A 115,343-nucleotide genomic window follows, 5' to 3' on the forward strand; every position below is an offset into this window, starting at 1 on the left:
CTGGAGCGGGAGACGAGGCTCGAACTCGCGACCTCAACCTTGGCAAGGTTGCGCTCTACCAACTGAGCTACTCCCGCGTTGCCTGGCTCCCCGACCTGGGCTCGAACCAGGGACCTACGGATTAACAGTCCGGCGCTCTACCGACTGAGCTATCGGGGATCATGCGTTGTGAAGCGGACGGGATTGTACAACATCGCTCAGCAAAAATGTCATGCCCCGCGACAGCGATTCACACAGCGCTCGCACACTCAGCGCTGAAACACCTCGTCGGCGACCCACCCTTCCGAAGTCAGGTGCACTCCCTCCCTCAACTGCATGGACCCCGCCCCATCGATCACCCGCTTCACCATAGGAAACACCCGCTGCGCGTCGGCGTTCGTCGCCCACGCAGCCGGCTCGATCCTGTACGTATAAACAACGGACGTCACCGTCTTCCCATCCATCTGCATCGGCCGCTCCCACCCGACAACCTTGTCGAGCTTGAGCGTCGCCGCGCAAAAATCCGCCGGGTGCGTAACCCGCGAAGTCGCCGTAGCGACAACTTCAGGAATCTGCAGGTAGTACTTTTTCCCTTCATCGGTCAACTGATACTGCCGCGCGGCAGCGGTAATCTTCTTGCCGTCGCCATCGACCCGCTCGACCATCATGTCCTTACCCGTCACCAACCCGAGCTTCTCGAGCACCGGCATCTGAATCGCGTCGCGCGTGCGCTTGGCCTGATCTTCAGTCGTCGTATAGATCGGCCAATCGTATTTGGCGAGACACAGATGCCCGCGCTTACCCAGATAGTCGTTGATCGTGGCAGTGAAGTTTTCCTGATTAGCGTCCTGGCTCTTATCGTGGCAGCCAGCTGCAAGCGTCAGTGCAAGCAGGGAAAGCGCGCCGCCTGCAAGGCGAATGGCGGTGGAACGTCGAATCATGATGTTATTGCTCGATTGAATAATTAGGTTTTCAAAATATCTCGTATCACGCACGGCACGCGGTCAGTTCACGCAAGCGCCACTAGTGGGCTGCGTCGCCGGCACCTGATAACCATCGGTCAGCGTGTTCAGAAAGCACACCAGATCCGCGATGTTCTGCTGCGTGAGCTGCGGTGTCGAATGGAACGCACGCGGCTTCGCGCCATCGGCCGCGGTCGTGCCGCCAGCATCGGTCTGCCCTTGCCCCATCGGCAATTCTTCGTCGATATTGCCCTGATACGCGGCCGGCAGATCGTTGAAGCTCGTCACCGTCGCGCCCGATGCATACGTCGGGAACAGCGCATACGACGGATTCTGCGTGGTCTGGCTGCTATCGCCGCCGCTGCTCGGATACCAGTACTCCGGATTGGTATCGCGGGTGTTGTAGAAATTCAGCACCTGGGTGAGCGAATGGAACACGCCATTGTGGAAGAGCGCGGTACGTGTAGCCACGTTACGCAGCGTCGGCACCTTGAAGCGGCCGCAATACGGGTCGGGCACGTTCACGCCGGTGAACGAATCCGGACCGCTGCCGCTATTCGCGGTGCCCGGCGGATGCAGCGTGTTGAACGGTCCGCACAGACCCATGTCGTAGTACGCGCTATTCGTATTGCTCGGAATCGGGTCGGGGTTGTCCGGAATCGACGCGTCGTTACGCGGTGCGCCGATCGCCTGGTACGTGAAGTCGGTCATCAGGCCGACGGAGCCGTTGAAGTTCGCGCCCGCGTAATGGCAGGCCACGCAGCCGGCGCCCTTGTCGGTGTCGTTGAACAGTTGCAGACCGCGCAACTCCGCCGCCGTCAGCGTGCCGCCCACCTTGTTCGATTCGTACAGATCGAACTTGCTCGAATACGGCGCGAAGCTCGGCTCTTCGGTCTGGTACGCCTGCAACGCGAGACCGATGTCGGTGAACGCGGCATCGGCGTTCGAGAACACATCCGCGCCGAACGCCTGCTTGAACAACGCCGCATACGAGCCGTTCTTCACCGCGTCGACAACGGCCGCCTGCGACGGGCTGTTCATCTCGACCGGATTGAGCAGCGGCAGCGCGGCCTGGGTCGCGAGCGTGGTCGCGCGGCCATCCCACATGAAGCCGCCGCCCGGTGCGTTCTGGGTGATGCCGTCGGGGTTGTCGGCGATGTCGTTGTAGGCCGGCGTCATCGATTTGTAGCGCAGCGACGGCACCGCGCGCTGCCCCGCCACCGACGGATCCGAGCCGAGCTGCACCGACAGGCTGTTCGGCGGCCCATACGCGTATTGCGGGTTGTGGCAGGTCGCGCACGCCATGTTCTTGTTGCCCGACAGATTCTGGTCGAAGAACAGCTGTTTGCCGACCTGCGCGGCGGCGCTCAGCGTGACCGTCGCGGGCGGCGCGACGCTGCTGGTCCCGCCGCCGCCCGACGCGGTCTGGCTCGAACCGCTGGCGCCGTCGCTGCCACCGCCGCCGCACGCGGTCAAGATCACGGAGAGCGCGCACAGCACGCCGAGGGAAAGTTTTCGCATGTCGATCTGTATTGCTGAATCCGATTGCCGGGCGGTCCTGGCTGAGCCCTTCGACAACGAGGGCCTGGCTAACCGCGGGTACCGCTAAGGCCGCGCGGCAATCGGACGAATGGAATGGAAAACTGCCAGACCGCACGAAAAGCGGTCCGGCAGAAAGCACTCAAATAGCAGTGAAATAGTGGTTCAGCACCTGTTAGCACCTGGCTGCGGACAACGCGGCGCACCGCGTTGTCCGCCTGCATGCCGGCCTCGTTACTTCTTCGCCGACTTCAGCGCCCAGACGTTGGTCTGGGTCGCGTCCGGGCCAGGGCCACGCGAAGCCAGCGACGTGGTCGTCACGTCGACCGCGTTGAGCTTCTGCGTGTAGGCCGCCGGCGTGACGTACGCGTGGTTCATCGGACGCACCGAGTCGAAGTGCGTATCCGCGCTGCCCAGCATTTCCGGCAGGTTCGCGATGTTGCCCGCGATGAACGATTCGCTGTACTTCGCACGAGCGAGGTACGTGTACGGCTGCGCCGGGTCGGCCACCTGGAACATGTCCTGCAGCGTGCGCACGAACGAGAAGTGGCTGTACTCGTCGCTATCCACCACGTTCGGGTTCGCCTGGTTGGTCGCGACACCGAACACCGAGTTGCCGTGACCATGGTTGCCCTGGTTGTACAGCGTCGTCGTGACCGGCGAGTACTTGCCGTTCGTGTACGTCAGCGGTGCCTGGTTCACGTTCGACGTCGACGGATTCCAGCCGCAGCACGAGGTCGAGCTGCCTTCGCCTTCGTCGAACATCACGACGATCGCGACCTTGCGGTTCGGGTTGGTCCAGATTGGCGATGCCTGGATCTTCGCCACCACCTGACGCACGTAGTCGTCGCCGCGTTGGACGATCGCGGTGCTGCCGCCCGCGCACGACGGATCGGAGCCGGTGCCGTGCATGTCGTCGCACTGGTCGGGCATGATGAAGTTCAGGTTGCCGACGTCGCCGGTTGCGAGGTCGGTGCTGAACTGGTCATAGTTGTAGCCCGCCGGGATCGGGTAATCCTTCGAGTTCGCGAGCACCGATGCCGGGTATTGCGTACCGAAGATCGTGCGGTTGTTCGCGTAGAACTCCGGCAGATTACGCGCGCTCTGATACGGGATCGCCGGGCTGTGCTTGGTCTTGTACAGCGCGCCGGGCAGCGCGTAGGCCGTGCCGTTCGAACCCGGACCCGTGTAGGTCGCCGAGATCGTGGTTTCCGCGATGCTGTCCGCACGCGGATCCTGACCCGGGTTCATCGACTCGCTGTAGGTACGCCACGTCATACCGGCTTGCGACAGCAGCGTGAACAGATTCGGTGCCTGGATGTTGTGGTTCGCGATCGTGCCGGTCGACGAGCACGCTGCGCTCGTGTAGCTGGTCAGGTGCGCGGTGTCCGTCGGCGGCAGTGCGCCGGTCGCGACGAGCGGCTGGCCGTCCGAAGCGGTACCGCCTGCAAATGCCTTGTCGGTCGGTGCGTTCGCGCCGGTCGTGCCCGCGCCGCAGCCCCACCAGTTGTCGTCGACGATACCCCAGTCGTCCGCGCCGCCGAGTGCCGTGTAGTTCGGCTCGCTCGGGTTGCCGGTCGAGTAGTAGGTCGTGAACTGGTTGTTGGCCGTCAGGAACTGGTTGATGTACGGCGCGTTGCTCGAGTCGAGAATGCCCGGCACGCCCGGCACCGGACCCACGCTGTGGTTCTCGAGCATGATCACGAACACGTTGTCGTAACGCGGAATGCCTTCCACGTTGAACGCGGCCTGCTGCGCCTGTGCGAACGTGATCGGTGCCTGCGTCTGGGCCGGCGTCACGGCCGTCACAGCGCTGACGCCCGATGCGGCCACGAGTGCCGGAAGCGCCGGATCGCCGCCGCTTACCGCGAGGTTATCCGGGTACATGTCGCCGCGATCGAGCTTGGTCGTCGCGTACGTGTAGCGGTTCGTCAGCTGGTTGTCTTCGAACAGCATCGTTTGCTGTTCGGCGCCCGACAGCTTGTTCACGTCGGCGAGCACATCGCTCGCGCTGACCGTGACCGCCGACGCGCCCAGCGCCGCGACGCTCATGCGCGACGCGAGGTTGGCTTTTTCGGTTGCGTAGTCGGTGCCGTTGGCTTCGACGAGGCGCTGCACTTCGCTCGACATCGGGCTGATCACGACGTTCGTCGCGCCCTGGTCGGCCACTTGCGCGGCCGAAGCGCGCAGGATCATGTGGCTCGCAACCGCCGCGCCGCTCGCGGTGTTGGTCGCCTTGGTGCTGACGTCGGCGATCAGTTGACCCGTCACCTTCGATTGCAGCGAGAAGTGACCCTTGCTGTCGGTCGTCGCGCTCGGCTCGCCCGAATCGCACACGCCGTTGCCGTTCGCGTCGACGCATACCGTCGCGCCGGAGTAGTAGCCGGCCGTGATCGTCGGGTTACCCGACGTGTTGCCCGCCGCGAACGACGATGCGCTCACCACGCCCGAGTACGTGGTGGCCGCGGCCGTCGGGCTCGTCGGGTTGGACGAATGATCGTCGTTGCCGCCGCACGCTGCGAGGACGCAGGCAGCGGCGATCGATGTAAGAAGTAGAGTGCTACGTGGAGCGAGACTGACCGACATTGTGGGACCCCTGTTGGTTTGGAGATGCGACTTTTTTCCGCCCTAACGGAACTAATCAGTGTTTTTTAAGCAGCGGGATTATCGAAGGGGCATGTTTGTTTTTTATGACATACAACTTTGACCGGACATTTTTCTCACTTTTGTTTACGGCGTTTTACCGAATGCGTGCGGGCCCACTCTGATTTATTGATTTATTCGGCCCTGTCACGGAATTGAAATATTCGCTCGATATTCGCGCGTGAGCCTTGCCAGTCAAGCCACAGCGGCGATACCTTCTCGTTTATTTACGGCTTCTTGACAGTCAATTTCAATTGAAAGTTATTGGAAAGCTTCCGGCCTTGATGATGACTTTCTTTAATTACAATAACGAAAGGCAATCGTTATTAATCAGAAAGAATTAAATGGGGAACCCGATGCTGCGCATCTATCGTGGAAGCTGCCATTGCCAACTCGTGAGATTCGAAGCCCAAATCGACTTCAGCAACGGCACGTCGAAATGCAATTGCAGTTTTTGGAGCCGCTTGAGGTTGTGGAACGTGAAGGTGCGACGACTGGGATAATCCGCCCGCGCAGACCCGCCACCTCCAAGGCCGCCGCTCAGGGGACTCGCCCGGGATGGTGCGCGATGTCCGCGTCGTCCCTGCCCCAATCTCATCAGACAACGTTTAACTTTCCCGCGAATGGGCCAGTCCCCTGCGTGGACGATTTTGGCATTTTCACGGGTAAACACCGTATGTACAGCGTCAGTCGCGCTTTATAAAATTGTAAGTCATCGTACAACTAGATGTGTCTGTGCGAGAGAGCTTGCCGCGCTCCGCGGATGATCCTATTTGAAAGACCTGATGATGAAAACGAAATTTGCTTCCGCACGTCTCCCGGCGCTTATCGCTGCCTCCCTGCTCGCGTTCGGCGCCGGCTCGGCACAAGCGCGCGTGTTCCGCTGCGCCGACGTGCACGGCGACACGTACCCGACCAACATGGCCGTGAAGTTCATGGGCGAGCAGATCAACAAGGCGACCGGCGGCAAGGACTCCGTGAAGGTGTTCGGCAACAGCGCGCTTGGTTCGGAGAACGACACGATCGACCAGGTGCGGATCGGCGCGCTCGACATGACCCGTGCGAACGGCGCGGCATTCAACGAGATCGTGCCGGAATCGATGATCCCGTCGCTGCCGTTCCTGTTCCGCGACATCGACCATTTCCGCAAGGTGATGTACGGTCCGGAAGGCCAGAAGATCCTCGACGCGTTTAACGCGAAGGGCATGGTCGCGCTGACGTTCTATGAGAGCGGCGCGCGTTCGATGTACGCGAAGAAGGCGATCAAGTCGCCGGCCGACATGAAGGGCCTGAAAGTGCGCGTGCAGCCGTCGGACCTGATGGTCGACGAAATCCGCGCGATGGGCGGCGTGCCGACCCCGATGCCGACCGCCGAGGTCTACACGGGCCTGAAGACCGGCATCGTCGACGGCGCGGAAAACAACCTGCCGACCTATGACGAAGGCAAGCACTTCGAAGTGGCTCAGGTGTACTCGGAAACCCAGCATTCGATGACGCCGGAAGTGCTGGTGTTCTCGAAGAAGATCTGGGACAAGCTGTCGCCTGAGGAACAGCAGATCATCAAGAAGGCCGCGGCCGACTCGGTGCCGTACTACCAGAAGCTGTGGACCGCGCGCGAAGCCGACGCGAAGAAGGTGGTCACCACGGGTGGCGCGACGATCGTCAGCGCTTCGCAGATCGATCGTCCGGCGTTCGTGAAGGCGATGCAGCCGGTGTGGGTGAAGTACGAAAAGACCCCGGCGATGAAGCAGCTTGCCGACGAGATCCAGGCAGTCAAGTAAAAGTCATTCGTGAAGTAATGCGGTGACGAAGCGCGGGACCGGGTGACCGGCCCGCGCTTTGTCATTGCGCCGATCTCGACGAGTATCACCGCGCTTGCCATCGCGCTTCTCGCCTCAATAAGCGGCGCCCGGCCAACACGCGCCGACGCACCGCTCACTACACCCTCTCGCGCAACGCGCGTCCGCGACAAATAAAAACGGCCTCGCCCAACATGCGCCGGGGCTGCACCCACCCGGAATTCGCACGTCGGCCGAGGCCGCTTTCATTCTTTACCGCTGTCGGTTACCGCTGTTCGGTTACTGCTTTCGTTTTCGTTAGCCGTACTCAGAACTGCTCGATCCAGGTCGCGAGACGATCGGCGGCGAAATCGGCCTTCGGCTGCGTGGCGCGGAATGCGATCGCGTCACCCACACGCGCCGGCTCCAGTGCAACACCGTTACCGTCGAGCCACAGCAAGCCTGCCAGCCACACCGCGTGCTCGCTCGGCACCGCTTTGTCGCCCGCTTGCGCGAGGAACTCGGCCAATGACGCCGGCTCGTTCCACACGAAACCCTCGCCTTCGGCACGCACGTCGAGGCCCGCTTCCGCGAGCGTCGCGGCCAGTGTAGCGACCGCGTTGCTGCCCGCCGGATTCGGGTGCCGGTTGCGCAGCCCCGCCAGCTGGCTGGCGACCTGATGACCGAACGCTCCGCTGCGCGCGCTCTCGGCGCCGACCAGATCGGAGTAGTCCTGCAGCAGCCAGTCCGGCTCGGCGTTCTGCGCGTCGGCGAGCACCGCCGCGGCGAGATAGGTTTCCACCGGCTGGAAGCGCTCGGTGCCGAGCAGCGTCGCGGCCAGCGAGCGCACCAGACCGATCCGCGTCGCGACCGTCTGCTTCTGCAGCACGCCGAGCTTCTCGCGCAGCAACTGGTCGCGCTCCTTGCGCAGATCGGCCAGTTCCAGCGCCTGCTTCAGCTCCATGCGCAGCGCGGTGATGTCCCACGGCTTCTTGATGTAGCGGTGGATATGACCCAGGTTGACAGCCGCCACGGTCTGATCGATTTCCGAGTAGGCGGTGGTCAGAATCCGCACGATGTGCGGATAGCGCTCGCTCGCATAGCGGAGCAATTCGTTGCCGAATTCGCCCGGCATGCGCTGGTCGGAGACGAGGACCCCGACCCGGTCGCCATGCGCGTCCAGCAGAGCCTTGCCTTCTTCCACCGAGCCGCCAGTCAGGACCGGCGCCAGGCTTCCGATGGCACGCTGGAAGTACTTCACGGCCGTGGCCTCGTCATCGACGAAAATGATCGCCGGCATCGAGTCCTGGTTGGCATTTGCTTCGTTCATCAACAACTCCTGTGCGTTTGACCTTTGATATGGGGGAAATCCAGCACTACGGTGGTGCCTCCCCCCGGCGTGGACTCGATCTCGAGTCCGCCGCCACAGGACTGCATGACCCGGTTGCATAAAATCAGGCCCAAGCCATTACCCCCGGATTTAGCGTGTGTCGTAATCGGGTCCGTGAGCAGACGGGCTTTGATTTCCGGCGGAATGCCCGGACCGTTGTCGCAAATGGCGATGCTCGGTGCCGGCTCCGCCGTCACAGTAAAGCGCACCGCCGGCGCGTCGACGCCCGCGAGCGCGCGCAGCGCGTTCGACAGCAGCGACGACAGCACCAGCGCCACGCAATTCGGTTGCGTCACCACCGGGAAGTCGCCAGCCACATCGACCTGAATCCACGAGCGCTGCGCGGCGGTCAGCGGATAGGTATCGAGCAGCGCCGAAATCAGTCCGTGCGCGGTGACCTCGCTGCGCGCTTCGTCGCCCTCCGGCTGCCGGCGTCCGTTGTGCACCGAGCGCCAGAACGACGACACCACCGCCATGCAGTACTGCGCGCTTTCGCGCATCGACTTCGCGGCGCCGAGAATTTCCCCTTCCGCATCGAGCTGCACGGTGGTGCGGCCTTCGATGCTATGTGCGTTCAATGCAATCGCCGCGAGCGGCGTATTCAGTTCGTGCGCGATGAACGCGAGCGTTTCGTCGATCGCAATCAGCCGCTGGTTCTGCATCGCGCGCTCGTGATGCCGCTCGAACGCCAGTTGCAGCGTCTCGCGCACCGCGTCCGGCCTGAGCGGCTTTTCGAGGATGCGGAACACCTCGCCGGTATTGACCGTCTGCAGCAGCATCTCGACGTCCGCGTACGCGGTCACCAGAATCCGCACGATATGCGGATATTCGTGCGCGACCTGGCGCAACAGCTGACCGCCGTCACGGCCGGGCATGCGGAAATCGGTGACCAGCACCGCGATGCGCGCGTTCTCCTGGCGCAGGACCGCGACCGCTTCATCCGCGCTCTTCGCGAGCAGCACGTCGTAATCCGCGCCGACGCTGCGCGCGAAATATTTGCACGCCAACTCTTCGTCATCGACGTAGAGAAGCGTGGGCTGGGTCTGTCGGATATCGTTCATCGTGTTCTCAGGGCGCCGGCGACAGATCGAAACTGAACGACGCCCAATTGCCCAATTCGCTCTCGGCGAACAGCAGGCCGCCGTGGCGCTCGATCACCGCGTAGCTGATCGACAGCCCCAGGCCGAGACCCTGGCCGACTTCGCGAGTCGTGAAGAACGGCTCGAACACTCGCGCCAGGTTCTCCGGCTTGATGCCGGGTCCGTTGTCCTTGACCGTCACATGCAGGCGCTCTTCGGTCCACCTCACGTTGATGTGAATCGACGGCCCCGGCGTGCCCGCCTTGCGCATCGCCAGCACCGCGTTCGACAACAGGTTGATCAGCACGCCGATGATCGCCGCTTCGTCGCCCTGCACCAGCGTATCGGCCGGCAGATCGCGAGTCACGGTAACGCCGCGCAATTCGTGGCCGACCAGCCGGATGGCCGAATCCAGCGCCTTCTCGAACAGGAACGGCGTGCCCAGTTCGGCCTCGGCGCCCGGCTTGCGATACGCGAAAGTCTTCAGGTCCGACACGATGTGCTGAATCCGCTGCATCCCCTGACGCGCGTCGACGAGACACTCGTTCAGAGTCGGCTCCGTTTTGGAAATCGGCTCTTCCAGCGCGACCTCGATCGCCATCAGGCAGAAATTGACCGGATTGTTGACCTCGTGCAGCAAGCCCGCGGCCAGCGTACCGATCGCTGCCATTTTTTCCTGCTGCAGCAATTGTCCTTTGATATCGAGCAGTTGGCGATTGATCACCTCCAGCTCGGCATTCTTTGCCGATACCTCGGCGTTTTTTTCTGACACTTCCGCCTTCAGGCGAAACAGCATGAAGCGCACCCGCTCGTTGAAGAACGTGTACACCGCACTCGCCGCGGCGGCGAACAATAACAGCAGCACGTTCACGGTCATCGTGCCGAGCGGCGCGCCGTTGTGCGGCGGCATCAGACAGGCGAGCAGATACAGCACGCACGACAGCACGCCGAACACGAGGTTTTGCCACAGGCCGAACGGCAGCGCGATGCCGGACGCGAAGATCGCGAGATTGAGCCCCATGTAGTACGGCGACAACACGCCGTCGGTACGCCAGATCATCCACGAGATCATGATCTGCGGCAGCAGCAGCCACGACAGCGTCAACCACGGCGTCAGGCGCCGCCCCATGCCGGTGTCCAGCAACGCGACGATGCCGCCGATCAGCAACGACACGACCAGCCGCGCGACCGCGAACGACATCTGATACTGCGGATACTGCGCGAAATCCAGGCCCACGCCGAGCAGCACCAGCGCGATCGCGGTGAGCGCGCCGCCGCGGCTGAAATTGACGCGAAAGTCGGCCAGCTCGGATTGATAACCTGCGTGCAGTGGACTGGTAGTCATCGATGGAGTGTCTGCTGACGTTTCAGAGAATCGTGGCTTCCGCGAACACATTCACCCCGGTCTCGTCGACATAGAGTTTGTGGTCGCTGGAATTCGGCGGCAGCAGCGAGCTCATACCGGGTTCGTTCCGATAGATCAGATACCACTCCAGCAGGTGCTCCATCCCGTACTTCTCGGGATTCGCCGAATGCACGTTGGTGACCAGCAACTGGCCGCCGGGCCGCGTGCGGGCCGCGAAATAGCTGAGCAGACGCGCGCAGACCTTGTCCGACAGATAGTCGAACAGACCGGCGCAGTACACCGCGTCGAATTCGCGCGCGGCCGGGTCCGACGAGATCTTGCGTTTGAGCAGGTCGTGCACCGATTGATGGACCATTTCCACCGAGGTCTTGTGGCCGGCCCCGCGCGCCGAGCTTTCGATCGCGTCTTTCGTGAATGCCAGCGTTTCCTCGCTGAAGTCGACCAGCTGGAACGACAGCAGTTCGGGATGAGGATATTCGCGCACGAAGCGCTGGATCTCGAATGCCGGTCCGCAGCCTACATTGAGAATCCGGAACGGCCGGCCGGCCGCGCGCGCCGCTTCGGCCTGACGCGTGAGGAAGTCGATCAGCAGCGTGATGCGGTTGCGGTGCGCGGTTGCCACCGCCGCCTGCAGGAACGCGGTATTGACGATCTGGAAGTAAGTGGTCGGCCCTTGCTGCGGATCGCTGAGGATCTGGTTGACCATCTCGTAGTCGCCCGCATACCCGAGCGGCTTGGTGAACGTGCGATAGACGAACGGCGCGCGCAGCAGCAACGGATGCAGTGCCGATTGCGCATAGGTGCGATGCACCGGCGCGATCTCGACATCGACGCGTTGCGCTTCTTCCTCGAGCCGGTCGAGATAGAACTTCATCTTCAGCATGATCGGCGTGGCGAGCTCGTAGAACAGATCCTCGCGCAGCCGGCCTTCGTTCTTCGGCAGACTTTCGGTCAGATCGACCTGCTCGACCCAGCGCGACACTTCCGAAAGAAATGCGCGCATTTCATTGACGACGATCTGATAGTCGCGGCGGATATTGAAGCGCGCATCCCAATCGGTAATGAACAGTTCGGCTTCGCGTCCGACCGACTTTGCCTCGTTGGGCAGCACACTCAGTTCGCGCCACTCGTCGATCAGCGCAAGCGACACCACCGCGGTGAGGCCGGTATTCACGAGACTGACGACGACCGCCTTGCCGAGATAGGCATTCTTGCTGCCCATCCGCACACTGAGTTCGCTCAACACCTCACTGACCTGGACGATCGAGTAAGGGTTATAGACCTCCATCACCAGCGACTTTCTCTGGAGGTTAATGATTGTCCCTCGCACATGCTCGCGCTGCGAGTTGCGGAAGCTGACCACCGGGTCGATTTGCGTCTGAGAGTACACGGTATAAGTACCTGAGGAATCCGGGAAACGCAGCGGAGTGTGGGATGAAAGACAGTGAATGGCTGCCGCACGAACAACTTCGAATACGAGTCGTGTACGCGAGGTTCAAACCAGTGTTGCACTGGAAACACCCAAACCCTTTTGCCGGAAGATTCCGGCGGGTTGCAGTGTAACACCAAGACTGAAGATTCTGCGTTATAACGAATTGCGACTTTGCGCCTAAGCAATCTTGAAAAGCGATTTGAGATTGTTCGCATGTGCCGGCCGGCGACGCTTATGCCGCGAGCCCGCCGCGCCTATGCCAGTTGGATATAAGCGCCGCACACCCTGCGCGCGGCGTTGCTGTCGGATTGCTTGCCGTGTCTGTCCCGCATTACGGATGTGCACCGGGCCGGCACGCTATCGGCAAACGATTGCGAAATTCGCTGTAAGCAAATCCGCGCGCAATTCTTTCTCATAGAGTACTTAGACAGTTCTCTCTATTTCCGAATCCGTTGCGTCAATCGAACGATCCGCGTTGTCCAATTAGCGAGAGATCTTCTGGAAATACAACGTGCTAATGAAGTACTACACATCCGACAAATAGCAATTCTTTGGTCAATTGACGGACAGTGCGATAGTGGTTCTTTCCGGAAAAAATTAAAGTTTTTTCTCAAGCGGTCGTTATTAGCGGAGTACCCGGTCTCCGATAGATCTCGATGGATAAGCTCGTTCTCAGTCTTTTGTTGTCTTTGCTCGCAGGTTTTTTGACCGCGGTAGGCACGTTCGTCAAACTCGTCAACGACAAGGAAAGCAAGGTCACCGAATTCCGCCAGCAATGGACCGATACCGCGCGGCAATCCCTTGCGGATCTGCTGTCGCAGCTGCGGTACTACTGCAATCTCACGGCTGAATTGACTGCGCTCGAAAGCGAGGCCAGCTCCATCGTTAGACGGCCGAGCGACCCGGAAAAGCTCAATGAATTCGATTCCGCATTGCTCCAGAACGTTCTCGAATCGCAATCAAAGAATCGCGAAGCACTCAAGCAGGCGTTGCGAAACAATCGCGAAGCAATTCATAACGCATATGCGTTTGCCAAGCTCCATTTCAAACCTAACGACCCGGATTTTCTTCACGTCGAAACCAAGGTCGATCAGGCATTGCAGTTGATCGACGGCAACCTGCCGGGAGGAAATAGCGGACAGACTTTGCGCGCGGAGCTAATGCTGTTGATCAACGACCTGACGACACTGAGTCGCGGTCTTTTGAAAAAAGAATGGGAGAACATCAAAGGCGGTGAACGCGCGTACCGACTGACACGCATCTGGGCAAAACGCGGCGGACTCGCCGGCGCCGGCGCGCTAACTGTTCTGCTTGGATGCTTCGGCGTGGCCGCGCTGTTGAACTGGAAAGAAACCAGCGACATTGCGATGCTCGCCAAGCTCGGAACATCGAAGTCGGGCGAGCCGGCAGCACACTCTGCGCAGAACTATTCGGTGCCGGTCGCCGCGCCGCAAGTCACAAACGCCTGCGCGGAGATTCCGCCGCCGGGTGTCACCGTCGTTCAGCAGATCGCCACCAATGGCGAAGGCCGGATGGAATCCAGCACGACACCGACGACACCCACAACAGCACCGGTGACCAGCCGCCCCAAAACGCGCGTAAAAGCACCGGCCTGCGAGATTGCCGGGACGACGCAATAACTCACCGCACTGGGCTGCCCCGACGAGCCGGTAGATTCGACCGGCTCCCCCGGCCCTCGCCTCTGCCAACGCAGCACAATTGCGCGACAATCAGGCTACCCACGGGCGTCTGCACCGCAGGTGTGAAGGCCCGCGTCACTCGCCAGCGTAGGGTCGGAAGATCGCCCGACACAGTGATGCGGACATAGCAGCCGGCGTAACGTCCGGTCGCCCGTGGCATCCGGTTCGGCACGCGCGCCGCCCGGCCGCGTCCCCAGACATTACAGTTGCATTGAGATATAATTTCGCGCGGCCTTCAGCTAATTAACGCTAGTTGATTGTTTGGAAATCCTCTCTTTTCAATTCGCGAGTTCGCGAATTCCGTCAATACGAGACATGCCGAATCGGTAATTGCCGAATGCCTGAACGGCAATACCAACACCCGGCCAGCCACGAAAATAAAGCAATAAAACGCGCTACTGCCGTGGTCGATCCACACGGCGCGCAACGACAAACTCACCCGAAACATGACAGCCTCCGCCACCTCGACCGGCTCGCGCGATTCCACGCGGCTTTTCACCCAACCCAAAGTACTCGTGATGCTGGCAACACTATGCTGCCTGCTGTGGGGCAGCTCCTATCCGGCCATCAAGATCGGCTATGCGCTGCTCGGCATTACGCAGAAAGATATTCCTTCGAAACTGGTTTTCGCCGGCTACCGCTTCGTGCTCGCCGGGCTGATCGTGCTGGTTTTCGCGGCCTTGTCGAACAAGCCGCTTTTCAAACTGAGCCGCGGCGATGCCGGACGGGTGATGCTATTGGGCTTCACGCAAACGGCGATTCAATACGTGTTCTTTTATATCGGTCTCGCGTACACCACCGGCGTGCGCGGCTCGATTCTCAATTCGACCACGACCTTCTTCAGCGTATTGCTCGCCCATTTTCTTTATCGCAACGACAAACTGACGCCGCGTAAAGCATTCGGCTGTCTGCTGGGATTCGTCGGCGTGATGGTCGTCAATTTCGGCGACGGCACGCTCGAATTCGCGTTCACGCTGCTCGGCGAAGGCTTTATCGTGATTGCCGCGTTCGTGCTGTCCGCCGCGTCGATTTACGGCAAGCGCATTTCGCAGCGCATCGACCCGATGGTGATGACCGGTTACCAACTCGCGTTCGGCGGCCTCGTGCTGGTCGTGGCGGGCTACGCGAGCGGCGGTACGCTGCAAGCGTTCACGCCGACCTCGCTCGCGCTGCTCGGTTATCTGGCGCTGCTGTCGTCGGTCGCTTTTACGCTGTGGAGTCTTCTGCTCAAGTACAACCCGGTCGGCAAGGTCACGGTCTTCAATTTTCTCGTGCCGGTTTTCGGCACCGTGCTGTCCGCGATCTGCCTGAGCGAAAACATCATGGAAGTGAAGAACCTGTTCGCGCTCGTGCTGGTGTGCTGCGGCATCTGGCTGGTCACGCGCGCACCGCAACTGCGTGCCGCTGCCGCAAAGCCGGAAGTCGCAATCGGTAACACTCGCGGGTGCGGCCAGAGCCAAGGCTGAACGCGCGAACAGATCGAGTGGGCCGCTGCCGGCCGCTCGCCGCGAGTCGACAGCGGCCGCCGGATTGGTGAAAATCTGGCGAACCGCGGGGCCGACCGCGGCGCTCCGGCAGACCCCACCATGATCATTTCCTCGCAATTCGTCTCGCGTATCGATCTGAAACCGGATGCGAACGCGGACCCTTCGCAGTACCCGTTCAGCCTGCCGGCGATCCGTTCGCTGGAGACGCTGACGCTGCATCCGAAAGTCACCTACTTCGTCGGCGAAAACGGCTCCGGCAAGTCGACGCTGCTGGAAGCGCTGGCGGTGTCGATCGGCTACAACGCCGAGGGCGGCAGTCGCGATCTGCGCTTCCAGACCCGCAATACTCACTCCGACCTGCATGCCCGGCTACGGGTCTCGAAAGGCTTCCGGCGCCCGCGCACCGGCTATTTTCTGCGTGCCGAAAGCTTCTACAACGTCGCCAGTTCGCTCGACGAGATCGAGGAAGACCCGCTCACGGCGGGCGTGCTGGCCTCGTATGGCGGCCGCTCGCTGCACGCGCAATCGCACGGCGAATCGTTTCTGGCGCTAGTGATGAATCGCTTCGGTCCCGACGGGCTCTATCTGCTCGACGAACCCGAGGCGGCGTTATCGCCGCAACGGCAACTGACGCTGCTAGCGCGCATGCATCAACTGATCGAGCAGAATTCCCAGTTCGTGATCGCGACCCATTCGCCGATCCTGATGGCCTATCCGGACGCGACGATCTACCAGTTCGGCGCCGACGGCATCGAGCCGATCGCTTACGAAGACACCGAGCACTACCGGATCACCCGCGACTTCCTCGCCAATCCCGAGCGCATGCTGAAGGTGCTGCTGGCCGATTCAGACGACAGCGACAACGGCAACCACGCCGACTAGCGAGCAGGGCGCTCGCCTCGACTCAGGCGGACGCTGTTCAGAGCGCGTCCAGCGCGACCGGCAAGCCCTCGGTGCGCCAGCGCAGCATCCCGCCGGCCAGATTCGCGACCTTGCCGAAGCCCGCTTTTGTCAGCAGCACGCTCGCTTGCGCGGAGCGCACGCCGGAGCGGCACACGGCCACCACCGGCCGCTCGCGATCCAGCTCGTCGAGCCGTCCGGTCAGTTGCGACAGCGGCACCAGTTGCGCGCCCGGCAAATGCCCGAGACGGTCGATGAATTCCGGCGCCTCGCGCACGTCGACGATCTGGAACGTCGCGCCATGCTCGAGCAGTGCCATCGGTTCGATTTCCCACACACCGCTGAAGCGCAGCGTGAGCGGCGCCCAGTCGGGCGTCTCCGTGGCCTGCGCCGCGTCGGCCTCCGGCTGCCCGCAGCGCAGGTTGGCGGGCACCGCGACCGCCATCAGCTTCGGATGCGGCAAATTCAGATTATTCATATGGCCGGCGAAGTCGCCGACATCGACGTCGCCGCCCAGGCGCGGATTGAAGCGCCGCTCCTCGGCCACGCTCGTCACCGTGATGCCGCGATAGTCGTGCGCCGGATACAGCAGACAGTGGGCGGGCAGCGTCAGGATCTGTTCATGTACCGACGCGAACAGCGCCTGCGGACTGCCGCCCTGGAAATCGGTGCGGCCGCAGCCGCGGATCAGCAGACTGTCGCCGGTGAAGGCCATGCTCTCGTCGTCGAGCACGTAGGTCAGGCAGCCGCCGGTGTGGCCTGGAGTCGCCCGCACGGTCAGATGGCGCTTGCCGAAGTCGATCCGGTCGCCGTGCCGCAACGGCCGCGTGACGCCTTGCGCGTCGACCGCCGCGGCCAGCGCGATCTGGCTGCCGCAGCGCTGGCGCAGCCGCCACGCGCCGGTCACGTGATCGGCGTGCACGTGGGTGTCGAGCGTGGTCAGCAGCCACAGACCCAGTTCCTGCAGCAGCGCCTGGTCGCGCGGCACCTGCTCGTAGACCGGGTCGATCAGCAGCGCTTCGCCGCCGTCGCCCAGCAGGTACGTGTAAGTGGACGAAACGGGGTCGAATAGCTGGCGAAAAATCATGGTGAGTCTCTGGAAAAACAGCCGGGATGACGGACGGTGCGCGGCGCGCGCCGCGCACCGCCGTCAGGTCCCGCTGGGTCAGCCCGGTTGCTTGGTGGTACGCAGATACGGCTTGATGGTCTTGAAGCCGGGGAACAGCGTCGCCGCCTCGTCGTTGCTGACCGCGCCGGTGATGATCACGTCGTCGCCCTGCTTCCAGTTCACCGGCGTGGCGACCTTGTGCTTCGCGGTGAGCTGCATCGAGTCGAGCACGCGCAGGATTTCGTCGAAGTTGCGGCCGGTGGTCATCGGGTAGGTCAGCATCAGCTTGATCTGCTTGTCCGGGCCGATGATGAACACCGAACGCACGGTCGCGTTGGTCGCGGCGGTGCGCCCTTCGCTGCTGTCGCCCGCTTCGGCCGGCAGCATGTTGTAGAGCTTGGCGACCGCCAGATCGGTGTCGCCGATCATCGGATATTTAACGGCGGCGCCCTGGGTTTCCTCGATGTCGGCCGCCCATTTGTCGTGCTGTTCGACCGGATCGACCGACAGGCCGATCAGCTTCGCATTGCGCTTCGTGAACTCCGGCTCGATCTTCGCCATGTAGCCCAGTTCGGTCGTGCAAACCGGCGTGAAATCTTTCGGGTGAGAAAACAGGATCGCCCATTGGTCGCCGATCCAGTCGTGGAAATCGATGGTGCCCTGCGTGGTGCGCGCGGTGAAATTGGGTGCGACGTCATTGATACGAAGTGACATATAGCCGTCCTGCGATGTAGTGGTTGAACGAAAGACCCGGGCGAAGCGCGTTCGATGCCGCGCCGCGTGCGGCGCGTTGCTCAGAGTTCACTGCCGTACGGAAGTTTCTGTCCTCATGTACCGGGCGGCAGCAAGCTTGCGCGGCCGGCGGTGAGACTTCAAATATAGCGCGTAACGGCCAAGCGTATGTCGATGCTCGTCTAGCCAGGCCGGAAGTGACAGGTGCGGTATCGCTTACCGGCGGTGGGTAGCGATCAGTAAATGATGGACGCCCGCTGGCGCAGCGTGTGTGTGTTAACGCACGAAGCGACGGGGCCGGGATGGCGCCGCGGCGTTGCCGGCCGGCGCGAAAGAGATGGGCAGGGAGTTTCGGGGTGCGTGGCCGCACCCCGAACTACGTCCTCAGCGGATGGAGGACGTATCGAACCGATGTAACCGGCGTTTTATTCGATCGGATCGTACGGCAAACCGACGTAGTTTTCCGCGATCGTTTTGAGGCCGGCTTCCGAGTTCGTGTAGTAGTCGTAGTCGGTACGCTGCATGCGCTTGTCGAATGCGTCGCGCTCCGAGAACTCGTGCAGCAGGTTGGTCATGAACCACGAGAAACGTTCCGCCTTCCACACGCGGCGCAGCGCGATCTGCGAATACTTTTCGACCAGATCGGTACGGCCCTCGCGGTACACGCGGGTCAGAATCCGGTACAGCGTGCTGACGTCGCTCGCGGCCAGATTCAGGCCCTTCGCGCCGGTCGGCGGCACGATGTGCGCGGCGTCGCCGACGAGGAACAGCTTGCCGTACTGCATCGGCTCGACCACGTAGCTGCGCAGCGGCGCGATGCTCTTTTCGAGCGCCGGACCCGTGACGACCTTGTCAGCGACGTCCTTCGGCAGACGCGTCTTCAGCTCTTCCCAGAAGCGCTCGTCGGACCAGTCCTCGACCTTTTCGGTCAACGGCACCTGCAGGTAGTAGCGGCTGCGGGTGTTGGAACGCTGGCTGCACAGCACGAAACCGCGTTCGTGGTGCGCATAGATCAGTTCGTGATTGACCGGCGGCGTATCGGACAGCATGCCGAGCCAGCCGAACGGGTAGACGCGCTCGTAGTGAGTGAGCACTTCTTCGGGGATGGTCTTGCGCGACACGCCGTGAAAGCCGTCGCAGCCGGCGATGTAGTCGCAATCCAGACGGTGCGTTTCGCCGTCCTTTTCGTACGTGACGTACGGCGCTTCGCCCTTCACGTCGTGCAGCTGGACGTTGGACGCTTCGTACACCGTGGTCGCGCCGCTTGCCGCGCGCGCGGCCATCAGATCGCGGGTCACTTCGGTCTGGCCGTACACCAGCACCGACGAGCCGCCTGTCAGCTTCTTCAGATCGATGCGGTCACGCCGGCCGCCGAACACCAGTTCGATACCGTCGTGAACCAGGCCTTCCGCGTCCATGCGCTCGCTGACGCCCGCTTCGCGCATCAGGTCGACCGTGCCCTGTTCGAGCACGCCCGCGCGGATGCGGCCGAGCACGTATTCGCCGCTCTGGCGCTCGACGATGACGTTGTCGATACCCGCCTTGTGCAGCAACTGCCCCAGCAGCAGCCCGGACGGTCCGGCTCCGATGATCGCGATGGTGGTTTTCATGATCGATGTCTCCTGTGTTCATTTACACCGTGAACTGCCGGCCTGCGGTGCGGGCTCCGATATCTGCCGCCACGGTCGAATTGCATTTTTCTAGAAACACGCGGCGCTGATAAGGCATTTTTTCGGATTAAAATTGGACTTTTAGAAAGTCCCGGGCGGATTTAGTTGCCGCCGACGAACCCATGAAGCAGCCGGCACAGCACGACATCCCCGTCTTCAATTTATACGGTGAAGGGCCCGATTGGAGCACGCTCGATTTGCTGCACTGCGAGTCGATCCCCGAGCGCAGCAGCCTGTACGACTGGGAAATCCGCCGCCATCGACATGCGGACCTCGCGCAGATTCTTTACGTGCAGAAGGGCACCGCGGAACTCGAAATCGAGGGCGAGACAACCCGCATCGATATGCCATCGGTGCAGATCGTCCCGCCGATGTGCGTGCACGGCTTCCAGTTCTCGCCGGAGGTGGACGGCTACGTGATCACGATCGCCGCGCCGCTGATGAACTGGCTGCAGCAGCAGATGGATGCGCCGCGGCGGGTGTTCGAGCATCCGGGTTGCTATGCGGTCGGCGACGATCGCGCTTATCTGGACACGCTGTGCGGCAAGCTCAATGACGAGTATGGGTTGCCGGCGCCGTCGCGCGATCTGTTGTTGCGCTCGCTGGTCAGCACGCTCGTGGTGTGGGTCAGCCGGCAGGCGCAGCAAGGCGCGGAGCGCAGCGAGCGGCAGGATCGCGGGCACGTTCATCTGAAGGCGTTTTATAGCTTGGTCGAAAAGCACTACCGCGAGCATCTGGCGATCAGCCGTTATGCCGAGCAGTTGGGCGTGACGGCGGTCTATCTGAATATGGTTTGTCAGCGGCTCGCGGGGAAAAGCGCGCTCGCGCTCGTGCATCAGCGGTTGATGCTCGAGGCGAAACGCAGCCTGACTTACACCGCGTTGAGCATCGCGCAGATTTCGGATTTTCTTGGTTTTACCGAACCGGCGTATTTCACGCGGTTTTTTAAGCGGTTTACTGGGGTGACGCCGAATGCGTTTCGGAAGCCGGAGTGAGATCGGCTTGAGCCGCTTTTCCGTGAGTTAAACAGGAGCCCCGGGCAAACCCTGGCTCCGTCCATACGCTCATTTACTTGACATCTAAACTATCTAAACCTAAATTAATCTGACACCAGCGTCCTTTTGGGGAACAGCATGCGCATTGTCTGTATCGGTGGCGGCCCGGCCGGCCTGTACTTCAGTCTGTTGATGAAGCAACGCAACCCCAGCTACGACGTCACGGTGGTCGAGCGCAACCGCCCGTACGACACCTTCGGCTGGGGCGTCGTGTTCTCCGATCAGACGCTCGGCAATCTGCGCGCCGCCGACGCCCCGAGCGCCGACGCAATCCTCGACGCGTTCAACCACTGGGACGACATCGAAATCCATTTCCGCGGCCGCAGCGTCCGCTCGTCGGGTCACGGCTTCTGCGGAATCGGCCGCAAACGTCTGCTGAATATCCTGCAGGCGCGCTGCGAAGAACTCGGCGTGAAGCTCGTATTCGAAACCCAGGTGGTGGACGACAGCGCTTACGAAGCAGACCTGATCATTGCCAGCGACGGCCTCAATAGCATGGTCCGGCAAAAGTACGCGGACACCTATCAGCCGGACATCGACGTGCGCGACTGCCGCTTCGTGTGGCTCGGCACGAAAAAACTGTTCGACGCGTTCACATTCGCGTTCGAGGAAACCGAATTCGGCTGGTTCCAGGCGCACGCATACCGCTTCGACGATCAGACCTCGACTTTCATCGTCGAAACGCCGGAGCGCGTGTGGCGAGCCGCCGGGCTCGACGAAATGAGCAAGGAAGACAGCATCGCGTTCTGCGAGAAGCTGTTCGCGAAGTACCTCGACGGCAATCCGCTGATGTCGAACGCTTCGCATCTGCGCGGCTCGTCGCAATGGATCCGCTTTCCGCGCGTGGTCAACAAGGAATGGGTGCACTGGCGCGGCAACCCGAATGGCACCCGCACGCCGATCGTGCTGATGGGCGACGCCGCGCACACCGCGCACTTTTCGATCGGCTCGGGCACCAAGCTCGCACTCGAAGACGCGATCGAACTCGCGAACAGCATGAGCGCGCATCCGGGCGAAGACGCCGGCAACCTCGCCGCCGCACTCCAGCACTACACCGAAGTGCGCAGCGTCGACGTGCTGCGGATCCAGAACGCCGCGCGCAATTCGACCGAATGGTTCGAGCACGTCGACCGCTACACGTCGTTCGAGCCGGAACAGTTCGCGTATTCGCTGCTCACGCGTTCGCAGCGCATCTCGCACGAGAACCTGCGCGAGCGCGACGCGCAGTATCTGTCCGGCTTCGAAGACTGGCTCGCGCAACGCGCGGGTGTCGAACGCGCGCCCAACAAGCATTCGATTCCGCCGATGTTTACGCCCTTCACCGTGCGCGGCGTCACGCTGAAAAACCGCGTGATGGTGTCGCCGATGGCGCAATACTCGGCCGTCGACGGCATCCCCGGCGACTATCACCTGATGCACCTCGGCGCCCGCGCGATGGGCGGCGCCGCGCTGGTGATGACCGAGATGACCTGCGTGTCGCCCGAAGCGCGCATCACGCCGGGATGCCCGGGCATGTACACGGCCGAGCAACTGGCCGCGTGGAAACGCATCGTCGATCTGGTGCATCTGCAGTCGGACGCGAAAATCGGCATCCAGCTCGGCCACTCCGGCGCGAAAGGCTCGACGCGGGTCGCGTGGGAAGGCATCGATCAGCCGCTCGAAGAAGGCAACTGGCCGCTGCTTTCCGCGTCGCCGCAGCAGTATCTGCCCGGCATCAGCCAGCATTCGCGCGAAGCCACGCATGAAGAAATGCGCGAGGTCGAGCAGCAATTCGTCGACGCGACCCGCATGTCGATCGAAGCCGGTTTCGACTGGCTCGAACTGCACTGCGCGCACGGCTATTTCCTGTCGAGCTTCCTGTCGCCGCTGACCAATCAACGTACCGACGAATACGGCGGCTCGCTCGAAAACCGGCTGCGCTATCCGTTGCAGGTGTTCAACGCGATCCGCGCGGTATGGCCGCAGGACAAGCCGATTTCGGTGCGGATTTCCGCGCACGACTGGGTCGAAGGCGGCAACACGCCGGACGACGCGGTGAAGATCGCGCAGGCGTTCAAGGCGGCCGGCGCGGACCTGATCGACGTGTCGTCGGGTCAGGTCAGCAAGGCGGAAAAGCCCGTGTTCGGCCGCATGTTCCAGACCCCGTTCGCCGACCGCGTGCGCAACGAAGCCGGTATCGCGACGATCGCGGTCGGCGCGATTTCGGAAGCGGACCACGTGAACAGCATCATCGCGGCCGGCCGCGCGGACCTGTGCGCAATCGCTCGTCCACATCTCGCGAATCCGTCGTGGACGCTGAACGAAGCAGCGAAGATCGGCTATCTCGATGTCGCGTGGCCGAAGCCCTACACCGCCGCGAAGATGCAGCTCGAACGCAATCTGGAGCGCGAACGCGCACAGGCGCTCGCCAATGCCGGCCTGACGGCGCAACAACGCGCGCAACGCGCCGAAGGAACCGTGTGAATACTTCGGATACCTCTCTTTCCGCCCGGCACGCGGTCGTCACCGGCGGCGGCAGCGGCATCGGCGCGGCGATCGCGGAGGCGCTGCTGCGCGCCGGCGCGCGCGTCACGCTGATGGGTCGCAACGCTCAGCGTCTCGAAGCGCAGCGCGAACAATTCGCGGCGCTCGGTGAAGTCGCATGTATCAGCGTGGACGTCACGCAAGAAGACTCGGTTACGCAGGCGTTCGCAGCCGCGGGCGCGGTCGATATCCTCGTCAACAATGCGGGCCAGGCGCAGGCCGCGCCGTTCACGCACACCGACACCGCGTTGTGGCAACGGATGCTCGACGTGAACCTGACCGGCGTGTTCCTCGGCACGCGCGCGGTATTGCCCGGCATGCTGGAACGCGGTCATGGCCGCATCGTCAACGTCGCGAGCACGGCCGGGCAGATCGGCTATGCGTACGTCGCCGCGTATTGCGCGGCCAAGCACGGCGTGATCGGTCTGACCCGCTCGCTCGCACTCGAAACCGCGACGCGCGGCATCACGGTCAACTCGGTGTGCCCCGGCTACACCGAAACGGAACTGCTGCACGCGTCGCTCGAACAGATCACCAGCAAGACCTCGCGCACCGAACAACAGGCGCGCGAAACGCTATTGCGCTCGAATCCGCAACGCCGCTTCGTCAGTCCCGAGCAGGTCGCGAATACGGTGCTGTGGCTGTGCAGTCCCGGCGCCGAAGCGATCACCGGGCAATCCATTTCCATCTCGGGCGGAGAAGTGATGTGAGCAAATCGAACCCCATCCGTCAAAGCGCGGAGAACGTCGTGGACCTCGAAATGAGCACCGGCGCGGACAGCCACATGGGCCTGCGTTTATGGCTGCGCATGCTGACCACCACCAACCTCGTGCAGGCCGAGTTGCGCAAGCGGCTGCGCACCGAATTCGACACCACGCTGCCGCGTTTCGATCTGATGGCGCAGCTCGAACGGCATCCGGAAGGGCTGAAGATGACCGAGCTGTCGCGCCGCATGATGGTGACCGGCGGCAACGTGACCGGCATCACCGATCAACTGGAAAAAGAAGGGCTGGTTGCGCGCGACACCGATCCGAACGACCGCCGTTCGATCAGCGTGTGCCTGACCCCGGCCGGCCGCAGCGCATTCGACCGGATGGCGGTCGCGCATGAACAATGGGTCGTCGAAATGTTCGGCGGCCTGAGCCTCGACGAAAAAATGCACGCCCACCAGGACCTCGGCAAGCTCAAGCAGCATCTGCTCGACAGTCTGAAGGGCTGAATTCGTACTGCTACCCAGTTGCCTGGGACCGGAGGAATACATGACACGATCCAACGCCGACGCGCTGCTGGCCGGCAACCGCCTGACACTCGCCGGATACGACGCGAAACACTTCGGCTGGTCGGTGACCGGCAAGGTCGCGACGATCACGCTGAACCGCCCCGAGCGCAAGAACCCGCTGACTTTCGAATCGTATGCGGAGCTGCGCGACCTGTTTCGCGACCTCGCGTATGCGACCGACGTGAAAGCGGTGGTGCTGCACGGCGCGGGCGAGAACTTCTGTTCCGGCGGCGACGTGCACGACATCATCGCGCCGCTGATCGATCTGCTGATGCCCGAACTGCTGCTGTTCACGCGCATGACCGGCGACCTCGTGAAGGCGATGCGCCACTGCCCGCAGCCGATCATCGCGGCGGTCGACGGCATTTGCGCGGGCGCCGGCGCGATTCTCGCGATGTCATCCGATCTGCGTCTGGCCACCGCGCGCAGCAAGCTCGCGTTCCTGTTCACGCGCGTCGGCCTCGCCGGTTGCGACATGGGCGCGTGCGCGATGCTGCCGCGCATCATCGGCCAGGGTCGCGCGGCGGAACTGCTGTACACCGGCCGTTCGGCGAGCGGCGACGAAGGCCACGCGTGGGGCTTCTACAACCGTCTGTGCGAACCGGCCGCGCTGCTCGAAGAAGCGCAGAAGCTGGCCGCCGATCTCGCGTCCGGCCCGACCTTCGCGCACGGCATCACGAAGAAGATGCTGCACCAGGAATGGAGCATGAGCATCGACGAAGCGATCGAATCCGAAGCGCAGGCGCAGGCGATCTGCATGGGCACGCGCGATTTCGAGCGCGCGTACAACGCATTCGCGGCGAAGACCCGTCCGGTGTTCGAAGGAGACTGAGTTGAGCGCCGACCATCAGAACTCCCAACTGGATCCGCACAGCCCGCTCGCGTGGCCGTTTTTCGAGCCGCGTCATCGCGAGCTGGCCGCCGGCATCGACCAATGGTGCCGCGCGCATCTGAACCATGAAGACCATGCCGATACCGATGCGACCTGCCGCCGGCTGGTGCGCGAACTCGGCGCGGCGGGCTGGCTGAAATACGGCGTCGGCGGCGTCGCGTACGGCGGTCACGGCGACACGATCGACACCCGCGCGGTCTGTCTGCTGCGCGAAACACTCGCGCGCTACTCGGGCCTCGCCGATTTCGCGCTCGCGATGCAGGGGCTCGGCTCCGGCGCAATCTCGCTGGCCGGCACGCATGAACAGAAATCGCGCTATCTGCCGCACGTCGCGAGCGGGACGGCGATTGCCGCGTTCGCGCTGTCGGAGCCGCAGGCCGGTTCGGACGTCGCGGCGATGGCGCTCACGGCCCGCGAAGACGGCGACCACTATGTGCTCGACGGCGAGAAGACGTGGATTTCGAACGGCGGCATTGCCGACTTCTACGTGGTGTTCGCGCGCACCGGCGAGGCGCCGGGCGCGCGCGGGATCAGCGCGTTTATCGTCGATGCGGAGACGCCCGGCTTCGAAATAGCCGAGCGGATCGACGTGATCGCGCCGCATCCGCTCGCACGCTTGCGCTTCGCCGGCGCGCGCGTGCCGCGCAGCCAGCTGCTCGGCGCGCGCGGCGAAGGCTTCAAGATCGCAATGCGCACGCTCGATATTTTCCGCACGTCGGTCGCGGCAGCATCGCTCGGCTTTGCGCGTCATGCGATGGCCGAGGGGCTCGACCGCGCGGCGTCACGCAAGATGTTCGGCCAGACGCTCGGCGACTTTCAGTTGACCCAGGCAAAACTCGCGCAGATGGCGCTGACGATCGACAGCAGCGCGCTGCTCGTCTATCGCGCCGCGTGGCTGCGCGACCAGGGCGAAAACGTCACACGCGAAGCGGCGATGGCGAAGTGGCATGCGAGCGAAGGCGCGCAGCAGGTGATCGACGCGGCCGTGCAGCTCTACGGCGGAATGGGCGTGCAAAGCGGCAACGCGGTCGAAATGCTGTACCGCGAGATTCGCGCGCTGCGTATCTACGAAGGCGCGACCGAGGTGCAGCAGTTGATTATCGGCCGCGATCTGCTGAAGGCGCACGCCGCCGCGAACGGGGCCGCGCAATGAGCAAGACGTTCGAACGGCCGGTACGAATCCGCTTCTCGCACTGCGATCCGGCCGGCATCGTCTACTTCCCGCAGTACCTCGTGATGACCAATGTGCTCGTCGAAGACTGGTTCTACGAAGGACTGCGCATCGACTACGCGCGGATGATCGGCGAGCGCCGCACCGGCCTGCCGATCGTCAAGCTCGACTGCGACTTCTCGCGGCCGAGCCGGCTCGGCGAAACGATTGTGCTGACGCTCAGCGTGACGCGCATCGGCCGCAGTTCGATCGGCATTGAAATTCACGGCCATTGCGCCGGCGAAACGCGTTTTCGCGCGAAGCAGGTGCTGGTGTTCATGTCGTTCGAGACCGGCGAATCGATCGATATTCCCGGCGACATCGCGAGCGCGCTCGCGGCGTTCGCCCCGTCGTCCCCCTCCATCGAGGCGCATCGCTCATGAAAAAAGCTCTCCTTCCGGCCGGCTGGGTCAAACCGCGCGGCTATGCGAACGGCGTCGCGGCATCCGGCACGCAGGTGTTCATCGCCGGTCAGATCGGCTGGGACGAACAGGCGCAGTTCCATACCGACGACTTCGCCGCGCAGGCCACGCAAGCGCTGCAGAACCTGCTCGCGGTGCTGCGCGAAGCGGGCGGCAAGCCCGAGCATCTGGTGCGGCTCACGTGGTACGTGACCGACAAGCGCGAGTACCTCGCTGCGCTGAAGGATATCGGCCGCGCGTTTCGCGAACTGATCGGCGATTACGACATCGCGATGAGCGCGGTGCAGGTCGTCGCGCTGATGGAGGACCGCGCGAAGGTCGAGATCGAGGCGACCGCCGTGATTCCGGACTGAAAAGAAGCACTGAAGCTTGCACCGCAGTCGCGTTGAACGTTGTACTGAACATTTCAAGCATCGCATCGAGACACGACCCAAACCCATTCCAACCAACCCAGCGCTTTGCCGGCTCAACGCCCCGGGAGACCATGATGGAACCGTCAGCCCATGTCGATACCTTCGCGCGAGATAACCTTCCGCCGCAGGATCAATGGCCCGTCTTTCTGCTCGACAACCCGGATGTCGCGTACCCGCCGCGGCTGAACTGCGCGACCGAACTGCTGGAGCGGACCATCGACGCGGGCCATCGCGACCGGCCGGCGATCTGGTCCGACGTGGACGGCAAGCCGCAAGCAACCACGTACGGCGAACTGCTGGCGCTGGTCAATCGCAGCGCGCATGTGCTGGTCGACGAGATGGGGCTGCGGCCCGGTAACCGGGTGCTGCTGCGCGGACCGAACACGCTGCAGATGGCCGTCACGATGCTCGCGGCGCTGAAAGCCGGGTTGGTCGTCGTGCCGACGATGCCGCTGCTGCGCGCGAAGGAACTGAAGCAGATCATCGAGAAAGCGCAGATCGCCGCCGCGCTGTGCGACGCGCGTCTGTTGGGAGAACTCGAACGCTGCACGAATCCACAGGACGAGTTCTACTGCGCGCGGCTCACGCAAACGCGGCGCTTTCACGACGACTCCGCCGACTCTCTCGACACGCTCGCGGTCAACAAACCCGACCAGTTCGCCGCGTGCGATACCGCCGCCGACGACGTCTGCCTGATCGCGTTCACGAGCGGCACGACCGGCGCGCCGAAAGGCTGCATGCATTTCCATCGCGACGTGATCGCGATGTGCGATCTGTTTCCGCGTCATACGCTGAAGCCGTCGTCGAGCGATATTTTTTGCGGCACGCCGCCGCTCGCGTTTACGTTCGGGCTCGGCGGACTGTTGTGTTTTCCGCTGCGGGTCGGCGCGTCGACAGTGCTGATCGAAAAGCTTTCGCCGAAAACGCTGCTCGAAACGATCGCGCGTTTTCATGCGACGGTCGTGTTCACCGCGCCGACGTTTTATCGGCAGATGGCGCCGCTGGTCGCGCAGCACGACGTGAGCTCGCTGCACAAAAGCGTATCGGCCGGCGAGGCGCTGCCCGATTCGACCCGGCGACTATGGCGCGATGCGACCGGCATCGACATGATCGACGGGATCGGCGGCACCGAGCTGATCCACATTTTTATTTCATCGCAGGGCGCGGAGATTCGGCCGAACGCGATCGGCCGCGCGGTGCCCGGCTATGTGGTGCAAGCGGTCGACGACGACATGCGGCCGGTGCCGCCCGGCACGATCGGCAAGCTCGCGGTGCGCGGCCCGACCGGCTGCCGCTATCTGGCCGACGATAGGCAACAGCGCTTCGTGCGCGACGGCTGGAATCTGCCGGGGGATTCGGTCTATCTCGACGCAGACGGCTACGTGTTCTATCAGGCGCGCGCCGACGACATGATCGTCTCGGCCGGCTACAACATCTCGGGCCCCGAAGTGGAGAGCGTGCTGCTGCAACACGAGGCGGTCGCGGAATGCGGGGTGATCGGCGTGGCCGACGAAACCCGCGGCCAGATCGTGCGGGCCTTCGTGGTGGTCAATCCCGGCTATACCGCCGACGATAAACTGGTCGCGCAACTTCAGGATTTCGTTAAGAATAACGTCGCGCCTTATAAATATCCGCGCGTCATCACCTTCGTCGGGGCGCTGCCGCGCACCGAGACCGGCAAGCTGAAACGGTTCGAGTTGCGGATGATGGCGTGAGCGTAAGCGCCAATGCGCTTACCCGGATCGACCGCAATCCGTATATGGGAGACAACTGCATGGCCGGCTCTTTCATCGAAATCACCGCCGAGGACGGCGGCCATTTCAACGCTTACGTCGCGCGCCCCGAGCAAGGCTCCGGCCCCGGGATCGTGCTGCTGCAGGAAATCTTCGGCGTCAACGAGTCCATGAAGGCGACCGCCGACCGCTATGCCGAAGAAGGCTACGTGGTGCTGGTGCCCGACCTGTTCTGGCGCATCAAGCCGGGGATCGATCTCGGCTACGGCGACGCCGACATGCAGCAGGCGCTCGGCTATCTGAACCAGTTCGACGCCGATCTCGCGGTCAACGACATCGCCTCAACCATCGCAACGCTGCGCGCGCTGCCCGAACACGCGGGCAAGGTCGGCACGGTCGGCTTTTGCCTCGGCGGCAAGCTCGCGTTTCTGGCCGCCGCGCGCACCGACGTCGATTGCGCGGTCAGCTACTACGGCGTCGGCCTCGAAGACCTGCTCGACGACGTGCGCTCGATCTGCTGCCCGATGGTGTTCCACTTCGCCGCAAACGATGCGCACTGCCCGCCCGAAACGCGCGAGCGGATCAGCGCCGCGTTGCGCACGCGCCCGCAGATCGAGCAGTACGTGTACCCCGATTGCGATCACGCGTTCGCCGCGCCGCAGCGCCCGCAATACAACAAGCCCGCCGCGATGATGGCGTACTCGCGCACGCTCGCGCTGCTGCGCAAGGTACTCGGCCCGGTCTACGATCTGAACGAGCTGTGGGAAGCGCACTGCTATCACGAGTTCGCGACGCGCGACGTCGAAGCGGTCATGCCGACGATGGTCGCCGAGCCCTACGTGAACCACGTGCCGACGATGACGGGCGGCGTCGGCCACGACCGCCTCAAGCGCTTCTACACGCATCACTTCGTCAACTCGAATCCACCCGATACGAAGCTGATTCCGATCTCGCGCACGATCGGCTCGGATCGCGTGGTCGACGAATTCATTTTCAGCTGCACGCATAGCTGCGCGATCGACTGGCTGCTGCCGGGTGTCGCGCCGACCGGCAAGTACTTCGAAGTACCGATGCTCGCGGTGGTGTGCTTCCGCGGCGACAAGCTCTATAACGAGCACATCTATTGGGATCAGGCGTCGGTGCTGGTGCAGGTCGGGCTGCTCGATCCGAAGGGGCTGCCGGTCGCCGGCATCGAAAGCGCGCGCAAGCTGCTCGACGAAACCTTGCCGTCGAATACGCTGATGGGTAGTCAATCGAAGGTCTGAGCACGAGGGCGGCGAGCTCAAGCGAGCGTCAAAGACTAGAGCCCCGCCTCGGCGCAAGCTCACTATGATGTGAGGCTTCATCCGCCAACCACCGCCGCCCTATGCTCACTGTCCATCATCTGAACAACTCCCGCTCGCAGCGCGTGCTGTGGCTGCTCGAAGAACTTGGCATCCCTTACGAGATCAAGCGCTACGAGCGCGACCCGAAAACGATGCTCGCACCGCCCGAGTTGCGCGCGGTGCATCCGCTCGGCAAGTCGCCCGTCATTACCGACGATGGGCAAACGATCGCCGAGTCCGGTGCGATCGTCGAATACCTGATCGATAAATACGGCGCCGGACGGTTCGCGCCGCCGCCGGGCACGCCGGAGCGGCTGCGTTACACATACTGGCTGCATTACGCGGAAGGCTCGGCGATGCCGCCGCTGCTGCTGAAGCTGGTCGCGCAGCGCATCGCCGGCGCGCCGATGCCGTTCTTCGCGAAGCCGATCGCGCGCAAGATCGCCGCGACGCTGCAAGCGAGTTTCGTCGATCCGCAATTGCGGCTGCATCTCGGCTATATCGACAAGGAACTCGGCAAGACCGGCTGGTTCGCCGGCAACGACTTCAGCGCGGCCGACGTGCAGATGAGCTTTCCGCTCGAAGCCGCGAGCGCGCGCGGCGGCGTGGCCGAAAAATTGCCCGCGATTGCCGCGTTTTTGCAGCGCATTCACGCGCGGCCCGCGTATCAGCGCGCGCTGGAGCGCGGCGGCAAGTACGAGATTCTTGGCGGCGATTGAGCGGGTTCGAGTCGGCCTCATTTGGCAAAGGCACGCGCTGCATCGCGGCGCGCGCCGCCGGACCGGATTTCGTGGTTGGCCGACCCATAGCCCGGTGCTAGACTCGAAAACCGATCGTCGTCGGCCCGGCCCCGAATCCGTCCATTTCACCTCGTTCCTTCGATTCCGGCCGCTTCCGCCCGACGCGTCGCGGCACAGGAGCGCCCCGCATGACTCATTCCCTGCATGGCAAACAACGCTGGCTCGCACTGATCGTGCTGTGCCTGGGTGTGCTGATGATCGTGCTCGACACGACGATCGTCAACGTCGCATTGCCGTCGATCGCCGCCGATCTGCACTTCAGCGAAACCTCGCTCGTGTGGGTCGTCAATGCGTACATGCTGACGTTCGGCGGCTGCCTGCTGCTCGGCGGACGCCTCGGCGATCTGTATGGGCACCGGCGGCTGTTTCTCGGCGGCATCACGCTGTTTACGCTCGCGTCGCTCGCCTGCGGGCTCGCGAACTCGCAGCTTCTGCTGATCGCCGCGCGCGCGGTGCAGGGGCTCGGCGGCGCGATCGTGTCAGCGGTGTCGCTGTCGCTGATCATGAATCTGTTCACCGAATCCGGCGAGCGCGCGAAAGCGATGGGCGTGTACGGCTTCGTCTGCGCGGGCGGCGGCAGTATCGGCGTGCTGCTCGGCGGACTGCTGACCAACCTGCTCAGCTGGCATTGGATCTTCCTCGTCAATCTGCCGATCGGCATCGCGGTCTACGCGCTGTGCGTCGCGCTGCTGCCGGCCGCGCGCGGACACGCGCACGGCGAACGGCTCGACGTGGCCGGCGCGGTCAGCATCACCGCGTCGCTGATGCTCGCGGTCTATGCGGTCGTCAACGGCAACGAGGTGGGCTGGACCTCGCTGCAGACACTGGGGCTGCTCGGCGTCGCACTGCTATTGCTCGCGGTATTCCTGTTGCTCGAAGCACGCGTCGAACATCCGTTGATGCCGTTGGGCTTGCTGCGGCTGCGCAACGTCGCGACCGCGAACGTGGTCGGCGTGCTGTGGGCGGCCGCGATGTTCGCGTGGTTTTTCATCTCGGCGCTGTATCTGCAACGCGTGCTCGGTTATCGGCCGTTGCAGGTCGGCCTCGCGTTTTTGCCCGCGAATCTGATCATGGCGTTCTTTTCGTTGGGCCTGTCGGCGCGTGTGGTGATGCGCTTCGGGCTGCGCCGGCCGCTCTCGGCCGGCTTGCTGCTCGCGGCGGCCGGGCTCGCGCTGTTCGCGCGGGCGCCGGTGGACGGCAGCTTCGTCGTGGATGTGTTGCCCGGCATGGTGCTGCTCGGCATCGGCGCGGGTGTCGCGTTCAACCCACTGCTACTCGCCGCGATGAGCGACGTCGATCCGGCCGATTCGGGGCTCGCGTCGGGGATCGTGAATACGTCGTTCATGATGGGCGGCGCGCTCGGGCTGGCGGTGCTCGCAAGTCTCGCGGCCGCGCGCAGCGAAGCGATGACTGCTTCGGCGGACGCGACCGTCGCGCTCAATAGCGGCTATCACGTCGCGTTTCTGGTCGGGGCGATCTTTGCGGCGGTGGCGGGCGTGTTCGGTGGATTGATGTTGCGGCCCGGGTTGGCGAGCGGTCCGCCAGCGCAAGCCGGCGATGGTATCGATGCGCCGGCGGCCGAATCGTCGCGCGATACCCAGGCGGCAGCGGAAAACGGCTGAGCCCGGGTTGCGCGGCAATGGACCGCCGCGCAGACACGCCTCGCGAAACCGGCATGCAATCGCGGCCATTGCCCGCCGGTTTATTTCCTTCCGTTAAGGCCGCCCCTCGTCCGGAATATCCGCCGCCTTGCTGAGTTCCGCCATCAGAATCCGCGCGATCTCGTTCGCGGGCGAGCGGCCATCCGGCGCCGCGGCCGTCGCGGCCCATGTAACGATCGTCGTTTTGGTCGCCGGATCGTAGCCCATGAACGTATTGAAGCCGGGTATTTCGCCCGTGTGTCCGTAGAACGTGCCGAATCGGGCAAGGCCCAGGCAGTAACTCGCGGCATTCGGATTCGACGGATCCACCGACTGGCAACTCGCGAGCCGTTGCGCCTGTAAATCAGCGTTCAGATAGCCGCCGCCCACCATCCGCTGCACGTAGGCCGCCAGTTCTTTCGCGGTCGAAATGCCCGAGCCGGCGGTCCACGCCCACGACGTATTCGCGGACGTCACATCGGCCGGTTGCAGCGTGCCGTTCTTCGCGGCGGCCTGACGCGCGGGAGACAGCTCGTCGCTATCGATCGTCTCGACATTGGTGCCCCACTGGTAGCCGTGCGGCGCCGGCGCGGGCAGCGACGTATCGTTCTGCGGCGGCAGGAACGTTTCGGTCAAACCGAGCGGCGTGAAAAGACGCGCTTTGATCGCGTCGGCCGCACTCATCCCGGTTAGCTGTTCGATGATCAGCCCGAGCAATACCGTGTTCGTGTTCGAGTAGCGGAAATCGGCGCCAGGCGCGAAATACACCGGTTGACTGAAGCCGATGTCGAGCAATTCGTTCGTGGTCCACACTTTGTTCGGCTGCGCGTCGAGCGTCTGATTGAACGCGAGGTTGGTCGAATAGTTGTAGAGACCGCTGCGCATTTCCAGCAACTGCGCGATCGTGATCTGGTCGCCATTCGGTACGTTCGCCACGTATTTGCTGACCGGGTCGGTCAGCGCCAGCTTGCCTTCCTGCACCAGTTGCAGGATTACCGTGCCGGTCCAGGTTTTCGTCACACTGCCGACACGGAAATGCGCGTTGACCGGAATCGGCGTATTCGTGCCTCTCTGCGCGGTTCCGAACGATTCGAGCCACTCGCCTTGCGGCGATTGCACGTACACGACTGCGCCGGAAGTCAAAGTATCGGCGAGCATCGCGTTGATCTGCGGGCGCGCCTCCGTCGCATAGGCCGGCTCGTTCGACGTGAGGTTGTCGCCCCCGCAAGCGGCAACCGTTACGGCGATTCCCGCGGCCAACGCGAGCCCATACGTTCGAGCGGAGATACCACGTGCTATGAACAGAACAAAGCGGGAAGTTGCCATTGCGTTGCGCTCCCTGATCGTGGGATTAACGTCTTGATGACATGTGCCGGTGCTCCGAACCGCATCGAACAACTATAGGACGGGAATCGCGCATCTGGGGTGCGCTTCACCTCAATAGGTCACGGCTTGATCGCACTTTGGCATGTTCCGATGCCGAAATCCACAACTCGCTGAAGGGGCGCCCCGTCACCGGCTAGTAACAGGATTGCCTGCGTCCTGACCCGAGGTTTTTGTATTCCGTGGATATCCGCTGAATGAAACGGATAGCCCGCATTGTTTTGTCGCCGAACACTGGAGCCACTCAAGCACAACGAAACAGAGAGGCTCTCATGAAAGGACGATACATAGAAATTCCGGCACCGGACGGCCGCGCGTTCCGTGCCTACCTGGCGACGCCGGCGAGCGGCACCGGCCCCGGCATCGTGTTGTGCCAGGAAATCTTCGGCGTCAACCAGACCATTCGGGACGTCGCCGACTATTACGCGGAGGAAGGCTATACGGTACTGGCGCCCGACCTGTACTGGCGCGTCGAAACGGGTATCGAACTCGGTTATACGGAAGCCGATTTCGCGCGTGCGTTCGAACTGTATCGTCAGTACGACGAAAACAAAGGCGTCGCCGATATCGCCTCGACACTCGACGTGCTGCGCGAATTGCCCGAGTGCGACGGCGAGACCGGCGTGCTGGGCTTCTGCCTCGGCGGCAAACTCGCTTATCTGGCGGCCTGCCGTCTGCCCGTTGCTTGCGCGGTCAGCTACTACGGCGTGGGCATCGAGCGGGCGCTCGACGAAGCCGCTGGAATCAAAGGGCGGCTGGTGCTGAACCTCGCCGCGCTCGATCGCTTCTGCCCGCCCGAAGCGCAGCAGCAGATCGCGACCGCGCTCGCGGGCAACGACCACATCGAGGTCCACGTCTACCCAGGCGTCGATCACGCGTTCGCTCGCAGCGGCGGCGAGCATTACGACAAACCCGCGGCGATGATCGCGCATGAGCGCGCGGTCGCCGCCTTTCGCCGGTCGATGGGCCCGCACTACGACCTGTCGGCGCTATGGGACCAGCACCTCGCCCACGAATTCGCGACCCGCGACGTCGACGCGACGATGGCCACGATGGTGGCCGAGCCCTACGTGAACCACATCCCGACATTGACGGGCGGTGTCGGCTATACGGAGTTAAAGCGCTTCTACCGCCACCATTTCGTGCACGCGAATCCGCCCGATACCGCCATTACGCCGATTTCCCGCACGATCGGCGCGACGCAGATCGTCGACGAAATGCTGTTCTGCTTCACCCATAGCACCGAGATCGACTGGATGCTGCCCGGCGTCGCGCCGACCGGCAAGCGCGTCGAAATTCCGCTGCTCGCAGTCGTGAAGTTCCGCGGCAACAAGCTCTATCACGAGCACATCTACTGGGACCAGGCCAGCGTGCTGGTGCAGATCGGCCTGCTCGATCCGCGCGGGCTGCCGACCACCGGTGTCGATACAGCACGCAAGCTGCTCGACGAAACCGTGCCGTCGAACACGCTGATGACGCGCTGGCGGGACAGCGTCGCCGTCAACGACGCGCGCTGACCTCAACCACACACCCCACACCAACTAACAAACGGAGACGCAATCATGACCTCACTCGCAGGCAAGACCGCGCTCGTGACCGGCGGCGCCACGCTGATCGGCGCGGCGGTCGCCAAAGATCTGGCCGCCGCCGGCGCCCGTGTCGCCGTACTCGATATCGACGCGCGCAACGGCGCCCAGGTGGCCGAAGCACTCGGCCCCAACGGTCTCTTCATCGAAACCGACATCACCAGCGACAGCGCGCTGGAGCAGGCGGTCGCCAACGTCGCCGCCACGTTCGGCGGCATCGACATCCTCGTCAACCTGGCGTGCAGCTACGTGGACAACGGCATCCAGGCGAGCCGCAACGACTGGCTCGCGGCGATGAACGTGAACGTGATCTCGGCGGTGGTGCTCGCGAAGCTCGTGCATCCGTACATGGTCGAACGCGGCGGCGGTTCGATCGTGAACTTCAGCTCGATCTCGGCCGGCTGCGCGCAGACCGGACGCTGGCTTTACCCGACGTCGAAAGCCGCGCTCAAGGCCCTCACCCGCAGCATGGCAATGGACCTCGCGCCGGACGGCATCCGCGTGAATTCGGTCTCGCCCGGCTGGACGTGGTCGCGCGTGATGGACGAACTCACGCATGGCGATCGCGCGAAAACCGATCGCGTGGCCGCGCCGTTTCATCTGCTTGGACGCGTCGGCAATCCGGAGGAAGTCGCGCACGTCGTCACGTTCCTGTGCAGCGCTGCCGCGAGCTTCGTGACGGGCGCCGATTACGCGGTGGACGGCGGCTATTCGGCCATGGGCCCCGAGCAGGCGAGCCCGGCCATTCCGCGGCTGGCCGAATAAATCCAACGCGCGGCTTTTGCGACCGCGCTTTCAACCGTTATTCACATCGAGGTATCCATCATGAGAAAAGTCGCCATCGTCGGCGCAGGCCAGTCGGGCCTGCAACTCGCTCTCGCACTGCTCGAACGCGATTACGAGGTCACGCTCGCCACCAATCGCGATGCGCAGCAAATCCGCACCGGCAAGGTCATGTCGAGTCAGTGCATGTTCAATACGTCGCTGCAGATCGAGCGCGACCTCGGGCTGAACTGGTGGGACGATCAGTGCCCGCCGGTCGAAGGCATCGGTCTCGCGATTCCGCACCCGGAGGTGCCCGGTACGAAGCTGATCGACTGGTCTGCACCCCTGACTAACCATGCGCAGTCGGTCGACCAGCGCGTCAAGATGTCGGCCTGGCTCGAAGCCGTGGAACAGCGCGGCGCCCACGTACGGATCTGCGATGTCGGCGTGCCCGAAATGGAAGAACTCGCCCGAACTCATGATCTCGTGCTGCTGGCCGCGGGCAAAGGCGAGATCGTCAATCTGCTGGGCCGCAATCCGCAACGCAGCCCGTTCGACAAGCCGCAGCGTGCGCTGGCGCTGACCTACGTGAAGGGCATGGCGCCTTCCGCGCCGTACTCGCGTGTGCGCTTCAATCTGATTCCGGGCGTCGGCGAATATTTCGTGTTTCCCGCGCTGACCACGACCGGCCCGTGCGAAATCATGGTGTTCGAAGGCATTCCCGGCGGCCCGTTCGATTGCTGGGGCGACGTGAAGACGCCGGAACAGCATCTCGCGACGAGCCTCGCATTGCTTCGCAAGTATCTTCCCTGGGAAGCGGAACGCTGCGCGAACGTCGAGCTGACCGATCCGAACGGCGTGCTGTCCGGCCGTTTCGCGCCCACCGTACGCAATCCTTACTTCCGGCTGCCGTCCGGCAAGACCGTGTTCGGGATGGCCGATGCGATCGTCGTCAACGATCCGATCACGGGCCAGGGGTCGAACAATGCCGCGAAGTGCACGAAGGTCTATCTCGACGCGATTCTCGAACGCAGCGGCGCCGCGTTCAGCGAAGACTGGATGCAGCAGACCTTCGAGCGCTACTGGTCGTATGCGCAAGCGGTCGTCATGTGGACCAACTCGCTGCTCACGCCGCCCCCGCCGCACATTCTCGAACTGCTCGGCGCGGCCGGCCAGTTTCCGTCGCTGGCCTCGCTGATTGCCAACGGTTTCGACGACCCGCGCACGTTCTCGCCCTGGTGGTTCGATCCCGCCGCGTGCGCGGCCGTGATCGGCGAACACGCGGCGCGCGCCGCGCAGGCCGCCTGACGCATCCACAACGACCAAGGAGAAAGCTCATGTCCCAAGCCCTGGAAGCCCCGACCGCGACCCCGCCCGCCGCCGCCAATCCGGATGATCTGGCCAATGCGCTGCGACAGCTGCGCAACGCATTCGGCCAGTATCCGACCGGCGTGACCGTCATCACCGCCGCCGCGCGCGACGGCCGCAAGATCGGACTGACCGCGAACTCGTTTGCATCGCTGTCGCTCGATCCGCCTCTCGTGCTGTGGAGTATCGGCAAGAACTCGCCCAGTTGCGTGGACTTCGTCGATGCCGGGCATTTCGCGATCAACGTGCTGGCCGAACATCAGATCGAACTGTCGCGCCGCTTTGCGAAGCCGTCGCCGGACAAATATGCCGGCGTCGCCTGCCGCGAAAGCCTCGGCGGCGCGATGGTGCTCGACGGCTGCAGCGCGCACTTCGTGTGCCGCAATCTCGCGCAGCACGAAGGCGGCGATCACCTGATCTTCGTCGGCCAGATCGAGCATTTCGAAGCGGGCGGACACGCGCCGCTGGTTTTCCATCTCGGGCAGTACGGCGCGGTGGCCGATCATCCGGCCCTTGCCTGAAGCCGATACTTCGCAGCCCTTATAACAACACAGGAGACCCTATGAAACGACGCGCTTCCCGCGTGCTGCTCGCCTGTCTCGCGGCGTTCGGATTGACCTGCCATACCGCGGCGTCGGCCAGCGATCTGCCGAACCTGAACCTCGGCTTCACGAGCTTTCTCGACGGCGCGCCGCCCGCCGGTCCGGGCTGGTATGGCACGCAGTATCTCGAGTACTACACGGCCGGGCGCATCAACGACAATGCCGGTAACAAGGTCGCGTTGCCGAAGCAGAACATCGATGTTTTCGCGGGCCTGACGCAACTGGTTTATCAATCGCCGTTCAAGATCGGGGGCGCGCATCCGAGACTCGACGTGATTCTGCCGTGGGTCGCGTCGGCGCATACCGACGACGGCCTCGGCAATGTCGCGCTGAACTCGCGCACCGGCTTCGGCGATATCCTGATCGGACCGTTCATCCAGTTCGATCCGGTGATGGGCCCGGACGGTCCCCGTTTCGTGCATCGTTTCGAATTCCAGATCATTGCGCCGACCGGCGCGTATGACCCCAGCAAAGCGATCAATCCGGGCAGCGGTTTCTGGTCGATCGATCCGTACTGGGCCGCAACACTGTGGATCAATTCGAAATGGACGGTGTCCTGGCGGCTCCACTATCTGTGGAACGCCAGCAACAATCGCCCGTATCAGGGGCTCGGCGCGGACGCGAGTTCATCGCAGGCCGGCCAGGCGCTGCACGCGAATCTCGCGACCGAATACGAGGTGATGCCGGGCTTGCGGATCGGTTTGAATGGCTACTGGCTGCGTCAGATTTCGGATCTGAAGGTCAATGGACAAAGCGTGCCCGGCCAGCGCGAAGCAGTCTGGGCGATCGGGCCGGGCGCGATGTACAGCTTCTCCCAGCACGATCACCTGATGTTCAACGCGTATTTCGAGGCGGATGCGCGCAACCGGCCGGAAGGTACGCGGGTGATTCTGCGCTACGTGCACCATTTCAACTGACCGGCCCCGCTCGGTACCCGCCCACGCCAGCGGCTATCCGGGAACTACGGTCGCTGTCCGATAACTCCAGATACTTGCTGCCACGCCGCGATCAAGCCGGGTATATGCCGATGCGAACCGGATAGCGCTTTTTTAGGATGTGGTGAAATGGTCGAGATCCGGTTGTTCCCGTCGCCTGCCCGGATACGGCGACACCGGCATCGAAGCGTTGCATGTCATGCGCGGTGAAACCCGCGCGTAAGCCTGGACCTGGAGAATCATCTTGGTGGAGCATCGGTCGAACAGCGGTGGGGACGCGAACAGGCTCGCAACAGCGCCCTGCTTCAACCGCGACAACCTGTTGATGCAGTCGACCGACCTGGAAGAAGTGCGGGCAATCGTCGGGAGAATCTTCAGGCCGCACGGACTTTCGGTGGTGACGGGCCACCACGGTCTGCTCGGACGCATGCATCACGCGCGGCTCGGCGACGTGTCGTTGAATCTGCTCGATTACGGCAGCGAAGTCGTGATCGATCCGGGGAGGCTGGAAAACTTTTTTCTGCTGCAGGTCCCGCTTCAGGGCAGCGCGGAAATCGAATGCGGCAACCGGCGCTTCGTTTCCAGTCCGCAGACAGCTTCGCTGGTTTCGCCATCTTTGCCGCTACGGATGCGCTGGGGCGACGCGTGCCCGCAGGTGATTCTGCGGGTCGAGCGCGGCGCGCTGGAGCAACATTGCGAACGGCATCTCGGCGACGCTTTTAGCCGCCCGGTGGAGTTCGAACCGGAGTTGCAACTGGCCTCGCCCGGCGGTGCTTACCTGATGCAACTGCTGCCGCTATTGGCGGACGCGATGAGCATGCGCGATCACCCGTTGACGAATCCGCTCGCCTTCAGTCAGTTCGAATCGACGTTGATCAATGCGCTGATCTACGGCCAGCCCAATACCGCCCGCGACGGCATACGCCGTCCGGCCGGCACGCTCGCACCGTTTTTCGTGCGCCGGGTCGAGGAGTTCATACGCGCGAACGTGCATGAACCGCTGACGATCGAACAGATCGCGGAACATGCGGGCGTGAGCGCGAGCAGCTTGTTCGCGGGCTTTAAAAACTACTACGGGATGAGCCCGATGAACTACGTACGCCAATTGCGACTCGAGCGCGTACGGGAAGAGTTGCTCGACCTGCAAGGGTCCGGCAATGCGTCGATCACGGAAATCGCAACGCGGTGGGGCTTCGCTCATCTCGGGCGCTTTTCGATCGAGTATAAAAAGCACTTCGGGGAATCGCCGTCGGATTGTTTGCGGCGGCGGAAAGGGTCGGTCTGAATTTTCTTCAGCGTATTTCCGCATCACCTCTTCGCACAGCGTCCGGCTCGATCCGAAGCGCGGGGAGAACTTCCTGCTGCGGACCGGCAAGCGGCGCCGCCGCGCTCAAAGACGGCATACCCGCGCAGTTTCCAGGCGCCGCTAAGCCAGCCCGCCGCCGGGTACGATTGAGCTTCGCGATCCCGATGCAACTCCACACGAGCCACAACACCTGACTGATTGCGGCGGCCAGATTGAAGTGAATGATCAGCGAATAGAGCAAGCAACAAGGGCCCAGCAGGTTGAGGATCAGATATCCCCGGTCCTCGCGTTGCAGGAAACCGAGTTGCATGCCGGCGTAGGCAATCTGATAGCAGATGACACCGAAAATCCCAATCAAATCGGCGGTATTCATTTTTGTTGTCGAGCGGGGGTGAAAGGGACGATCGCGTATCGAGCCGGCAATCAAACCGACAGTAGCCGGTCTTCGAACGGGTAACGGGTCAGCACTTCGTGTCCGGTCTGCGTGATCAACACCTGCTCCTCGAGCTTCACGCCGGGACCGCCTTCGGTTCGACCGACGTAACTCTCGACGCACAACACCATGCCCGGTTCGATCACACCGTCATAGCCCCACGTCTGCCACGATTCCGGAAAGTAGATATAAGGCGCCTCGTCGCACAGTCCCACGCCGTGATAAAGGCACGAGTAGTGACGAAACTGCTCCGGCGCATAGCGCATCGCCTGGTGCGCGAGGTCGTAATGCGTGAGCCCCGGACGCAGCAGCGCGATATTGTGCTGAACCTGTGCGTATGCGCGCTGGTAGATGTCCCGCTGCGCCGGCGCCGGCGCGTCGCCGCCACATAGCCAGGTACGCGATGTATCGACACAGATCCCATAGCTGCCGACCAGATCGGTATCGAACGCGACCAGATCGCCGTTTTCGATCACCCGGCTGCTGCACTCCTGGTACCACGGATTGCAGCGCGGACCGGACGCGAGCAGCCGCGTTTCGATCCACTCGCCGCCGCGCGCAATGTTCTCCGCATGCAGATAACTCCACAGACGCTGTTCGGTGACGCCCGGTTGCAGATGACGATGCATCACCTCCATACCCCGTTCGCACGCATGAATCGCGCAGCGCATCGCACGAATTTCGTCTTCGCATTTAATGCGCCGCGCCTCTTCCATCAGCGCTTCGCCGTTGTGAATGCCGATGCCGAGCCGCTCCAGCGCTACCACGCCTTCCGGGTTGCAGTGGTCGATCGCGAGGCGCCGGTTGCCGCCCCCGTGTTCGCTCACGACGGCTGCGATCTCAGCGGCCCAGCGCTGCACGTGTTCGGCCACGCGATCGCCCGCGCAGAAATGAAACCACGGCACACACGGACGGATTTCGTCGACGGATTCGGTGTGATCGCTGAGGAAATCGCAATGGTCGAACTCCCAGAGAATCACCGGGCCGTCAGCCGGCACGAACGCGTAGCGGCATGCGTTGTGAAGGGCCCAGACCTGCATGTTGCTGCTGTCGGTCGCATAGCGGATGTTCACCGGGTCGTACAGGAGTACGCCCGCGTAGTCGTTCCTCACCAGTTGTTCGCGCACTCGAGCAAGCCGATAGCGCCGCAGCGCCGGCAGGTCGGGGGTCGTCAGTCCGGCCGCCGCCCATTCGTCGAGCGTCTGCCGGTCCGGGCCGAGCGCCAGCATATTCAGCGCGCCGGCCTGCCCGGCGCTCACGCGTTCATGACCGGGCGCCGGCCCGATCTTGCGGGCAGGACCGGTCGCACCGGACGGCACGGCGACCGGCGAAGAGAGGCTGCTCATTGATCTGTGATCCTGATTAAATTAGATCGGGATGGGAGTCGAATCCATGAAGCGGGCTTTACCGCCAATGCGGCGCCGCGCAGGAAAGCGCGCGGCACCGCCCGCGCGCAGTCAGCGCGCGGATTTCAACTCGCCGGACGGGACCAGCGATTCGCTTTTGCGGTGCGGCGCCGACGCCTCGCTCAGCAGCTTGCCGCGCGTTTCCGGCGCCAGTGCGTAAGACACGATCCCGCCGAACAGACTGATGCCGGCCGCGATCAGCATCGCGGTACTCACGCCGAAGGAACCGATCACGACCGGCAGCAGGAAAGTACCCGCGGCCGCGCCGACCCGCGAGAACGCGGTCGCGAAACCGACACCCATACCGCGAATTTCAGTCGGGAACACCTCGCCCGGGTAGACGCCGCACAGCGTCGTCGACATTGCATTGACCAGCGAGAACGTGAAGAAGCACACGAGGATGATGGTCGGCGACGCATGGGCGAAGAGCGCGACGCACATCAGCGCGAGCGCCGAGATGAAGAACGGCGGAATGCCCAGCTTGCGGCGGCCGACCCGTTCGATCAGCACGACCGCCAGCACCGTGCCGAGTACCGCGACGCCATTGAGCGCCAGCCCACCCGTCAGCCCCTCCTTGAGCCCGAGTTTTTGCAGCACGACCGGAGCGAACGCGCCGATCGCGAAGTACGGCGTCACGTTGCAGACCCAGAACACCGACACGAAGATGGTGTTGCGGATGTACTCGGGCGAGAACAGCCGCGCGAATCCCTGCTTGCCCGCCACACCTTGCGCATGCAGGTCGAGCTGTTCGTCGTGCGACATATGCTCGGCGGCCAGTGCCTTCGCTTCGTCGCGGCGGCCTTTGCTCATCAGCCAGCGCGGCGACTCCGGCGTACCGAGGCGCATCAGGAACACGATCACCGTCGGGACCGTGCTCAGGCCCAGAATCACGTGCCATCCGGCGCTGGACGATTCCGTCAGCGCCCAGCCGATCGCGTAGGAAATCAGGTAGCCGACGTACCAGGCCACTTCGAGAACCGCGAGCAATTTGCCGCGCAGCCGTGCCGGTGCAAATTCCGCGAGCAGCGGCCAACCGATCGAGTAGTCGGCGCCGATCGCGATCCCCATCAGAATCCGGACCACGAACAACTGCCACGCTTCGGTCACGAAGAACTGCGCGATCGACCCGACCAGGAAGATCGCCAGGTCGACCGTGAACATCGGCTTGCGGCCGACCTTGTCGGCGAGCCAGCCGCCGAGCGGACCGCCGATAAAAATGCCCACCAACGCGGAAGCGCCGATCAAGCCCTGCCACGCGAGCGACAGTTGCAGGTCGTGAGTGATCGCCGGCATCACGATGCCGATGCTGCCGAGGATAAAGCCGTCGATAAACATGCCGCCGGAAATCAGAACCGTCAGCTTCGCGAGGAACCCGCGCTGTTTGCGCGAAAGCGCTCCGGCGGGAGCGCCGGATAGGGACGCGGAATGGGGAAATGCCTTGGGCACGATGATGTCTCCTTGTGTATTTAGTGGGACGAAAGGCCGCCCGTTACCGGGTTGTCGAAGCCTTGACCTGCATCAACCACAAGGACAGTTTGTGGAAATCAATAAGCGCGGACAAACGATATTTCGTGCGCGCATTCATCAATTTTTATCATAGACAAAGCAGACGAACGCACGAGGTCCCGGCATCCGCGACGATACCTATGAAGATGGGCGGCAAGTAAGCGGGCCGCCGCGAACCTTGCAGAAGCGCTTATTTGAGCGAGAGAAGCCAGTCCCTGAAGCTGCCGACGCTCTTGCGCCGCTCATGAGGACCGGACGGTTCGAGCACCAGAAACTGTCCCTCGGTTTGCAGCGTTTCCGGCACCGGACGAACCAGCGTACCGTTCTTCAGATATGGATCGATCAGATTGCTCCAGCCGAGCGCGACGCCTTGCCCACTCAGCGCGGCCTGAATAACCATCGAATAGTTATTGAGGTTGATCTTGTTGCGCGGCGTGACCGGCGCGACGCCGATGCGGCGGAACCATTCGCTCCACGTGACCCAGTCGCGCTCCGAATCGTCGAGCCACAGCCACGTGCAGCAGGCGAGATCTTCCGCGCGGCTCAGCCCGTTATGGCGCGCGAGATACGCGGGGCTGCAAACCGGAAAGATCTCCTCGTTGCAGATCGGCGTGTACTTGATGTGCTCGGGCGGACTTTTGCAGTAGTACACCGCGAGGTCGCATTCGAGTTTGCGGTAGTCCTTCACGTGATCGTACGCGACGATTCGCAGGTCGATCCCTTCGTGACTTTCGTTGAATTCGGGGATTCGCGGCAGCAGCCACAGCGACGCGAGCGCGGTGCTGGTGGCCACTGTCACCTGCTGATCGCCGTGCCAGCGCTTGATCAGTTGCGTTGCGTCGGCGAGCGCGAGCAGTGCTTCCCTGCAGGACTGAAAGTATTGTTCGCCGGTCGGCGTGAGACGCACCGAGCGCGTCGTGCGATCGAGCAGATGGGCTCCGAGCATGTCTTCGAGCAGACCGATTTGCCGGCTGATCGCGCCTTGCGTCACGTTGAGTTCGTCGGCGGCACGCGTGAAGCTGCCAAGGCGCGCGGTCGCTTCGAAAGCGACCAGCGCCTTGAACGGCGGCAATGGCTGGATCCTCATGGGAAGGCTGTCTCCGGGGACTTCTTTTATATGCGATCTCTCGCGCCGCGCGACGAGCGCTCCACTCTCGCCGGCATTTTCTGGCGGAAATCGTCAGGCCTGAGATTGTGCCTTAACGCCCGGCGGCGTCAAGCGGGCGCAAGCTCGAGCGCTTGCGCCCGGCTCGAGCACGCTCAACGGCGCCGCGCGCGTGTGACGATGCCGTCGCCGCACGCTTCGTCGAGCGTCTGTTTCCAGTTGCCCGGATAGACGACGTAACCGAACAATGCGAAGCCGGCATACACCAGCGAAGTCGACTTCGGAATCCACAGTACCTGACCGGGTTTCACGTGATGCGTGTGTCCGTCGGCCTCCACCTCCAGAGAACCTTCGATCGTGAAGATCACCTCTTCGTACAGCGTGGTCCAGCTGACTCGCGCGCCTTGCCAGCGCGCGAAACCGATGCCGAGATTCGGCGACACTTCGTCGGCGATCGCGCGCGCGACATAGGCCGCGCCCGGCGGTCCGCCGCGAACATGGAAACCGAGTTCCGCGTGATCGACCAGTTGCACGCCACCGGTCACATGAGTGCGCGCCGCGCTCATAGTTCGGCCCGGCTTTGCCACGCCGCGAGCCGGATCCGCGTGCGCACGCCGAGGCCGAGGAACGGCTCCGGCGGATTCAGCGACGGCATGCCGGTAACCGCGTGAATGTCGTCGAGCAACGACGACTGCGCGCCGACCGCGTGATCGGCGAGCAGCGTGCCGGAGATCGTGCCCCACGCCGCGCCGACGCCGTTATCGCAGGCCGCCGCGAATACGCCGTCTTCGAGCTGGCCGAAGAAATTCGTGAAATTGCGCGAGATCGCGTAGACGCCGCCCCATGTATGCGTGAAGGGCACGTCGGCGAGTTCCGGAAAGCGCGCGAGAAAAGCCTTGCGATGCTCGACGCGAATGTCGTCGCGTGTCGCGTCGCCGATGCTGCGGCCGTATTTCGGCACGTGCTTGTAAGTATTACGAATGATCAGGCGGCGATCCTGCGTCATTCGCACAGTCGTGCCGGCGTGATCGGCAGGCGTCAGGCCCCAGTCGAAGGTGCCGCCATAACGCTTGCTCTGCTCGGCGGTCAATGGCGCGGTCCAGCTCGCGAACGTCATCACCGGCAGCAGGCGGTTCTCCAGATAGCCGAATTCGCGCGTGAAAATACTCGTGCCGAGCAGCAGCTTGCGCGTGCGGATTTCGCCGTTCGCACCATGCAGCACGTAGCCGCCGGTGCCGTCGCGCTCGACCCGGGTGATCGGCGAGTTCTCCAGCAACTCGACGTTTTCCGGCAGCGACGCGCCGAGTCCGCGTACCAGCGCGGCGGGTTGCATCAGATAGCAACCTGGCGTGTAGACCGCGCGGCTGTAGTGCGAGGTGCCGAGTACTTTCGCGAGTTCCGCTCCCTCGACCGCGTGAAACGGCTCGCCGAGCGCGCTCATCAGTTTCTCGAAGTGCGCGAGATACGCGAGTCCGCGTTCGCCGACCGCGCCCTGGTACTTGCCGGCATGCGACCACTGGCACGCAATGCCGTGTTCGTCGACCAGCGACTGCAATTGCCCGATCGCCGCGCGGTTCAGGCGCAGCAGACGCTGCTTGAATACCGGATCCGGATTCTCGAGCGCGAACTTGTGCGGCAGATCGATCACGAAACCGGAGTTCCGGCCCGACGCACCTTCGCCGACACGCTGCGCGTCGACCAGCACAATGCGCGCATCCGGCTCGTGCGCAGCGAGACGGCGCGCGGCGGCAAGGCCGGCGAAGCCGGCGCCGATCACCGCATAGTCGGCGATCTGGCGGCCGACGAGACGGCGCTCCGCAGCCGGCGACGGCAACGCGGCGTACCAGCCGCAGGTGTTGTCATCATGGGGCAGATTCATTTCATTTGCCTGCTTGGTTGGTCTGCTTATTCAGGAAATCTGATTGATTGGGCGCGGCTTGCATTGCTCGACCCAACTGCCGCGCAGTGCCTGCGCCTGATGGCCGATCAGCGCGAAGCCGCGCATCTGGCCGCTGCTGTCGAAATGTCCGCAACTGAAGCCGTCGCCGGTCTGGTCGATACGCCATTCGTCACACGCGTGCGCGGCTGACGAAGGCAACAGGATCAGCGGCGCGGCGGGCGTTTTGACCTGCACCGGCATAGGCGGATACAGCACGTCGCTCGGCTGGCCGGTCAGCGTGCGCGCCAACGCGTCGACGCCGTGATTGATCGGTGCGAGGTACGGCGCCGGCCGCCCGTCGATCTCGACGCAGTCGCCGAGCGCGAAGATATCCGCGACGCTGGTGCGCAGTTGCGCGTCCGTGCGAATCCCCCGACCTACCTCGATCCCGCAAGCCGCGGCGAGCGCAACGTTCGGCGCGAGGCCCACTGCTGAAATCACCACGTCCGCGTCGAGCCGCGTGCCGTTTGCCAGCAGGAGCGTCCACGCGCCGGGCTCGCCGAGAATTTCGCTGACCGAATTTTCCAGATGCCATGTGACGCCGAGCGTGGTCAACGCGCGTTGCAAGTGAGTGCCGGCCTGCTGCGGCAACAGCCGTTCGAGCGGCCATTTGCCGATGCCGATCACGTTCACGTCGAAGCCGCCGGCAGCGAGATCGTTCGCGAATTCGCAGCCGATCAGGCCATCGCCGATGATCGCCACCCGCGACGCGCCGTCGAGCCGGTCGCGCAACAGCCGGTAGTCGTCGAGGTTGTTCACGCTCAGCAGCGCATCCGTGCGTCCGGTGACATCGAGCCGGACCGGGCTCGCGCCCAGCGCGAGGACCAGTTGCGAGTAATGCAGCGTGCCGTGGCTGGTGCGCAATTGATGCGCGTCGGCATCGATCGACTGTACTTCGCAATGCGAATAAACGCGGATCTTCAGGCGCTGTTCGATCTGCAACGGCGCTTCGGCGATCAGCGCGTCGGGGCTGCGCTGCTGCGAGGTCGCGATCGACAGAGCAGGCTTCGAATACAGATGCCCGGATTCACGCGTGAGGACCACGATTTCGGCATTCGGATCCTGGCGCCGGACAGCCTGCGCGAGGCTATAGCCGGCGTGACCGGAGCCGATGATGACCAGCGGTCCTTCGCGACGTGATGCGGCGACAGCGGGCATTGCAACCGCCTCGACCGGCTCACGGATTTCGATCATCTCGAAGTCCGCTTTGCCGACGCCGCAGTCCGGGCACTTCCATTCTTCGGGCACGTCTTCCCAACGAGTGCCGGCCGCGATCCCGTCCTTCGGCCAACCCTCGGCCTCGTCGTAGATCAGCCCGCAAATCACACAGAGCCACTTTTTCATTGCCGACTCCTCAAACCTCTGAACCCTGGGCGACCCGGATCGCGACGTTCTTCGTTTGCACGTAGCTGTAGATCGCTTCCTGACCCTTCTCGCGGCCGAAGCCGGACAGGCCCACACCGCCGAACGGCGTTTCGATACCGCCCGCGTACCACTCGTTGACGAACACCTGGCCGGCGCGCAGACGTCGTGAGAAGCGCAGCGCGCGATTGATGTCGCGCGTGAATACCCCTGCCACCAGTCCGTACGGCGTGCCGTTGGCAATCGCAACCGCTTCGTCTTCAGTGTCGAACGGGATGACCGCGAGCACCGGGCCGAACACTTCATCGCAGGCGATGTTCATGGTTGGGCTCACGCCCGCGAGCACGGTCGGCTGCATATAGAAGCCCGCGCGATTGGCCACGCGCTCGCCGCCGGCGACCGCTTGCGCGCCTTCGGCAATCGCGTCCTTGCACATCGCGACGACCCGCTCCAACTGATTCGCGCTGATCAGAGGCGTGTGATCGGGGTCCTGCTCACCCGCGCCGATCGTCAGCCCGCCGGCGAGCTTCGCGACCTCGGCGACCACCTCGTCGTAGATGTCGCGATGGACGATCAGACGCGACATCGCCGAACACACCTGCCCCGCGTTGAAGAAGATCCCGCTCTTCACGCTGGCGAGCAATTGCGCGCGATCCGAGTCGGGGAACACCACCGCGGCGGACTTGCCACCCAGTTCCATTACGCTCGGGGTCGCCCATTGCGCGGCCGCGGCGAGAATCGCGCGGCCGGTTGCGACCGAGCCCGTAAACACGATCTGTTTGGTCTGCTCACTAGCGGCCAGATGCGCGCCGACATCGCGACCGAGGCCGCACAGCAACTGCGCGGCGCCGCGCGGGAGCCCGGCGCGCTCAATCGCCTCGAACAGCACGCACATGCCGAGCGGCGACAGTTCCGGCGACTTCACGACCACCGCGTTGCCGGCGGCGAGTGCGGGTGCGAGCGAGCGGGCGCAAATCGATACCGGAAAATTCCACGGCACGATCTGCACCGATATGCCCATCGGCTCGTAGCGGGTGAAATCCACGTAGTCGTCGCCGAGCGGCACCGAGATGCCTTCGAGTTTGTCCGCGAGGCCTGCGTAGTACTCGAAGTAGCGGGCCGCTTCGACAAACTCGTCACGGGCGTCACACAGGCGCTTGCCGTTTTCCAGGCACAGAATGCGGGCGCCTTCTTCGGTGACCGCGCGAATTTCTTCAGCGATCCGAAGCAACCAGCGCACCCGTTCGGCCGGGCGTTGGCGCGTCAGCTCACCGCTGGCCGCGCAGCGCGTGGCGGCGTCGAGCGCGCGCTGGGCGTCCTCGATCGTCGCGAGAGCGACGCTGGCGATCGGCTCGCCGTTTGCCGGGTTGGCGACGTCGAGCCGGCTCGGGCTGTCGACCCACGCGCCGTCGATAAAGTTGAGCCAGTGATGGCCTTGCGTGCGTTTCATGCTTTACTCCGCGTGCGGTTGGCCATTCGCAAGAACGCGGCGCGCCATCCATTGATGGAAGTAGTGAGTCGGAACATCCATTTCCGGCGAGAACACGCCGCCCTTGAAGCCCGGCGACTGGCGTCCGGCCTGCATCCCTTCGACCGCCGAGATGTCCTCCGAAAACACCACACGCCACGCGTTCAGCACCGCTTGACGGCTCGCGGCGTAGGCGGGGGCGTCGGCAGCGTCCTTGCCGACGAACAGCAGCCGCAGATGTTCGACCGTGCGATTCGCGGCCAACGGCTGCAACATCATTGCGAACGCGTGATCGGCCTGGATGCCGAGCAGCACGTTCGGGAACAGCGCGACGTATTCGGCGTTGCGCATGCGATCGGCCGGCCAGGCCGGGAACGTCGGCAACGAGGTCCCTTCGACATCGGCGAGGTTGTACGCGTAGCTGCCCTGACCGGCGAACTGTTCGCCGAACATGATGTTGTAGTGATCTTCGAGGCGCGAATACGAGTTCAGCGACGGATGGACCCACGGCAGATGGTAGGCCTCGCAGTAGTTCTCGACCGCGAGCTTCCAGTTGCAGCCCACCTCGACCGACCACGCGCCGCCATCACGCGGCACGTTCATCAGCGAGTAGCCATCCGGGCCGAGGAATTCGGCCCAACGCGCCGTCAGCGGACGAATCACTTCTTCGAATTCCGGCGCGGTCCCCGACAGATTGACGAACACCATGCCCATCCACACATGGCTGCGCAGTGCTTTCAGCCCGTGCTTTTCGCAGGGGACGCGCTCGTCCTTGTGGTGGTTGATGCCGCCGACGTGCGGCGTGCCTTTCAGCGTGCCATTCAGGTCGTAGGTCCACGAGTGATACGGGCAACGGATCACGCCCTGGATTTCACCGGCCTCCTGCACCAGCTTCATCCCGCGATGGCTGCAGACGTTGTGAAAGACCTGCAGCGTGCCTTCGCGGTTGCGGGTGATCAGCAGCGGCAGGCCCATGAAGTCGACCGGCTGGACGCTGGAGTTCTGCTTGAGATCGTCCGCGAAACCGATACAGACCCAGTCCCGGCCCAGCACGCTGTCGCGTTCGATCGTGAAGTACTGCTCGTCCGTGTAGAACGTGTTGCCGAGGCCGCTAGCCTGCTCGATCGGCTTGAGCACCGTCTGCAGTTGGGTCAGAGGAAAGTATTTGACTTCGGTGGGGGCGTTCATCGTGTCGTCTCCTATGCATGCTCGCATCAGTTGTTTCCCCTAGGCCCCTGAAGGGCCGGGATTGGAGAAAATTATCGAAGCGGCACACGGCGACAACAAACGATTCTTTGGCTACGGATTGATCAGGAAAAGTAATGGATAGGGCAGGCCATCTGTTTGCGTTGATCCCCGAACTTAAACCCATTGAGTGCCGCTCCGCTATAGCCTTCGGATGATTCCAGGGTGACGAATCGGCTAATCCGCCATACAGCGAATCACCAGGCACACCCGCGGGCGGCCATTTTTCCGCCTCCATCGCTGAGCGCGCTCATCCCCCTCAAACACTGAACCCCCTCCCCCAACGCAAACACCGCCTGCCGCCCATCCCGCGACCGAACGCTGATCGTACGATCGCGTTGATCCCGCGAACCCACGACGACCAGCACCGGCATCCGCTTCTCCCGCGCATCGACGATCTTCTTCTCCAGCCGTTCCGGTCTGCCATCGAGCGATGCACGCACACCAACCTCCTCAAGCGCCCGCACGACCTCATCCGCGTAAGCCTGATTCGCATCGCTAATCGTCGCGACCACGACCTGTTCCGGCGCGAGCCACATCGGCAGCCAGCCTTCATCATGTTCGAGCAGCATCGCGATGAAACGCTCGATGCTGCCGAGCACCGCGTGATGAATCATCACCGGCCGCTCGCGTTCGTTGCGCTCGTTCACGTATTCGGCGTCGAGCCGCTCAGGCAGCACGAAATCGAGCTGGATCGCGCCGCACTGCCAACTGCGCGCGCGACTGTCCTGCAAATGGAATTCGAGTTTCGGCCCATAAAAAGCGCCCTCTCCTTCGAGTACCTCGAACGCGAGCCCGGCCGCGCGCGCCGCGTTGGCCAACGCTGCTTCCGCGCGATCCCACGTGGCGTCGCTGCCGGCGCGCAGTTCAGGACGCGTCGCGAGCGCGACCTTGAAAGCCGGAAAGCCGAGGTCCGCGTACATCGCACGCAGCAACGCGCAGAAGCGGCCGACTTCCCCCTCGATATGCGCGGGCGCGCAGAACACATGCGCGTCGTCCTGCACGAACGCGCGCGTGCGTTTCAGCCCTTCGAGCGACCCGGACGGCTCGTCGCGATGACACGCACCGAATTCGCTGTAACGAACCGGCAGTTCGCGATAGGAGCGCACTCGCTGGCTGAACACCTGCACGTGACACGGACAACTCATCGGTTTCAGACAAAGCGCGCGACCGGCTTCGGCGTCGTCGAGCGAATACATCGACGCACCGAATTTCTCCCAATGGCCGCTCTTTTCCCACAGCGAGCGCGCGAGCAATTGCGGCGTGCGTATCTCGCGAAAGCCCGCGCGCCGCATGCGCTCGCGCACGTAGTCTTCGAGCACGCGATAAAGCATCCAGCCGCGCGGATGCCAGAAAACCATACCGGCGCCTTCTTCCTGCTGATGGAAAAGATCGAGTTTATTGCCGAGTACGCGATGGTCGATGTCGTTCATGGTTCTACTCCGCTGGGTCGATTACACGATGAATGCCGCAAACGGAGAGACCGGAAACGACAAAGGCCCCGTCCGTTGCCGGCGGGGCCTTTGAGTGTTTGTCGCTGCCTGTGCTGGGTTCCAGCTTTTAGCGCGCGCAACCTCCGGACGACCCGCCTGTGAAGGTGGTCGTGGTGGTGGTCGCGGCGAAGGGGATCGGCTGGTAGTTCATGGAACGACAGTAAACGAAGTTGCTGGTAGGCGTCAATCGTTACCTGCGGTCAGAATACGTCGGAGTTCTTCGAGAAAGGATGCGGTGGTATAGCCCCACAGTTCAGGGCCGAACTGGGAACCGTATGCCTGTTCGAATGCGTCGTTCAGATCATGGGCGTGCGCTTTCCAAAGCTGATTCAGTTCGCGATACAGCGGGTTTTCGTTCATGACGACCTGGTCTCGCGGCTTCTGCGGCACAGTCGGATGTAATATGACGTTTCGTTGTATAGACCCACTGAAATACCGTACCCGAAGCCAGTACAGCCAGTACTTTCCGGTACGTCACGCCCCAACCCACCGAGCCCTCCCTTGACCACCCAAATCCGCCCCGCCCCCACCTCCGACGCCGCCCTGATCCTGCGCTTCATCACCGAACTCGCGGTCTATGAAAAAGCCGAGCACGAAGTAATCGCCACTGTCGCGGATATCGAAAAGAGCCTGTTTTCAGAAGGCGCGCCCGCTAAAGCACTGATCTGCGAAATGAACGGCGAGCCCGTCGGCTTTTGCGTTTATTTCTTCTCGTATTCGACGTGGCTCGGCAAACAGGGACTTTATCTGGAAGATCTGTACGTATCGCCCGCATCGCGCGGCAGCGGCGCCGGCAAACAGATGCTGCGCCATCTCGCGCAGATCGCCTGCGAAACCGGCTGTGGCCGTTTCGAATGGAGCGTGCTCGACTGGAACGAGCCGGCCATCGGTTTCTATAAAGCGATTGGCGCGAACCCGCAAAGCGAATGGGTGCGCTACCGGCTTGCCGGCGATGCACTGACGGCATTCGCCGAAGGCAAGAACTGAAAGCAAAACCCACCAACCGCTTTCCGCCAGACACCGCACGTCACTGCGCCGCTGCGTTCGCCGCCTCCACCTCGAACGCATCGCCGGTTGCGAAGAACGTACCGCCCGCCACGTAATGGCAGGTGCGCAGGTCCGGATCATCGCCGAAATGCCAGCGGTTGTGCGAATACACGCGGCTATCCGCATACGCGGCGACCACTTCGCCGATGATCAGATCGTGCCGCTGGCTATCGTCCGGAATTACCTTGCATTCGAGCCACACGATGCAGCCGGCCAGCATCGGCACGTCGATCTTTTGCGCGGCGAAAGTTTCGAGTTCGAACGCGGAGAACTTGTCGAGTTCGGCGCCCGCATGCGTGCCGACCGCGAGCGTTTGCGCGGCGAAACCGCGACTCGGCAATTGCAGTCCGAACACACCGCTCGCCTCGATCAGCTGGCGCGTCAGCGTGCGGCTATCGACGACGACCACCACCTTCGGCGGATTGAAATCGAGCGGCATCGCCCACGATGCGGCCATCACGTTCGAGCGCCCCTCGTGCGCGCTGGTGATGATCGTGACCGGTCCATGATTGAGCAGTTGCGTCGCGCGCGACAATTCCACGGGTTCTCGAGTGGCGTTCATAGCTTGGGAGTCTGGCGTCGGAAAGGATGACGCCGATTGTAGCGGGGGAGAGAAAAACGCAATTGGACACCCGGGCGGCCACCACGAACCGCCGCTCGGGCCAAACCTCAATCAACCATCAAGCAACCCTCAATGCGGCGCCTTGCCGTTCGGCAGCGCATCGAGCGGTTTGTGCTGCTCTTCGCCCAGACCCGGGAAGAACGCGTTCCAGGCGGCGCGCACGCCTTCGGCCGCGGTCGCTTCGGCGGCGATCGATTCGGCCGCGCCGTCTTCGGCTTGCGACGGATCGGCCGACAGGCCGCGCCAGTGCGTGAATACGAGCAACGGTTTTTCAGTCCACACGCCGTCGCCAAACTTCGCGAACGCCGTGTCCCCGCTCGCCAGCTGCACCTCGTACCAGCCTTCGCGGACGGGCGTATCGGTGGCAAGCTCAAACCACGGGGTCGGTTCGATTTCCTTCATGTCGTCTCCGGTCGGATTAGATCGTTATCAATAACCAATGCATGGTTCGTGCCGGTGTCGGCACCGCGCCCGCGACGCGGCGGTCCACCACAGCGGCACATGCGGGCGACGCCAGGCGGTCAGCCCTGCAATCGCCGTGCATAGACGACACGATAGCGCGACACGAGCCGCGCGCACAGTCGTAAAAATTACACGCGATTCGTACCGCGCGAGCGGGCCTGCCGGCCGGGCTTAGCGCCCGATTTAGCGGCCCGCTTGTCCAACTCCCGCACCAGTTCCGCCAGCACCTCGACCGCCGGACCCAACCGCTCCGCCGTGGTATTTCCATAGCCGATCACCAGGCCATTGACGTGCGCCGACGCCGCCGTCGCAAAGCCCGACAGCGCCCGTGGACTGAGCCCGCGCGTCTGCGCGAGGGCCGCCAGCTCGCGATCGTCGATCGATGCCGGCAAGCGCAGCGTCAGGTGCATCCCGCAGTCGCCGCCGAGAATCAGCTCGGGCGCGAAGTGCCGCGCGAGCGCTTCGCGCAGCGCCTGCTGCCGCTCGCGATACAGGCGCCGCATCCGCCCCAGATGCCGCCCAAACTCGCCGCTTTCGATGAAATGCGCAAGCGCCAGCTGCTCCAGCCGATGTCCGCCGCGCAGCAGTTCCCGCAGTGCAACAGCGACCTGCGCGGCAAGCGTGCGCGGCAGCACGACGAAGCCGATCCGCAACGCCGGGAACATCGTCTTGCTGAACGAGCCGACGTAGAGCACCGGCGCGTCGTCGACGAGCCCCTGCATGCTCGCGATCGGCTCGCCGGTATGGCGGACCTCGCCGTCGTAATCGTCCTCGATCAGCCACGCGCCGCAGCGCCGCGCGTGCGCGATCAGCGCGAGCCGGCGCGCGACCGACAGCACCGCGCCACTCGGATACTGATGCGCGGGCGACGTGTAGATCAGCTTCGGCGGATGCGTGGCCCACGCGTCGTCCGGCGCGGCCATCCCTTCGGCGTCGACCGGAATCGGCAGCGTGCGCAAGTCGCCCGCGGTGAACGCGGCCTTTGCGCCGCGATAGCCGGGATCCTCGACCCACGCGATCTCGCCGGGGTTCGTGAACAGACGCACGCACAGGTTCAGCGCTTCCTGCGCGCCCTCGGTGATCACGACCTGCGAGCCGTCGCAGCGCACCCCGCGCGCCATCCGCAGATGCGCGGCGATCGCGTCGCGCAATGCCGGCTCGCCGGCGGCCGGGCCGTAGCCGAGCGCCTGCGGCAGCGCAGGTTCCATCGCCCGTTCCAGCGCGCGGCGCCACGCGGCGAGCGGGAAGCGATCGAGCGCGGGCGTGCCGGGGGTCAGCGCAGAGGCGTTGTCCGCGTGCTGGTGCGCGGCGGCGAACTGGTCGACGCGCGCCGCGTACGTCACTTCCGGCAGGGCCGGCGCCGCCGCCGGCTCGCCGCGCGCGGCCGGACTCGACAGCGGGCTCACGCGGGTCCCTTTGCGGTCGGCAATCACGTAGCCGACCGCGGCCAGATGCTCGTACGCGATCACGACCGTGTTGCGCGACACTCCCATTTCCGCGGCCAGCAGCCGCGACGACGGCAGCGGCGAGCCGGCCGGCAGGCGGCCGGTGAGAATCGCCTGCTGCAGACGTTCGATCAGTTGCTTCTGCAGCGGCGCGGGCCGCGCGGCAGACACAGCGGCACTGGCATCGGCAGTTGCAGTGGCTTTGGCACTCGCCGTGCCGGCAAAACCGGGACGCGGGTCCGCATGAACGAGCGGGCCGATGATTTCGAGCATGAGTGGCTGGACCTATCGATTGGGCGTGGCGTGGATCTTTTGAACATACCACGCTTGCCGTATCGTTCTCCATCGACAACCATCCTCATTGCCCGCCTCGACCGACAGGAGAACAGACATGGAACCGAGACAAAACCCCTACGGTCAGCCGATCGGCGCGCCGGTGCCCGGCTGGCACGGCGCGCAGGCGCCGGGCCGCGCGCCGCTACAGGGCCGCTATTGCCGGCTCGAACCGGTCGACGTCGAACGCGACGCCGAAGCGCTGTTCGACGCCTACCGCTCGGCCGCCGACGGCCGCGACTGGACCTATCTGACCGTCGGCCCGTTCGACAGCCTCGCCGCGTATCGCGAGCATCTGACGCGGATGGCGGCGTCGAAGGATCCGCTGCATCACACGGTGATCGACGTCGCGACCGGCAAGCCTGTCGGCACGCTCGCGCTGATGCGGATCGATCCGGCGAACGGCGTGATCGAAGTCGGCCACGTCACCTATTCGCCGCGGCTCAAGCGCACGCGCATCGCGACCGAAGCGATGTTCCTGCTGATGAACGAGGTGTTCGACAAGCTCGGCTACCGACGCTTCGAGTGGAAATGCGATTCGCTGAACGAACCATCGCGCAAGGCCGCGTTGCGTTACGGGTTCACGTTCGAGGGGATCTTCCGGCAGGCGATCGTGTATCGCGAGCGCAATCGCGATACCGCGTGGTTTTCGATCATCGATAGCGAATGGCCGGCGCTGCGCGAGTGCTACGCGCGCTGGCTCGAGGCGGGCAATTTCGATGCGCAGGGGCAGCAGGTGGAGAAGCTGGCTGACTTGATCGCGGTGCGGCGGGCGGCGGATCAGGGTCGCTAAATAGCGGCTTTTTGCTCGATACGGCGCGCCGCCGTTGCATCGCGGCGTGCCTACCTCGGCGACGAGGCGAGGCGAGGCGAGGCAGGTCGTGGCGTTTGACACGGTCGGTTCGACACAGTCGGTTTCATCCGCGAACTGCCGCACGCGTCCGCACGCGGCACGCGGCACGCTTGCGCCGGCGCCTCCTCGAAGGATATTACGGGCTCCGTACGATCGGACCGCTGCCCGGCAAGTGCGCTTCGGCCAGCGCCTCGCCGCGCGCCGCCATCGACGGCCGGCGCGGCAACTTCGCCCTACACTGCCCGAATCAGTTCGCGCTAGCTCGCTGGCACGCTGGCAAGCCCCAAAGCACCGGCCCGACCCGCGCGCAACGGCTACCGCCTTTGACACCCGCTTTCATCCCGCCGATGAAATCCCGCCTGCGTTATCTGAGCGCGTTGCTCGTCAACGTCGCGCTGCCCTGGCTCACGTACCGGTTCGCGCTGCCGCACTGGGGGCCCACCGGCGCGCTCGCCGCATCGGCGCTGCCGTTGCTCGCGTGGATGGCGCTGGACCTGTTGCGCTACCGCCATTTCGACGCGCTCAGCGCGCTGGTGCTCGCGGGGGTGCTGCCGTCGCTGGCGGTGCAATTGATTGTCGGCGATACGCATCTGCAAGCGCTCGAAGATCCGATGGTGTCGGGCTTTATCGGCGTAGTGTTCGTCGCGTCGCTCGCGCTGCGCAAACCGATGGTGTTCTATCTGGCGCGCTCGACGATGTCGCGCGAAGACCATCGCGGCGCCGACCTGTTCGAGCGCCATTGGCGCGAGCGTCCGACGCTCGCCGCCTCCATCCGTCTGATGACGCTCGTCTGGGGCATCGGCATGATCGGCGAGAACCTGCTGCGCAGCGCGATCGTGCTGCACTGGCCGGACGATCCGCGCGCGGTGCTCGCGTCGAACCTGCTGCGCTATGGTGTGTACGGGCTGCTGACGGGATGGACGTTCGTGATGCGCCGGCGCATCAAGCAGGACGCGCAGCGCTATCCGGCCGACGAAGCGGCGCCGGCGAGTCCGGCGGCGAGCGTCTGAGCGGCGCCGAATGGCTGCCGACCACGAATTCGATCATCGTGGATTTATGCGAATAATTTATCTTCTAAATAGTACAAAGCGCAATATTTCAAGAAACCCCTCCGATATAAAAAATGTTCATTCATTAAGCATTATTCGATGTTTTTGAATATTCATACCACCAAGACGATGTTATCTTGACGAGTAGATTTTTCAGCTTATCGCAACACTTCCCACAACAATTCAATCCGACCAGAGCTCGATAACTGCGCATCACACACCGCATGGCAACCGCACGCTGGCCTGCGGCGCTCCTGTCAGAAGACCAATATCAAAATGATTACCGAAGATCGCTCTATTTATATTCTCGATCGCTATGTCGACGTCGCGCCCTTCATTGCAACAGTTAGCCAAGCTGCGGACAGCGACAAACACGCTCTGGGGTTTGTTCCGGCAGGCATGCTCAATGATTTCGCTCGAAAAGACCAACTTCTGGTCGCCGTCGATCGCAACAATGACGGTCTCGCTTACGCAGGCCATCTGCTGTTCGAAGCGAGACATCCGAAGGGTCACGTGCTGCAGGTATTCGTCGATCCGGCCTTCAGAAAGCGGCGCGTTGCGACGTTATTATTGAATCACCTAAAGCAATATCTGACGGAACACGCCTTCATCTCAATCTATGCGAGAGTCGCGGAAGATCTGGCCGCTGCAAATCATTTCTGGGAGGAACAAGGGTTTTATATCCAACGAATTGCCCGGGGAGGCAACACTAAAAACCGGACGATCTTTGTCCGCAGTCATGAGCTCGATACGCCGCAACTATTCGCACCAAGCGGATTGAACACTACCGACCCGCTCGGCTTGAATTCAGATTACGCGCCTGAAATTCCGCTGTTCTTGCTCGATCTTAACGTACTGTTCGATCTCGGCCCGCGCAGGCAGCGAAACGAGGAAATCCTGGATCTGTTCAGAATGGAAAGAGCCGGCTCCTGTCGGCTCGCACTCAGCACCGAAATAATGGCTGAGCTCTCCCGCACAGCAAGCGTCGGCGTCACCGATCCGATGCAAAGCTACGCGCGTATTTTCCCTTCCTTCCCGACGATTGAAAAAGAATGGGATGTACTGGCGCCCGCACTTGCGTCGATCGTGTTTCCGGAACGACATCGAACCGGCACACTGAGAGATAACGACGTGTCCGACTTGCGGCATCTGGCCACCGCCATTCAGCATCGGCTGACCGGCCTGATTACGAACGACACATCAATCCTCGATGCCGCGATCAAGCTCTATGAACAATATGGGATCCATGTTATCTCGCCTCGCGCATTCAAAGACCTGAATGCGCAAGCGGCTCGCGAAGAGATTTTCGAAGCCGGCGCTAACGATCTGCTTTCGATCATGCCCATCGGTCGCGAAGAGGAAATGGAAGTTCGCAACCTTCTGTCGGGACTTGGCATTCCAAACGCCGCCCTGGTGACTGAGTGGGCGGGGATCGATTCGAACGAGCACGTTTGCAACCGGTTTGGCGTCTGGTCAGCAAACGGCTTGACCGGCTACATGACATGGCCGAAAACCATGAAGCCGAATGATGTTGCGGTTCATCTGGCCGTCGATGAAAAGCAGCCAGGCTCAGGCAATGCGGTACGCCTGATGCTTGGCTATCTGATCGAACAGGTTACGGCGGGACGCACCTCTCAGATCAGATTAATTTTTCCGCCCGAGCAAGCTCTCGTACGTGAAATTGCGGCAACGCTCGGTTTTGGCGGACTTGAAGGTCAGAGTTCATTAACCAAGCTGGCGTTGGGCGGCATCGTCACGGTATCTAACTGGGCTAGACGCATGGACGAAGTTTTTCTGGTTAGCCGGACACGTCTCCCCGACACGCCGCCTACGTATCGAAGCGTCGATCAACAGCTTCGTTTCGTCCGACCCGATGGAAACGTAGGACATATTTCGTTGATGACGCTGGAAACCTCTCTTTCGCCTGCACTCTTCTGTTTGCCCGGGAGACCCGCGGTCGTTACGCCAATACAACGCGGTTATGCCGAACACCTTTTAGCGCATTCGGCACAAAAAAGTCTTTTGCCTCACGCGCGAGCCAGACTGTACGAAGAGCGTCACTATTTCAGCAGTCCAAATACGCTCAAACGATTCGAGCGTGGTAACCTCATCCTGTTTTACGAATCCGGGAAAAATCAAGGTCAAGGTGCAATTGTCGCCATCGCACGAGTGCAGCACGCCTACCTTAAATCTCAGGAAGCGATGGAAAATGCTGATCTCGATCCATCGGTTTTAGACCCTGCTGGACTCGAAGCTATCGGTCAATCGCTGGTGAAGACGGTGACGGCATTTGACAACATTGTTCACTTTGAACGCCCAGTGCCCCGCTCGACTCTCCAACGACTAGGCTGCGGCCGCCCGACTGACCTTCTCACCACCCGTGCAATTAATGACACACAGCTTCAAGGCATTCTCTCCGAAGGATTTGCCCATGGAACACCCTGAGCACGTGCTGATCTCGCTTGAAGAGCGGCACGCGGAAAACATCCTTACGGGCACCAAACATGTGGAGTTGCGGCGGCGAGCCATGCACGTGAAGAAGGGAACCGTCGTCTGGATCTATGTGAAGCTTCCAGTCGGCCGGGTGGTTGGCTATGCCAAGGTCAGTGAAGCGCATTCGCTTGCGCCAGCCACTTTGTGGCGGCGGTTCGCAAACGTCTGCGGTATCACCCGGAAAGAGTTTTTTCAGTACTTCGATGGCGTCAGCAAAGGATTTGCGCTGGGTCTGCATGAACCGCAGCGGCTAGCTGGATCAATTTCGCTAACGGAATTGCGACAAGTATCCGAAGGCTTTCAGCCGCCGCAGTTTTTTACCAGAATCGCGCCCGGCAGCCCGTTGCTCCAGGCGATCGAACGCAAGTGCGCGTGAGCGCACAATACGACATCCCCTCACGCCAACTCCAAAAACCGCTCCAAACAAGGATTCCGATTCGCCGGCGACCACGCCAGCACCTGCTCGATCAGCGGCGCATCCGCGAGCGGCCGGAACACCACGCCGGCCAGTTGCGCCTTGCGCATCGACGACGGCACCAGCGCAACCCCCACACCCTCATCGACCAGACTCAGCACCGTCTGCTGCAACTGCACCTCGAAGCGGATATCGGGCTCGAAACCGCCCGAGCGGCAATGTTCGAGGATCGTCGCACGCAGGCTCGGCGCGACTTCCTCCAACGCCAGCACGAACGGCTCGCCGGCCAGTTGCGCGATCTTCAAACGCCGCGCCCGCGCGCGAGGATGGCTGCGCGACAGCGCCACGCATAGCGGCTCGCTCAACACCGTGCGGGTCGCGAGCCCCTTGTCGGGCACGTTCGGGAACATGATCGCCGCATCGATATGGCCGGCCAGCACCTGCGCGGCCAGATCGTTCGACACCACCTCGCGCAGCTTCAACTCGACCTCCGGATATGCGGCGCCGAACGCGCGCGCATAGCCGGGCACGACGCTGTACGCGGAGCACATCGTAAAGCCGATTTCGAGCTTGCCGGCCGCGCCGTGCGCGGCGGCCCGCGCGTTGCTAACCGCCTGCTCCAGCGACGCAAGAATCGCCTTCGCATCGGCATAAAAACGCTCGCCCGCCGCGGTCAGCGTCACGCTGCGCGGACTGCGCTCCAGCAGCGTCACGCCGAGACTCGCTTCGAGTGCCGCAAGCTGCCGGCTCAGCGGCGGCTGCGACAGATTCAGCCGCGCCGCCGCGCGGCCGAAATGGCGCGTTTCGGCGAGCGTCACGAAGTAGCGCAGCGGTTTCACATCGATCACGATAGCCCCGGAATTTAACGATGCAGAAAAGGTATTGTTGAAGCCCTCAGTCGGTATTGGATTGTATCAACGCAATTCGCTACGCTGGCGGGTCTTCCGTTCCGCACTTCTCCACCCCCCGCTCGCCAGGCCCTTTTCCGCACCGATGTTAGCCACCCTCGAAATCCTGCTTCCCGTTTTCGGCCTTATTTTTGCGGGCTTCGCGTGCCGCCGGCGCGGCGTGCTCGGCCCGAACGCCGCGTCCGAACTGAACCGTTTCGTCGTCTGGCTCGCGCTGCCCGCGCTGCTGTTCGACACGATGGCGCACGCAACCTGGCATCAGCTGTATCAACCGGCTTTCGTCGCGACCTTTTCGATTGCGTGCGTGGCGGTGTTCGCGCTGATCCTCGCGTTGCGTCTATTCAACGGCCGGCATCTCGCCGATGCGAGCGTCGACGCAATCGCGGCGTCGTATCCGAACACCGGCTACATCGGCTTTCCGCTCGGCGTGATCGCGTTCGGTCAGGCGAGCCTCACGCCGACCACGATCGCGACGATCCTCGTCGCCTGCGTGCTGTTCGCGGTCGCGATCGTGCTGATCGAAATCGGCTTGCAGACCGAGCGCACGCCGCACAAGCTCGGCCTCAAAGTGCTGCGCTCGCTCGCGCGCAATCCGCTGATCGTGTCGCCGCTCGCCGGCGTCGCATTCGCGAGCCTGAACGTGACGCTGCCGGCCAGCGCGGAGACCTTTCTGAAGCTGCTCGCCGGCGCGGCGAGTCCGTGCGCGCTGGTGAGCCTCGGCCTGTTTCTCGCGGAGAAGCGCCCGCGCGAAACCGGCGCGGGCGGCATCTCGCTGCTCCTGACCGGCGTCAAGCTGATCGTGCAGCCGGCACTGACCTGGTGGCTCGCCGCGCGCGTGTTCGGACTCGCGCCGACGCTGGTCGAAATGGCCGTGGTGCTCGCCGCGCTGCCGACCGGCACCGGCCCGTTCATGCTCGCGGAGTTCTACCAGCGCGAGGCGCACATCACGTCGCGCACGATTCTGCTGTCGACGGTCGGCTCGATCGTCACGCTGTCGTTGCTGCTGATGCTGATGGGACATCGCAGCTAAGAGCCGTAACGCGGGCGGCGCCAGCGCAGTCCGCGCCGTGCGTGGTAAATTCCACCGTCGGTTAGCAAATTCCAGAAACGTTCGGGTGACCTGAACATCTTCTCCGGTCCACCCGCCACTGGCGAGACAGGTGGATCGATGAGCGACGGAAGTCTGCGGATGGTCCGGCGGCGCCTCTACGCCGCGCTTGGCGGCTGCGTCGCGCTGGCCGGCTGCATGGTCGGCCCGGATTACCACGCGCCGCCCGCCCCCGCCACCGATACCTTCACCACCACACCCCTGCCCGAGCAGACCGCGTCCGCGCCCGGCGCCGCCGGCCTGCCGCAGCGTTTCGCGCCCGGCGAGGACATTCCGGCCGCGTGGTGGACGCTGTTTCACTGCGAACCGCTCGACGCGCTGATCCGCGAAGGCATCGCCAATAGTCCGAACATGACCGCCGCGCAGGCGGCGCTGCGCCAGGCCCGCGAAAACTTCAAGGCGCAAGTGGGCGGCACGCTGCTGCCGAGCGTCGACGCGCAACTGGGCGCGACGCGCGAAAAGATCAACGGCATCGCGTTCGGCGAGCCCGGCCTCGTCGAGGAATTCAATCTTTACAACGCGTCGGTCAGCGTGTCGTACAAGCTCGACCTGTTCGGCGGCGCGCGGCGCGGACTGGAAGCGCTGCACGCGCAGGTCGACTACCAGCAGTACCAGTTGCAGGCCGCGTGGCTGACGATCTCGGCCAACCTCGTGACCGCCGCGGTCAAGCAGGCTTCAGTGCGCGCGCAGATCGACGCGACCGAGCGGATCGCGGTCGAGGAACAGGAGCAGCTGAAGGTGCTCGACCAGCAGTTCACGCTGGGCGGCGTCAGCCGGGCGGCCGTGCTCGCGCAGCAAACGCTGCTCGCGCAGACCCGCGCGACGCTGCCGCCGCTCTACCAGCAACTCGATCAGACCCGTCATCAACTCGCGGTGCTCGCCGGCAAGCTGCCGGGCGACCCCGGCGTGCCCGAGTTCACGCTCGACATGTTCTCGTTGCCCGCTACGCTGCCGGTGAGCCTGCCGTCGTCGCTGGTGCGCCAGCGGCCCGACATCCTGGCCGCCGACGCGACGCTGCATCAGGCGAGCGCGCAGATCGGCGTGGCGACCGCGGCGATGTATCCGCAGATCACGCTGTCCGCGAGCTACGGCGCCGAAGCGCTGACCCCGGCCCAGGTGCTCCGGGCCGGCAGCACGATCTGGAGCCTCGGCGCGGGCCTGCTGCAACCGGTGTTTCACGGCGGTCAGCTGAGCGCGCAGAAGCGCGCGGCCGAGGCCGCTTACGAGCAGGCCGATGCGCAGTATCGCGAGACGGTTTTGTTAGCGTTCCAGAACGTCGCCGACACGCTGCGCGCGCTCGAACACGACGCGACCGGCCTCGCCGCGCAGACCGACGCATCGCGCGCCGCCGGCGATGCGCTCGAATTGACGCGCGGGCAGTACCGGGTCGGCGGCGTCAGCTATCTGGCCCTGCTCGATGCGCAGCGGCAGTATCAGCAAACGGTGGTGAGTCTCGCGCAGGCGCAGGCCGCGCGCTATGCCGATACCGCCGCGCTGTTCCAGGCGCTAGGCGGAGGCTGGTGGAATGACGCCGCGCCGGAAGCGGGGACACGGGCCACGCCTGATTCAGCCGCGTCCGCCCCCCCGGCAGGCGCGGTGTCCGCAACAACGCCGCCCGCCATCGCAACAGCAACTGCAACCACAGCTACACCCGCAGCCGTTGCCGCAAACACAGCATCACCCGCCGTCACGCGCACCACCGCGACCGCGGCCACACCCGCAGCCACACGTAAAACGGCAACGCCCCCTTAATAGCGTTGCCCCCGAACACCCAGCCCTCGCCCGCCCCGAGCAAGGACACCACGATGACCACAAGAAAACCGATGGCAAAGCGGATGGTGATCATGTTGATCTGCGTCGGCCTGCTGCTCGCCGCGCTGGTCGGCTTCAACATGTTCCGCGCGCATATGTTCGCGAAGTTCATGGCGGCCAACACCTCGCCGCCGGCGACGGTATCGGCGGTGGTGGTCCACTACCAGTCGTGGCAGCCGCAGCTCGCGGCGGTCGGCAGCCTGCGCGCGGTGCGCGGCGTCGACGTGACGACCGAAGTCGCGGGCCTCGTGCGCGAGGTCGCGTTCGTATCCGGGCAGGAAGCAAAGGCCGGCCAGATCCTCGTGCGACTGAACGCCGACAGCGACGTCGCGCTGCTGCAATCGCTGCAAGCCGCCGCCGAACTCGCACGGACCGTCTACGAGCGCGACCGCGCGCAGTACGACATCAAGGCGATCGCGAAGGCTCAACTCGACGCGGACACGGCCGACCTGAAAGCCAAGAAGGCCCAGGTCGCGCAACAGCTGGCGCTCGTCGACAAGAAGACTATTCGCGCGCCGTTCGCGGGGCGCCTGGGCATCACGACGATCAACCCCGGCCAATACCTGAACCCCGGCGACGCGATCGTCACGCTGCAAGCGATCGATCCGATCTACGCCGACTTCTCGGTGCCGCAGCAGCAACTCGGCCTGCTCGCGATCGGCGCGCCGGTCAGCGTCGATACCAACGCATACAGCGGCCAGAGCTTCGCCGGCAAGATCCGCTCGGTGAGCCCGAAAGTGGACAGCGCGACGCGCAACGTGCAGATCGAGGCGAGCGTCGACAATCGCGAGCGCAAGCTGCTGCCCGGCATGTACGCGAACGTGAAGATCGACTCGGGCACCGCCGAGCGCCACCTGACGCTGCCGCAAACCGCGATCACCTACAACCCGTACGGCGCGACCGTCTTTGTCGTGAAGCCGGGCACGCAGCCGAACGCGCAGGGCAAGACACTGCCGGTCGCGCAGCAGGTGTTCGTGACGCCGGGGCCGACGCGCGGCGATCAGGTCGCGATTCTGAAGGGCGTCGACGAAGGCGCGCAGGTTGTGACCAGCGGCCAGATCAAGCTGAAGAACGGCACGCCGCTGATCGTCGATAACCGCGTGCAGCCGGCCGACAGTCCGAACCCCGCGCCGCAGGAACAATAAGCGAGGCCGCCGATCATGTTCACGGACATCTTCATCCGCCGGCCGGTGCTCGCTTCGGTCGTGAGCCTGCTGATCCTCGTGCTCGGCCTGCGCGCGCTCGCGGTGCTCAAGGTCAGCCAGTATCCGCAGACCGAAAACGCAGTGGTCACGATCACCACCGCGTACTACGGCGCGAACTCCGACACCATCGCCGGTTTCATCACGCAGCCGCTCGAAGCGGCGATCGCGCAGGCGCAGGGGATCGACTACATGTCGTCGACCAGCATCACCGGCGTGTCGACGATCATCGCAACGCTGCGCCTGAACTACGACGCGAACCGCGCGCTGACCGAGATCAACACGCAGATCGGCTCGGTGCGCAACCAGTTGCCGCCGCAGGCGCAGCAGCCGGTGCTGACGGTGCAGACCGGGCAGACCACCGACGCGATGTACATGGGCTTCTACAGCAGCGTGCTGCCGAGCAACAACGTCACCGACTACCTGCTGCGCGTGGTCAAACCGAAACTCGATTCGATCCAGGGCGTGCAGACCGCCGAAGTGCTCGGCGGCCGCCAGTTCGCGATGCGCGCGTGGCTCGATTCGGCGAAGCTGGCCGCGCACGGCGTGAGCGCGAGCGACGTCTATAGCGCGCTCGGCAACAACAACTATCTGGCGACGCTCGGCTCGACCAAAGGGCAAATGGTCAGCGTCGATCTGGAAGCGGGCACCGATCTGCACACCGTCGAAGACTTCAAGCAGCTGGTGGTCAAACAGAAGAACGGCTCGATCGTGCGCCTCGAAGATGTCGCGAACGTCGTGCTCGGCGCCGACAGCTACGACTTCAACGTCGCGTTCAGCGGCAAGCGTTCGGTGTTCATCGGCATCAAGGTCGCGCCGGACGCGAACATTCTCGACGTCGCGAAACGCGTGAAGGTCGTGTTCCCCGAGTTGCAGAAGCAGTTTCCGACCGGCATGACGGGCGACATCGTTTATGACGCGACCGACTTCGTGAACACCGCGATCGACGAAGTGATCAAGACGCTGGTCGAAGCGCTGCTGATCGTGACCGTCGTGATCTTCCTGTTTCTCGGCAGCTTCCGCGCGGTGATCGTGCCGCTGATCGCGATGCCGCTATCGCTGATCGGCACGTTCTTCGTGATGCAGGTGCTCGGCTATTCGATCAACCTGCTGACGCTGCTCGCGCTGGTGCTCGCGATCGGGCTGGTGGTCGACGACGCGATCATCGTCGTGGAAAACGTCGACCGGCATATGAAGCACGAGGGCAAGACGCCGTTCGATGCCGCGCTGATCGCCGCGCGCGAACTCGGCGGCCCGATCGTCGCGATGACCGTGGTGCTGATCGCGGTGTACGCGCCGATCGGTTTCCAGGGCGGGCTGACCGGCGCGCTCTTCACCGAATTCGCGTTCACGCTGGCGGGCGCGGTCACCGTATCGGGCGTGATCGCGCTCACGTTGTCGCCGATGATGTGCTCGCGTTTCTTCCGCGCCGAACAGGAGTCGGGGCGTTTCGCGCGTTTTGTCGACCGTCAGTTCGAGCGCGTGCATCGCGGCTACGGCCGGCTGTTACATGCGACGCTCGATACCTGGCCGGTGTTCGTGCTGATGGGCGTGCTGCTGCTGTGCGGCACCGTCTACCTGTTCATGACTTCGCAGTCCGAACTCGCGCCGCAGGAGGACCAGGGCGTGGTGCTGTCGCAGATCGTCGGGCCGCCGAACGCGACGATCCAGCAGATGCAGACCTACGCGGACCAGGTGTTCGATGCATCGAAAGCGCTGCCCGAATACGCGCAGATGTTCCAGCTGACGGGATCGCCGACCATCAACCAGGGGATCGGCGGCGTGCTGTTCAAGACCTGGGATCAGCGCGGCAAGAACGCGACCGAACTGCAGCAGGAGTTGCAGCAGAAGTGGAATCAGATCGCCGGCGCGCGCGTCGCCGCGTTCCAGTTTCCGCCGCTGCCGGGCTCGCAGGGCTTGCCGGTGCAGTTCGTGATCAGCACGACCGAGCCGTTCGAGAACCTCAACGAGGTGTCGCAAGCGGTGCTGGAAAAAGCCCGTCAGAGTGGGATGTTCTTTTTCGTCGATACCGATCTGAAGATCGACAAGCCGGAAGTCGCGCTGGTGGTCGATCGCGACAAGGTCGCCTCGCTCGGGATGTCGCAAAGCGATGTCGGTCAGGCGCTCGGTTCGGCGCTCGGCGGCGGCTACGTGAACTACTTTTCGATTGCGGGGCGCTCGTACAAGGTGATTCCGCAGGTGTTGCAGACCGACCGGCTGAACCCGTCGCAAGTGCTCGACTACTATCTGCGCACGCCGGACGGCAGCGTGATTCCGGCCTCGACGGTCGCGCATCTGCGCCACACCGTCGTGCCCGAATCGATCAACCACTTCCAGCAGCTCAATTCGGCGACGATCTCCGGCGTGATCGTACCGGGCGTGTCGCAAGGCCAGGTGCTCGACTTTCTGCGCAACGCGACCACCCAGGTCGCGCCCGCCGGCTATGCGGCCGATTACTCGGGCGAGTCGCGCCAGTTCGTGCAGGAGTCGGGCGGCTTCGTGATCACGCTGCTGCTCGCGACGATCATCGTGTTCCTCGCGCTCGCCGCGCAATTCGAGAGCTTTCGCGATCCGATCGTGATCCTGATCTCGGTGCCGATGGCGCTGTTCGGCGCGCTGATCTTCATCAACATCGGGCTGACGACGCTGAACATCTACACCCAGGTCGGCCTCGTCACGCTAATGGGGCTCGTCAGCAAGCACGGCATCCTGATCGTGCAGTTCGCCAACGAATTGCAGCGCGCCGGCCGCTCGAAGCGCGACGCGATCGAAGAAGCCGCCGGCGTGCGGCTGCGGCCGATCCTGATGACGACCGCCGCGATGGTGCTCGGCGTGCTGCCGCTCGTGATCGCATCGGGCGCGGGCGCGGCGGGCCGCAACGCGATGGGCCTCGTGATCTTCACCGGGATGTCGATCGGTACGCTGTTCACGTTGTTCGTGGTGCCGGCGATGTACATGTGCCTGGCGGCCGATCATCAGCGGCATGCGCGGGCGCCGGAATCGGTCGCCTGAGCCCGCGCGCGACGCGCTAAGATTGAGCCCCGCCGGGCCACCCGCTGCCCGGCGTCGAAAAGAAAAGCAGCGCCCCGGAGAATCAGATGTCTGAAGAATATGAAGTGCATGGTCCGCACGACCATGCGGTCGAGCACGCCGGTCACGGCGGCCATCGCGACGCCGATCCGTTCGCGAGCCGGATGGCGGTGATGACCGCGATCCTCGCGACGATCGGCGCGCTGTGCGCGTACCAGAGCGGCAATAGCGAGAACCTCGCGCTGTTCTACAAGAACGAAGCCGCGATCAAGAAGACCGAAGCGTCGAACCAGTGGTCCTACTATCAGGCGAAAGGCGAGAAGGAGAACCTCGCCGAACTCGGCGCGGCGCTCGCGGCGCCGAACAGCGACGCGCATGCGAAATTCGCCGCCGATGTCGAGAAATACAAGCAGCAGAAAGAGCCGATCCGCGCGAACGCCGAAGCGATCGAAAAGCAGGTGGTCGCCGCCGATACCCGCAGCGAAGCGCTGCTGCACGGTCATCACCGCTGGGCACAGGCCACGCTGCTGATTCAGGTGGCGATCGCGCTGTGTGCGATCACGCTGCTCACGCGTAAGAAGTGGTTGCGCAATCTGTCGTTCGTCGTCGCCGCGGGAGGGGTTCTGACTGCCGGCGCGGCGTTTTTCGGGTTGTAGCAGCGGCGCCCCGTAGTGCTAATCAAATCAGGGAGTCTGTCGTGGTCGATGGTGGCGCCGTGCTCGGCGTGTTTTCCGTATATATCGCCGGGGTCGTGAGCCCCGGCCCGAACTTCGTCGCGGTCGCGCACAAGGCCGCGTCGGCGACCCGCATCGAGGCGCTCGCGATGGTCGCCGGCATCGTGCTCGTCAATCTGTTCTGGGCGAGTTGCGCGATTCTCGGCGTCGGCATCGTGTTCGCCGCGTTTCCGTGGCTCGCGCTGGTGGTGCGGGTGGCCGGCGCGTGTTATCTGCTGTGGTTCGGCGGGCGGCTGATCTTCAACGCGTCGGCGGCGAGGCAAGCGACGCTCGGCAACGCGCCGTCGGGCGGTTTTCGCCAGGCGTTCGCGCAGGGCTTCGCGACCAACATCGCGAATCCGAAATCGATGGCGTTCTTTGCGGCGGTGTTTTCGTCGGCGGCGCCCGCGCATGTGAGCACCGGCACGTTCGCGGCGATGCTCGGGATGGTGCTGGTGGTCGCGAGCAGCTGGTATGGCTTCGTCGCGCTGGCGTTATCGCATGCGCGGATCGCGGCCGCGTACCGGCGCGGCAAGATGTGGGTCGATCGCGTATGCGGCGGGTTGATCGTCGCGTTGGGCGTGCGGCAGTTGCTTCGTTGAGCGATCCAATGCGCGATCTGATGCGCGATCCAATGCGCGATTCAATGCGCGATTCAATGCGCGAGTCCGCGCGCCCGCTCCAGCAATAACTCCCGCTCGCGCGCATTGCGCGTCATCGCCGCGGCGCGCTCGAACTCCGCGCGCGCTTCGTCGATGCGCGCGAGCTTGACCAGCAGATCGCCGCGCACGCTCGGCAGCCAGTGATAATTGGCGAGCGCCGGATCGGCCGCGAGCCGATCGACTATTTCGAGCCCCGCCGCCGGCCCGGACGCCATCCCCACCGCCACCGCGCGATTCAACTCGACCACCGGCGACGGCGCGACCTGCGCCAGCGCATCGTAAAGCGCGACGATACGCGCCCAGTCGGTATCCTCGGCGCGCCGCGCGCGTGCGTGGCACGCAGCCAGCGCGGCCTGCAACGCATACGGCCCGCTGCCGCCGCCGAGCGCCTGCGCGCGCTGCAACGCGGCGAGCCCGCGGCGAATCAACAGCGGATCCCAGCGGCTGCGATCCTGATCGAGCAGCAGCACCGGCCGCCCCTGTGCATCGACGCGCGCATGCGTGCGCGACGCCTGAATCTCCATCAACGCGACGAGGCCGAGCACTTCGCTTTCGTCCGGCACGAGTCCGCCGAGCACGCGGCCGAGCCGCAGCGCTTCCTCGCACAGCGCCGGGCGCATCCAGTCGTCGCCGGCGGTCGCCGAATAGCCTTCGTTGAAAATCAGGTAGATCACCTGCAATACCGACGCGAGCCGCGGCGCGCGCGCATCCGCTTGCGGCACCTCGAACGGCACGCGCGCCGCCGTGAGCGTGCGCTTCGCGCGCACGATCCGCTGCGCGATGGTCGGCTCGGGCACGAGGAACGCGCGGGCGATTTCGTCGGTGGTCAGGCCGCCGAGCAAACGCAGCGTCAGCGCGACGCGCGCGTCGGTCGACAGCACCGGATGGCACGCGGTGAAGATCAGCCGCAGCAGATCGTCGCCGATGTCGTCGGCGCGCGCGGCATCGAGCGCATCGACGAAATCCGGCACCACGTGCGCTTCGATCGCGTCGAGATCGTGGCCGAGTTCCTCGCGTTTGCGCGCGTGCAGCGCTTCCTGGCGCAGACGGTCGAGCGCGCGGTTTTTCGCGGTCGTCATCAGCCACGCTCCCGGATTGTCGGGCACGCCGGCCGCCGGCCAGTGTTCGAGCGCGGCCACCAGCGCGTCCTGCGCGAGTTCCTCGGCAAGCCCCACGTCGCGCACGATCCGCGCGACGTGGGCGATGACCTTGGCGGCTTCGATCCGCCAGACAGCCTCGATCGCACGATGCGTCGCCTGGGTCGTCACGGCCTTAACCCGCGGCGGCCGGATAAGCGTTCGGTTCCATGTAGGCAAGCTCCCAGATATGCCCGTCGAGGTCCTCGAAGCCGTGTCCGTACATGAAGCCGTGGTCCTGCGGCTCGCGCGGCGCGCGGCCGCCGGCGGCGAGCGCCTTCGCGACCAGCGCGTCCACTTCCGCGCGGCTCTCGCACGACAGGCACACGAGCACTTCAGTGCTCTCCTTCGCGTTCGCGACCGGCTTCGGCGTGAAGGACTGGAACATCGGCTTTTCCAGCAGCATCGCGTAGATGTTGTCGCCGACGATCAGACTCACCGCGTGCTCGTTGCTGAAGCGCGGCTCGATGCCGAAGCCGAGCGCGCTGAAGAAGGCCTTCGAGCGCTCGACGTTGTCCACCGGCAAATTCACGTAGATCTGTTTGTGCATGATGCGGGGTCCTGACTGTCTGGTCTGTTGATCCGGTTACGCTACCTGCTCTTTTTGCGCTGCCTGCTCAGCGGCGGCTTTCTTCGAGCTTGCGAAACTGCTCGATTTCCGGGCCCGGTTCGAAGTCTTCGAGTTCGAACAGCTGGCGCACTTCGATTTCGCCGTCGGCCTGTTCGCCGAACGGCGCCGGAACGCGGCGCGCCCATTCCATCGCTTCGTCGCGCGAACGCACCTGGATCAGCGTATAGCCGGCGATCAGTTCCTTGGTGTCCGTGAACGGTCCGTCGATCACCGTCCGCTTGCCGCCGCTGTACTTCACGCGCCAGCCTTTCGAGCTTGGCTGCAGGCCGGTCGCGTCGAGCAGCACGCCCGCTTTCGCGAGTTCTTCGTGATACGCGCCCATCGCGGCGAGCAGCGACGCTTCCGGCATCTGGCCGGCTTCGCTGGCGGCGGTGGCCTTGACGATGATCATGAATCGCATGGTGCTGGCTCCTTTGTGCGTTGTCTTTTGTCAGAGATGGCGAACGGGCCGCCGCCGGAACGCGAGACCACTGCGCGCTCGTTATTGACACGACGAACGATAGGCATGGAGATCGACACGCGCGATGAGCGCGCGGCATCAGGGAAAACACTGAGCCAGGCAGGTGGACCGTACGTGGGGTATCGGCAAGTGGAGCGACGCAGCAGGTCGTGCGTGATCGCGCGGCTACATAAAACACGGCCCCAGCTTACGCACCTCGACCGTGCACCAGCCCGCCGCCGGACAGGCCTGCGCGATTTCGAGCGCTTCCTCGCGGCTGTCGCAGTTCAGCAGATAGAAGCCGCCGATCATTTCCTTCGCCTCGGCGAACGGGCCGTCGATCAGTTTCGGCTGGTCGTTGCGGACCTGCACGCGCACCGCTTCGTTCTGCGAAGTCAGCGATTCGGCCGCGCGCAGCTTGCCGCGCGCCTTCAGGTCGTCGGCGAAACGCAGCATCTGCGCATAGAGATCGCGGCCCGCGGCTTCGCCGCGCTCGCTGCGTTGTTCGACGGGTTCGACGATGAGCAGCATGTAGGACATGATGTCTCCGCTAAGGCTCGGGTGGGATGCGCTGGCAACGGCGTCAGCTTCGGCGCAGGACAGGCCAGCCAGTCTAGCAAGCAGCAATCGCAGCGGCAAACGCGCCGCCGCAGGCGGGCGGCGAACTCCCGCACCTCACTACGGAAACCCGTAAGCCCACACTCACCTTCGCGTCACAACCTCCGCCCGCCACACAACCGCCGCTTTGAAGTATTCTCCGAACTCCATTCGAAACCACGCTAAAACAGCGGTTTTAGCGGCCTGACCGGCACCGCCGCTTCAAGCGGCCCGGCAGTCATTCAAACAATCCGAGCAGCGGGGAAATTCATGCATCGATCGATCGTGCGTAGCGGCATCGCAGCCGCCGTCGCCAGCGTCCTTTTACAACTCGGCGGTTGCGGCAACGGCGGCGATTCCGGCACCGGTTCGTCGAGCACGGCGCCCGCGACCACGACCTCGATCGGCGGCACCGTCGCGGCGGGCAGCGCACTGGTCGGCGCGAAGCTCACGCTGATCGACGCGAGCGGCACCCAGACCACCGCGACCACCGACACGCAGGGCGCGTACAGCCTTTCGGTAAAAGGCATGACGCTGCCGTTCTTCATCGTCGCGAAGGACGCGAGCGGGCTCAGCGCGCCGCTCGTGTCGGTGGTCGCGAAACTGCCGACCGGCAGCGCGCCGGCCGTCGTCAACGTGACCACGCTGACCACCGCGCTCGCCGCGATGCTGACCAGTTCGGGCAATCCGCTCGAACTCGCATCGACCGGCACGCTCGCGAAAGTGACGCTGCAAGCGGTGCAACTCGCGACCATCACGCTCGACACGATCCTCGCGAACCTGCTCCAGCAGAACGGCATCGCGCCGGCCGGCTTCGATCCGATCGGCATCGCGTTCACGCCGAACCATAGCGGCGCCGACGCGGTGATCGATTCGGTCTCGGTCGTCACGAGCGCCAACGGCGGCCGCACGCTGGTGTCGAACGCGGCGCCCGGCGCGGGCGTCGCGCTGAACAGCAAGACCGCGATGGGCGCGGTGCTCGCCGCGCCGTCCGCCGCCGCGAACTATCTGGAACCGCTCGCCGCGCTGCTGACCGCGTGCGCGGCGAACGGCACGTTGAACGCCGCGTCGTGCACGCCGGCGCTCGACGCGTCGTTCAAGGACAACGGCTCGACCGATCTCGCCAGCGCGCACGGCCTGACCGATGCCCAGATGACCGGCGCGGTGTTCGGCTCGCCGAAGACGCTCGCGTTTTTCACGCGCAACGGCAAGCAGCTCGCGCTCGTGCAGTTGCCGTTCACGCTCGCGAGCGGCCAGCCGGGTCTGCTGTACAGCGTCGCGCAGGCGCTGGCGACGCCGGTCACGCTCGCCGGCGGCGCGCAGCTCGGCTGGGATCTGCTCGGCGATCAGTCGTCGTTCGCGGTCGCGCTCACGTCGCAACTGCAGCGCCGCACGTTCGTCGATACGCGCCTGAACGACGTGAATCGCTACGAAGCCGGGCTCGACATCACGATTCCGACCGCGGCGAATCCGAACGTGTATTCCGCTTCGGTGACGGGGCCGGGTCTTGCCGCGCCGGTGTGGCTGATGCCGCGCGCCGCGTCCGGCAACAGCACGCTCGCTCTCGCCGACAGCGCGTTGAGCGCGCCGCCGGTCGCGCCCGCGACGACCAGCAGCAATACGTCGCTGTATCGCTGGTCGTGGCAGTCGTTGTCGTCGACGGCGAGCTTCAGCGCGCCCGCGTCGAGCGGCTACTACGCGGCGCAAGCGGTCGACGCGGGCACCGTGCCGCTCTACTCGACCTACACGGTCACGTTCTACGACAGCACCGGCGCGCAGCTCGGGCAGTCGTCGGTGATCAATCCGGGCAGTCCGCTCAATGCATCGGCGGCCGGCGCGGCCGCGTGGCCGACGCTGATGATGAACGACGCGACCACCCAGTTCCTCACGCCCGGCACCGAACTCGCCGCCGCGCAGTACGCGCTGAGCGTCACGTGGTCGACGCCGGTGGACGGGCTCGATCTGACGGTGCCGATCAACTCGGTGCAGATTCAGGCGAGCGCGCTGTCGGGTTCGAGCTTGCAGCAGGTGAACGGCTTCTCCGCCGGTCAGCCGAACAACACGACGGTCGGCCAGTATCAGACGACGGTGAGTGCCGGTGTCGATTCGAGCGGTACACAAACCTGCACAAATTGCCCGTTCCCGGCACTGACGACCGACGGTTCGCGGCTGATCCAGTTGCGCGGCGGACAGAGCGGAATCGCGTATTACGACGTGACGCAGTACAACGATTGAGGTGGTTGGCGGTCGCGGGCTTGCGAGGCGAGGCTTCGCAACTCGCGCCGCCGTTGCTGAAAAGCACCCGATTATTTAAAGGCGCGCCGGAATGAATTACGCCCCAAAGTCTGGACACCGGTCCAGGCTTTGGGGCGTTTTTCGTCGGACCCGCACTGCGCTATGCGCGGCGGTTGATCGTTCAAACCACCGCGTCCGCCAGCGCGCGCAACCGCGCCGAGCGCATCAAACCTTCGATCATCCGCGCTTCCGCGCTCGCCAGTTCGCTCAGCGACGCGGCCGCCAGTTGTCCGTCGAAAATCGCCAGCGCTGCGCACAGACGCGCGTACTCGTCGTCTTCGAGCGTCCATTTGCCGGTTTCGCGCTCGCGCAGATCCAGCCGCACCAGCGCCGCATGCGCGCGCTCGATCTCCGTCAGCGCGTCTTCGGCGAGCCCGATGCACGCGAGTTCCTGCGACACCAGCAGATGCCGGCTCAGCGTCGTGTGCAAAGTGCGCGCGCCGTGGCCGCCGCGCAGCGCGTCGAGCGCCGCGTAGGCTTGCAGCAGCATCGTCTGCGTGACCGGCTGGTGGGCGGTACGGCTCGTGGTCAGCGCGCGTAACAACGGGGACATGGCCGGTTGGCCGTGCTTGCGGACTCGCGATTTGCTCGACATATCGATTCAACCTCCTCTCTTTGTTGCGCGCCCCAACCGCGGCACGCGACAACGGCAGACGCCGCGCTCAATCATCCGACGCATTGCGCGTCCGACAAGTTCACGAATTTCTATTTGCGACCTATTAAGCCGCTTTCAACAGACCGTAGCGTAGAACGCAATGCGCGCATATCGGTTCGAACCCCGCAGATACAAGAGCGGTTTCGGCCACGGCGAAAAAAAACCCTGTCCCGCGAGGGACAGGGTTTGACAGGATGGAACAGTCGAACATGCGCGTGGATGCCTGCCGACCTATAACCACCAAACTTACAAGGCTGTTGCTACGAAACTACCGAACTACGAAATTACAAAATTACAAAATTACGAAACGCACCTGCGATTACCGCACCTGCAATTTCTACCGCCTGACAGCAAACTTCAAACTGCCGATTCAAACTTCTACTTCACATTCGCTTCGACGACTACTGCAATTACTGCTGCAATTTCTACCGCCTCGACCTGATCACCGAAACGGATCACTGCATGATGTCACTGCATGATGCTATTGCATGCGGTCCGGTCCCTCGTTATCGAACTCACCTGGCCGCTACCCCCTTGCTTCTTCGCGTTTGCCCTTTGAGTGGGTTGCACGCTGGTATTGCTATCTTGCACATTGCCTGTACTGCGGACTGCAAACTACCGACTGCTCACTGCGTGCTACGAACTGCGTGCTACGAACTGCGTGCTACGAACTGCGTGTTGCGAACTGCGTGTCGCGAACTGCCACTGCCACTGCCACTGCCACTGCCACTGCCACTGCCACTGCCACTGCCACTGCCACTGCCACTGCCAATTACTGACTGCGATCAACGGTACGGTTCAGAACACGACGCGGGGGAATCGCGTCGATGGGCTTGTCATGCGTCGCTCCATGGAAATCAGTGTAGGCGAGCACGCGCGAATGCAATTGCGCGAAGCGAGGGGCAATGGCGGGTTAATTTAGCGAATGGATGTAACAGCGCTTTTGTCGGACGTGACGCGGCGGACGCGCGACTGCGAGCACGACCACGGCAGCGCGCGCGTCACCGCAAACGTGCCGCGCATATCAACCGCGCGACGAAAAATCGGCGATCGTCAGCAGCACTCTCTCGCCGGGACGCGCGAGCATTTTCCGTTCGGCCACCGCGGTAATGCGTTTGCGGCCATCGGCAAAGGTCTTCAGAATGCGTGCCTCGCCGGCGCCGCGTTGCAGCCAGAAGAACTGTTCGAGCGCCTCGCGCGTGACCGCGCATTCGAGATCGCGACCGCGCGACGACAACTGGAAAATCACCGCGCGCCCATCCGCGGAGACGCTGGGTACCGCCTCGATCATCGACATAGCCCACCTCCCAACGTTGATCTGGACATTCGCATCATCACTGCGAACGTCACCGGGAAACTTCTGTATCACCCGCGGCGTCACTCGCGCATGCATCGCTAGCGACGGCACCCGTTGCTGTTCCGAACAACGCATCGAGCGCGACATCCGCCGACACGCGCGCCGGTCCATTGAGCCAGCGCGGCCGCTTCAGACAGAACTCGTGCAGCAGCACGTTCAACGCATCGGCGAGTGCCTGGGTGCCGCGCCTCACGCCGCGCGACGCGGCCGCGATCGCCAGCCACGAATGCGGCGGCCGCAGTTCGTGGCAAACGCCATGCGGATCGGCGAAACGCAAACAGCCGGTGTCGGGATAGAACACGAGCGAGACGGCCTGGCCGGCGGCGTCGCGCGTGACGGTGTGGGGTTCCGCGTTCAGCATCGTTCGTATGATTAGAGTGGTTCGCTTCGTTATCGCGCCAACGCCGCGCCGTTTGGCCGGCAGCGTGGTTGCGCGTGTGCCGCGGATCGATATGCATCGCGCGAACGACGCGCCGAAACGGCCCGCGCTCGCGACAAGCGAACGATGCCTGAGCAAGTCGTATGCCCATGCGCGAACCCCGGCTCGCCGCAGCGAGCGCTCGCACTGCATCGCAAAGTGGAAAGGCCGCAACATAACCGCGTGGTAAAAAAGCGCAGCGGGCGCGACAATCGAAGACAATTGTTACTCGTGCTCCCCCACACCATCGAGCACCGCAACCCTGCCGCCATGTCCCAACCGCCTGTCCAACAACCCGACCTGATCCTGCGCCGCGCGCATGCCGGCGACGAGGCGTTCCTGCTCGAACTGCGTCGCGCGACGATGACCGAACACCTGGTGCGCGCCGGCGAACCGACCGACGAAGCGACTCATCGCGCGCGTCTGCTCGACCGTTACGATGCCGCGCAGGTCATCTGCGTCGACGGCGCGCCCGCCGGTCTGCTGAAGGCATTCCGCGACAACGCCGGATGGTTCGTCGAACAGTTGCAGATCGCGCCGGCGTTCCAACGGCGCGGCATCGGTGAACAGGTGTTGCGCACGATCCTGCGCGCCGCCGCGGCCGAGTCGGTGCCGGTCGCGTTGCACGTGTTCAAGGACAATCCCGCCAAACGGCTGTACGATCGACTCGGCTTCGAGATCGTCGGCGCGGATGACAGACAGTTTCACATGCGCGTTGCAATGCGCGCGCCGGCGGACACCGAAGCAGAACGAATGTCGGATAAAGACTGATACGCAATGAACTCTGATATGACTTTTCGTGAACCGTCAGCCATCGAGAGCTGGCATGCGCACATCTATTTCGATGCGGCGAGCCGCGACGCCGCCTGGGCGTTTCGCGAACAGATCGCCGCGCATTGGGGCGAGCAATTGCAGATCGGCCGCTTTCATGAACGCCCGGTCGGCCCGCATCCTATGTGGTCGTATCAGCTCGCGTTCACGCAGGCGCAATTCGCCGACGTGGTCGGCTGGCTGACACTCAATCACGGCGCGCTCGATGTATTTCTGCATCCGAATACCGGCGACGCGCTACGCGATCATCGCGACGCCGCCGTGTGGATCGGCCATTCGTATGAGCTGGTGTTGAAGGCGTTGCTGTAGAGATAGTTATTGCGCGAGGCGGCGGCTTGCGCCGCCGGCTTTTGCTTCGCCGTCTGCTTTGTCCACGCTCACATATTCGAATAAGCGCTGCACCAGCCGCGCGCCGCGACCTGCTTGTCGCCGAACAGCGTGCAACCGCCATACGGATCCGACGCGCTGCCCTGAAACAGCGAGCAATTCGCGCACGACTGCCCCGCCGCGAAGTTCGGGAATTTCGCCTTGTCGACTTTCGACGCATCTTCTACGTAGCCGACCGCCTGCGCCTGCGGATCGCTGACGCTGAGCGTGGCGGGCGCGCCCGCGGCGAACGCGGCGCGCGAGAACACGAGCGACGAACCGACGCCCGCGCCCAGTAATAGAAAGTGGCGGCGCGATGTTTTCATTGTCATTGGTTCCGGTGGGGACTGACGAATACGCTCAATCGAGAAAGCGCGCGAACTGCCCGACCGGTTCGCGTTCGGTGCGCAGCGCATTGACCGGCGCGCTTTCGTCGGCGAAACCGAGCGACATCCCGCAGACGAACTGCTCGTTGTCCGGCAAGCCGAGATGCGCGGCAATCAGCCGATGAAACTGAATGAACGCGGCCTGCGGGCAGGTATCGAGTCCGCGGCCGCGCGCGGCCGTCATGATCGCTTGCAGGAACATGCCGTAGTCGAGCCAGCTGCCGCGCTCGAGACTGCGATCGATCGTAAACAGCAGACCGACCGGCGCGCCGAAGAAGCGGAAGTTGCGCGCGTGCTGTTCGTGCATGCGAGCTTTGTCGCCCTTCTCGATGCCGAGCAGTCCATACATGTCCCAGCCGATCTTGCGACGCCGGTCGATGAACGGCGACAGCCACTGCTGCGGATAGTACGGATATTCCTCGCGATAGAGCGAGTCGCGCTGCGGGTCGTCGTACGCGGCGAGCAGCTCGCGCGACAAACCCGCGAGCGATTCGCCGGTTAGTACGTAGACCTTCCACGGCTGGGTGTTGGTGCCGGACGGGGAGCGGCTGGCGGCTTCGAGAATCGCTTCGAGGTCGGCGCGCGGCACCGGCGTGGGCAGAAACGCGCGGACCGAGCGGCGCGTCGTCAGCGCGGCATCGACGATATCTGCGCTGCTGGCAGCATTGGCGGCATTGACAGCACCGGCGGAATTGGCGGAAGAAGTCATCGGCGGACGGCGGCAGAGCCAGCGGAAGTGGGGCTGCGACGATTCTAGCGCGTGCCGGCCGGGACCTGCGCGCGGGCCTACATCGTCCCCAACGCCACCGCCGCCGCGATCGAGCCGAGCACCAGCACCACGCCAACCGTCTTGCGCTTATGCAGCTCGGTCCACAACAACACGCCGGTCAACGACAGCAGAATCAGACTGCCCGCCAGCGTATCGATCAGCAGCACCCAGCCGACGCTGAGACCAACGCCTTTATGCAGATTCGTCAGCATCGCGAGAAAGGTGTTCGCGCTGCGCTTGACGGTCACATAGTTATTGCCGACCCAGTACTCGATCGACGTGTTTTCTTTCGGCGTCGCGAACGTCAGTTGCCAGTGCTCGGGCTGCACGACGCTGCGATCGCCCCACGCCACCGAACGCGCGGGCTCCTGCTGCATCCGCCCCGGATTGCCGGTAAGTTTCAGTTCGTGCTTCAGCCATTGCCCGAGCTCACGCGGCGTTTGCGGCGCCGGTTGCGGCAGCGGCACCTGCATCGTCGCCACTTGCGGCGCGCCGGTCGAAACCTTCAGCGGGCCGGCGCGATGATTGAGAAAAAACCCGGTGGTGCCGAACAGCAGACCGAGCGCAGCACCCCACAGCCCGACCCAGCCGTGCACCTTGCGCAGCCATTTGATGAACGTCGCGCGGCGTGAGCGCTGCTGACGCGCTTTCAGTTCATCGCCGGCGAGACGCTGCCTGTCGTGCCGTTCGTGATTGCCGGGTTGGCCGACCGTGGACGGTTGAAGATCGATGAGGTCCGAGTCGCTCACGTTTCGCTCCAGCTACGCAACAGATTGTGATAACAGCCGACGAGACTGCGGCGCGCGGTGTCGTCGGCCTGGGTGGCATTGAGCCGTTGAATCGCGGTGTCCATGTCGAACAGCAGCGCGCGCTGCGTATCGCTGCGCACGAGGCTTTGCACCCAGAAGAAGCTCGCCACGCGCGCGCCGCGCGTGACCGGCGTGACCTGATGCAGGCTGGTGGCCGGATAGACGATCATGTCGCCGGCTGGCAGCTTCACCTGCTGCACGCCGTAGGTGTCTTCGATCACGAGTTCGCCGCCGTCGTATTCGTCGGGCGCGCTCAGGAAAAGCGTCACCGACACATCGGTGCGCAGCTTCACGCCATTCGGCAGTACTCGCACCGCGCCGTCGACGTGACTGCCGAACGTCATGCCGCCCTCGTAGCGATTGAACAGCGGCGGATACACCTGGTTCGGCAGCACCGCGCTGATGAACAGCGGATTGCGTTCGATCGCCGCCAGAATCACGTCGCCGAGTTCGCGCGCGACCGGCGTATGTTCGGCGATCTGCTGGTTGCGTTTGACAGGCGCGCCCTGATAGCCGGCGGTCGCGCGGCCGTCGACCCACGCGTCGCCCGCCTGGTCGAGCCGCTCGCGCAGCGAACGCACTTGAGCGGCGTCCAGTACGTTCGGAATGTGCAGCAACATGATGTGTCCTTCGCGTCGGCTTGCCGTGAACAAAACGGCAAGCCTAACGCATCCGCCGGGTGCGCGACAAAAACGCGTGCCAGCACGCGCACCCGGGCGCGGATTAAAAGCGGTAGTCGAACGTCGCGAGCAGCGTGCGGCCGATGCCCGGCACCGAACGGCCGCCGTCCGACGGAATCAACGCGTCGTAGTAGTACTTGTTGGTCAGGTTCAGCAGATTCAGACGCACGGAGTACTTCTTCGCGTGATACGCGGCGGTCGCGTCCCAACGCGTATAGCCCGGCACCTTCACGTAGTTCGTGTTCGACGCGTAGCGCGGCGACATATAGATCGGACCGCCGCCGATTTCCCAGTGCGGGGTGATCGCATAAGTGGTCCAGAACGTCAGCGTGTTGCGCGGCGTGTTGGCCGGCGTATGGCCCTGAGTGCCGTCGGCCGCCTTCAGGATCGTCGCGTCCATGTACGTGTAGCCGCCGAAAATCTGCCACTTTTCGGTGATATGGCCGGTCACGCCCGCCTGGAAACCGTCGACGCGAATGTCGCCGGCCAGCGTGTATTCGGTCGGCGAAACCTGGGTGCGCGCGTTGTCCATTTCCTGGCGGAAGAATGCCGAGTTCAACGAAATATTGCCGCCGAACAGGTCCCACTTGCCGCCCACTTCATACGACTTCGTCAATTCCGGCGCGAGGTTCTGCGTGAGGTTGGTGACCGTCAGCGATTCGAGCGACGGGTTGAACGACGTGCCGTACGACACGTAGTACGACTGCCAGTCGGTCGGCTGATAGATCACGCCCGCGCGCACGCTGGTGAAGTAGTTGGTCTGGCTCGCGTAAGCCGGCGCGCTGACCGAGTTGTGAATTTCCGCCGAGAAACGATCCCAACGCAGACCGCCGACGATCTTCCAGTGCGGCGTCAGCGTGACCGTGTCGTTCAGGTACGCGGCGATTTCGTTCGCGCTCGAGTCCGCGAAATTGCCGACCGTGGTCGTCACGTTCGCGGGCGTGCCGATGATCGGCGGATTGAGCATCGGCACGACCGGCAGGTTGTTACGCGTGTACGCCTGGTTCGTGTAAGTGTCGCGGCCCACTTCGATACCGGCGATCACGTCGTGCTTGATCGAGCCGGTATTGAATTTGTATTCGAGCATCGTGTCGTTGTAGATCGCGTGATTCTCGATCACGCGATCGTGACTTTGCAGCTTGATGAAGAGCTGCGACGGCGACAGTGTCGTGAAGTTGCCGTTGCTCAATGCGGGGCTCGACGCCAGCGGTCCGGTCAGCACCGCTTGCGGCGCGGTTTCGCGCGCGTCGGTGGTCGAGTGCGAGATCTGCGTCTGGTTCGTCAGCGTCAGGTTCTCGGAGAACCGGTGCTTGATCGCCGCGTTGAAGATCTGCACGTCCTGGATCGTGCGGTCGCTGGTCAGCCCGTAAAAGGTGTTCTTCGGCACCGGCGACGGCCGGCCGTTCAACGCCTGAATCCCGTAGTCGGGCATGTCGTTGTTACGCTGGATCAGTGCGGACAACGTAATTTCGGTCGGCGTGCCGATGCCGAAGCGCAGCTCGGGCGCGACGCCGAAGTCCTTGTTCTTCATCACGTCGCGCGTCGAACCGAGGCTTTGGCCGAACGCGTTCAGGCGGATCGCCGAAGTGTCGGTGAGCTTGTGATTGACGTCGACGGTCGAGCGGTAGCGGTCGTCGGTACCGATCATGCCGGTCACTTCGGCCGAGTCCTTCAGGTTCGCTTTCTTGCTGACCTGGTTGATCACGCCGCCGGTCGAGCCGCGGCCGAACAGCATCGACGAAGGACCGTACAGCACTTCGAGCGATTCGAGATCGAAGGTGTCGCGGTAGTACTGGTTGCGGTCGCGAAAGCCGTCCAGATAGATGTCGTTCTGCGCGGTGAAGCCGCGCAGGTTGATGTTGTTGCCGATCTGGCCGCCTTCGGCCGCGCCGATCGTCACGCCCGGCGCGTTGCGCAGCGCGTCGGTAAACGACGTCGCGCCTTGCGACGACAGCAGATCCCGATTGATCACGGTGACGGTCTGCGGAATATCGCGCAGCGCGGTCGGCGTCTTCGCGCCCACCGTTGCACGATCCGCCTGGAAGTCCTGCTGCACCGCCTGGGCCTGCACGCCGATGGTCGGCAGGGTTTGCCCGTCGGCGACCGGAGCGCTGTTTTGCGTCGTGCCTTGCGCGCTGGCCGGCGCATTATTTTGCGCGTCGTTTTGCGCGAGCGTGATCGTCCCGTTCGACGTCTGCGCCGATGCGCCGGTTGCCGCCGGTTGTAGCGCGCTTTGCGGCGCGGTCTGCGCAACGACCGGCGTCGCGAAAGGAACGGTGAAAGCTAGCGCGAGCGCTGTCACCAGCGGCGTGTGATTGAGCATGGAAATCCCGTCGGAAATGCGCTTGTCTGATCCGCATGTCTGGAGCGGATTTCATGACAAATTCGCAAGTGGCTGGCTGCCGCTCTCCGCAATAAGCGCGGAAAAGACGGGATTGGCTGGCTGTTTTTAAATGAGAATCGCTATCATTCCACACGCATAAAACGGCATCAATCACCGCGCATGCTTACCGGCGGTAAGGGATTTGTTTCGACGTTTTACCGGAGTAGGCTTAATGTAATTTTTAGCGCTAACGGTACGTCTGATTATTACGCCGACGAATTGCTCTGCTGAATTAAATTCAATTAAATACAGCGCGCTTTAGCGATTTAACATTACAAATAATCTTTCAATTAAATAACTCGGATCGGTGACGGCGGCGCGCACGAAATTTCGACTCCGTTTATCCTTTTTACAACACTGCGGTTCCGCCCTCGGCGGGCCGGCTCTCTCATCCCCTCTTCTGGAGTCGATCCATGCAATACCGTCAATTCGGCCGCACCGGCCTGAGCGTTTCGCGTCTGTGTCTCGGCACGATGACCTTTGGACTGCAAACCGAGGAAAACGCGTCGCATCGCATCCTCGACACCGCGGCCGACGCCGGCGTCAATTTCATCGACACCGCGAACGTCTACCCGCTCGGCAGCGGCGAGGACCTGGCCGGCCGCACCGAGGAGATCGTCGGCCGCTGGCTGAAGGGCAAGCGCGAGCGCTTCATCGTCGCGACCAAGGCGGTCGGCAAGATGGGGCCGGCCGCATGGGACCAGGGCGCGTCGCGCAAACATCTGCTCGACGCGATCGATGCATCGCTGCGCCGCCTCGGCACCGATTACGTCGATCTGTACCAGCTGCATTCCGACGACCCGAAAACGCCACTCGACGAAACCCTCGAAGCGCTCGATACCATCGTGCGCTCGGGCAAGGCGCGCTATGTCGGCGTGTCGAACTTTCTCGCGTACCGGCTCGCACGCGTGTTGGGACGCGCGGACGTGCTGCGCGTCGCGCGCTTCGTGTCGGTGCAGCCGCGCTACAACCTGCTGTTCCGGCAGATCGAGCGCGAACTGCTGCCGCTCGCCGCCGAGGAGCAGCTCGCGGTGATGCCGTATAACCCGCTCGCGGGCGGCCTGCTGACCGGCAAGCACCGGCACGATGCGGCGCCCGCCGAAGGGCGTTTCACCGCGAGCGTCGGCAAGGCGGGGGCGATGTATCAGCAGCGCTACTGGCACGAGCGCGAGTTCGAAACCATCGAGCAATTGAAGGCGCTGGTCGCGCCGACCGGCGAATCGCTGGCGAAGGTATCGCTCGCCTGGGTGCTCGCGAATCCGCTGATCTCGTCGGCGATCATCGGCGCGAGCCGCGCCGAGCAGTTGAGCGATACGCTCGCGGCCGCGGATTACGTGCTCGACGACGCGTTGAAGGCACAGCTCGATGACGCGACGGTGCAATATCGCTGGGGGGATGCGGCGCGGTAAGTGGTGCGGTAAGTGGTGCGGTAAGTGGTGCGATAAGCGCAGCGATAAGCGCAGCGATAAGCGCAGCGATAAGCGCAGCGATAAGCGCAGCGATAAGCGCAGCGATAAGCGGCGCGCCCAGCGCCGCGGGCTAACGTATCGCTCAACGCCCGTACCGCAGCACCGTGCTCGTCGCGGCGAGCACGTGCCCCTGAATCGCCTCGAACAGCGCGTCTTTCTTCAGACCGGCCGGCAATGCGCCGGGCGCGAGATCGAGCGCGAACACCTGCACCACGTAGTGATGCGGCACTTCGCCGACCGGCGGACACGGCCCGTGATAGCCGGGGCCGCCGGTCACGTTCAGGCCCGCCGCGCTGCCGGACGGCGCCGCTTCGCCGGCGGCGAGCCCGGTGACCGACGGCGCGATCCCGTAGACGACCCAGTGCACGACGCCCAGACCCTTCGCGCCGTCCGGATCGGAAATCGTCACCGCGAAACTTTTCGTGCCGGCCGGCGCGTTATGCCATTGCAGCGCCGGCGAGATATTGCGGCCGCCGCAGTTGTTCGCGCTTGCCGCGTGGCTCGAATCGAGCGTGCCGCCGTCGGCGAGACCCGGCGACGTCAGCGAGAACGCCTGTTGCGCGTACGCATGCGCGCTCGCGTAGGCGAGCAGCGCGCAGGTGCCGACCGACAGCAGGCGGCGGGTGAGGGAGAGATTGAGGCGGGTCGTCATGGGGCGTCTCCGGGTCGGCACTGCATTCGATCACTGAACGAGCTTCGCGCTACTGATCAACCGTCACTTCGGCGTGAACCGCCCGGTCTTTTCCGTCGCCTCCGGGAACTGCCGGGTCTCGCGCACCGACAGCGGATGCCACAGACGCGCGCCGCCCTCGATGCCGGCATCGTTCGACACGGTCGCCACGTGCGGCGGCAGCTCGAACTTCAGACGCGCCGCATTGCCGCCGCCGATCCACAGTTTGTCGTAATTGACCAGCGCATCCAGAATGCCGATCACCTTCTGCACGCGACGATTCCAGCGCTTGTTGCCGACCTTCTCGCGCGCCGCCTCGCCGATGTATTCGTCGTACGCGACGCCTTTCTTGCTGACCGGATGATGCGCGAGTTCCAGATGCGGCATCAGCTCGCCGTCGCGGAACATCGCGGTGCCCGCGCCGGTGCCGAGCGTCAGCACGAATTCGAGGCCGTGACCTTCGATCGCCGCGAAGCCCTGCATTTCCGCATCGTTGATCATTCGCACCGGCAGGCCGCCGACGCGCTGCGCGAGCGCATCCGCGAGCGGAATGTCGTGCCAGCCTTCGACGCCGAAATGCGGCGCGGTGAGGATGCGGTTGTCGCGCACCACGCCCGGAAAGCCTATCGAAATCAGCGCCGGCGGCGCCTGCTCGATTAGCGGCGCGACCAGTTGCGCGAGCGCGTCCACCAGTTGATCCGGCGTGCACGGATGCGGGGTCGCGACGCGCACGCGTTCGGTTTTCATCTTGCCGTCGGCGCCGATGATCGCGGCTTTCAGGCCGGTGCCGCCGACGTCGATCGCGAGGATGTTTTCGTTGGCCGCCGCGCTTTGCTTCAGTGCGCCCTTTGCTGTGCGTTGTTTCGCTGTGCGTTGTTTCGCTGTGGGTTGTTTCGCTGCCACCTGCCGTATTGCGCTCTTCTTCGCGGCGGTCTTCTGAGCAGCGCCTTTCTTTACAGCGCTCGTCCTGACAGCGCTCTTCACAGCGCCCTGCTTAACCGCACTCTGGTTCACTGCGCTCTGTTTCACTGCACTCTGTTTCACTGCACTCTGTTTCACTGCGCTCGTCTTACGTGTAGCCACGGTGCCTCCCCGAATGTGCATGCTGCGGATGTATACGTACTGCCCGTTTATTCCTGTGACTTGTTAGCCGGCGCGCTCTGCTGCAACGGCCGCCACGCACGCCCATCGCGCGCTAGCAGCGCATCGGCCTCGGCCGGCCCTTCACTGCCCGCCGCGTAACCGTGCACGGCCATCGCGCCGCCGCTCTTCGGATGCAGCACGTCATCGACCGCGCACCAGCTCGTCTCGATGCTGTCCGCGCGCTGGAACAGCGTCGCGTCGCCGAGCATGCAGTCGTACAGCAGCGTTTCGTAGCCGACGTTCGCGTGCGCCGCGAAGAAGTCGTTGTAGTCGAACGACGACTGCACCGCGCCGATCTGCATCACCGGTCCCGGCGTTTTCACATTGAAATCGAAGCTCGTCCCATGCGAGGGATCGATGCGCAAGGTCAGCACATTCGGCGTCAGCGCATCGACCGGCGTGTCGCGGAACAGCAGGAACGGCACGGGCTTTAACTGCACCGAAATTTCCGTGCGGCGCGTAGCGAGCCGCTTGCCGGTGCGCAGATAGAACGGCACGCCGGCCCAGCGCCAGTTTTCGACGAACACGCGCGCCGCCGCGTACGTTTCCGTCGTGCTGCTCGCGGCGACATCCGGCTCCTCCAGATAACCGATTCCTGCGGGCCCTTTCTGGTACTGGCCGAATACGACATCGTCGGGCGCGAGCGGCTGGATCGCGTCGAACAGTTCGGCTTTTTTATCGCGTACCGCCTCGGCATCGAACGAATTGGGCGGTTCCATCGCTACCATTCCGAGCAACTGGAACAGGTGGTTCGGCACCATGTCGCGAAACGCGCCGGTCTGCTCGTAGAAGCGCCCGCGCCCTTCGACGCCGATCGTTTCCGCCGCGGTGATCTGCACGCTGTCGATGTACTCGCGCCGCCAGATCGGCTCGAACAGCGCATTCGCGAAGCGCACCGCGAGAATGCTCTGCACGGTGTCCTTGCCGAGAAAGTGATCGATCCGATAGACCTGCGATTCGCTCGCGTACGACAGGATGTGCGCGTTCAGATCGCGCGCCGACGCGAGATCGGTGCCGAACGGTTTCTCGATCACCAGACGGCGAAAACCGCCGTTCGCGTCGTCGGCTTCTTTCAGCAGGCCCGCTTTGCCGAGTCGCTCGGAAATCGGTTTGAAAAAGCGCGCGCCGACCGCGAGGTAGAAGATCGCGTTGCCGCCCGGCTGCTGGTCGAGCCGCTGTTTGAGCTGCGTGAATACGTCGTCGGCTTCGAACTCGCCGGCCATGTATTCGAGGCGTTGCGCGACCCAGTTCCATGCGTTGTCGTCGAGCTTGCCGGCGTGGAAGGTGCTGGCTTTATCGGCGGCGAACTGTTGTAGCGACTTGTGCAGATCTTCGACCCACTCGCCCGTTTCGCGCGCGCCGTGATTGACGCCGATGATCTTCATGCCGTCGTCGAGCAGGCCATCGACCGCGAGGTTGTAGAGCGCCGGCATCAGCAGACGCCGGGTCAGGTCGCCGCCCGCGCCGAAGATCACCAGCGTGCACGGCGGCGCGGGCTTCTTGCCGGCCGCCGACGGCACCGCATCGTGCGGGCTTGCACCAAGCTTGCAACTTGGCGTGCGCGCGGTGCCGGATTGAGTGGAAGGAGCGGAAGGGTTCGGTGTCGTCGACATGGAATTCACTTGTACCTTGGCAAGCCACTGGAAATAGCGTGGCGATACGTGAAAGACCGCGCGCGCCGCCTCACAGTTCAATCGCGTTCGCATTCATCGCGATGCGCGGCGCGGCAGTTGCTCACGATGACTGCGTGCGGCACGCGCTATTTCGTCGTCGTGGCAGCGAGCGGCGCAGCCGGTTGTGGCGATGAAGCAGAAGCCGGCGCGGCTGCGGATGGCGCCGCCGGAGTGGCCACCCGCGCAGAACCTGACGCGGAAGCCGAAGCGGAAGACGAAGCGGAAGATGATGCAAACGCCGAAGCCGTCACCGCGGCGGCCCCCGCCGGAATCGGCGCCCGCGCCTCCGGCTCGCCGGCCAACGGCACATTGCCCGACGCCGCCATCGCGCGCGGCTGCAACAGCAACGCGACGAGCCCGGTCCAGCCGGTCTGATGCGACGCCCCGACACCGCGCCCGTTATCGCCATGAAAGTATTCGTGGAACAGGATCAGGTCCTGCGAACGCGGGTCCGCCTGCAATAGCGGATACGCGCCCATCACCGGCCGCTCGCCGTCCCTGTTCTTCAGGAACAGCGTGGTCGCGCGGCGCGCGAGTTCATCGGCGATTTCGCTTAGCGAGAAGTTCTGCCCCGAGCCGGTTGGATACTCGACGCGAAACTCGTCGCCGTAATAGCGATGAAACTCGTACAGCGATTCGATCAGCAGATAGTTGACCGGCATCCACACCGGCCCGCGCCAGTTCGAATTGCCGCCGAACACGCGCGTGTCGGATTCGGCCGGCAGGTACTTCACGCAGAAGCTGTTGCCGTCGTGCTGGAACACGAACGGCTGCTCGCGATGAAAACGCGACAACGCGCGTACGCCGTGATCGGAAAGAAATTCGCTTTCGTCGAGCGCGCGCCGTAACAATGCCTTCATCCGATGCCCGCGCAGCAGCGACAGCAATAGCGCATTGCCCTTGCCGGGCTCGTTCCAGCGCGATACCAGTTTCGCGAGATCGGGCCGGTGTTCGAGGAACCACACGAGCCGCTCGCGCAGTCCGGGCAAATTGCCATGCAGACGTTCTTCGAGTACGTGCACCGCGAATAGCGGAATCAGTCCGACGATCGAGCGCACGCGCATCGGCAGACTGCTGCCGTCGGGCAGGCGCAGCTTGTCGTAGAAGAATTCGTCTTCGCTGTCCCACAGCCCGGTATCGCAGCCGTCGTCGCAACTGACCGCCTCGGCGATATACAGAAAGTGCTCGAAGAACTTCACGCCGATATCGACGAATACATGGTTTGCGTACGCGAGTTCGAGCGCGATCCGCATCAGGTCGAGCGCATACGCGGCCATCCACGCGGTGCCGTCGGCCTGGTCGATATGGCCGCCGGTCGGCAGCGGCGACGAGCGATCGAAGATGCCGACGTTGTCGAGCCCGAGAAAACCGCCCTGAAAAATATTGTGGCCGTCGGCGTCCTTGCGGTTCACCCACCACGAAAAATTCAGCAGCAGTTTATGAAAAACCAGTTCGAGGAAATCGCGATCGGCCTTGCCGGTCAGCGCGCGATCGATCTCGTACACGCGCCACGCGGCCCATGCATGCACCGGCGGATTCGCGTCGCCGAGCGCCCATTCGTACGCGGGCAACTGGCCGTTCGGATGCTGATAGCGATCCTTCACGAGCAGCAGCAGTTGCTTCTTCGCAAACGCCGGATCGATCAGCGCGAACGCGGCCGCATGAAACGCGAGGTCCCACGACGCGTACCACGGGTACTCCCACTTGTCGGGCATCGATACGATGTCCGCGTTGCACAGATGCCGCCAGTCCGCGTTGCGGCCGCGTCTGCGCTCGGCGGGCGGCTTCGGCTGCAACGGGTCGCCGTCCATCCAGCGCTGCACGTCGTACTGGTAGTACTGCTTCGACCACAGCATCCCGCCGAGCGCCTGGCGTTGCACGAGACGCGCGTCGGGATCGGTGATCTCGTGCTGCAACGCGCCGTAGAATTCGTCGGCTTCGGCGATGCGGCGCGCGAACAGCGCATCGGCATCGAACGGCGCGTCGTCCACCGCGGATTGCGGACGCCAGCGCAGATAGATCACCGCGCGTCCATGCGGCGCGAGATCGAGCGCCGCGTGCGCGCCGGCCTTGGTGCCGGCGTCGCGGCGAATCGCGTTCGCGTCGCCGTGCACGAGGTAGTCGTTGAAGCCGTCCTTGAACGGGCCGGTGCCGTCCATATTGAACAGCCGCTTCACGTTGGTGTCGTTTTCGCAGAACAGCCACGCGAGCTGCGGCGCATCGGGCGACCACGCGTTGACGACGATCGGCTCGTGCCGGTGATGATGGCCGGTAAGGTGCGCCACGCCGTCGTGGTCGCGGCCCAGCGTGAGCTTCGGCTTGTCGTCGTTCTGCTTCCACGACCACGAATTGCGCGCCCAGATCTGCGGCAGCACGTCGAGCGACGCCGCTTCGTCCGCGCGATTTTCGATCGTCACGCGCATCACGATGTCGTCGGGCGAGTGCTTCGCGTATTCGATCTGCACGTCGAAATAGCGCGCATCGTCGAACACGCCGGTGTCGAGAATTTCGTACTCCGGCATATCGCCGCCGCGGCGCGCGTTCTCGTCGATCAGGTCCTGATACGGATAGGCCGCGTGCGGGTACTTGTACAGCATCCGCATATACGAGTGGGTCGGCGTGCCGTCGAGATAGAAGTACAACTCCTTTACGTCCTCGCCGTGATTGCCTTGCGAGTTCGTCAGCCCGAACAGGCGCTCCTTGATGATCGGATCCTTACGGTTCCACAGCGCGAGCGATACGCACCAGTTGAGCCAGTCGTCGCAGAAACCGCCGATGCCGTCCTCGCCCCAGCGATACGCGCGGCTGCGCGCGTGATCGTGCGGGAACGAGTCCCACGCGGTGCCGTTCGCGCTGTAGTCCTCGCGCACGGTGCCCCACTGGCGTTCGCTCAGATACGGTCCCCAGCGCTGCCAGTGGCCGCAGTCGGGCGAATGCAGGCGGGAACCTTCGATGGTGGCAAGCAGATTGGCAGCGCGCAGCGGTGGCATGGGAACGTCCTTGCAGCAGGCCTGGCGGTGGGACCCACATCGTAGCGCGGTTTACGCGCCGCCGCGCTCGAACCCGGCCAGCAGACTTTCAACGCGCAGCAATTCGCCCAGCGACCACGCCTGAAACGGCGTGCCGGCGCTCGCGTGCGGCGCGTCGCCGTCGGCGATTTCGGACAGATGGTCGAGCCCCGCGTGATCGAGATGCGCGTAGAGCGGCGCGAGAAAACGCGTGCGCGCTTGCGCCAGCTGCTCGGCGCCGGTGCCCTCGATACGCAGCCACGCTTCGACGAACGGCCCGATCAGCCACAGCCACACGGTGCCCTGGTGATACGCGCCGTCGCGCGCGAGCGGCGGCCCGCCGTAATGGCCGCGATAGCCGGGGTCGGACGGCGCGAGCGAGCGCAAGCCGAGCGGGGTCAGCAGTTGCGCTTCGACCTGGGCGAGCACCGCGCGCGCGGCCGCGCCTTCGAGCAGCGCAAACGGCAGTCCGCCGATCGCGAAGATCTGGTTCGGGCGAATCGCGCGATCGACGGTGGCCGGTACGTGATCGACATCGACGTTGTCGAACAATGCCTGGGTGTCCGGATCGATGAAGCGCTGGCGGAACGCGAGCGTCGCGCGTTCGGCCGGCGCGCGCCACTTTGGATTCCATGCGGATGCGATGCGCAGCGCGTTGATCCACAACGCCTGCACTTCGACCGGTTTGCCGATGCGCGGCGTGACCACCCAGTCGCCGACTTTCGCGTCCATCCACGTGAGTTGCACGCCGGGGATGCCCGCTTGCAGCAAACCGTCGAACACGCACACGCCGATGTTGAAGCGCGTGCCGTTCGTATAGCCGGTGAGGATCGCTTCGACGGCCTGCTGCAGGCGTTCGCGAGTCGCGTCGCTCGCGTGCGGCGTCGCCAGATAGTCGTGGACCGCGACGACGAACCATAACGATGCGTCGACCGAGTTGTATTCGGGCGCGTCGCCGTAGTCGGGGAAGCGGTTCGGCAGCATCCCGTCGGACAGCGTGGTCGACCATTCGAGCAGGATCGCTGCGGCGTCGTCGAGACGGTTCGACGCGATCAGCAGTCCGCGCATCGCGATGAAGGTGTCGCGGCCCCAATCTGTGAACCATGGGAAACCGGCGAGGATCGTGCGGCCTTCGTTGCGGCTGACGACGTAGGCGTCGGCGGAGCGTTGCAGGCGGGAGCCGAGCGCGCCGCGGCGTTGCAGTTCTGTATCGGCGAGGGTGGCGGCGTGAGCGGCGGTTGAGGTTTTCGCGTCGCCATTGGCGTGGGCGTTGGCGTTCGCGTTGGTCTTAGCGCTGCCCACCCCCGAAGCACTCAACACCATCACCGCTTCGCCTTCCGCGAGATCGAAGCTGAACACACCCGGCGCGGCGAGGTCCTCGTTGCAATCGAGCCCGCGTTCCTGTTCCCGCACATAGCAGAAGTTGCGATACCAGTCCGGCGCGTGCGTGTACTCGCCGTTGGTCGCGATCCGCACGACCGGCAATCCGCCATACGGTTGCCAGCTCGCGCACGAGCGGTCGTCGCCGATCGTTGGGTTGAAATTGAACACGGGGTTCTCGTGATGCAGCGCATGATAGTCGCGCCCCGACAGCAGCGGCCTCACCTTCAGCACCGCCGCGCCGGCACCACCGAGATCGCCGCCCGCTTCGAGCCGCCAACGCAACACCGTCTCGCCGCTCGTCCTGCCGACGAACACCTCGGCACTCACCACGCTCCGCGCATCGAACTGAATCCGCCACGTCGGCCACGGCGTCGTATCGAAGCTGACGAGACTACCGCGCAGATCCGGATAGATCACATCGGGCCCATAGCGCTGCATGCTCAGCGGATAACGCCGCCCGTCCGCTTCGAGCCACGCTTCGACACCGTTGACCAGCACCATCCGGCCGCCCGGCGCGCGCGTCGCGGCAAGCAGCAACGCGTGATAGCGCCGCGTGCGCAGCATGCCGACCGTGCCCGACGCAAAGCCGCCGAAGCCGTCCGCCTCCAGCCATTCGTCTTCGAGCCGCGCGATCTCGAGCGGCGATTCGATTCGTGTCATCTGAGCGTGCTGATGCGCAGTCGTCATGCGCGAACCATAGCGCAAATGGCAGTGCGGTGACCATTGTCCTTCCCGCGACTTTCCATTTTCTTTCGAAAAACTAACGATTTTTCGAAAGTTATGCTCCGCGCAAACGTTTCACATTAATTTCTCGAAAGGTAGCGAGACTGCATGCGCTTTCACCGAACCGGATGCAGAGATGAGAAAAAACACATGCATCGTGAGCATGGCCTTGCTCGCGCTCGTCACGCTCGCGTTGAGCGGTTGCGGCGCCGACGACACGCCGCTCGCGAGCAGCGCATCGTCCACGACTCCAGCCGCGAACGACATCGCACAGGCTCCGACGACGACGGCAAACGCGGCCGCGGCGATTCTCGATGCTTCCGCGCCGCTCGCCGGCACCACCGCGAACCTCGGCGCGAACAGCTTCGGCAATACCCCCGACTCCGCCGCCAATTTCGCCGCAGCCGCCTCCGACCCGATCGCGCAAAACATGCAGGCCAATCTCGCGGCCGACAGCCAGCAGATCGCGCCGGTGATGCGCTACGCGCCCGGCGACAGCGCAAGCAACTAGCCAGTCGTCCTTAACTAATCAAACCCATTCTCCCGGCGTGCCACCGCGCGCTATTCTTCCCCTACGCAGAAGGTGATATTCGATGACCTCAACTAGCCGTCGCCGTTTCCTGCAGACCGTCGCATCGTCGGCCGGCGCCGCCGCCGCGATGACCGCATTGCCCGAGTCGATCCGCAATGCACTCGCCGTGCCGGCGTTTTCGCGCACCGGCACGATTCACGATGTCGAGCACATCGTCGTGTTCATGCAGGAAAACCGCTCGTTCGACCACTACCTCGGCCATATGCGCGGCGTGCGCGGCTACAACGACCGCTTCCCGATTCCGCTGCCCAGCGGCCAGCCGGTCTGGTATCAGCCGTCGAAGGCGGACGCGACCAAGCCGGTGCTGCCGTTTCATCTGAACACCGCGACGACCAGCGCGCAATGCGTCGGCGATCTCGATCACTCGTGGTACAAGACCCACGCCGCGATCGACGGCGGCCGCTACGACCAGTGGCCCGCCAACAAGACCGACATGACGATGGGCTATCACCTGCGCGGCGATATCCCGTTCCATTACGCGCTGGCCGATGCATTCACGGTTTGCGATGCGTACTTCTGCTCGCTGCCGGGACCGACCCACCCGAACCGCTCGTATCTGATGACCGGCACGGTCGATCCGACCGGCAACTTCGGCGGCCCGCTGCTCGACAACAACGATTGGGTCGACGGCGACGGTCCGCCGAACTATCAATTGCTGTCGTGGACCACCTATCCGGAGCGTCTGCAAAACGCCGGCATTTCATGGCAGATCTATCAGCAGGGGCTGACCGGCGCCGATCCGCTGAACGGCAACTACGGCACCAACATCCTGCAGAACTTCACGAACTTCATCAACGCGCAGCCGGGCTCGCCGCTCTATGAGCGCGCGCAGACCGTGCGCACGATCGACGACCTGAAGGCCGACGTGCTCGCGAACCGTCTGCCGCAGGTGTCGTGGCTGTGCCCGCCGGCCGCGTACTCGGAGCATCCGCAATACACGCCCGCGTACGGCGCCGAATACACGTCGCAGATTCTCGATGCGCTGACGTCGAACCCCGAGGTGTGGAGCAAGACCGTGCTGTTCATCATGTACGACGAGAACGACGGCTTCTTCGACCACATCGTGCCGCCGCAACCGGCGACCACAGCCGCGCAAGGCAAGTCGACGGTCACGACCGACGGCGAAATTCACAACGTCGTCAATCCGCTGCGCGGCGGCAGCTACACCGCCGACGGCCTGCCCTACGGCCTGGGCCCGCGCGTGCCGATGACGATCGTGTCGCCGTGGAGCAAGGGCGGCTTCGTGTGTTCGCAGGTGTTCGATCACACGTCGGTGATCCGCTTTATCGAAACGCGTTTTGGCGTGCACGAGCCGAACATCACGCCGTGGCGTCGCGCGGTGTGCGGCGATCTGACGACCGCATTCGACTTCCGCACGCCGGACTCGAAGATGCCGTCGCTGCCGGACACCAGCAACTACAAGAGCATCGCCGACAATCAATGCGCGACGCAGCCGAAGCCGACCGTGCCGGCGACGCCGGGCGCGATCGATGCGCAGGAGGCCGGCATCCGTTTCGCGCGCGCGTTACCGTACGAGCTGCATGTGAACGGCGCGGCCGATGTGCACAAGAACAGCTTCACGCTATCGATCGGCAACACCGGCGACCAGGGCGCGCACTTCTACGTGTACGCGTCGAATCGCAGCGACGGTCCGTGGCGCTATACGGTCGAGGCCGGCAAGTCGCTCAGCGATACGTTCGATCTGACTTCGACGAACGGCGTGTACACGTTCGAGGTGTTCGGCCCGAACGGCTTCGTGCGCAAGTTCGCCGGCAATACTCAGGCAAACACGCAGGCAAATGCGCAAAGCGACCAGAAAGGTCACGTGACCGGGCATGGCCACGGCACGCCCGCGCAGCCGGAAGTGACCGCGCAATACGACGTCGCGAACGGCAACGTGTTCCTGAAGTTCAACAACACTGGCGGCTCGATCGCGCGCCTGAGCGTGACCGACAACGCGTACGGCGCGAAGCTGCGCAGCGTGCTGGTGCCGGCTAACTCGCATATCGAGGAAGCGTGGGTGCTCGCGTCGAGCCATCACTGGTACGACCTGACGGTCACGAGCAGCGACGACGCGAGCTTCTCGCGCCGCTTCGCCGGTCACGTCGAGAACGGCCGGCCGAGTATCAGCGATCCGGCCGCGGTCGCGCCGATGTTGGCTGTGAGCTAAGCAAAACAAACGGCATCCTGTTCCGTCTGAGTGACGGACAGGATGCCGAATCGTTTTCTGCTTCGAATAAGGCGCCGAAACGCGCGACTTAGGCTTAGGCTTAAAGCCCGACGTCCGGCAACGCCGGCCGCGTTTCGAGCGCCTTCGCAACGATGCTTTTCACTTCCGCGAGCGTGTCGCCTTCCAGCGCGAGACGCGGCGGCCGCGTAACCGCACTGCCGCGCCCAAGCAGTTCCTCGCACAGCTTGATGCACTGCACGAGGTCGGGACGTGCATCGAGATGCAGCAGCGGCATGAACCAGCGGTAGAGCGCGAGCGCTTCGTCGAAGCGCTTTTGCGTTGCGAGACGGAATAGCGTCTCGCCTTCTTTCGGGAACGCGTTCGACATCCCCGACACCCAGCCCTGCGCGCCGACCGCGATGCTCTCGACCACCACGTCGTCGAGGCCCGCGAACAGCACGAAGCGATCGCCGACCGCATTGCGCAGATCGATGAAGCGCCGCGTATCGCCGGACGAATCCTTGAAGCAGACGATATTCTCGCAATCCTGCAATGCGATCAGCACGTCCGGCGTCACGTCGTTCTTGTAGATCGGCGGGTTGTTGTAGATCATCACCGGCAGATCGGTGCTCGACGCGACCGAGCGGAAATGCGCGGCGGTTTCATGCGGCTTCGCGGAATAGACGAGCGCCGGCATCACCATCACACCGTCCACGCCGACGCGCGCCGCTTCACGCACCGTCTGCCGCGCGAACTCGGTGGTGAACTCGGCGACACCCGCGATCACCGGCACCTTGCCGCCGGCCGCATCGCGCGCGGCTTCGATCACCGCGAGTTTTTCCGGCGTGCTCAGCGACGTGTTTTCGCCGACCGTGCCGCACACCACCAGACCGGACACGCCGTCCCTGACCAGATTGCTGACCACCCGATGGGTCGCGTCGATGTCGAGCGAAAAATCGGCCTTGAACTGGGTGCTGACGGCGGGAAACACCCCGCTCCACTGGATCGGCTTGCTCACTTTGTCCATCTCCTTCATCACGCCGGCGATGCCGGCACACGTTGAGGTATGGCAACGAGTATCGGCGTTTCGCGGCCCGCAGGCTTGGGGTTTCTCGTAGTCGAAAGAGATTAAATCTGCACAACCGGCGCGGCGGTGAATTGCTCAGGCGGCGCCGCGAGGTACTGATGTGAACGCCATCGCACCGGCAAAGAAGAGGGTCGCTGCGAACCTGGCGCGTGCATCGCGATGCCGACACCGGCACAGCAGCGCCGTTATGCAAGCTGACAGCCGTTTTTCAGGCACGCCGGCACGCCGTGCTCGTGCGCGCCCCACCCCCGGCGCCACCGCGGCAAACCTCGGCCGATCGCGCTAGAGTCGATCTGCTATCGATTTGCCCAGTTCCCCTAACCAGGTGACGTCATGAATCGCGAAGCTTTTACCCAGATGCTGACGAACGAAGGTTTTCCCGATCCGGTGCTGATCTCGCGCGAACCGAATCTCGCGATGGATCTGCACACGCATCCGTTCGAAGCGAAGGCGCTGATCGTCGAAGGAGAAATGAGTATTCGCGCCGACGACGAAGAACGTGTGTACCGGGTCGGCGACGTGTTTCATCTGCCGGCGAACAAGGCGCACACCGAGCGTTATGGACCGGACGGCGTCAGCTATCTGGTAGGAAGAAAGCAACACGCGTAGCAGCGGCGAATTCACCGCTGCTTCATCTACTTCACGCCCCCAGCAACACACCCGTCCTGATCGGCCGCGTACCGGTGACGCGGCCGAGCGGCGCGCCCGCGGTCACGAAGCGAATCGCGCGCCGCATGTACAGCACCCCTTCGGTCTGGCTCGCAATCGTGGTGGTTTCGTCGGTCAACGGGTCGACGATATCGAACAGCGGCTGGCCCACGCGGATCGTGTCGCCGATCGTCGCGCAATGCACGAGAATCCCGCTCACCGGCGCGTAGAACTGTTCGCTGCCCGCGAGCGGCGTGGCCGGCGACAGCAGCGGCGGCAACGGCTTCGCGTCGCCGCGAATCGCGCCGCGCCACACCAGGTAGTCGATCAGCGCGTCCGCATCCTGCTGCGCGACTTCGTACGACACATCGCGCTGGCCGCGGCATTCGACCGTCACCGCGATCGAACCGGTCGGCACCGGCTTGCTCGCCGGCATCCGCTGTTGCAGGGTCCACCACAGCAGGCTGTGGGTTTCGTCGAACGCGCCGGCGCCGGAGTCGGTCGCGAGCAGCGACGCCTCGGCGCCGAGGTAACGCGACAACGGCTCGAACTCGGCCCACGCCGCTTCGCTCGTGTACACGTGCATCGCCGCTTCGAGCGAGCAATGCAGATCGATCACCACGTCCGCATCGAACGACAGCTTCAGCAGCGCCAGTTGCAGCGAATCGAATTCGGTCAGCGGCTTGTGCCGGTCCAGCTCCGCGCCGACCAGCGCGCGCACGATGCGCTTGTTCTCCTGCGCGTCGGCGCCGAGCGCGTGTTCGGCATCCGCAATCAGCTTCGCAAACTGCACGAAATGCCGGTTGAAATTCTTGCCGCTGGCCAGATCGAAGCGACCGACGAACTGGCCGAGCACGTATTGCCCGAGCCCGACCGGATTCGCGACCGGCACCAGCACGATTTCCGCGGTCAGCGCGCCGGCCTGTTCGAGTTCGAGCAGACGGCGCTTGAGCAGCACGGTGGTCAGCATCGCGGGAGTTTCGTCGGCGTGCAGCGAGGCCTGAACGTAGATCTTCTGCGCGCCGCCGGTGGTGCCGGTGGTGCTGGCCGCGCCTGCCGGGCCGAAATGAAACGCCACCAGTTCGCGATGCGTGCCGATCGCGGGCGACAGAAGCGGAATCGATTGCCTGTTCATGAATGGAGAAACGGGTAAGTAAATTTATCGAAAGCAATCGAACTCAATTGCCGTACGGGTCGAAGTCGAAGTACTTCTTCGCAATCTGCGCATACGTGCCGTCTTTGCGCATCGATGCGATCGCCTCGTTGATCGACGCCTGCACCGCGGTTTCATCCTTGCGCAGTCCGATCCCGACGCCGCGATCGCCCATCGACAGCGGTCCGCCGACAAACGTAAAGCCCTTGCCCGCCGGCGTGCGCAGAAAGCCGTAATCCGCTTCGACGGTGCCGAGCAGCGCGCCGTCGAGCCGGCCATTCTGCAGATCGGCGAACACTTCGTCCTGGCTCTTGTACGCGGTCACATGCGCGCCAAGCGGCGCCCAGTTCTTCAGCGCATAGCTCTCGAACTGGGTGCCCGTCTGCACGCCGATCTGCTTGCCGGCCAGCGCGCCCGCGTTGGCCGCGAGCGGCGAGCCCTGGCGCGCGATCAGGTGCGACTTGAACTGGAACAGCTTCGACGAAAACAGGATCTGCTGCTCGCGCTTGTCGGTGATCGCCATCGACGACAGCACCGCGTCGATCTTGCGCGCCTGCAACGCCGGAATCATCCCGGAGAATTCGAGTTCGACCCACTGGCAATGCGCATGGATGCGCTTGCAGATCTCGTTGCCGAGATCGACGTCGAAGCCTTTGAGGCTGCCGTCGGGCGCTTTCGAGTCCATCGGCGGATAAGTCGGGTCGATGCCGAGGCGCAGCGTGTTAGGGTCGGCGGCAAACGCGGCGCTGCTGAAAGTCAGCGCGGCGCAGAGGATCGTCAGCGGAAGTTTCATGAGGGCGAGCGGGTCGGATGGATGAGCGGGACAGCGTGATCCTATGCGGCTGCCGCGCCTCGAAGAAGCCCCGTTCGGACTATCATGATCACTTTTACCGATCACCACTCCCGGCCTCATGGCGTTGACCATCTCCCAGCTGCGCGCGTTCACCGCGGTCGCCGAACATGGCAGCATCCGCGCGGCGTCGCGCGCGCTCGGCATCGCGCAGAGCGGCATTACGCAGCAATTGCAGAATCTCGAAGCGATGCTCGGCGCGACGCTGTTTACGCGCACCAATCGCGGCATCGCGCTGACCGCGCTCGGGCAGCGGCTGTTGCAACGGGCCGGCGCGATCCTCGGCGAGTGCGAGCGCGCCGAGCAGGAAGTGCAGCAGCTGCGCGGCGATTACGCGGGCGAGGTCACGTTCGGGATGACGACCGAGCCGCTCGTCGATGCGTTCGCGCCGGTGCTGATGGAGTTTCGCGCGCGCTTCGAGCGGGTCGCCGTGCATCTGCGCACCGGCACCTCGCGGATGATGATTTCGTGGATCCGCGAAGGCACGCTCGATTTCGCGGTCGCGCTGGTGTCGAAGCACACCGATACCGCCGATCTTTCCGTGACGCCGCTTTATCCGTCCGATCCGGTAATCGTCTGCCGGAAAGGACATCCGAAGGCGCGCGCGAAGTCGCTGGCCGAGCTGGCCGATTGTCCGTGGGTGACCACGCGCTCGCCGAACCTGACCGAAGAGCCGCATGTGAACCGGCTGAGCCATCTGTTCGAGAGCCACGGGCTGCCCGCGCCGAAGATCGTCGCGACCGTCGAGGGTCTGTATGAAACGCTGCATCTGGTCGGCGCGACCGATTGCCTGTCGCTGGAGGCGTCGGTGATCGCGCAGCGCGGACCGTTCGCGGAACTGCTGACCACGATCGATGTGCGCGAGCGCGCGCCCGCGCAGAACGTCTGTCTGCTGCAACGCGCGGCGCTTCCGCTGACGCCCGCCGCGCAGGAGTTCGCGACGATGATCGCGTCGTACACCCGCACGGTGCGGGCGCGGTGAGCACCGTGAGCGCGGCGCCGCGCGCATCGGGCGCGGCGCTCCCGGCGCCCTCGCCGCCGGCATAGGACCTTGGTCCAATTGGCCGCACCGGGGTGCCGCCCCTACTATTTCCGATAGCGGCGCCGAACGGTACAAGGGGGCCACGCCGGATTCCCCGGCAAGCCAGACGGGTCGTCTGGAGACCCTTGCGGGGTCCCGCGAGGAGAAAATCGATGCTACCCACACAGACCGCTCGAAGGGGACTATCCCGGGAATTGCTCGACGTACTGATCCGCGCCGGCCTCGTCGCGGTGCTGGCCATCGCGTGCTTCCGCGTGTTCGTGCCGTTCCTGAACCTGATGGTGTGGGCCGTGATCCTCGCGATTACGCTCTATCCGCTGCAGGTCAGACTGCGTTCGCGGCTGCGCGGCAAGGACGGGCTGGTCGCCACGCTGATCATCCTCATTTCGTTCGCGGTGATTCTGGTGCCGACCTATGCGCTCGGCGTCGCGGTCGCCAATTCGATCGAACGCGCGATGGACATCTTCCGCAGCGGCGACTTCCGGATTCCGCCGCCGGCCGAATCCGTCGCCGCATGGCCGCTGGTCGGCCAGCGGATCTTCGACTTCTGGACCCAGGCGTCGACCGATCTGACCGGCCTCGTGCAGAAGTTCGCGCCGCAAATGAAGGAAGTGGGCGTCGCGATACTCGGCACCGTGACCGGGCTCGGCGCGGGACTGCTGGTGTTCTTCGTCGCGCTGATCGTCGCCGGCATTCTGATGGCGTACGGCGAAAAGGGCCACCGCAGCGCGGTGCAGATCGCGTCGCGCATTTCCGGCCTGGAGAACGGCCCGCAGATCGCCGATCTGTGCACGTCGACGATCCGCGCGGTCGCGCAAGGCGTGGTCGGCATCGCGTTCATCCAGATGCTGCTGATCGGCATCGGCTTCATCGTGATGGGCATTCCGGGCGCCGGCCTGCTCGCGCTCGCGGTGCTGCTGATCGGCATCATGCAGTTGCCCGCCACGCTGATCACGGTGCCGGTGATCGCGTTCGTGATCCTGACCGAAGGCGTCAGCACCGCGACGGTCATCTTCTCGGTCTACGTGTTCGTCGCCGGTCTCGCCGACAACGTGCTCAAGCCGCTGCTGCTCGGACGCGGCGTCGCGGTGCCGATGCCGGTCGTGCTGATCGGCGCGCTCGGCGGCATGGTGACGGGCGGCGTGATCGGACTGTTCATCGGGCCCGTGATGCTGGCGGTCGGATATCAGCTGTTCTGGCGCTGGGTCAAGGACCAGCCGGAATCCAAGCCGTGTCAGACACACATCGAACCCTAAGACCAGGGGGACGGCGTCGTGTCGCCTTCACTGCACGCATCGGCAACGGCGGCGCGGCCGCGCGCGGCGCTGTTCGTCGCCGCGCCGGCGCTGTGCGTGGTGGTGTGTGTCGCGGCGTCGGTCAGCGGCTGCATCCAGGTCGGTCCGGATTTTCATCCGCAGCATGAAGCGTGGAGCGAGCACTGGAGCAGCGCGTCGATCGAGCAGCTCACGCGGCAGGCCGCGCAGCCCGACGTCCGGCAGTGGTGGCAGGTCTTCGACGACCGCAACCTCGAACAACTGATGGCTCAGGCCGATGCCGGCAACGGCGATCTGAAGATCGCCGGCCTGCGTGTGATCGAGGCGCGCGCGCAACTGGGCATCGCGCTCGCGGGCCGCTATCCGCAGGTGCAGCAGGTCAACACCGATGTGCTGTATACGGCGGGCCGGCGCTCGGATGGGCTCAGTAATTCGCGCTCGAGCGGCGCCTGGCAGTACGGAGCAAGTTTCAGCATCGGCTGGGAACTCGACTTCTGGGGGCGCTTCAGCCGCGCGATCGAATCCGCCGATGCCAACTTCTTCGCCGCCCAGGCGAATCGTGACGCCGCGCTGGTGCTGTTGCATGCGCAGCTCGCCGATACCTATTTCACGCTGCGCACCGCCGAAGCGCGGCTGCGCATCGCGCGCGACAACGCGGCTTTGCAGAAACGCAGCTACGAGATCGCGCAGAAGCTGTTCAAAAGCGGCGAGAGCGACGAACTCGATCTGCAGCAGGCGAACACGCAATACCTGGGAACGCTAAGCAGCATCCCCGATCTGGAGAGTCAGATCGTGCTCGCGCAGCATGCGCTGTCGGTGCTGCTCGGCCGGCCGCCGGGCCCGCTGCCGGAACTCGATGCGCAGCCCGGCAAGGCAGGCGTGCTGCCGCTCGTCGATCGCGCGGTATTGCAGCAGGTGCCCGCCGATCTGCTGTTGCGGCGCCCCGACGTACTCGCGGCCGAATATCAGATGGCCGCGCAATCGGCGCTGATCGGCGTTGCGAAAGCCGATCTGTATCCGTCGGTGACGTTGCTCGGCTCGCTCGTGTGGAGCGCGACTTCGCTCGCCGGCGCGCCGAGCACGCTGGCGCTCGCGGCCGGACCCAGCGTCACGTGGAACGTGTTCGATCACGGCAAGATCGTCAACAACGTGCGCGTGCAGGACGTGCGGTTGCAACAGCTGACCGTCGCATATCAGAACACCGTGCGCGAAGCGGCGCGCGAAGCCGACGACGCTGCGACCGCGATGCTCGCCGCGCTGACGCGCGACCGGATTCTGAACGACGCGCAAGGGGCCGCGCGGCGCTCGCTGACGCTCGCCAATACGATTTATCGCGAAGGCTATTCGGACTTTCAGCGCGTGCTCGATGCGCAGCGCGCGTTGTTCGCGCAACAGGATGCGTACGTGGTCAATCGCAGCAATGCGGTCGGCAGTCTGATCGCGCTGTATAAGGCGCTCGGCGGCGGGTGGTATGCGGAGCAGCCGCTGATCGATAGCGCGACGCGCGCGCAGATGCAGCAGCGCACCGATTGGGGCGATCTGTTGAACGATGTGAGCGCGCCGCCGGCCGCGGCTGCTGCTGCGGCTGCTGCGGCTCCTGCTGCTTCCGAGGGGGCCTCGCGATGAGCGATACGTCCAAGTCGTCCGGAGCCGTGCCGGCAAGTGCGGGGGCTTCGTCTTCGCCTTCGCCGGCGCCCGCCCCGGCGCCGTCTCCGCCGCCCGCCGCCGAGCCGTCCGGTCGCGCGCTGAAGTGGGTGATTGGCGTGATCGTCGTCAGCCTGATCTGGTATCTGCTGGCCGATCGCCTGACGCCGTACACGCAACAGGCGCGCGTGCAGGCCTACGTCGTGCCGGTCGCCGCGGAAGTGTCGGGGCGCGTGACGCGAGTTGCCGTGCACGACAACCAGCAGGTCAACGCCGGCGACCTGCTGTTCGAGGTCGATAACGAGCAATACCGGATCGCCGCCGATCGCGCGCGCGCCGATCTGGAGACCACGCGCCGCCAGCTCGGCGCGAGCACCGCCGGGATCGATTCGGCGCGCGCGTCGCTGCGCGCGGCAATCGCGAACGAGGTCAAGGCGGCCCAGGACAGCGACCGGCTGGAGCGGCTGTATCGCGAAGACGAAGGCACCGTGTCGCTGCGGCGGCTCGAAGTCGCGCGCGCGACTCACGAACAGGCGCGCAGTCAGGTGGCGGCAGCACGCGCGGAAGTCGAACGCGCGCGCGAGCAGCAAGGCGGCGCCGAGCCCGATAACGCGCAGTTGCGCAGCGCGGCCGCGGCGCTCGCGAAAGCGGAACTCGATCTGGCAAACACACGCGTCAACGCGCGCAGCGGCGGCGTGATCACCGATCTGCGGACCGAAGTCGGCCAGTTCACCGCGGCGGGCAATCCGGTGATGACGCTGATCGCGATCCGCGATGTGTGGATCAGCGCGGATATGACCGAAAACAATCTCGGCCGTTTGCAGCCGGGCACCGAGGTGGCCATCGCTCTCGATGCGTTGCCCGGCGAGATTTTCCACGGCCGGATTCGCAGCATCGGTTACGGCGTGAGCGTCGGCCAGCCCACGCCGCCGGGCGCGTTGCCGTCGATCCAGAACAGCCGCGACTGGCTGCGTCCCGCGCAGCGCTTTCCGGTGCTGGTCGAGTTCGATGCCAACGAGCGCGACCGTTTGCGCAACGTCCGGGTCGGCGGACAAGCCGAGGTGATGGCGTTTCCGAGTGCGAACAATCCGCTCAACCCGCTGGGCAGGCTGTTTCTGCGCGCGATGAGTTGGCTCTCCTATCTTTACTGAACCGAACGAGGCGATGAGCACGCTAGACCCCAGGCTGCTGGTTTCCGGACAGCGCGCGCTGCGAATGGCCAGCGGCACCGCGCTGTGTCTCGCGCTCAGCTTCGCGCTCGACTTGCCGATTCCGGTCGTGGCGCCCGTGTTCTCGGTGTTCCTGCTGGCGACGCAGACGCGCGCGCTGTCGTTGCGGCAGGCGCTGGCCGTCGCGCTGGTGGTCGGCCTGACCGCGGGCAGCGGCCTGCTGCTGGTGCCGCTGCTGCGCCACTACGCATTGGCCGGCGTGCTGCTGATCGCGCTGCTGCTGTTCGTCGCGTTTCGCTATGGGCTGCGCGGCGGCAACAGTCTCGTCGCGACTTTCCTCGCCGCCGGACTGACGATGATTTCCGCGGCGGGCACCGCGGATCTGCAACTGGCGGCGACCGTCGTCGGCGCGCTGGTCAAAGGGCTGCTGCTGGCGTTGCTGGTCTCGATCGTCGCGCATCGGCTGTTTCCCGACAGCGCGGCTGCGCGGCCCGCACCCGCCGCCGCGCGCGTGTCCGATGCACAGGCGAGGTACATCGCGCTGCGCGCCGCGCTCGTGGTGATGCCCGCGTATCTGCTGGCGCTCACCGATCCGGCCAGCTATATGCCGATCATCATGAAATCCGTCAGCCTCGGCCGGCAGAGTTGCACCGCGACCGCGCGCAGCGCCGCGCGCGACCTGCTCGGCTCGACGCTGCTCGGCGGCCTGCTGGCGATCGCGTTCTGGTTCGCGCTGAAGCTGTTCCCGCAACTATGGATGTTCTTTCTATGGATGCTGCTGTTCGGCCTGCTGGTCGGGCGCAAGCTGTTCCGGCTCGTGCCGACCCGCTACTCGCCGGGCTTCTGGCTGAACGGCCTCGTGACGATGATCATTCTGCTCGGCCAGTCGGTGCAGGACAGCGCGGCGGGCAAGGACGTTTATCGCGCGTTCGCGATTCGCATGGGGCTGTTCGTCGCCGTCACGCTTTACGCGTGCGTGATGATTCTGATTCTGGACCGCAGGCGCGCTAGCCGCGACGCCGGGGAGATGCCGTGACCGACAATGCCGAACGCAGTACCACCAAACGTGTGGGCGCGCGCGAAATCCTGCGCGAGTTCTTTGTGACGCTGTGGTACATGCGAACGATCCTGTGCTTCATGCTCGGACTGTTCGTGCTGCTGACTATCGCGATGTACTACTACGGCGGCCCGGTCGAAACCGCGAACAGAACGCCCGCGTCGCTGGAGCAAACCTGGTATTTCTGCGCGATTACCGCGCTGACGATCGGCTATGGCGACGTGGTGCCGACCACCGGGTTCGGCCGCATCGATGCGGTGCTGCTCGGCCTGATCGGACTGCTGTTCATCGGCCTGACCACGGCCGCGGCGGTCAGGGGCGTGCAGGAGGCCGCGCATGGCGCGGGCTCGCAGAATCAGTAGCGGTCCGCGAAACACGAGTGATACGCCCCAACCGACAGGAATGCGCAATGCGCGTGCTTTGCTTATCCGCTGAGCCAGTTTGCAGGCATGCCGCCAGATTGTGCGTGTGGCTCGCGGTCGCGCTCGTGCTCGCGTTGGCCCTGTTGCCGTGCGGCGCCCATGCGCAAAACCCGCCCGGCCAGTTATCGAGCAATACGGTGATCGGCGGCAACGTGAAGCGCCATGCGGACGCCGTGCTCGCAGTGATGAGCTACACGACGGTGCCGGACGTGACCACCAGCAACCTGTCGGTGAACAATGGGCTGACCGGCAATCCCGGTTTCGCGCAAACGCAGTTCGGCGGCGGCTTCACGCTCAGCAAAAAGTTTCCGCTGTACCTGGAAGGCACGCTCGCGTATAGCCGCTACGATCCGGTGTTCATCGCGAGCGATGGCGCCGAACAGCGTTCGGTGCCAACCGCCTGGAACACGTTCAGCGGCACCGTGGGCATCGGCTGGGACTTTCGGATCACTGACGAACTGGTGTTCCGGCCGATCCTGAACGGCACGATCGGGCGCGTTTCGAGCGATCTGAAAGTCGGGCAGACGATCTTCAATCACGTCACCGACAGCAACCTGCAGTTTCTCGAGAACGGCTCGCTCAATGCGTACGGCTACGGCGGATCGCTGGTGCTCGACTTCGAGCACTATCGCGAGACCTACGAAATCGATGCGGAATTACGCGCGACCGATATCTATCTGCGCAGTTTCGGCAGTTCGTCCGAAGCGGTGCAGGGGTCGGCGATGGCGCAGCAGGTGAGCCTGTGGACCCGCTGGCGCGCGCCGACCGGCTGGCGCGCGCTCGACCGGCCGGTGCGCTATGTGCTCGAAGCCGCGTACTCGCACTACTTCGGCGACAGCGCCGGCGTGCTGGGTTTCAACGACCTCACGTCGCTCGGCGTCGGTCTCGAACTCGACAGCAGCAAATATCCGATCATCATCACGCGCACGCGGGCGATGGTGCGCTATGTGTTCGGGCACAACGTGCACGGCATATCGTTCGGATTCGCGATGAGTTTCTAGCAGGCTTCGAGCGCGAGCAATTCGTCGATATGTTGTCGGCGCCGGATCAGCCGCGCGTGGCCGTGGTCGACCAACACTTCGGGCGCGAGCGGCCGGCTGTTGTAGTTCGACGACATCGACGCACCGTACGCGCCCGCGTCATGGAACACGATCAGGTCGCCCACCGCGGGCGCCGGCATCTCACGACTCGTGACGATGCCGCCTTCGGCCTGCGTGAACACGTCGCCCGCTTCGCACAGCGGACCCGCTACGGTGAACGCAGCGGCCGGCGCGCTGCTCGGCGTGCCATCGGGCTTCAGCACGCTGATCTCGTGATGGCTGCCATAGAACGATGGCCGCACCAGATCGTTGAAGCCCGCGTCGATCAGCGCGAATTGCCGCGACGGCCGCGGGCTCAGCGCGTGCACTTCGGCGATCAGTACGCCCGCCTGCGCGACCAGAAACCGGCCCGGTTCGATTTCGAGCCGCACGCGGTGGCCGAGATGCGCTTCGATGCGCCGGCGCGCGTCGTCCCACAGCCGGAAGTAATGCGCGGTATCGACCCGCGCGTCGCCGTCGCGATACGGGACCGACAGACCGCCGCCCGCCGAGATCGCTTCGATATCCTGATCGAGGTCCGCGACCGCGTCGACCATCGAATCGCAAACGCGCGCCAGATGCGTGTAATCGACGCCGGAGCCGATATGCATGTGCAGCCCGACGAGCTTCAACCGGTAGCGGCGCACCAGTTCGAGCGCGAGTGGCAGGTCGTCGCGCCAGATGCCGTGCTTGCTGTGCTCGCCGCCGGTGTTGGTCTTGTTGCTGTGGCCATGCCCGAAACCGGGGTTGATTCGCAACCACACACGATGGCCTTCGCTCGCGTGCCGGCCGAGCCGTTCGAGCATGTCGAGCGAGCCGGCGTTGACGGTGATGCGGTGTTCGAGCACGGTGGCGAGCGTGGCGTGGTCGAGAACGTCGGCGGTGAAGACGACGCCTTCGGACACGTGGTGCGGGGTGGGTTCAGCGGTGGAGTCAGCGGTGGCTTCGGCAGTGGGTTCGGCCGTGAAGCCCGCAGCAAAACTACGCGCGAGTTCACCCGCCGAAACCGCATCGACCACCACCCCTTCCGCGCGCATCAGCTTCAGGATATGCAGGTTCGAACACGCCTTCTGCGCGAAGCGGATCGTATCGAAGCTGCGCAGTTCGGCGATGCGCTGGCGGATCGTATCGGCGTCGTAGACCCACAGAGGTGTGCCGTATTGGCGCGCTAGTTCAGCGAGTTGACGCGGATTGAAGGGTGTCACGGTGCGTTCCATGTCGAGGCTTTACGAAGCAGAAGCCGACATGATGCGGGCTCCTGTTCATTCAGTAAAATACCAATTTGTAGCTTACCTATTCATCGTTGATATAGGCTTTTGAATGGCACTCACGCACCGCCACATCGAAATCTTCCGCGCGCTGATGACCGCCGGCAGCGTCACCAAGGCGGCCGAGATGCTGTTCACGTCGCAGCCCACCGTGAGCCGCGAACTCGCGCGGATGGAGCAGAGCATCGGCTTCGCGCTGTTCGAGCGCGTGCAGGGCCGCTTGCGCCCCACGCAGGCCGCGCTGACATTGTTCGACGAAATCCGGCGCGCGTATGTCGGGCTTGAACGGGTCGCATCGACGGCGGCGGCGCTGCGCGAATTCAAGGGCGGCCAGTTGTCGGTAATCGCGCTGCCGATGTTCTCGCATTCGATCCTGCCGGGCGCGGTCAAACGCTTTCACGACGCGCAGCCGGGCGTCAGCGTATCGATTGCGACGCAGGAGTCGCCGTTTCTGGAGGAGTGGCTGACCGCGCAGCGCTACGACCTCGGCCTCACCGAGCACGACCGCCCGCCGCCCGGCACGCGGCTGACGCCGCTGCTCGAAGTCGATGAAGTGTGCGTGCTGCCCGACGGGCATCCGCTGCTCGGCAAGCGTGTGATTGCGTTGAAGGACTTCGCGGACCAGCCGTTTATCAGTCTGTCCGCGAACGATCCGTACCGGCTGCAGATCGACGAAGCGTTTGCGCAAGCGGGCATTGCGCGTCGTTTGGTGGTTGAAACGCCGACCGCGGTTTCTGTATGCAGCTTCGTGCGGCAGGGGCTCGGCATCGCGATCGTCAATCCGCTGACCGCGATCGATTTCGCGGGCCGCGATCTGCAGATCCGGCCGCTGGCGCTGTCGCTGCCGTTTCGGGTTAGTGTGATTCGTCCTGAGCATCGGCCGGCGTTGCCGCTGGTGGATGCGTTTGTCGAGGCGCTGCAGAGCGAAGCCGGGGAGCTGCTGTTGCAGTTGAAGCGTCACACCGAACAGAGGCGGTCGGCGTAATTCGGGCAACTCATGCTGTATAAGTCGACACGCAACCTGACAGTCACAGTCCAATCTGGTCACGAGAGGTTTGCGAGGCCAAGGACGGCAATCGACCCGAAGCTGAAGTCCATGGCCGGCTATGGTTCATGTGCAACTGAGTGAAATTCCTGCGCTTAACCAAGTGTCGTCGAGAACACACAGTTCATGAACTCGCCATCGACTTCGAATTGTGAGATCGACAACTCCGAGCGCTCGGCAAGGACCTTGCGCGATCTGCCAGGGAAGAAGAAGAGATGGAAACGCGTGTACTCGTATAGATACTCGAAGCAAGGCGTTGCATGCGCCATTCGAGCTCCTGGTTTCATCCACGTCTTCATTTTTCGGAGTTCGTTAATGGGATGGCGAAAGTGCTCCAACACATTGTTCGAGAAAATGCCGTCAAAATTCCGCCCTTGCATCTGCTGCTCGTTCGAAATGAGCCAGTCCGCTGCGGAAGCAGCGGAGGCATGCGGTTCATAGGCAAGCACGTTCCAGCCTTGCTCCCGCAGTATCGGAACAGTTCTTGACCACGAGCCTGCGCCGTAGTTTACGTAGATGCCATTGCGACTTGGGTTCAAGGAATGGAACGCGCGCAACTCGGCCTCAGTCGAATCGCCTTCTTCATAGACTTTGTAGTGCCATTCGTAGTCTTGGCTCAGTTCGCCAGCCGACAGATCAAACATCTTGTCCGCGCCGAAAATGACATCGCAACTAGGGCATTGGTGTCGAAACAGGACACCCCCACCAAAGATGCAATTGCTCTCAATGCACTTGAACGCCGCACTCGCTCCAACGAAGTTGCACAATTGGCACGTTCGATACGCAGGTGTCCCAGTACGCGCGCGCTCCATAGCATCAATCACGCTCCAGCGATTGGCGATCTGGAACCTTAGGAGTTCGAGTCGCAAGCTGTCCAGGTCCCTCCGTAACGGAGCAATTCCGATGGACAGTGCCTCCCCGTCGGTTTTCGAAGGTCGATCAATCACCAACTGCCGAAGTTGAGCGAGTTCGTCCGATGAAGCTGCCACCTCGGCACGAACGGATTCCAGCTGAGACTGTGCAGCCAACAACTGGGCACGCGTATTGTCCAAGGTCGTGCGCCGAGTCACAGCGATGTTCAGTGGCGCCAGTGCACCGTTAACCGCAGCAATGAGTTTTCTCAATTTATGCCTCTATTTCGAGCGGGAGGTTCAGGCTGTCGTTCGATCAGGACGGTCAAAATGCTTGGGAACCTAAGTACACCACCTACGCCAACAGCGAAGCTTGGAGCCCTCGGGGAAGCGATTGCGAGCCGGGCCAGAAGATCTGCTACTGGTCGAAAGTCAACCTACTGTCGGCAGCGCCTCCACCCATATGACTTCGCCAGGATGATGCTCAGCGATGGTGCCAAGAGCATCAGGCAAAAGATCCTGTGTGCCGAGTTCATACTCAAAGCGCGTCAAATCTCTGCCTGCCATTGCAGCAAACTCATTCTGGAAAATTCTATCAGCACCACCAAATCGGTGTGTCAGCTTCTCCGAACCGACGTAGCGCGCTTTTCAACCCATGGCCAGTGATGGCGAGGAAGACCAGTCTGCTGCTCCTTCGGTGGTCTGGTGAAATGGAATTCTTGCGGAGCTGAATGTCCGGCTTGTGGCCGACCACAGCCTCAAGCTTTATGCATGAAACGTGTATATGTCGACGCCCGGCAACTGGACGACTACGACCTATCGGTGCCGCTCGATCAGCATTGCCACCAGTCGACTATCTGCCGAACTGAGCCCAACGATCTGACATCGTCTGTCCAGTCAAGCCCAACCCTCTACACCATGAATCAAACCCGACTACCTAACGCAGCAACAGATAGGCAATGAAACTACCAACTAGTACAACCCCACTGCTATAGAACATTGGCCTGGTTCGCAATCGATCCAGTCCGGACGCAGGAGGCGCGTTCTCACCATCGAGATCCCAATAGTCAATACCTGGATCACCCGTCAAATTGATGACAATCACTCCGGCCGAACCCACGAATAGCACGAGTAGAATCACAAATAACGATGTTGGCATGTCAATGCGTTTCGGTATGTTAGTCGGTTGCCCAATGCATGAAGACCGGTAGCTCTTCCTGATACATGTCATTAACGCCGTCCCCCGCCATGCCGCCAAGATTACTACCGAGAAGTACCAGGGCGACGGCGCATGCCGGTTCAGCAGGACCGCAAACGAATGACACGGCGAGCCCAGCCAGACTTCCCCCAATCATGCCTCCCGCAATGATGCTGCCCTGTCTCGCCGCCTCCTTGACCTTATCCCGAGCCGCTACCACTTCACCCGTTGCAAGGATGGCCGTAAATATAATGGCAACCTTGGCGGATACCTGCAATCGGCGCACCTTGGTTGTCACATTGGCATTGCCACCACCTGCTTTTGATAGCACCTGATAGTAGACCGCATTGCGCTCTTCAGCGGTCAGGACATCAAAATTCTTGCCAAACTGAGCGTGTGCATACTTGTTCAGGTAATAGTCAAACCCTCGTGCACTGAGCTTAAGCTTTTCCGCTTGGGCTACCCCAACAGCCGATGTGTACTTGCGATACTCAACGAAGAGCTTGTCTCGCAACTGGCTACAATACTCCGCACCATCCTTCACAGACATGTGACCCTGGGCGACCTCTTGCCTTACCTGGTCAGAGATTTCTTTAATGTGCCTGATGTATTGCTGGCGCACCTTGTTATCACTGATAGCGTTGACCGCGAAGGTGGTTGCGATCGCTTCATAGTCTGCAATGGCAGCTTCCAGAATGGCACTATTAATGTCATGAGTTCGCTGGGTACTAAATGAACCGCTGGCGAGTGTGTTTTTATTGGTCGTTTCATTCGCCATTCTTACCCCATCATTGACCTGACCGGTTGGGCCGATCAGTTGGCAGAGCAAATCATCATGAGCAGGATTGACGAGCTTGCGGCAAGCCGACAGCGATGCCGCGCTATCAGACCACCCACCACTACGCCTGCTACTCGGCAAGACCGCGCTAGATCTCGCCTACAAAAAGCTCGAATTAATGCGTGGGGATTTCGACAACTGGCGGGCGACCACTGAGGGAGCGGACTACCCGGAATGAACTACGGGAAGAAGAGCCTTAAAACTCCACCAGCGCAAAATCTTCCTTACCCACATCGCACAGCGGGCAGCGCCAGTCGGCCGGCACATCGGCCCAGCGGGTGCCCGCCGCGATGCCTTCTTCCGGCAGGCCGGCCGCTTCGTCGTAGACCCAGCCGCAAATCACACAGACCCATTGCTTGAAGTCGTCGGCGGACACGGCCTGCTCCGCAGTGGGCGCGGCCGATGCATCGAACAACGGCGCGTCGATTGTGGGCGTCGCATCCAGACTCACGACGAGCGGCGCGACCGTGCCGCTGCCGGTTCCCGCGAGCCGCGCCTTCAGGCTGTCGAACAGACGCTGCGCCTCGTCCTGGGTCAGATCGATCCAGTACGGGTCGCCGGCGCCGTCGTTGAGTCGCTCGGGGGAAAACTGGATTTCTACGGCTACGCCCTTCTTGTACATGGCAATCGGAATAATCTCGGAGGGGCCGGCGATGCGCGCCGGTTGGCGGTGGCCCGCGCGCGGCGGGCGGTGTGTCAGTGCGACTGCAGCAGCAGATTCAGCGCGATCGATGCGATCAACCCGGCGCCGCCGATCAGGCCGAGCAGTTGCAGCAGAGTGAGGGATTTACGCGGGGCGGTGGTGGTTTGTTGCGTGGTCACGGAAGTATCTTGAAGTTCGGAAAAAGCGTCATGGTACACGGGTGCGCCAGGGGCCCAGGCCGACCCGGCGCAAACTCGCGCGCAATAACCGGGCGGCGCGACATTATCGCCGCTTGCGGGTCGCGCATTGTCTACGGTGGGGAGATGGATTAATTCGCGCAGGACGGGAAACCTGCGCGTGTCGGGTGGCGTTGCCGCTT

100 protein-coding genes and 2 tRNA genes are annotated in these 115,343 nt (G+C 63.7%); 48 read left to right on the forward strand and 54 right to left on the reverse strand.

Features of this window, described 5'->3' with window-relative positions; genetic code table 11:
• Position 1: 1 nt before the first annotated feature.
• The 5 genes from BTH42_RS09065 to BTH42_RS09085 all read right to left on the reverse strand — a co-directional run bounded on the left by BTH42_RS09065 (position 2) and on the right by BTH42_RS09085 (position 5,066).
• Positions 2-77 (reverse strand) — tRNA-Gly (locus BTH42_RS09065).
• A 6-nt stretch (positions 78-83) separates the two neighbouring features.
• Positions 84-159, reverse strand: a tRNA-Asn gene (locus BTH42_RS09070).
• An 89-nt stretch (positions 160-248) separates the two neighbouring features.
• Positions 249-920: a hypothetical protein gene (locus BTH42_RS09075; RefSeq protein WP_075298091.1), complete on the reverse strand. Its 672-nt coding sequence runs from the start codon at positions 918-920 to the stop codon at positions 249-251.
• Between the two features lie 63 nt (positions 921-983).
• Positions 984-2,462: a cytochrome-c peroxidase gene (locus tag BTH42_RS09080; RefSeq protein WP_075298093.1), complete on the reverse strand. Its 1,479-nt coding sequence runs from the start codon at positions 2,460-2,462 to the stop codon at positions 984-986.
• Positions 2,463-2,714: 252 nt separating this feature from the next.
• A complete protein-coding gene (locus tag BTH42_RS09085; RefSeq protein WP_075298095.1) occupies positions 2,715-5,066 on the reverse strand; it encodes an alkaline phosphatase family protein in 2,352 nt (783 codons plus the stop codon).
• Positions 5,067-5,911: 845 nt separating this feature from the next.
• Here BTH42_RS09085 and BTH42_RS09095 point away from each other — a divergent pair.
• Entirely contained in the window at positions 5,912-6,904 is a 993-nt protein-coding gene (locus BTH42_RS09095) for a TRAP transporter substrate-binding protein (RefSeq protein WP_075298636.1), read from the forward strand.
• A gap of 325 nt (positions 6,905-7,229) precedes the next feature.
• On the opposite strand, the gene BTH42_RS09100 is transcribed toward BTH42_RS09095, so the two are convergent.
• From BTH42_RS09100 to BTH42_RS09115, 4 genes are read right to left on the reverse strand one after another with little or no spacing between them, the layout of a single operon-like run.
• A complete protein-coding gene (locus BTH42_RS09100; RefSeq protein WP_075298097.1) occupies positions 7,230-8,231 on the reverse strand; it encodes a response regulator in 1,002 nt (333 codons plus the stop codon).
• A complete protein-coding gene (locus tag BTH42_RS09105) occupies positions 8,231-9,352 on the reverse strand; it encodes a hybrid sensor histidine kinase/response regulator (protein ID WP_075298099.1) in 1,122 nt (373 codons plus the stop codon). Before BTH42_RS09105 ends, BTH42_RS09100 begins: the two co-directional genes overlap by 1 nt.
• Positions 9,353-9,359: 7 nt before the next feature.
• Positions 9,360-10,715, reverse strand: coding sequence for a sensor histidine kinase (locus tag BTH42_RS09110; protein WP_075298101.1), 1,356 nt, complete (start codon positions 10,713-10,715; stop codon positions 9,360-9,362).
• 22 nt (positions 10,716-10,737) lie between these two features.
• Complete coding sequence (locus BTH42_RS09115) at positions 10,738-12,126, reverse strand: class I SAM-dependent methyltransferase (RefSeq protein ID WP_075298103.1); 1,389 nt, start codon at positions 12,124-12,126, stop codon at positions 10,738-10,740.
• Positions 12,127-12,824: 698 nt separating this feature from the next.
• On the opposite strand from BTH42_RS09115, the gene BTH42_RS09120 reads away from it, so the two are divergent.
• From BTH42_RS09120 to BTH42_RS09130, 3 genes are all read left to right on the forward strand, one after another.
• Positions 12,825-13,808 (forward strand): hypothetical protein, encoded by a 984-nt coding sequence (locus BTH42_RS09120; protein ID WP_075298105.1) that lies wholly within the window; start codon positions 12,825-12,827, stop codon positions 13,806-13,808.
• A 506-nt stretch (positions 13,809-14,314) separates the two neighbouring features.
• Positions 14,315-15,334 carry a DMT family transporter gene (locus BTH42_RS09125; RefSeq protein ID WP_075298107.1) on the forward strand — a complete coding sequence of 340 codons (1,020 nt, stop codon included), beginning with the start codon at positions 14,315-14,317 and terminating at the stop codon, positions 15,332-15,334.
• 120 nt (positions 15,335-15,454) lie between these two features.
• Positions 15,455-16,237 (forward strand): AAA family ATPase, encoded by a 783-nt coding sequence (locus BTH42_RS09130; protein ID WP_075298109.1) that lies wholly within the window; start codon positions 15,455-15,457, stop codon positions 16,235-16,237.
• 37 nt (positions 16,238-16,274) lie between these two features.
• On the opposite strand, the gene BTH42_RS09135 is transcribed toward BTH42_RS09130, so the two are convergent.
• From BTH42_RS09135 to pobA, 3 genes are all read right to left on the reverse strand, one after another.
• Entirely contained in the window at positions 16,275-17,342 is a 1,068-nt protein-coding gene (locus tag BTH42_RS09135) for an MBL fold metallo-hydrolase (protein ID WP_075298111.1), read from the reverse strand.
• A 78-nt stretch (positions 17,343-17,420) separates the two neighbouring features.
• Positions 17,421-18,077, reverse strand: a complete 657-nt coding sequence (locus tag BTH42_RS09140; RefSeq protein WP_075298113.1) for a peroxiredoxin — start codon at positions 18,075-18,077, stop codon at positions 17,421-17,423.
• 443 nt (positions 18,078-18,520) lie between these two features.
• The gene (gene pobA, locus BTH42_RS09145) at positions 18,521-19,705 is read right to left on the reverse strand and encodes a 4-hydroxybenzoate 3-monooxygenase (protein ID WP_075298115.1); all 1,185 of its coding nucleotides are present in this window, start codon (positions 19,703-19,705) and stop codon (positions 18,521-18,523) included.
• A 182-nt stretch (positions 19,706-19,887) separates the two neighbouring features.
• On the opposite strand from pobA, the gene BTH42_RS09150 reads away from it, so the two are divergent.
• The 12 genes from BTH42_RS09150 (at position 19,888) to BTH42_RS09205 (ending at position 33,039) form a co-directional block, all read left to right on the forward strand.
• Complete coding sequence (locus BTH42_RS09150) at positions 19,888-20,760, forward strand: helix-turn-helix domain-containing protein (protein ID WP_075298117.1); 873 nt, start codon at positions 19,888-19,890, stop codon at positions 20,758-20,760.
• 138 nt (positions 20,761-20,898) lie between these two features.
• Positions 20,899-23,283 carry a bifunctional salicylyl-CoA 5-hydroxylase/oxidoreductase gene (locus tag BTH42_RS09155; RefSeq protein WP_075298119.1) on the forward strand — a complete coding sequence of 795 codons (2,385 nt, stop codon included), beginning with the start codon at positions 20,899-20,901 and terminating at the stop codon, positions 23,281-23,283.
• Positions 23,280-24,053: an SDR family NAD(P)-dependent oxidoreductase gene (locus BTH42_RS09160; protein ID WP_075298121.1), complete on the forward strand. Its 774-nt coding sequence runs from the start codon at positions 23,280-23,282 to the stop codon at positions 24,051-24,053. The genes BTH42_RS09155 and BTH42_RS09160 overlap by 4 nt, the downstream gene beginning before the upstream one ends.
• Complete coding sequence (locus BTH42_RS09165) at positions 24,050-24,562, forward strand: MarR family winged helix-turn-helix transcriptional regulator (protein WP_305954783.1); 513 nt, start codon at positions 24,050-24,052, stop codon at positions 24,560-24,562. The genes BTH42_RS09160 and BTH42_RS09165 overlap by 4 nt, the downstream gene beginning before the upstream one ends.
• Before the next feature lie 40 nt (positions 24,563-24,602).
• Positions 24,603-25,454 carry an enoyl-CoA hydratase family protein gene (locus BTH42_RS09170; RefSeq protein WP_075298123.1) on the forward strand — a complete coding sequence of 284 codons (852 nt, stop codon included), beginning with the start codon at positions 24,603-24,605 and terminating at the stop codon, positions 25,452-25,454.
• A 1-nt stretch (position 25,455) separates the two neighbouring features.
• The gene (locus BTH42_RS09175) at positions 25,456-26,667 is read left to right on the forward strand and encodes an acyl-CoA dehydrogenase family protein (protein ID WP_075298125.1); all 1,212 of its coding nucleotides are present in this window, start codon (positions 25,456-25,458) and stop codon (positions 26,665-26,667) included.
• Entirely contained in the window at positions 26,664-27,107 is a 444-nt protein-coding gene (locus tag BTH42_RS09180; RefSeq protein WP_075298127.1) for a thioesterase family protein, read from the forward strand. The genes BTH42_RS09175 and BTH42_RS09180 overlap by 4 nt, the downstream gene beginning before the upstream one ends.
• On the forward strand, positions 27,104-27,499 hold the full coding sequence (locus BTH42_RS09185; protein WP_075298129.1) for a RidA family protein: 396 nt from the start codon (positions 27,104-27,106) through the stop codon (positions 27,497-27,499). Before BTH42_RS09180 ends, BTH42_RS09185 begins: the two co-directional genes overlap by 4 nt.
• Before the next feature lie 134 nt (positions 27,500-27,633).
• Entirely contained in the window at positions 27,634-29,274 is a 1,641-nt protein-coding gene (locus BTH42_RS09190) for an AMP-binding protein (protein WP_075298131.1), read from the forward strand.
• A 59-nt stretch (positions 29,275-29,333) separates the two neighbouring features.
• Complete coding sequence (locus BTH42_RS09195) at positions 29,334-30,557, forward strand: dienelactone hydrolase family protein (RefSeq protein ID WP_075298133.1); 1,224 nt, start codon at positions 29,334-29,336, stop codon at positions 30,555-30,557.
• Between the two features lie 101 nt (positions 30,558-30,658).
• Positions 30,659-31,336: a glutathione S-transferase family protein gene (locus BTH42_RS09200; protein ID WP_075298135.1), complete on the forward strand. Its 678-nt coding sequence runs from the start codon at positions 30,659-30,661 to the stop codon at positions 31,334-31,336.
• Positions 31,337-31,545: 209 nt separating this feature from the next.
• Positions 31,546-33,039 carry a DHA2 family efflux MFS transporter permease subunit gene (locus BTH42_RS09205; RefSeq protein WP_075298137.1) on the forward strand — a complete coding sequence of 498 codons (1,494 nt, stop codon included), beginning with the start codon at positions 31,546-31,548 and terminating at the stop codon, positions 33,037-33,039.
• A gap of 93 nt (positions 33,040-33,132) precedes the next feature.
• Here BTH42_RS09205 and BTH42_RS09210 read toward each other — a convergent pair whose 3' ends face one another.
• Positions 33,133-34,383 (reverse strand): serine hydrolase, encoded by a 1,251-nt coding sequence (locus BTH42_RS09210; protein ID WP_075298139.1) that lies wholly within the window; start codon positions 34,381-34,383, stop codon positions 33,133-33,135.
• 329 nt (positions 34,384-34,712) lie between these two features.
• Here BTH42_RS09210 and BTH42_RS09215 point away from each other — a divergent pair, with 329 nt between their 5' ends.
• The 6 genes from BTH42_RS09215 (at position 34,713) to BTH42_RS09240 (ending at position 40,981) form a co-directional block, all read left to right on the forward strand.
• Entirely contained in the window at positions 34,713-35,957 is a 1,245-nt protein-coding gene (locus BTH42_RS09215) for a dienelactone hydrolase family protein (RefSeq protein ID WP_075298141.1), read from the forward strand.
• A 45-nt stretch (positions 35,958-36,002) separates the two neighbouring features.
• Positions 36,003-36,791, forward strand: a complete 789-nt coding sequence (locus tag BTH42_RS09220) for an SDR family oxidoreductase (RefSeq protein ID WP_075298143.1) — start codon at positions 36,003-36,005, stop codon at positions 36,789-36,791.
• A 60-nt stretch (positions 36,792-36,851) separates the two neighbouring features.
• Complete coding sequence (locus BTH42_RS09225) at positions 36,852-38,099, forward strand: styrene monooxygenase/indole monooxygenase family protein (protein ID WP_075298145.1); 1,248 nt, start codon at positions 36,852-36,854, stop codon at positions 38,097-38,099.
• Between the two features lie 29 nt (positions 38,100-38,128).
• Positions 38,129-38,680, forward strand: coding sequence for a flavin reductase family protein (locus tag BTH42_RS09230; RefSeq protein ID WP_083654715.1), 552 nt, complete (start codon positions 38,129-38,131; stop codon positions 38,678-38,680).
• Between the two features lie 41 nt (positions 38,681-38,721).
• Complete coding sequence (locus BTH42_RS09235) at positions 38,722-39,678, forward strand: transporter (RefSeq protein WP_075298147.1); 957 nt, start codon at positions 38,722-38,724, stop codon at positions 39,676-39,678.
• A gap of 343 nt (positions 39,679-40,021) precedes the next feature.
• Complete coding sequence (locus BTH42_RS09240; RefSeq protein WP_083654721.1) at positions 40,022-40,981, forward strand: AraC family transcriptional regulator; 960 nt, start codon at positions 40,022-40,024, stop codon at positions 40,979-40,981.
• 7 nt (positions 40,982-40,988) lie between these two features.
• Here BTH42_RS09240 and BTH42_RS35380 read toward each other — a convergent pair whose 3' ends face one another.
• The 11 genes from BTH42_RS35380 to BTH42_RS35385 form a co-directional block, all read right to left on the reverse strand.
• Positions 40,989-41,375, reverse strand: a complete 387-nt coding sequence (locus BTH42_RS35380; RefSeq protein WP_075298149.1) for a hypothetical protein — start codon at positions 41,373-41,375, stop codon at positions 40,989-40,991.
• A gap of 50 nt (positions 41,376-41,425) precedes the next feature.
• Positions 41,426-42,781, reverse strand: coding sequence for a Xaa-Pro peptidase family protein (locus BTH42_RS09250; RefSeq protein ID WP_083654716.1), 1,356 nt, complete (start codon positions 42,779-42,781; stop codon positions 41,426-41,428).
• 111 nt (positions 42,782-42,892) lie between these two features.
• Positions 42,893-44,287 carry an MFS transporter gene (locus tag BTH42_RS09255; RefSeq protein WP_075298151.1) on the reverse strand — a complete coding sequence of 465 codons (1,395 nt, stop codon included), beginning with the start codon at positions 44,285-44,287 and terminating at the stop codon, positions 42,893-42,895.
• Positions 44,288-44,537: 250 nt separating this feature from the next.
• Positions 44,538-45,434 carry a LysR substrate-binding domain-containing protein gene (locus BTH42_RS09260; protein ID WP_075298153.1) on the reverse strand — a complete coding sequence of 299 codons (897 nt, stop codon included), beginning with the start codon at positions 45,432-45,434 and terminating at the stop codon, positions 44,538-44,540.
• A gap of 173 nt (positions 45,435-45,607) precedes the next feature.
• Positions 45,608-46,018, reverse strand: a complete 411-nt coding sequence (locus tag BTH42_RS09265) for an ethanolamine utilization protein EutQ (RefSeq protein WP_075298155.1) — start codon at positions 46,016-46,018, stop codon at positions 45,608-45,610.
• The gene (locus BTH42_RS09270; protein WP_075298157.1) at positions 46,015-47,331 is read right to left on the reverse strand and encodes an FAD-binding oxidoreductase; all 1,317 of its coding nucleotides are present in this window, start codon (positions 47,329-47,331) and stop codon (positions 46,015-46,017) included. Before BTH42_RS09270 ends, BTH42_RS09265 begins: the two co-directional genes overlap by 4 nt.
• A 30-nt stretch (positions 47,332-47,361) precedes the next feature.
• The gene (locus BTH42_RS09275; protein ID WP_075298159.1) at positions 47,362-48,735 is read right to left on the reverse strand and encodes an FAD-dependent oxidoreductase; all 1,374 of its coding nucleotides are present in this window, start codon (positions 48,733-48,735) and stop codon (positions 47,362-47,364) included.
• 10 nt (positions 48,736-48,745) lie between these two features.
• The gene (locus tag BTH42_RS09280) at positions 48,746-50,203 is read right to left on the reverse strand and encodes an aldehyde dehydrogenase family protein (RefSeq protein WP_075298161.1); all 1,458 of its coding nucleotides are present in this window, start codon (positions 50,201-50,203) and stop codon (positions 48,746-48,748) included.
• 3 nt (positions 50,204-50,206) lie between these two features.
• Positions 50,207-51,409 (reverse strand): aromatic ring-hydroxylating dioxygenase subunit alpha, encoded by a 1,203-nt coding sequence (locus BTH42_RS09285; protein WP_075298163.1) that lies wholly within the window; start codon positions 51,407-51,409, stop codon positions 50,207-50,209.
• A gap of 254 nt (positions 51,410-51,663) precedes the next feature.
• Positions 51,664-52,899 carry a threonine--tRNA ligase gene (gene thrS / locus BTH42_RS09290; protein WP_075298165.1) on the reverse strand — a complete coding sequence of 412 codons (1,236 nt, stop codon included), beginning with the start codon at positions 52,897-52,899 and terminating at the stop codon, positions 51,664-51,666.
• Between the two features lie 243 nt (positions 52,900-53,142).
• On the reverse strand, positions 53,143-53,319 hold the full coding sequence (locus BTH42_RS35385; protein WP_178392141.1) for a contact-dependent growth inhibition system immunity protein: 177 nt from the start codon (positions 53,317-53,319) through the stop codon (positions 53,143-53,145).
• Positions 53,320-53,460: 141 nt separating this feature from the next.
• On the opposite strand from BTH42_RS35385, the gene BTH42_RS09300 reads away from it, so the two are divergent.
• Entirely contained in the window at positions 53,461-53,946 is a 486-nt protein-coding gene (locus tag BTH42_RS09300; RefSeq protein ID WP_075298170.1) for a GNAT family N-acetyltransferase, read from the forward strand.
• A 40-nt stretch (positions 53,947-53,986) separates the two neighbouring features.
• On the opposite strand, the gene BTH42_RS09305 is transcribed toward BTH42_RS09300, so the two are convergent.
• From BTH42_RS09305 to BTH42_RS09315, 3 genes are all read right to left on the reverse strand, one after another.
• Positions 53,987-54,568 carry a flavin reductase family protein gene (locus BTH42_RS09305; RefSeq protein WP_075298172.1) on the reverse strand — a complete coding sequence of 194 codons (582 nt, stop codon included), beginning with the start codon at positions 54,566-54,568 and terminating at the stop codon, positions 53,987-53,989.
• Between the two features lie 129 nt (positions 54,569-54,697).
• Positions 54,698-55,030, reverse strand: coding sequence for a hypothetical protein (locus BTH42_RS09310; RefSeq protein WP_075298174.1), 333 nt, complete (start codon positions 55,028-55,030; stop codon positions 54,698-54,700).
• A gap of 188 nt (positions 55,031-55,218) precedes the next feature.
• Complete coding sequence (locus BTH42_RS09315; RefSeq protein ID WP_075298176.1) at positions 55,219-56,808, reverse strand: PLP-dependent aminotransferase family protein; 1,590 nt, start codon at positions 56,806-56,808, stop codon at positions 55,219-55,221.
• Between the two features lie 118 nt (positions 56,809-56,926).
• Here BTH42_RS09315 and BTH42_RS09320 point away from each other — a divergent pair, with 118 nt between their 5' ends.
• From BTH42_RS09320 to BTH42_RS09335, 4 genes are all read left to right on the forward strand, one after another.
• On the forward strand, positions 56,927-57,661 hold the full coding sequence (locus BTH42_RS09320) for a GNAT family N-acetyltransferase (protein ID WP_075298178.1): 735 nt from the start codon (positions 56,927-56,929) through the stop codon (positions 57,659-57,661).
• A gap of 407 nt (positions 57,662-58,068) precedes the next feature.
• Complete coding sequence (locus BTH42_RS09325) at positions 58,069-58,731, forward strand: VC0807 family protein (RefSeq protein ID WP_075298180.1); 663 nt, start codon at positions 58,069-58,071, stop codon at positions 58,729-58,731.
• A gap of 315 nt (positions 58,732-59,046) precedes the next feature.
• The gene (locus tag BTH42_RS09330; protein WP_075298182.1) at positions 59,047-61,215 is read left to right on the forward strand and encodes a GNAT family N-acetyltransferase; all 2,169 of its coding nucleotides are present in this window, start codon (positions 59,047-59,049) and stop codon (positions 61,213-61,215) included.
• Positions 61,202-61,639 carry a transcriptional regulator gene (locus BTH42_RS09335; RefSeq protein WP_075298184.1) on the forward strand — a complete coding sequence of 146 codons (438 nt, stop codon included), beginning with the start codon at positions 61,202-61,204 and terminating at the stop codon, positions 61,637-61,639. The genes BTH42_RS09330 and BTH42_RS09335 overlap by 14 nt, the downstream gene beginning before the upstream one ends.
• 20 nt (positions 61,640-61,659) lie before the next feature.
• Here the strand turns inward: BTH42_RS09335 and BTH42_RS09340 are convergent, their stop codons facing one another.
• Positions 61,660-62,526: a LysR family transcriptional regulator gene (locus BTH42_RS09340; RefSeq protein WP_075298186.1), complete on the reverse strand. Its 867-nt coding sequence runs from the start codon at positions 62,524-62,526 to the stop codon at positions 61,660-61,662.
• Between the two features lie 145 nt (positions 62,527-62,671).
• Between BTH42_RS09340 and BTH42_RS09345 the strand changes: the two genes are divergently transcribed.
• The 6 genes from BTH42_RS09345 (at position 62,672) to BTH42_RS09370 (ending at position 71,053) form a co-directional block, all read left to right on the forward strand.
• Positions 62,672-63,616, forward strand: coding sequence for an AEC family transporter (locus tag BTH42_RS09345; RefSeq protein WP_075298188.1), 945 nt, complete (start codon positions 62,672-62,674; stop codon positions 63,614-63,616).
• A gap of 138 nt (positions 63,617-63,754) precedes the next feature.
• The gene (locus BTH42_RS09350) at positions 63,755-65,446 is read left to right on the forward strand and encodes an efflux transporter outer membrane subunit (RefSeq protein WP_083654717.1); all 1,692 of its coding nucleotides are present in this window, start codon (positions 63,755-63,757) and stop codon (positions 65,444-65,446) included.
• Positions 65,447-65,499: 53 nt separating this feature from the next.
• A complete protein-coding gene (locus tag BTH42_RS09355; protein ID WP_075298190.1) occupies positions 65,500-66,651 on the forward strand; it encodes an efflux RND transporter periplasmic adaptor subunit in 1,152 nt (383 codons plus the stop codon).
• A 15-nt stretch (positions 66,652-66,666) separates the two neighbouring features.
• Entirely contained in the window at positions 66,667-69,720 is a 3,054-nt protein-coding gene (locus BTH42_RS09360) for an efflux RND transporter permease subunit (protein ID WP_305954784.1), read from the forward strand.
• A gap of 86 nt (positions 69,721-69,806) precedes the next feature.
• Complete coding sequence (locus BTH42_RS09365) at positions 69,807-70,394, forward strand: DUF4337 domain-containing protein (RefSeq protein ID WP_075298194.1); 588 nt, start codon at positions 69,807-69,809, stop codon at positions 70,392-70,394.
• 41 nt (positions 70,395-70,435) lie between these two features.
• Positions 70,436-71,053, forward strand: a complete 618-nt coding sequence (locus BTH42_RS09370; protein ID WP_075298196.1) for a LysE family translocator — start codon at positions 70,436-70,438, stop codon at positions 71,051-71,053.
• Positions 71,054-71,106: 53 nt separating this feature from the next.
• Here BTH42_RS09370 and BTH42_RS09375 read toward each other — a convergent pair whose 3' ends face one another.
• The 4 genes from BTH42_RS09375 to BTH42_RS09390 all read right to left on the reverse strand — a co-directional run bounded on the left by BTH42_RS09375 (position 71,107) and on the right by BTH42_RS09390 (position 73,859).
• The gene (locus BTH42_RS09375; RefSeq protein ID WP_075298198.1) at positions 71,107-72,381 is read right to left on the reverse strand and encodes an RNA polymerase sigma factor; all 1,275 of its coding nucleotides are present in this window, start codon (positions 72,379-72,381) and stop codon (positions 71,107-71,109) included.
• A 4-nt stretch (positions 72,382-72,385) separates the two neighbouring features.
• Entirely contained in the window at positions 72,386-72,799 is a 414-nt protein-coding gene (locus BTH42_RS09380; RefSeq protein WP_075298200.1) for a VOC family protein, read from the reverse strand.
• A 67-nt stretch (positions 72,800-72,866) separates the two neighbouring features.
• A complete protein-coding gene (locus BTH42_RS09385) occupies positions 72,867-73,280 on the reverse strand; it encodes a YciI family protein (RefSeq protein ID WP_075298202.1) in 414 nt (137 codons plus the stop codon).
• Positions 73,281-73,505: 225 nt separating this feature from the next.
• A complete protein-coding gene (locus tag BTH42_RS09390; protein ID WP_075298204.1) occupies positions 73,506-73,859 on the reverse strand; it encodes a YciI family protein in 354 nt (117 codons plus the stop codon).
• Positions 73,860-74,186: 327 nt separating this feature from the next.
• On the opposite strand from BTH42_RS09390, the gene BTH42_RS09395 reads away from it, so the two are divergent.
• Positions 74,187-76,151: a hypothetical protein gene (locus tag BTH42_RS09395; RefSeq protein WP_075298206.1), complete on the forward strand. Its 1,965-nt coding sequence runs from the start codon at positions 74,187-74,189 to the stop codon at positions 76,149-76,151.
• Positions 76,152-76,332: 181 nt separating this feature from the next.
• Here BTH42_RS09395 and BTH42_RS09400 read toward each other — a convergent pair whose 3' ends face one another.
• The 3 genes from BTH42_RS09400 to BTH42_RS09410 form a co-directional block, all read right to left on the reverse strand.
• On the reverse strand, positions 76,333-76,806 hold the full coding sequence (locus BTH42_RS09400; protein ID WP_075298208.1) for a hypothetical protein: 474 nt from the start codon (positions 76,804-76,806) through the stop codon (positions 76,333-76,335).
• 1,084 nt (positions 76,807-77,890) lie between these two features.
• The gene (locus tag BTH42_RS09405; protein ID WP_075298210.1) at positions 77,891-78,163 is read right to left on the reverse strand and encodes a DUF1488 domain-containing protein; all 273 of its coding nucleotides are present in this window, start codon (positions 78,161-78,163) and stop codon (positions 77,891-77,893) included.
• 49 nt (positions 78,164-78,212) lie between these two features.
• Entirely contained in the window at positions 78,213-78,584 is a 372-nt protein-coding gene (locus tag BTH42_RS09410; RefSeq protein ID WP_075298212.1) for a hypothetical protein, read from the reverse strand.
• A gap of 327 nt (positions 78,585-78,911) precedes the next feature.
• On the opposite strand from BTH42_RS09410, the gene BTH42_RS09420 reads away from it, so the two are divergent.
• Positions 78,912-79,412: a GNAT family N-acetyltransferase gene (locus BTH42_RS09420; protein WP_075298217.1), complete on the forward strand. Its 501-nt coding sequence runs from the start codon at positions 78,912-78,914 to the stop codon at positions 79,410-79,412.
• A gap of 18 nt (positions 79,413-79,430) precedes the next feature.
• Positions 79,431-79,781 (forward strand): DOPA 4,5-dioxygenase family protein, encoded by a 351-nt coding sequence (locus BTH42_RS09425; RefSeq protein WP_075298220.1) that lies wholly within the window; start codon positions 79,431-79,433, stop codon positions 79,779-79,781.
• A gap of 68 nt (positions 79,782-79,849) precedes the next feature.
• Here BTH42_RS09425 and BTH42_RS09430 read toward each other — a convergent pair whose 3' ends face one another.
• The 5 genes from BTH42_RS09430 to BTH42_RS09450 all read right to left on the reverse strand — a co-directional run bounded on the left by BTH42_RS09430 (position 79,850) and on the right by BTH42_RS09450 (position 84,805).
• The gene (locus BTH42_RS09430; protein WP_075298223.1) at positions 79,850-80,164 is read right to left on the reverse strand and encodes a high-potential iron-sulfur protein; all 315 of its coding nucleotides are present in this window, start codon (positions 80,162-80,164) and stop codon (positions 79,850-79,852) included.
• A gap of 34 nt (positions 80,165-80,198) precedes the next feature.
• Positions 80,199-80,933, reverse strand: coding sequence for a nitroreductase (locus BTH42_RS09435; RefSeq protein ID WP_075298226.1), 735 nt, complete (start codon positions 80,931-80,933; stop codon positions 80,199-80,201).
• Positions 80,934-81,010: 77 nt separating this feature from the next.
• Positions 81,011-81,742: a PepSY-associated TM helix domain-containing protein gene (locus BTH42_RS09440; protein ID WP_075298228.1), complete on the reverse strand. Its 732-nt coding sequence runs from the start codon at positions 81,740-81,742 to the stop codon at positions 81,011-81,013.
• Complete coding sequence (locus BTH42_RS09445) at positions 81,739-82,422, reverse strand: Fe2+-dependent dioxygenase (RefSeq protein ID WP_075298231.1); 684 nt, start codon at positions 82,420-82,422, stop codon at positions 81,739-81,741. The genes BTH42_RS09440 and BTH42_RS09445 overlap by 4 nt, the downstream gene beginning before the upstream one ends.
• Positions 82,423-82,525: 103 nt before the next feature.
• Positions 82,526-84,805 (reverse strand): TonB-dependent siderophore receptor, encoded by a 2,280-nt coding sequence (locus BTH42_RS09450; RefSeq protein ID WP_075298234.1) that lies wholly within the window; start codon positions 84,803-84,805, stop codon positions 82,526-82,528.
• A 473-nt stretch (positions 84,806-85,278) separates the two neighbouring features.
• Here BTH42_RS09450 and BTH42_RS09455 point away from each other — a divergent pair, with 473 nt between their 5' ends.
• Positions 85,279-86,274 (forward strand): aldo/keto reductase, encoded by a 996-nt coding sequence (locus BTH42_RS09455; protein ID WP_075298237.1) that lies wholly within the window; start codon positions 85,279-85,281, stop codon positions 86,272-86,274.
• Between the two features lie 142 nt (positions 86,275-86,416).
• Here the strand turns inward: BTH42_RS09455 and BTH42_RS09460 are convergent, their stop codons facing one another.
• The 5 genes from BTH42_RS09460 to BTH42_RS09480 form a co-directional block, all read right to left on the reverse strand.
• Complete coding sequence (locus tag BTH42_RS09460; protein ID WP_075298240.1) at positions 86,417-86,986, reverse strand: YbhB/YbcL family Raf kinase inhibitor-like protein; 570 nt, start codon at positions 86,984-86,986, stop codon at positions 86,417-86,419.
• Positions 86,987-87,049: 63 nt separating this feature from the next.
• The gene (locus BTH42_RS09465) at positions 87,050-87,844 is read right to left on the reverse strand and encodes an ROK family protein (RefSeq protein ID WP_075298650.1); all 795 of its coding nucleotides are present in this window, start codon (positions 87,842-87,844) and stop codon (positions 87,050-87,052) included.
• A gap of 290 nt (positions 87,845-88,134) precedes the next feature.
• Complete coding sequence (gene zwf / locus BTH42_RS09470) at positions 88,135-89,760, reverse strand: glucose-6-phosphate dehydrogenase (RefSeq protein WP_075298243.1); 1,626 nt, start codon at positions 89,758-89,760, stop codon at positions 88,135-88,137.
• A 146-nt stretch (positions 89,761-89,906) separates the two neighbouring features.
• Positions 89,907-92,810 carry a glucosidase gene (locus tag BTH42_RS09475; protein WP_075298246.1) on the reverse strand — a complete coding sequence of 968 codons (2,904 nt, stop codon included), beginning with the start codon at positions 92,808-92,810 and terminating at the stop codon, positions 89,907-89,909.
• Between the two features lie 51 nt (positions 92,811-92,861).
• Entirely contained in the window at positions 92,862-94,871 is a 2,010-nt protein-coding gene (locus tag BTH42_RS09480) for an amylo-alpha-1,6-glucosidase (RefSeq protein ID WP_075298653.1), read from the reverse strand.
• Positions 94,872-95,070: 199 nt separating this feature from the next.
• Between BTH42_RS09480 and BTH42_RS09485 the strand changes: the two genes are divergently transcribed.
• Together BTH42_RS09485 and BTH42_RS09490 are read left to right on the forward strand one after the other, a co-directional pair.
• A complete protein-coding gene (locus tag BTH42_RS09485; protein ID WP_075298249.1) occupies positions 95,071-95,445 on the forward strand; it encodes a hypothetical protein in 375 nt (124 codons plus the stop codon).
• A gap of 82 nt (positions 95,446-95,527) precedes the next feature.
• Positions 95,528-97,696: a phosphocholine-specific phospholipase C gene (locus BTH42_RS09490; RefSeq protein ID WP_075298251.1), complete on the forward strand. Its 2,169-nt coding sequence runs from the start codon at positions 95,528-95,530 to the stop codon at positions 97,694-97,696.
• Positions 97,697-97,796: 100 nt separating this feature from the next.
• Here the strand turns inward: BTH42_RS09490 and BTH42_RS09495 are convergent, their stop codons facing one another.
• Positions 97,797-98,714, reverse strand: coding sequence for a dihydrodipicolinate synthase family protein (locus BTH42_RS09495; RefSeq protein WP_143752001.1), 918 nt, complete (start codon positions 98,712-98,714; stop codon positions 97,797-97,799).
• Positions 98,715-99,116: 402 nt separating this feature from the next.
• Between BTH42_RS09495 and BTH42_RS09500 the strand changes: the two genes are divergently transcribed.
• Positions 99,117-99,392 carry a cupin domain-containing protein gene (locus BTH42_RS09500; RefSeq protein WP_075298257.1) on the forward strand — a complete coding sequence of 92 codons (276 nt, stop codon included), beginning with the start codon at positions 99,117-99,119 and terminating at the stop codon, positions 99,390-99,392.
• A gap of 31 nt (positions 99,393-99,423) precedes the next feature.
• On the opposite strand, the gene BTH42_RS09505 is transcribed toward BTH42_RS09500, so the two are convergent.
• Together BTH42_RS09505 and BTH42_RS09510 are read right to left on the reverse strand one after the other, a co-directional pair.
• Positions 99,424-100,566, reverse strand: a complete 1,143-nt coding sequence (locus BTH42_RS09505; protein ID WP_075298275.1) for a succinylglutamate desuccinylase/aspartoacylase family protein — start codon at positions 100,564-100,566, stop codon at positions 99,424-99,426.
• Positions 100,567-100,609: 43 nt separating this feature from the next.
• Positions 100,610-101,377 (reverse strand): transporter substrate-binding domain-containing protein, encoded by a 768-nt coding sequence (locus BTH42_RS09510; RefSeq protein ID WP_075298278.1) that lies wholly within the window; start codon positions 101,375-101,377, stop codon positions 100,610-100,612.
• 118 nt (positions 101,378-101,495) lie between these two features.
• On the opposite strand from BTH42_RS09510, the gene BTH42_RS09515 reads away from it, so the two are divergent.
• The 7 genes from BTH42_RS09515 (at position 101,496) to BTH42_RS09545 (ending at position 109,043) form a co-directional block, all read left to right on the forward strand.
• Entirely contained in the window at positions 101,496-102,416 is a 921-nt protein-coding gene (locus BTH42_RS09515) for a LysR substrate-binding domain-containing protein (protein ID WP_075298281.1), read from the forward strand.
• 212 nt (positions 102,417-102,628) lie between these two features.
• Positions 102,629-103,732, forward strand: a complete 1,104-nt coding sequence (locus BTH42_RS09520; protein WP_075298284.1) for an AI-2E family transporter — start codon at positions 102,629-102,631, stop codon at positions 103,730-103,732.
• A gap of 96 nt (positions 103,733-103,828) precedes the next feature.
• On the forward strand, positions 103,829-105,376 hold the full coding sequence (locus tag BTH42_RS09525; protein ID WP_372237253.1) for a TolC family protein: 1,548 nt from the start codon (positions 103,829-103,831) through the stop codon (positions 105,374-105,376).
• The gene (locus BTH42_RS09530; RefSeq protein ID WP_083654719.1) at positions 105,373-106,545 is read left to right on the forward strand and encodes an HlyD family secretion protein; all 1,173 of its coding nucleotides are present in this window, start codon (positions 105,373-105,375) and stop codon (positions 106,543-106,545) included. Before BTH42_RS09525 ends, BTH42_RS09530 begins: the two co-directional genes overlap by 4 nt.
• A 13-nt stretch (positions 106,546-106,558) precedes the next feature.
• Positions 106,559-107,599 carry a DUF2955 domain-containing protein gene (locus BTH42_RS09535; protein ID WP_075298287.1) on the forward strand — a complete coding sequence of 347 codons (1,041 nt, stop codon included), beginning with the start codon at positions 106,559-106,561 and terminating at the stop codon, positions 107,597-107,599.
• A gap of 80 nt (positions 107,600-107,679) precedes the next feature.
• A complete protein-coding gene (locus BTH42_RS09540; RefSeq protein WP_083654723.1) occupies positions 107,680-107,982 on the forward strand; it encodes an ion channel in 303 nt (100 codons plus the stop codon).
• Between the two features lie 104 nt (positions 107,983-108,086).
• Positions 108,087-109,043 (forward strand): hypothetical protein, encoded by a 957-nt coding sequence (locus BTH42_RS09545; protein ID WP_372237252.1) that lies wholly within the window; start codon positions 108,087-108,089, stop codon positions 109,041-109,043.
• Here BTH42_RS09545 and lysA read toward each other — a convergent pair.
• Positions 109,040-110,338 (reverse strand): diaminopimelate decarboxylase, encoded by a 1,299-nt coding sequence (gene lysA, locus BTH42_RS09550; RefSeq protein WP_075298293.1) that lies wholly within the window; start codon positions 110,336-110,338, stop codon positions 109,040-109,042. The genes BTH42_RS09545 and lysA overlap by 4 nt on opposite strands.
• 103 nt (positions 110,339-110,441) lie before the next feature.
• Here lysA and BTH42_RS09555 point away from each other — a divergent pair, with 103 nt between their 5' ends.
• Entirely contained in the window at positions 110,442-111,374 is a 933-nt protein-coding gene (locus BTH42_RS09555; RefSeq protein ID WP_075298296.1) for a LysR family transcriptional regulator, read from the forward strand.
• A 155-nt stretch (positions 111,375-111,529) separates the two neighbouring features.
• On the opposite strand, the gene BTH42_RS09560 is transcribed toward BTH42_RS09555, so the two are convergent.
• The 5 genes from BTH42_RS09560 to BTH42_RS35940 all read right to left on the reverse strand — a co-directional run bounded on the left by BTH42_RS09560 (position 111,530) and on the right by BTH42_RS35940 (position 115,143).
• Entirely contained in the window at positions 111,530-112,558 is a 1,029-nt protein-coding gene (locus BTH42_RS09560; RefSeq protein WP_075298299.1) for a methyltransferase domain-containing protein, read from the reverse strand.
• Between the two features lie 159 nt (positions 112,559-112,717).
• Positions 112,718-112,852, reverse strand: coding sequence for a hypothetical protein (locus tag BTH42_RS35935; RefSeq protein ID WP_256701917.1), 135 nt, complete (start codon positions 112,850-112,852; stop codon positions 112,718-112,720).
• Between the two features lie 611 nt (positions 112,853-113,463).
• The gene (locus tag BTH42_RS09575; RefSeq protein WP_075298304.1) at positions 113,464-114,261 is read right to left on the reverse strand and encodes a hypothetical protein; all 798 of its coding nucleotides are present in this window, start codon (positions 114,259-114,261) and stop codon (positions 113,464-113,466) included.
• A 256-nt stretch (positions 114,262-114,517) separates the two neighbouring features.
• Positions 114,518-114,943, reverse strand: coding sequence for a rubredoxin (locus tag BTH42_RS36290; protein WP_075298307.1), 426 nt, complete (start codon positions 114,941-114,943; stop codon positions 114,518-114,520).
• Positions 114,944-115,017: 74 nt separating this feature from the next.
• Positions 115,018-115,143, reverse strand: a complete 126-nt coding sequence (locus BTH42_RS35940; RefSeq protein WP_256701918.1) for a hypothetical protein — start codon at positions 115,141-115,143, stop codon at positions 115,018-115,020.
• Positions 115,144-115,343 lie beyond the last annotated feature (200 nt).

The organism is Burkholderia sp. SRS-W-2-2016, from assembly GCF_001931485.1.
Classification (GTDB): domain Bacteria; phylum Pseudomonadota; class Gammaproteobacteria; order Burkholderiales; family Burkholderiaceae; genus Paraburkholderia.

Bases quoted from the DNA above. Each gene is read 5' to 3' on its own strand.
- BTH42_RS09075 (WP_075298091.1), bottom strand. From the start codon at position 920: ATGATTCGACGTTCCACCGCCATTCGCCTTGCAGGCGGCGCGCTTTCC.
- BTH42_RS09080 (WP_075298093.1), bottom strand. From the start codon at position 2,462: ATGCGAAAACTTTCCCTCGGCGTGCTGTGCGCGCTCTCCGTGATCTTG.
- BTH42_RS09085 (WP_075298095.1), bottom strand. From the start codon at position 5,066: ATGTCGGTCAGTCTCGCTCCACGTAGCACTCTACTTCTTACATCGATC.
- BTH42_RS09095 (WP_075298636.1), top strand. From the start codon at position 5,912: ATGAAAACGAAATTTGCTTCCGCACGTCTCCCGGCGCTTATCGCTGCC.
- BTH42_RS09100 (WP_075298097.1), bottom strand. From the start codon at position 8,231: ATGAACGAAGCAAATGCCAACCAGGACTCGATGCCGGCGATCATTTTC.
- BTH42_RS09105 (WP_075298099.1), bottom strand. From the start codon at position 9,352: ATGAACGATATCCGACAGACCCAGCCCACGCTTCTCTACGTCGATGAC.
- BTH42_RS09110 (WP_075298101.1), bottom strand. From the start codon at position 10,715: ATGACTACCAGTCCACTGCACGCAGGTTATCAATCCGAGCTGGCCGAC.
- BTH42_RS09120 (WP_075298105.1), top strand. From the start codon at position 12,825: ATGGATAAGCTCGTTCTCAGTCTTTTGTTGTCTTTGCTCGCAGGTTTT.
- BTH42_RS09125 (WP_075298107.1), top strand. From the start codon at position 14,315: ATGACAGCCTCCGCCACCTCGACCGGCTCGCGCGATTCCACGCGGCTT.
- BTH42_RS09130 (WP_075298109.1), top strand. From the start codon at position 15,455: ATGATCATTTCCTCGCAATTCGTCTCGCGTATCGATCTGAAACCGGAT.
- BTH42_RS09135 (WP_075298111.1), bottom strand. From the start codon at position 17,342: ATGATTTTTCGCCAGCTATTCGACCCCGTTTCGTCCACTTACACGTAC.
- BTH42_RS09140 (WP_075298113.1), bottom strand. From the start codon at position 18,077: ATGTCACTTCGTATCAATGACGTCGCACCCAATTTCACCGCGCGCACC.
- pobA (WP_075298115.1), bottom strand. From the start codon at position 19,705: ATGAAAACCACCATCGCGATCATCGGAGCCGGACCGTCCGGGCTGCTG.
- BTH42_RS09150 (WP_075298117.1), top strand. From the start codon at position 19,888: ATGAAGCAGCCGGCACAGCACGACATCCCCGTCTTCAATTTATACGGT.
- BTH42_RS09155 (WP_075298119.1), top strand. From the start codon at position 20,899: ATGCGCATTGTCTGTATCGGTGGCGGCCCGGCCGGCCTGTACTTCAGT.
- BTH42_RS09170 (WP_075298123.1), top strand. From the start codon at position 24,603: ATGACACGATCCAACGCCGACGCGCTGCTGGCCGGCAACCGCCTGACA.
- BTH42_RS09180 (WP_075298127.1), top strand. From the start codon at position 26,664: ATGAGCAAGACGTTCGAACGGCCGGTACGAATCCGCTTCTCGCACTGC.
- BTH42_RS09185 (WP_075298129.1), top strand. From the start codon at position 27,104: ATGAAAAAAGCTCTCCTTCCGGCCGGCTGGGTCAAACCGCGCGGCTAT.
- BTH42_RS09190 (WP_075298131.1), top strand. From the start codon at position 27,634: ATGGAACCGTCAGCCCATGTCGATACCTTCGCGCGAGATAACCTTCCG.
- BTH42_RS09195 (WP_075298133.1), top strand. From the start codon at position 29,334: ATGGCCGGCTCTTTCATCGAAATCACCGCCGAGGACGGCGGCCATTTC.
- BTH42_RS09200 (WP_075298135.1), top strand. From the start codon at position 30,659: ATGCTCACTGTCCATCATCTGAACAACTCCCGCTCGCAGCGCGTGCTG.
- BTH42_RS09205 (WP_075298137.1), top strand. From the start codon at position 31,546: ATGACTCATTCCCTGCATGGCAAACAACGCTGGCTCGCACTGATCGTG.
- BTH42_RS09210 (WP_075298139.1), bottom strand. From the start codon at position 34,383: ATGGCAACTTCCCGCTTTGTTCTGTTCATAGCACGTGGTATCTCCGCT.
- BTH42_RS09215 (WP_075298141.1), top strand. From the start codon at position 34,713: ATGAAAGGACGATACATAGAAATTCCGGCACCGGACGGCCGCGCGTTC.
- BTH42_RS09220 (WP_075298143.1), top strand. From the start codon at position 36,003: ATGACCTCACTCGCAGGCAAGACCGCGCTCGTGACCGGCGGCGCCACG.
- BTH42_RS09225 (WP_075298145.1), top strand. From the start codon at position 36,852: ATGAGAAAAGTCGCCATCGTCGGCGCAGGCCAGTCGGGCCTGCAACTC.
- BTH42_RS09230 (WP_083654715.1), top strand. From the start codon at position 38,129: ATGTCCCAAGCCCTGGAAGCCCCGACCGCGACCCCGCCCGCCGCCGCC.
- BTH42_RS09235 (WP_075298147.1), top strand. From the start codon at position 38,722: ATGAAACGACGCGCTTCCCGCGTGCTGCTCGCCTGTCTCGCGGCGTTC.
- BTH42_RS09240 (WP_083654721.1), top strand. From the start codon at position 40,022: ATGCAGTCGACCGACCTGGAAGAAGTGCGGGCAATCGTCGGGAGAATC.
- BTH42_RS35380 (WP_075298149.1), bottom strand. From the start codon at position 41,375: ATGAATACCGCCGATTTGATTGGGATTTTCGGTGTCATCTGCTATCAG.
- BTH42_RS09250 (WP_083654716.1), bottom strand. From the start codon at position 42,781: ATGAGCAGCCTCTCTTCGCCGGTCGCCGTGCCGTCCGGTGCGACCGGT.
- BTH42_RS09260 (WP_075298153.1), bottom strand. From the start codon at position 45,434: ATGAGGATCCAGCCATTGCCGCCGTTCAAGGCGCTGGTCGCTTTCGAA.
- BTH42_RS09265 (WP_075298155.1), bottom strand. From the start codon at position 46,018: ATGAGCGCGGCGCGCACTCATGTGACCGGTGGCGTGCAACTGGTCGAT.
- BTH42_RS09270 (WP_075298157.1), bottom strand. From the start codon at position 47,331: ATGAATCTGCCCCATGATGACAACACCTGCGGCTGGTACGCCGCGTTG.
- BTH42_RS09275 (WP_075298159.1), bottom strand. From the start codon at position 48,735: ATGAAAAAGTGGCTCTGTGTGATTTGCGGGCTGATCTACGACGAGGCC.
- BTH42_RS09280 (WP_075298161.1), bottom strand. From the start codon at position 50,203: ATGAAACGCACGCAAGGCCATCACTGGCTCAACTTTATCGACGGCGCG.
- BTH42_RS09285 (WP_075298163.1), bottom strand. From the start codon at position 51,409: ATGAACGCCCCCACCGAAGTCAAATACTTTCCTCTGACCCAACTGCAG.
- thrS (WP_075298165.1), bottom strand. From the start codon at position 52,899: ATGAACGACATCGACCATCGCGTACTCGGCAATAAACTCGATCTTTTC.
- BTH42_RS35385 (WP_178392141.1), bottom strand. From the start codon at position 53,319: ATGAACGAAAACCCGCTGTATCGCGAACTGAATCAGCTTTGGAAAGCG.
- BTH42_RS09305 (WP_075298172.1), bottom strand. From the start codon at position 54,568: ATGAACGCCACTCGAGAACCCGTGGAATTGTCGCGCGCGACGCAACTG.
- BTH42_RS09310 (WP_075298174.1), bottom strand. From the start codon at position 55,030: ATGAAGGAAATCGAACCGACCCCGTGGTTTGAGCTTGCCACCGATACG.
- BTH42_RS09315 (WP_075298176.1), bottom strand. From the start codon at position 56,808: ATGCTCGAAATCATCGGCCCGCTCGTTCATGCGGACCCGCGTCCCGGT.
- BTH42_RS09320 (WP_075298178.1), top strand. From the start codon at position 56,927: ATGGAACCGAGACAAAACCCCTACGGTCAGCCGATCGGCGCGCCGGTG.
- BTH42_RS09325 (WP_075298180.1), top strand. From the start codon at position 58,069: ATGAAATCCCGCCTGCGTTATCTGAGCGCGTTGCTCGTCAACGTCGCG.
- BTH42_RS09330 (WP_075298182.1), top strand. From the start codon at position 59,047: ATGATTACCGAAGATCGCTCTATTTATATTCTCGATCGCTATGTCGAC.
- BTH42_RS09335 (WP_075298184.1), top strand. From the start codon at position 61,202: ATGGAACACCCTGAGCACGTGCTGATCTCGCTTGAAGAGCGGCACGCG.
- BTH42_RS09345 (WP_075298188.1), top strand. From the start codon at position 62,672: ATGTTAGCCACCCTCGAAATCCTGCTTCCCGTTTTCGGCCTTATTTTT.
- BTH42_RS09350 (WP_083654717.1), top strand. From the start codon at position 63,755: ATGAGCGACGGAAGTCTGCGGATGGTCCGGCGGCGCCTCTACGCCGCG.
- BTH42_RS09355 (WP_075298190.1), top strand. From the start codon at position 65,500: ATGACCACAAGAAAACCGATGGCAAAGCGGATGGTGATCATGTTGATC.
- BTH42_RS09360 (WP_305954784.1), top strand. From the start codon at position 66,667: ATGTTCACGGACATCTTCATCCGCCGGCCGGTGCTCGCTTCGGTCGTG.
- BTH42_RS09365 (WP_075298194.1), top strand. From the start codon at position 69,807: ATGTCTGAAGAATATGAAGTGCATGGTCCGCACGACCATGCGGTCGAG.
- BTH42_RS09380 (WP_075298200.1), bottom strand. From the start codon at position 72,799: ATGCACAAACAGATCTACGTGAATTTGCCGGTGGACAACGTCGAGCGC.
- BTH42_RS09385 (WP_075298202.1), bottom strand. From the start codon at position 73,280: ATGCGATTCATGATCATCGTCAAGGCCACCGCCGCCAGCGAAGCCGGC.
- BTH42_RS09390 (WP_075298204.1), bottom strand. From the start codon at position 73,859: ATGTCCTACATGCTGCTCATCGTCGAACCCGTCGAACAACGCAGCGAG.
- BTH42_RS09395 (WP_075298206.1), top strand. From the start codon at position 74,187: ATGCATCGATCGATCGTGCGTAGCGGCATCGCAGCCGCCGTCGCCAGC.
- BTH42_RS09400 (WP_075298208.1), bottom strand. From the start codon at position 76,806: ATGTCGAGCAAATCGCGAGTCCGCAAGCACGGCCAACCGGCCATGTCC.
- BTH42_RS09405 (WP_075298210.1), bottom strand. From the start codon at position 78,163: ATGTCGATGATCGAGGCGGTACCCAGCGTCTCCGCGGATGGGCGCGCG.
- BTH42_RS09410 (WP_075298212.1), bottom strand. From the start codon at position 78,584: ATGCTGAACGCGGAACCCCACACCGTCACGCGCGACGCCGCCGGCCAG.
- BTH42_RS09420 (WP_075298217.1), top strand. From the start codon at position 78,912: ATGTCCCAACCGCCTGTCCAACAACCCGACCTGATCCTGCGCCGCGCG.
- BTH42_RS09425 (WP_075298220.1), top strand. From the start codon at position 79,431: ATGACTTTTCGTGAACCGTCAGCCATCGAGAGCTGGCATGCGCACATC.
- BTH42_RS09430 (WP_075298223.1), bottom strand. From the start codon at position 80,164: ATGAAAACATCGCGCCGCCACTTTCTATTACTGGGCGCGGGCGTCGGT.
- BTH42_RS09435 (WP_075298226.1), bottom strand. From the start codon at position 80,933: ATGACTTCTTCCGCCAATTCCGCCGGTGCTGTCAATGCCGCCAATGCT.
- BTH42_RS09445 (WP_075298231.1), bottom strand. From the start codon at position 82,422: ATGTTGCTGCACATTCCGAACGTACTGGACGCCGCTCAAGTGCGTTCG.
- BTH42_RS09450 (WP_075298234.1), bottom strand. From the start codon at position 84,805: ATGCTCAATCACACGCCGCTGGTGACAGCGCTCGCGCTAGCTTTCACC.
- BTH42_RS09455 (WP_075298237.1), top strand. From the start codon at position 85,279: ATGCAATACCGTCAATTCGGCCGCACCGGCCTGAGCGTTTCGCGTCTG.
- BTH42_RS09460 (WP_075298240.1), bottom strand. From the start codon at position 86,986: ATGACGACCCGCCTCAATCTCTCCCTCACCCGCCGCCTGCTGTCGGTC.
- zwf (WP_075298243.1), bottom strand. From the start codon at position 89,760: ATGTCGACGACACCGAACCCTTCCGCTCCTTCCACTCAATCCGGCACC.
- BTH42_RS09475 (WP_075298246.1), bottom strand. From the start codon at position 92,810: ATGCCACCGCTGCGCGCTGCCAATCTGCTTGCCACCATCGAAGGTTCC.
- BTH42_RS09480 (WP_075298653.1), bottom strand. From the start codon at position 94,871: ATGACACGAATCGAATCGCCGCTCGAGATCGCGCGGCTCGAAGACGAA.
- BTH42_RS09485 (WP_075298249.1), top strand. From the start codon at position 95,071: ATGAGAAAAAACACATGCATCGTGAGCATGGCCTTGCTCGCGCTCGTC.
- BTH42_RS09490 (WP_075298251.1), top strand. From the start codon at position 95,528: ATGACCTCAACTAGCCGTCGCCGTTTCCTGCAGACCGTCGCATCGTCG.
- BTH42_RS09500 (WP_075298257.1), top strand. From the start codon at position 99,117: ATGAATCGCGAAGCTTTTACCCAGATGCTGACGAACGAAGGTTTTCCC.
- BTH42_RS09505 (WP_075298275.1), bottom strand. From the start codon at position 100,566: ATGAACAGGCAATCGATTCCGCTTCTGTCGCCCGCGATCGGCACGCAT.
- BTH42_RS09510 (WP_075298278.1), bottom strand. From the start codon at position 101,377: ATGAAACTTCCGCTGACGATCCTCTGCGCCGCGCTGACTTTCAGCAGC.
- BTH42_RS09515 (WP_075298281.1), top strand. From the start codon at position 101,496: ATGGCGTTGACCATCTCCCAGCTGCGCGCGTTCACCGCGGTCGCCGAA.
- BTH42_RS09520 (WP_075298284.1), top strand. From the start codon at position 102,629: ATGCTACCCACACAGACCGCTCGAAGGGGACTATCCCGGGAATTGCTC.
- BTH42_RS09530 (WP_083654719.1), top strand. From the start codon at position 105,373: ATGAGCGATACGTCCAAGTCGTCCGGAGCCGTGCCGGCAAGTGCGGGG.
- BTH42_RS09535 (WP_075298287.1), top strand. From the start codon at position 106,559: ATGAGCACGCTAGACCCCAGGCTGCTGGTTTCCGGACAGCGCGCGCTG.
- BTH42_RS09540 (WP_083654723.1), top strand. From the start codon at position 107,680: ATGCGAACGATCCTGTGCTTCATGCTCGGACTGTTCGTGCTGCTGACT.
- lysA (WP_075298293.1), bottom strand. From the start codon at position 110,338: ATGGAACGCACCGTGACACCCTTCAATCCGCGTCAACTCGCTGAACTA.
- BTH42_RS09555 (WP_075298296.1), top strand. From the start codon at position 110,442: ATGGCACTCACGCACCGCCACATCGAAATCTTCCGCGCGCTGATGACC.
- BTH42_RS35935 (WP_256701917.1), bottom strand. From the start codon at position 112,852: ATGGCAGGCAGAGATTTGACGCGCTTTGAGTATGAACTCGGCACACAG.
- BTH42_RS09575 (WP_075298304.1), bottom strand. From the start codon at position 114,261: ATGGCGAATGAAACGACCAATAAAAACACACTCGCCAGCGGTTCATTT.
- BTH42_RS36290 (WP_075298307.1), bottom strand. From the start codon at position 114,943: ATGTACAAGAAGGGCGTAGCCGTAGAAATCCAGTTTTCCCCCGAGCGA.